The organism is uncultured Marivirga sp., assembly GCF_963974845.1.
Lineage (GTDB): Bacteria > Bacteroidota > Bacteroidia > Cytophagales > Cyclobacteriaceae > Marivirga > Marivirga harenae.
In genome coordinates this window covers 519043-634385 of record NZ_CAXBEQ010000001.1, presented here as the reverse complement: position 1 = coordinate 634385, position 115343 = coordinate 519043, and the positions used below count along the sequence as shown (strand labels likewise).

Annotated in this window: 93 protein-coding genes and 1 pseudogene (2 of these 94 only partly in view); 49 read left to right on the top strand and 45 right to left on the bottom strand. The window is 36.1% G+C overall.

Annotation, left to right across the window (positions count from 1 at the left end; translation table 11 throughout):
• The 8 genes from AAC601_RS02780 to AAC601_RS02745 form a co-directional block, all read right to left on the bottom strand.
• Positions 1-12: the beginning of a DUF5675 family protein gene (locus AAC601_RS02780; protein WP_340152415.1), read on the bottom strand. 651 nt of this gene lie to the left of the window's left edge; 12 of the gene's 663 nt are visible here — the first part of the coding sequence; the start codon lies at positions 10-12; its stop codon lies off the left edge, out of view.
• Positions 13-21: 9 nt separating this feature from the next.
• Positions 22-792 (bottom strand): hypothetical protein, encoded by a 771-nt coding sequence (locus AAC601_RS02775; RefSeq protein WP_340152414.1) that lies wholly within the window; start codon positions 790-792, stop codon positions 22-24.
• A gap of 1012 nt (positions 793-1804) precedes the next feature.
• Complete coding sequence (locus tag AAC601_RS02770) at positions 1805-2686, bottom strand: DUF4249 family protein (protein WP_303268114.1); 882 nt, start codon at positions 2684-2686, stop codon at positions 1805-1807.
• On the bottom strand, positions 2683-5019 hold the full coding sequence (locus AAC601_RS02765) for a TonB-dependent receptor plug domain-containing protein (protein ID WP_303268113.1): 2337 nt from the start codon (positions 5017-5019) through the stop codon (positions 2683-2685). The genes AAC601_RS02770 and AAC601_RS02765 overlap by 4 nt, the downstream gene beginning before the upstream one ends.
• Entirely contained in the window at positions 5019-5987 is a 969-nt protein-coding gene (locus AAC601_RS02760; RefSeq protein ID WP_340152413.1) for a hypothetical protein, read from the bottom strand. Before AAC601_RS02760 ends, AAC601_RS02765 begins: the two co-directional genes overlap by 1 nt.
• A gap of 570 nt (positions 5988-6557) precedes the next feature.
• Positions 6558-7250, bottom strand: coding sequence for a hypothetical protein (locus AAC601_RS02755; protein ID WP_340152412.1), 693 nt, complete (start codon positions 7248-7250; stop codon positions 6558-6560).
• A gap of 240 nt (positions 7251-7490) precedes the next feature.
• Positions 7491-8276, bottom strand: coding sequence for a hypothetical protein (locus AAC601_RS02750; protein WP_340152411.1), 786 nt, complete (start codon positions 8274-8276; stop codon positions 7491-7493).
• Between the two features lie 401 nt (positions 8277-8677).
• On the bottom strand, positions 8678-9718 hold the full coding sequence (locus AAC601_RS02745; RefSeq protein WP_340152410.1) for a hypothetical protein: 1041 nt from the start codon (positions 9716-9718) through the stop codon (positions 8678-8680).
• 207 nt (positions 9719-9925) lie between these two features.
• Between AAC601_RS02745 and AAC601_RS02740 the strand changes: the two genes are divergently transcribed.
• The 4 genes from AAC601_RS02740 to AAC601_RS02725 all read left to right on the top strand — a co-directional run bounded on the left by AAC601_RS02740 (position 9926) and on the right by AAC601_RS02725 (position 16417).
• Positions 9926-10453 (top strand): sigma-70 family RNA polymerase sigma factor, encoded by a 528-nt coding sequence (locus tag AAC601_RS02740; RefSeq protein WP_340152409.1) that lies wholly within the window; start codon positions 9926-9928, stop codon positions 10451-10453.
• Between the two features lie 56 nt (positions 10454-10509).
• Positions 10510-11415: a FecR domain-containing protein gene (locus AAC601_RS02735; protein ID WP_340152408.1), complete on the top strand. Its 906-nt coding sequence runs from the start codon at positions 10510-10512 to the stop codon at positions 11413-11415.
• Complete coding sequence (locus tag AAC601_RS02730; RefSeq protein ID WP_340152407.1) at positions 11405-13948, top strand: TonB-dependent receptor; 2544 nt, start codon at positions 11405-11407, stop codon at positions 13946-13948. The genes AAC601_RS02735 and AAC601_RS02730 overlap by 11 nt, the downstream gene beginning before the upstream one ends.
• An 885-nt stretch (positions 13949-14833) precedes the next feature.
• Entirely contained in the window at positions 14834-16417 is a 1584-nt protein-coding gene (locus AAC601_RS02725; RefSeq protein WP_340152406.1) for a hypothetical protein, read from the top strand.
• 171 nt (positions 16418-16588) lie between these two features.
• Here AAC601_RS02725 and AAC601_RS02720 read toward each other — a convergent pair whose 3' ends face one another.
• Genes AAC601_RS02720 through AAC601_RS02710 form a run of 3 tightly spaced genes read right to left on the bottom strand, consistent with a single transcriptional unit; the run spans position 16589 to position 18197 of the window.
• On the bottom strand, positions 16589-16771 hold the full coding sequence (locus AAC601_RS02720; protein WP_303268103.1) for a hypothetical protein: 183 nt from the start codon (positions 16769-16771) through the stop codon (positions 16589-16591).
• Positions 16755-17417: a DUF5675 family protein gene (locus AAC601_RS02715; protein ID WP_340152405.1), complete on the bottom strand. Its 663-nt coding sequence runs from the start codon at positions 17415-17417 to the stop codon at positions 16755-16757. The genes AAC601_RS02720 and AAC601_RS02715 overlap by 17 nt, the downstream gene beginning before the upstream one ends.
• A gap of 9 nt (positions 17418-17426) precedes the next feature.
• Positions 17427-18197, bottom strand: a complete 771-nt coding sequence (locus AAC601_RS02710) for a hypothetical protein (protein WP_303268102.1) — start codon at positions 18195-18197, stop codon at positions 17427-17429.
• Between the two features lie 181 nt (positions 18198-18378).
• Here AAC601_RS02710 and AAC601_RS02705 point away from each other — a divergent pair, with 181 nt between their 5' ends.
• Entirely contained in the window at positions 18379-18576 is a 198-nt protein-coding gene (locus AAC601_RS02705) for a hypothetical protein (protein WP_013452568.1), read from the top strand.
• A 397-nt stretch (positions 18577-18973) separates the two neighbouring features.
• Here AAC601_RS02705 and AAC601_RS02700 read toward each other — a convergent pair whose 3' ends face one another.
• Positions 18974-19672 (bottom strand): hypothetical protein, encoded by a 699-nt coding sequence (locus tag AAC601_RS02700; protein WP_303268101.1) that lies wholly within the window; start codon positions 19670-19672, stop codon positions 18974-18976.
• Between the two features lie 147 nt (positions 19673-19819).
• On the opposite strand from AAC601_RS02700, the gene AAC601_RS02695 reads away from it, so the two are divergent.
• Entirely contained in the window at positions 19820-20314 is a 495-nt protein-coding gene (locus tag AAC601_RS02695) for a hypothetical protein (RefSeq protein WP_340152404.1), read from the top strand.
• Positions 20315-20432: 118 nt separating this feature from the next.
• Positions 20433-20954, top strand: coding sequence for a PEGA domain-containing protein (locus AAC601_RS02690; RefSeq protein WP_303268099.1), 522 nt, complete (start codon positions 20433-20435; stop codon positions 20952-20954).
• 14 nt (positions 20955-20968) lie between these two features.
• Here AAC601_RS02690 and AAC601_RS02685 read toward each other — a convergent pair whose 3' ends face one another.
• Entirely contained in the window at positions 20969-24157 is a 3189-nt protein-coding gene (locus AAC601_RS02685; protein WP_340152403.1) for an FG-GAP-like repeat-containing protein, read from the bottom strand.
• Between the two features lie 28 nt (positions 24158-24185).
• A complete protein-coding gene (locus tag AAC601_RS02680; RefSeq protein ID WP_303268097.1) occupies positions 24186-25487 on the bottom strand; it encodes a type IX secretion system membrane protein PorP/SprF in 1302 nt (433 codons plus the stop codon).
• A gap of 194 nt (positions 25488-25681) precedes the next feature.
• Here AAC601_RS02680 and AAC601_RS02675 point away from each other — a divergent pair, with 194 nt between their 5' ends.
• The 4 genes from AAC601_RS02675 (at position 25682) to AAC601_RS02660 (ending at position 35171) form a co-directional block, all read left to right on the top strand.
• A complete protein-coding gene (locus AAC601_RS02675; protein WP_303268096.1) occupies positions 25682-26509 on the top strand; it encodes an outer membrane beta-barrel protein in 828 nt (275 codons plus the stop codon).
• A 275-nt stretch (positions 26510-26784) separates the two neighbouring features.
• Positions 26785-32928 (top strand): gliding motility-associated C-terminal domain-containing protein, encoded by a 6144-nt coding sequence (locus tag AAC601_RS02670; RefSeq protein ID WP_340152402.1) that lies wholly within the window; start codon positions 26785-26787, stop codon positions 32926-32928.
• A 5-nt stretch (positions 32929-32933) separates the two neighbouring features.
• A complete protein-coding gene (locus tag AAC601_RS02665; protein ID WP_303268094.1) occupies positions 32934-33893 on the top strand; it encodes a type IX secretion system membrane protein PorP/SprF in 960 nt (319 codons plus the stop codon).
• Positions 33894-34169: 276 nt separating this feature from the next.
• Positions 34170-35171, top strand: coding sequence for a hypothetical protein (locus AAC601_RS02660; RefSeq protein ID WP_303268093.1), 1002 nt, complete (start codon positions 34170-34172; stop codon positions 35169-35171).
• On the opposite strand, the gene AAC601_RS02655 is transcribed toward AAC601_RS02660, so the two are convergent.
• A complete protein-coding gene (locus tag AAC601_RS02655; RefSeq protein ID WP_303268092.1) occupies positions 35168-35602 on the bottom strand; it encodes a MarR family transcriptional regulator in 435 nt (144 codons plus the stop codon). The two genes, AAC601_RS02660 and AAC601_RS02655, sit on opposite strands and share 4 nt — an antisense overlap.
• 501 nt (positions 35603-36103) lie before the next feature.
• Between AAC601_RS02655 and AAC601_RS02650 the strand changes: the two genes are divergently transcribed.
• From AAC601_RS02650 to AAC601_RS02625, 6 genes are read left to right on the top strand one after another with little or no spacing between them, the layout of a single operon-like run.
• The gene (locus AAC601_RS02650) at positions 36104-37192 is read left to right on the top strand and encodes a histidine kinase (protein WP_303268091.1); all 1089 of its coding nucleotides are present in this window, start codon (positions 36104-36106) and stop codon (positions 37190-37192) included.
• Positions 37192-37914 (top strand): LytTR family DNA-binding domain-containing protein, encoded by a 723-nt coding sequence (locus AAC601_RS02645; protein WP_340152401.1) that lies wholly within the window; start codon positions 37192-37194, stop codon positions 37912-37914. Before AAC601_RS02650 ends, AAC601_RS02645 begins: the two co-directional genes overlap by 1 nt.
• A gap of 26 nt (positions 37915-37940) precedes the next feature.
• Positions 37941-38543 carry a hypothetical protein gene (locus AAC601_RS02640; protein ID WP_303268089.1) on the top strand — a complete coding sequence of 201 codons (603 nt, stop codon included), beginning with the start codon at positions 37941-37943 and terminating at the stop codon, positions 38541-38543.
• 5 nt (positions 38544-38548) lie between these two features.
• Complete coding sequence (locus AAC601_RS02635) at positions 38549-40804, top strand: CocE/NonD family hydrolase (protein WP_340152400.1); 2256 nt, start codon at positions 38549-38551, stop codon at positions 40802-40804.
• Positions 40805-40862: 58 nt separating this feature from the next.
• The gene (locus tag AAC601_RS02630) at positions 40863-41600 is read left to right on the top strand and encodes a CPBP family intramembrane glutamic endopeptidase (protein WP_303268087.1); all 738 of its coding nucleotides are present in this window, start codon (positions 40863-40865) and stop codon (positions 41598-41600) included.
• Positions 41601-41620: 20 nt separating this feature from the next.
• A complete protein-coding gene (locus tag AAC601_RS02625; RefSeq protein ID WP_303268086.1) occupies positions 41621-42082 on the top strand; it encodes a GNAT family N-acetyltransferase in 462 nt (153 codons plus the stop codon).
• Positions 42083-42279: 197 nt separating this feature from the next.
• Here AAC601_RS02625 and AAC601_RS02620 read toward each other — a convergent pair whose 3' ends face one another.
• The 3 genes from AAC601_RS02620 to AAC601_RS02610 all read right to left on the bottom strand — a co-directional run bounded on the left by AAC601_RS02620 (position 42280) and on the right by AAC601_RS02610 (position 47740).
• The gene (locus tag AAC601_RS02620; RefSeq protein WP_340152399.1) at positions 42280-44904 is read right to left on the bottom strand and encodes an ABC transporter permease; all 2625 of its coding nucleotides are present in this window, start codon (positions 44902-44904) and stop codon (positions 42280-42282) included.
• Positions 44904-45260: a helix-turn-helix transcriptional regulator gene (locus AAC601_RS02615; RefSeq protein ID WP_303268084.1), complete on the bottom strand. Its 357-nt coding sequence runs from the start codon at positions 45258-45260 to the stop codon at positions 44904-44906. Before AAC601_RS02615 ends, AAC601_RS02620 begins: the two co-directional genes overlap by 1 nt.
• Positions 45261-45661: 401 nt before the next feature.
• Positions 45662-47740, bottom strand: a complete 2079-nt coding sequence (locus AAC601_RS02610) for a helix-turn-helix domain-containing protein (protein ID WP_303268083.1) — start codon at positions 47738-47740, stop codon at positions 45662-45664.
• A 214-nt stretch (positions 47741-47954) separates the two neighbouring features.
• Here AAC601_RS02610 and AAC601_RS02605 point away from each other — a divergent pair, with 214 nt between their 5' ends.
• The 25 genes from AAC601_RS02605 to AAC601_RS02485 all read left to right on the top strand — a co-directional run bounded on the left by AAC601_RS02605 (position 47955) and on the right by AAC601_RS02485 (position 72849).
• A complete protein-coding gene (locus AAC601_RS02605; RefSeq protein WP_303268082.1) occupies positions 47955-48539 on the top strand; it encodes an ankyrin repeat domain-containing protein in 585 nt (194 codons plus the stop codon).
• A gap of 9 nt (positions 48540-48548) precedes the next feature.
• Positions 48549-49658: an acyltransferase family protein gene (locus AAC601_RS02600; protein ID WP_340152398.1), complete on the top strand. Its 1110-nt coding sequence runs from the start codon at positions 48549-48551 to the stop codon at positions 49656-49658.
• Complete coding sequence (locus tag AAC601_RS02595) at positions 49651-50679, top strand: serine hydrolase domain-containing protein (RefSeq protein WP_340152397.1); 1029 nt, start codon at positions 49651-49653, stop codon at positions 50677-50679. The genes AAC601_RS02600 and AAC601_RS02595 overlap by 8 nt, the downstream gene beginning before the upstream one ends.
• Positions 50680-50691: 12 nt before the next feature.
• The gene (locus tag AAC601_RS02590; RefSeq protein ID WP_303268079.1) at positions 50692-51237 is read left to right on the top strand and encodes a hypothetical protein; all 546 of its coding nucleotides are present in this window, start codon (positions 50692-50694) and stop codon (positions 51235-51237) included.
• Positions 51238-51728: 491 nt separating this feature from the next.
• Entirely contained in the window at positions 51729-53534 is a 1806-nt protein-coding gene (locus AAC601_RS02585; protein WP_303268078.1) for a helix-turn-helix domain-containing protein, read from the top strand.
• A 163-nt stretch (positions 53535-53697) separates the two neighbouring features.
• Positions 53698-53886, top strand: coding sequence for a hypothetical protein (locus AAC601_RS02580; RefSeq protein WP_340152396.1), 189 nt, complete (start codon positions 53698-53700; stop codon positions 53884-53886).
• 45 nt (positions 53887-53931) lie between these two features.
• Positions 53932-54438 (top strand): ATP-binding protein, encoded by a 507-nt coding sequence (locus tag AAC601_RS02575; RefSeq protein ID WP_303268076.1) that lies wholly within the window; start codon positions 53932-53934, stop codon positions 54436-54438.
• A 30-nt stretch (positions 54439-54468) separates the two neighbouring features.
• Positions 54469-55044 (top strand): YdeI/OmpD-associated family protein, encoded by a 576-nt coding sequence (locus tag AAC601_RS02570; RefSeq protein ID WP_303268075.1) that lies wholly within the window; start codon positions 54469-54471, stop codon positions 55042-55044.
• 100 nt (positions 55045-55144) lie between these two features.
• A complete protein-coding gene (locus tag AAC601_RS02565; RefSeq protein WP_303268074.1) occupies positions 55145-55630 on the top strand; it encodes an SRPBCC domain-containing protein in 486 nt (161 codons plus the stop codon).
• A gap of 146 nt (positions 55631-55776) precedes the next feature.
• On the top strand, positions 55777-57081 hold the full coding sequence (locus tag AAC601_RS02560; protein ID WP_340152395.1) for a serine hydrolase: 1305 nt from the start codon (positions 55777-55779) through the stop codon (positions 57079-57081).
• 203 nt (positions 57082-57284) lie between these two features.
• Entirely contained in the window at positions 57285-58346 is a 1062-nt protein-coding gene (gene trpS, locus AAC601_RS02555; protein WP_340152394.1) for a tryptophan--tRNA ligase, read from the top strand.
• Between the two features lie 154 nt (positions 58347-58500).
• Positions 58501-58899, top strand: coding sequence for a hypothetical protein (locus AAC601_RS02550; protein ID WP_340152393.1), 399 nt, complete (start codon positions 58501-58503; stop codon positions 58897-58899).
• 5 nt (positions 58900-58904) lie between these two features.
• Positions 58905-59357 carry a hypothetical protein gene (locus AAC601_RS02545; protein ID WP_303268071.1) on the top strand — a complete coding sequence of 151 codons (453 nt, stop codon included), beginning with the start codon at positions 58905-58907 and terminating at the stop codon, positions 59355-59357.
• Positions 59358-59520: 163 nt separating this feature from the next.
• A complete protein-coding gene (locus AAC601_RS02540; protein WP_340152392.1) occupies positions 59521-60792 on the top strand; it encodes an alpha/beta hydrolase-fold protein in 1272 nt (423 codons plus the stop codon).
• Positions 60793-60946: 154 nt separating this feature from the next.
• Positions 60947-61552, top strand: a complete 606-nt coding sequence (locus AAC601_RS02535; RefSeq protein ID WP_340152391.1) for a hypothetical protein — start codon at positions 60947-60949, stop codon at positions 61550-61552.
• A gap of 709 nt (positions 61553-62261) precedes the next feature.
• Complete coding sequence (locus AAC601_RS02530) at positions 62262-62828, top strand: hypothetical protein (protein ID WP_340152390.1); 567 nt, start codon at positions 62262-62264, stop codon at positions 62826-62828.
• A 69-nt stretch (positions 62829-62897) separates the two neighbouring features.
• Positions 62898-65276, top strand: a complete 2379-nt coding sequence (locus AAC601_RS02525; RefSeq protein ID WP_340152389.1) for a TonB-dependent receptor — start codon at positions 62898-62900, stop codon at positions 65274-65276.
• Positions 65276-66139 carry a DUF4249 family protein gene (locus AAC601_RS02520; RefSeq protein WP_303268066.1) on the top strand — a complete coding sequence of 288 codons (864 nt, stop codon included), beginning with the start codon at positions 65276-65278 and terminating at the stop codon, positions 66137-66139. The genes AAC601_RS02525 and AAC601_RS02520 overlap by 1 nt, the downstream gene beginning before the upstream one ends.
• A 186-nt stretch (positions 66140-66325) precedes the next feature.
• A complete protein-coding gene (locus AAC601_RS02515; protein ID WP_303268065.1) occupies positions 66326-66694 on the top strand; it encodes a DUF6567 family protein in 369 nt (122 codons plus the stop codon).
• A 357-nt stretch (positions 66695-67051) separates the two neighbouring features.
• The gene (locus AAC601_RS02510; protein WP_303268064.1) at positions 67052-68302 is read left to right on the top strand and encodes an alpha/beta hydrolase-fold protein; all 1251 of its coding nucleotides are present in this window, start codon (positions 67052-67054) and stop codon (positions 68300-68302) included.
• Positions 68303-68571: 269 nt separating this feature from the next.
• Positions 68572-69237: a hypothetical protein gene (locus AAC601_RS02505; RefSeq protein WP_303268063.1), complete on the top strand. Its 666-nt coding sequence runs from the start codon at positions 68572-68574 to the stop codon at positions 69235-69237.
• Positions 69238-69326: 89 nt separating this feature from the next.
• Positions 69327-70391: a serine hydrolase gene (locus AAC601_RS02500; RefSeq protein WP_303268062.1), complete on the top strand. Its 1065-nt coding sequence runs from the start codon at positions 69327-69329 to the stop codon at positions 70389-70391.
• A 20-nt stretch (positions 70392-70411) separates the two neighbouring features.
• Positions 70412-70624: a hypothetical protein gene (locus tag AAC601_RS02495; protein WP_303268061.1), complete on the top strand. Its 213-nt coding sequence runs from the start codon at positions 70412-70414 to the stop codon at positions 70622-70624.
• A gap of 114 nt (positions 70625-70738) precedes the next feature.
• On the top strand, positions 70739-71911 hold the full coding sequence (locus tag AAC601_RS02490) for an alpha/beta hydrolase-fold protein (RefSeq protein ID WP_340152388.1): 1173 nt from the start codon (positions 70739-70741) through the stop codon (positions 71909-71911).
• Positions 71912-71994: 83 nt separating this feature from the next.
• Entirely contained in the window at positions 71995-72849 is an 855-nt protein-coding gene (locus AAC601_RS02485; protein WP_340152387.1) for a type II CAAX endopeptidase family protein, read from the top strand.
• A gap of 494 nt (positions 72850-73343) precedes the next feature.
• On the opposite strand, the gene AAC601_RS02480 is transcribed toward AAC601_RS02485, so the two are convergent.
• A complete protein-coding gene (locus tag AAC601_RS02480; protein WP_340152386.1) occupies positions 73344-74276 on the bottom strand; it encodes an NAD(P)-dependent alcohol dehydrogenase in 933 nt (310 codons plus the stop codon).
• Positions 74277-74976: 700 nt separating this feature from the next.
• Here AAC601_RS02480 and AAC601_RS02475 point away from each other — a divergent pair.
• On the top strand, positions 74977-75555 hold the full coding sequence (locus AAC601_RS02475; RefSeq protein ID WP_340152385.1) for a Crp/Fnr family transcriptional regulator: 579 nt from the start codon (positions 74977-74979) through the stop codon (positions 75553-75555).
• On the opposite strand, the gene AAC601_RS02470 is transcribed toward AAC601_RS02475, so the two are convergent.
• Both AAC601_RS02470 and AAC601_RS02465 read right to left on the bottom strand, forming a co-directional pair.
• Positions 75552-75956: a DUF6326 family protein gene (locus tag AAC601_RS02470; protein ID WP_340152384.1), complete on the bottom strand. Its 405-nt coding sequence runs from the start codon at positions 75954-75956 to the stop codon at positions 75552-75554. The genes AAC601_RS02475 and AAC601_RS02470 overlap by 4 nt on opposite strands.
• Positions 75946-76680 carry a DUF6326 family protein gene (locus AAC601_RS02465; protein ID WP_340152383.1) on the bottom strand — a complete coding sequence of 245 codons (735 nt, stop codon included), beginning with the start codon at positions 76678-76680 and terminating at the stop codon, positions 75946-75948. Before AAC601_RS02465 ends, AAC601_RS02470 begins: the two co-directional genes overlap by 11 nt.
• A gap of 568 nt (positions 76681-77248) precedes the next feature.
• Between AAC601_RS02465 and AAC601_RS02460 the strand changes: the two genes are divergently transcribed.
• Positions 77249-78472 (top strand): alpha/beta hydrolase-fold protein, encoded by a 1224-nt coding sequence (locus tag AAC601_RS02460; RefSeq protein WP_340152382.1) that lies wholly within the window; start codon positions 77249-77251, stop codon positions 78470-78472.
• Positions 78473-78496: 24 nt separating this feature from the next.
• On the opposite strand, the gene AAC601_RS02455 is transcribed toward AAC601_RS02460, so the two are convergent.
• The 13 genes from AAC601_RS02455 to AAC601_RS02395 form a co-directional block, all read right to left on the bottom strand.
• Complete coding sequence (locus AAC601_RS02455; RefSeq protein ID WP_303268053.1) at positions 78497-78814, bottom strand: hypothetical protein; 318 nt, start codon at positions 78812-78814, stop codon at positions 78497-78499.
• 284 nt (positions 78815-79098) lie between these two features.
• Positions 79099-80445 (bottom strand): TolC family protein, encoded by a 1347-nt coding sequence (locus AAC601_RS02450; RefSeq protein ID WP_340152381.1) that lies wholly within the window; start codon positions 80443-80445, stop codon positions 79099-79101.
• On the bottom strand, positions 80432-81127 hold the full coding sequence (locus AAC601_RS02445) for an ABC transporter ATP-binding protein (protein ID WP_303268051.1): 696 nt from the start codon (positions 81125-81127) through the stop codon (positions 80432-80434). Before AAC601_RS02445 ends, AAC601_RS02450 begins: the two co-directional genes overlap by 14 nt.
• A 550-nt stretch (positions 81128-81677) precedes the next feature.
• The gene (locus AAC601_RS02440; RefSeq protein ID WP_340152380.1) at positions 81678-84053 is read right to left on the bottom strand and encodes an ABC transporter permease; all 2376 of its coding nucleotides are present in this window, start codon (positions 84051-84053) and stop codon (positions 81678-81680) included.
• A 14-nt stretch (positions 84054-84067) separates the two neighbouring features.
• A complete protein-coding gene (locus AAC601_RS02435) occupies positions 84068-84307 on the bottom strand; it encodes a hypothetical protein (RefSeq protein ID WP_340152379.1) in 240 nt (79 codons plus the stop codon).
• A gap of 7 nt (positions 84308-84314) precedes the next feature.
• Positions 84315-84524 carry a hypothetical protein gene (locus AAC601_RS02430; protein ID WP_303268049.1) on the bottom strand — a complete coding sequence of 70 codons (210 nt, stop codon included), beginning with the start codon at positions 84522-84524 and terminating at the stop codon, positions 84315-84317.
• 222 nt (positions 84525-84746) lie between these two features.
• Positions 84747-87143 carry an ABC transporter permease gene (locus AAC601_RS02425; protein WP_340152378.1) on the bottom strand — a complete coding sequence of 799 codons (2397 nt, stop codon included), beginning with the start codon at positions 87141-87143 and terminating at the stop codon, positions 84747-84749.
• A 33-nt stretch (positions 87144-87176) separates the two neighbouring features.
• The gene (locus AAC601_RS02420) at positions 87177-87437 is read right to left on the bottom strand and encodes a hypothetical protein (protein ID WP_303268047.1); all 261 of its coding nucleotides are present in this window, start codon (positions 87435-87437) and stop codon (positions 87177-87179) included.
• Positions 87430-89832, bottom strand: a complete 2403-nt coding sequence (locus AAC601_RS02415) for an ABC transporter permease (RefSeq protein ID WP_340152377.1) — start codon at positions 89830-89832, stop codon at positions 87430-87432. The genes AAC601_RS02420 and AAC601_RS02415 overlap by 8 nt, the downstream gene beginning before the upstream one ends.
• Positions 89833-89863: 31 nt before the next feature.
• Positions 89864-92311, bottom strand: a complete 2448-nt coding sequence (locus AAC601_RS02410) for an ABC transporter permease (protein WP_340152376.1) — start codon at positions 92309-92311, stop codon at positions 89864-89866.
• A 34-nt stretch (positions 92312-92345) separates the two neighbouring features.
• Positions 92346-94745: an ABC transporter permease gene (locus tag AAC601_RS02405; protein ID WP_340152375.1), complete on the bottom strand. Its 2400-nt coding sequence runs from the start codon at positions 94743-94745 to the stop codon at positions 92346-92348.
• Between the two features lie 36 nt (positions 94746-94781).
• Positions 94782-95480, bottom strand: coding sequence for an ABC transporter ATP-binding protein (locus tag AAC601_RS02400; RefSeq protein ID WP_303268043.1), 699 nt, complete (start codon positions 95478-95480; stop codon positions 94782-94784).
• A 560-nt stretch (positions 95481-96040) separates the two neighbouring features.
• Positions 96041-97294, bottom strand: a complete 1254-nt coding sequence (locus AAC601_RS02395) for an HlyD family efflux transporter periplasmic adaptor subunit (protein ID WP_340152374.1) — start codon at positions 97292-97294, stop codon at positions 96041-96043.
• 416 nt (positions 97295-97710) lie between these two features.
• On the opposite strand from AAC601_RS02395, the gene asd reads away from it, so the two are divergent.
• A complete protein-coding gene (asd, locus tag AAC601_RS02390; protein ID WP_340152373.1) occupies positions 97711-98595 on the top strand; it encodes an archaetidylserine decarboxylase in 885 nt (294 codons plus the stop codon).
• A gap of 66 nt (positions 98596-98661) precedes the next feature.
• Here asd and AAC601_RS02385 read toward each other — a convergent pair whose 3' ends face one another.
• The 4 genes from AAC601_RS02385 to AAC601_RS02370 form a co-directional block, all read right to left on the bottom strand.
• Entirely contained in the window at positions 98662-99024 is a 363-nt protein-coding gene (locus AAC601_RS02385; RefSeq protein WP_340152372.1) for a hypothetical protein, read from the bottom strand.
• A 152-nt stretch (positions 99025-99176) separates the two neighbouring features.
• Complete coding sequence (locus tag AAC601_RS02380) at positions 99177-99728, bottom strand: transposase (protein ID WP_340152371.1); 552 nt, start codon at positions 99726-99728, stop codon at positions 99177-99179.
• Between the two features lie 523 nt (positions 99729-100251).
• Positions 100252-100941 carry a DUF4386 domain-containing protein gene (locus AAC601_RS02375; RefSeq protein WP_340152370.1) on the bottom strand — a complete coding sequence of 230 codons (690 nt, stop codon included), beginning with the start codon at positions 100939-100941 and terminating at the stop codon, positions 100252-100254.
• Positions 100942-101399: 458 nt separating this feature from the next.
• A complete protein-coding gene (locus AAC601_RS02370; protein WP_340152369.1) occupies positions 101400-101627 on the bottom strand; it encodes a hypothetical protein in 228 nt (75 codons plus the stop codon).
• A gap of 59 nt (positions 101628-101686) precedes the next feature.
• Here AAC601_RS02370 and AAC601_RS02365 point away from each other — a divergent pair, with 59 nt between their 5' ends.
• Together AAC601_RS02365 and AAC601_RS02360 are read left to right on the top strand one after the other, a co-directional pair.
• Positions 101687-103075 (top strand): sigma-54 dependent transcriptional regulator, encoded by a 1389-nt coding sequence (locus tag AAC601_RS02365; protein ID WP_340152368.1) that lies wholly within the window; start codon positions 101687-101689, stop codon positions 103073-103075.
• Positions 103076-103169: 94 nt separating this feature from the next.
• The gene (locus AAC601_RS02360; protein ID WP_340152367.1) at positions 103170-104471 is read left to right on the top strand and encodes an ATP-binding protein; all 1302 of its coding nucleotides are present in this window, start codon (positions 103170-103172) and stop codon (positions 104469-104471) included.
• A gap of 104 nt (positions 104472-104575) precedes the next feature.
• On the opposite strand, the gene AAC601_RS02355 is transcribed toward AAC601_RS02360, so the two are convergent.
• A complete protein-coding gene (locus tag AAC601_RS02355) occupies positions 104576-107038 on the bottom strand; it encodes a DUF5916 domain-containing protein (protein WP_340152366.1) in 2463 nt (820 codons plus the stop codon).
• 360 nt (positions 107039-107398) lie between these two features.
• Between AAC601_RS02355 and AAC601_RS02350 the strand changes: the two genes are divergently transcribed.
• Positions 107399-109297: an alpha/beta fold hydrolase gene (locus AAC601_RS02350; protein WP_340152365.1), complete on the top strand. Its 1899-nt coding sequence runs from the start codon at positions 107399-107401 to the stop codon at positions 109295-109297.
• 68 nt (positions 109298-109365) lie between these two features.
• Here AAC601_RS02350 and AAC601_RS02345 read toward each other — a convergent pair whose 3' ends face one another.
• Both AAC601_RS02345 and AAC601_RS02340 read right to left on the bottom strand, forming a co-directional pair.
• On the bottom strand, positions 109366-109998 hold the full coding sequence (locus AAC601_RS02345) for a FecR domain-containing protein (RefSeq protein WP_340152364.1): 633 nt from the start codon (positions 109996-109998) through the stop codon (positions 109366-109368).
• A gap of 315 nt (positions 109999-110313) precedes the next feature.
• A complete protein-coding gene (locus AAC601_RS02340; protein WP_340152363.1) occupies positions 110314-112302 on the bottom strand; it encodes an alpha-amylase family glycosyl hydrolase in 1989 nt (662 codons plus the stop codon).
• Between the two features lie 145 nt (positions 112303-112447).
• Here AAC601_RS02340 and AAC601_RS02335 point away from each other — a divergent pair, with 145 nt between their 5' ends.
• Complete coding sequence (locus AAC601_RS02335) at positions 112448-112852, top strand: OsmC family protein (protein WP_303268030.1); 405 nt, start codon at positions 112448-112450, stop codon at positions 112850-112852.
• A 48-nt stretch (positions 112853-112900) separates the two neighbouring features.
• Here the strand turns inward: AAC601_RS02335 and AAC601_RS02330 are convergent.
• From AAC601_RS02330 to AAC601_RS02315, 4 genes and pseudogenes are all read right to left on the bottom strand, one after another.
• Positions 112901-113197: pseudogene (locus tag AAC601_RS02330) on the bottom strand (GxxExxY protein); the annotation flags it as partial.
• Between the two features lie 259 nt (positions 113198-113456).
• Positions 113457-113966 (bottom strand): hypothetical protein, encoded by a 510-nt coding sequence (locus AAC601_RS02325; RefSeq protein WP_340152362.1) that lies wholly within the window; start codon positions 113964-113966, stop codon positions 113457-113459.
• A 14-nt stretch (positions 113967-113980) separates the two neighbouring features.
• Positions 113981-114844: a transporter substrate-binding domain-containing protein gene (locus AAC601_RS02320; RefSeq protein ID WP_303268027.1), complete on the bottom strand. Its 864-nt coding sequence runs from the start codon at positions 114842-114844 to the stop codon at positions 113981-113983.
• A 52-nt stretch (positions 114845-114896) separates the two neighbouring features.
• On the bottom strand, positions 114897-115343 hold the 3' portion of the coding sequence (locus AAC601_RS02315) for a hypothetical protein (RefSeq protein WP_340152361.1). 243 nt of this gene lie beyond the right edge of the window; 447 of the gene's 690 nt are visible here — the last part of the coding sequence; the start codon falls outside the window, past its right edge; it ends in the stop codon at positions 114897-114899.

Below are 115343 nucleotides of genomic sequence, written 5' to 3'. Positions count from 1 at the left end.
TTCAAAACTCATTTCCAAATTCTATAAAGGTCCGGGAATAGTATTGTCAATCTCTACCAAGGCAAGAGCATTGTACGCACCGTTTTTAAGCGGGTACATTGTCCCGTTTACTTCCTGCAGGAATTCCACCCCGAAAAGTAAAAAGATTGGAAAATCTCCTGTTGTAGGAACCGTAGCGGTCAAGTTGATAGCTGACTCCGATTGAGGACCAATAGCAATGTCACTGCTTTCATCAGTGTCCATGTCGAAAGCTTCCCCTTCAAAGTCCACTTTACTTGCAGCTACAATCAAACGCATATGCGTAGCCCCTCCAGGAGCAGCAAAAGTATTCTGAGGAATAAAGCTAGGAATCTCCACCGTGGCTTCGCCAGTTGCTCGATCAATAGCAGCCGAAAAAGGCGCATACATGGTCGCATTCAGTTTCCCGCTTTGATTGAACTCGAAGCCCTTCAGCAATTCAATATCACCTTCACTAGCCTTTCGTTCGCCTCTATCGTTGGATGTATCGCTTTTCACGACCTTCACCATTTCTCGGGTCATTCGGCTAGCCACACGACCATCAGCAGCTTTCAAAAGCGACGGGCGAACCGAAGTTCTTAAAAGCCTGCCAGCTTTTCCAGCCCTTCCAAATTCAGCGCCATTTTCTCGAGTCCTTTGGAAGGCAGGATCATTCTTCATCCGCTCTTTATCAATGCCTCCTTTTTCCCTAGCCAGATAGCCATCTTTCGTTTTGTAAAAAGACAAATCTCCGATTTTGCCTTTCAGTTTGATAATTCCTTTTTGTCTTGCCATAATTGAAAAATATATTTGATGAGCCACCAAAGTATCCTCTCAAATAGCGTTTGTCAAAAACTTGCTTCTGATAAAGGTCGTGTTGTCTTAATTGGCAATTATTGTCGTTAAAGCTTTCAAGAAATTGGCTATATTAGTGTATAGCATCCTTATGGATAAAGTATAGATAAAGTATGAAGTAATGATATTAAAAAGAACCGTCATATACCCAAAGGATATTCAGCGCATAACTGGCAAGAGTGAGCGCACCGGCAGAAGGATATTGGAACGGATCCGAGAGCGAAAAGGAAAAGAAAAACACCAGCTCATAACCGTTTCCGAATTCGCAGATTACACTGGGATAGATGCTGAAACAGTCCAGGAATACCTCACAGATTAAGCCAAATTTATAGGTTCTGATCCAGAAATTTCCCCGCCTTTTATACATAAAATTTGCCCTTTTTTGCGTATATTTAGTATAACAAAGAAAAGTTCTTTGGCAGTATGTAGTGGAAATTAAGTCATTAAACGGCAACAATTGAAAATAATCCTTTGGTGTCCATTTAGTGTCCATAAATTTCAATAAATCATTAACTTATTGAAATACAATATTTTAAAGGCTTTATGTGTGGTCCAGGTGGGCCCACTTTCAGAATTTATCTGAACACAAAAAGCCTTAAATCTTATGATTTAGGGCTTTTTTGTTTTTTATCATTCAATAAAAAATAATCAGTGATGCTCTGGTAACGTTACATCAAGTGAAAGCAAGATCAGGTCTAGACTTTTTCTGGATGTTTAAATCCAATAGAGATTGGGCACTCTCTATATTTGAGTAGTTTCCAAGAAATAATTTTAGCTTTTAAGAAACTACTTGTCTTTATTAACAATTTCTTTCAAGTCAATGACTTTATAAGGTCTTGGTTGAAATATAAGCGCTAGATGGGGATGCAGCGCTTTTTTAATTTGAAAACTAAATATCCTCTACCTTTTCATCTCTATTTAACACTCCATATAAGCCATAAGCAGAGAAGGACTATAAATTCAAAGATATAGTCACTTCATTGAAAGCAGCAAAATATCCATATCCATTATCAAAATTTGTATAGGGAGGGACAGGCTCTTCAAAAAACAAATCTATTGCTCTATAGTCAATTAATTGCGCTTCAAATTCATGATATTGGGGGGAAGTTGTTGCAAATTTCACTAATAAATCCCTATTTCCTTCGGGTACAGAATCTCTATTAAAGGCTACCGACATTTCTAAGGAATCAGATTCAATGCATTCATACCTTTGGCCATTCATACTTACATCTCCAATAAAATATAACTTTCCTCCGTCCGAGGCATCAAAGCCCCCACATGCAGAAATAAGCGCATCCTCTACAGAAGTAATCCGGATAGATTGAAACTGCTTTGAATCCGCATAACCTACTTGCAGCTTCAAAAATTGTGGCTTCTGCCTCCCTACTTCCCATTTCGTCCTTAATAAATCAGTATAATTATAAAATCCTTTTTGATAGGGCTCTAAACTTGAAGAGAGCTCGCTTGGCTTCACTGGTATTTGAACAGTACTTGACAACATACTACCATAATCAGTTTTTACCCATAGCTTATAGTGTGATTCCAAATCAGGAATATAGCTTGCCTGATATTTCCCTTCCGAAATTAATTTTAAGCGAATACTGTCTTTTCCATTTTCTATCAAAACCACTTTCGCATCATTGATTTCTCGGTTAGATGCGAACTCCCCTCTCACTGGCGCAGAATAGCTAATTCGAGCTTCTACAGTCGAATCTGCATTCAAATGAGCATAAACTACTGGCTCTGTTGGATATTCCTTTCCTTCAAAATCGACATTAGTATCACATGATAAGATGAAGAAAAATAATAAAACATTAAAAATACCTATTCTCATTTTCTGTTTTTAAACAAATTAAACTGATAAGAAACATAGGGTAAAAATGGAAGAAAGCCCTGACCCGTGTATTGATTTTCAAAGTAATCAACTGTCCCACTTGAATTAGTCCCGACCATTTTTGGAAAAAGCCGATAATAAAAAGGATTCACTCGATTGTAGGCATTAATTATCCCAAATGACCATTTCCTGTCGCGGTCTTTTTTTGTAAAACTATATTCTGCTCCTAAATCAAGACGATGATAAACCGGTAAACGGCTATTGTTTCTTGGTCCATAAACTACTTGCTCAAGCCCTCCAGGATTTCGAATAATGGCACTAGGGGCTGTAAAGGGTCTGCCTGATTGCAAATTCCACACCGCATTAAAGTTCCATTTTTGACTCGCTTTGTAATTTACTGATAAACTCAAATCATGTCTCCTGTCAAAATTAGCAAAATATGGGGTGCCTTCATTTATTCCTTCGAATTGGCGGGTATTGAACGAATAAGTATAAGACAACCATCCAGAAAAATTATCCTTTTGCATTTCAAAATAGGTCTCGATACCATAAGCCTCACCTATCCCTTCTTTTTCTACAATTTCATCTAAAGGGCCTGCAGCTATTCCATAAAAGCTATATCCATAAGGATAATCAATTAAATCATTCATTCTTTTAGCATATCCCTCCATGGAAAACTCCCCATTTAAAGAAGGAATAGCTCTTGAAAACCCGCCATTGATTTGATAAGCAATAGCAGGACGAATATTTTCACCTGCCGGAACCCAATTGTCATTGGGTAAACCAGAACTGCTGTTTAATAAATGAATAGGCTGGGCCATTTTGGTGAACCCTAAGTTCAAATTTAAATTACTGCTCCATTGGTAATCAATGGAAATTCGAGGCTCAGGAATGGTATAAAAATCTGATCCTGAGAGATAAAAAGAGTGCCGGTAACCTCCATTAATCATTAAATAATCAGAAACATCATATTTTAAATCCAGAAACAAGCCCGTCTTCCACAGACACTGAGCACCAAAATCAGTATTATCTATTGTCTTATTATAAAAGCGAGGATTAAAGAAATAATATTGTTGCTGAAGCCCGATATCTAAGGCTAGTTTCTGATTAATTTCCTTATTTAATTGAGACTTTAATGAAACATTATGAGTGGCGGAACTATTAGCAAAAGCAGTATCAACTGCTATATTCTGCTCGTTGGATTGCAGCGCTTCTAACTGATATTTGTATCGGGAATAAGTAAAAGAATTTTCAATAATGAAATTATTTTTAAGTAAGCCAGTATGCTTTAAGCTAACCAATTGGTTTCCCCAATCGATATGAAGTTCATTGGTTAAGGGAATATCCCGTTCTGTTGTAGTGAAATAATCACCTGTCTGGTAGACTGAAAAAGTCATCTTGTGATCTTCAATAGGTTCAAAGTTAATTTTAGCATTTACATCTTCCATCCAGTAATTAAACTTACTGTCGGTCTGTCTATAGGTATATCTTATCTTATTAGGAATAGAAGCGAGAGTAAGGTAAGTGCTCCGGCCACTTAGCATATAACTGAATTTCTCTCTGTTCCCTGAAAGAAATATATTGGAACTCAACAAGCCAATACTTAAGCTCCCTTTTCTTTCCTCACTTTCGCTTCCATCCTTCATTTCAACATCTACTATGGAAGATAAACGTCCACCATATTTTGAAGGGAAGTTTCCTTTGTAAACCGTAGCACTTTCAATAGCATTTTGATTGAAAACCGATATAAAACCCAGCAAGTGAGAGGGATTAAAAATTACAGCTTCATCCAACAATAGTAAATTTTGATCCGGTGTACCACCCCTTACAAACAAGCCTGTGGTGCCTTCGTTACCGGCTGCAATACCAGGAAAAAGGGTAAACGTTTTTAAAATATCAGCTTCCCCCATTACTGGTGGTATTGATCGAAGCTTTTCAATATCCATACTGACTGAACTTCTTGCTACTTCAGTTTTGTTGGCTTTAGCCACTACCTCTTCCAATGTTATGGCTTTCATATTAATATAGATAAGAGTATCCGATTTCGGCTTGAAACTAATAACCTTCCTCTCATGACTTGAAGAAGATATTTCTAAAATTAAGGTTTGATGGGCCTGCCAAGGAAAGGTGAAGAAACCCGAACTATTACTTGTTAGTCCTTCATCTTGGTGATTTAAATAGAGTGCTGCCTGAACTGGCTGATTTGACTCTTCTTCTGTTAAATAACCCGAAATTTGAATATTCTGGGCTTTAAGAAAACTAAAACACATTATAAAAAGAAGGAGCAAGATGATATGCTTGCCCCCTCCTAATTTATATAACTCTTTAGCCATTATATATTTAAATTACAACTCCAAAAGTTATTTCCTGCATCCCCTCTACCTGAATGATATGAAGTAGCATCATCAAAGCTAAATTCACAACTAGCATTAAGACAAAATTCGAATGTTTCGTCAATTCTCCGTACATCATTTTCTTCACCTGAGTCAAACGAGTCAGTTAAAGGAATATTTCCATATGGGGTAGACTGAGTATAATTAACATCATATTTTAATCTTAGCATTGGCGCTTTGTCTCTGTACCAAATACCTGCTGTTTTTACATAGTGCGTTGTATTTGCGCCTATCCCACTATACAGAGAACCAATATTTGTAGTCCAAAGTCTACCTCTGAATCTACAATCCAATGTTCTAAGCCATGTTTTCTTTTGGTAATCCTGTCTACAGTCTTCGTTTGGTCTACGCATTGTATCACCATTACCTCTAACTACATCGATGGTCTCAACATTAGCTGTTCGCATTGAGTTTTCTGCATCCAAATCGGAAAAATCTTTGGATATATAGACAGTTTCATAAGTGAACTTATAATACCTATTGGCAATTTTCAAAATCCCTTTTTCATTCAAAACAGTCCTGATGTTAGCATCATCTATAATTGGCTCTAAATACTTTTCACCATTATTCTCAACAATTTTCGCATACGATTCATATGCTGCCGGATTTGAAATTATATCTTCAACTTGCGAAGCCGTGATTGCCTCATAAGCCTCATAATTTGATTTAAATCCAGTAAACTGCTCTTTGAATTCAGCTAAGAATTTTTCTTCTTCATTTGCCTTTTGTAAAAATTCACTAAAGTCATCCATCGTTTCAAAAGAAACTATATTGTCCTCAAGTTTCAACATTTTAAATTTTGTATTCTCTACTACAGTTTTCGGTAAAACTTTTTCTTCATTGTTACATGAAGCGATTAGAAAAACTGATAACAGAATCAGAGTATAGTTGAATATTAAATTCTTCATTTTTATCTTTTATTAGTTTTAGAAAATTTATTAATACCAATTTTCCGATACCATGAAAAATCACAAATGAATACTTTATAGAAGTGAAATCATCCCGGGTGAGTTCAAGTCAATAATATTCACTTTGTGGGTTTTGGTTATAAGCTGCTTTCGCTAGCACTAACAACTTAAGTTTTATACCATTTTCAGTAGTACGCTCAAATTGATGGCACAAAACAAAAAAATATGTACTAAAGGTCAAAATGAATAGCACACTTTTTTATGACGACTAACACTTACCCGCACAATCCTTCCCTCATAGCTTTTGCTTTTTTTCTGTTAAGCAGATAAAGAGGTAAAAAAGCAAAAGGAAGCGGCCTTTTAGGCTCCCAAGGCTCCGCTGGCGCAAGCGTCTCGCTTGTGCCCTCATAGACACAAAACCATAATATCTAAAAAAGCCGCTGATTATTTAAACAGCGGCCTTTCCAATTTTTTTGTCTCGTCCTAAAATAAGTTGACAATTTTTAGGATGAATTATTTAAACTAGCCGAGTGTTCCTCACCAGTTCTTATTTGGAGAATTTGAAATTTATCAAAATTTAATTTCTACTTCGGTAGCTAGGTCTAGGCCATCTGCAGCAATATCAAAAATCTCCTCATTACTAGTTTCACTGATAACGATCACGCCTTCTATTTTTGTAGCTCTTTCTAGCATGCCGCTTGTAACTCCGGCAAACCAAACAGTAGGGTCAAAAGTCACCTCAGCAACCACATTTGCTCCCGCAGAAAAAGTAATACTACCTTCCTTCTCAACTTCAAATGTTTCACCTGAGTTAAATTCAAATCTAACGGGATGTGACTCATTATTGCTATCTATAAATGTCCCTTCTAATAAAACTGAAGGTATTTCATTCTCATCTAACAATTCTAATTCTACTCGTGCCTCAGCATAGGTTCCGGCCGGGAAAACGAGACTACTAAGATCCGGGCTTGTTGCTCCCGTAGCAAAATCTATCACTACGTTTTGTTGAATATTTACTTCAACAGAATCACCTTCGTCCGTTTCTGCTTCAAATTCAATTTCTGTTAAGGTAATAGAACCAGAAGTAAATTCAAGCGAGTTTGCTGCTACACGTGAATTAGAAGGGACAGATGTGGCAGTATTAACTGTATTAAATTGCATTTGCACCGTTGGCTGAGTTGTTTCTGCATCTTCACTACATGCACTAAAAATGAGCATTGAAGCTACGAAATATGCTGGGATTGACTTAAAATAATTTTTCATAAGGATTAAATTTTGTTTGTTTAAAATTGGTTTAGAATTTCTGAAAGGCTTCGGTAATTAGTTTTTAGAACACCTACTCCCTTCACTATCTATAAAACAGCTGAGCTCTAAAAACTCCTACCTCAATTTTGAAATTATTTTGCTTTTTTTACAAAATTAGAGAGCGGCCTTGTGCCTGAATAAAAAATAGGAAGACAAAAACTGATCTCCCTATTTGTTGATCTACTTTAATTGCTTTTCTTAGTCCTCTGTATCTTCATCCTCCTCATCCTCTTCCTCATCCTCGTCAATATCTCCATCCTCGTCATCATCCTCACCAGCATCTAAGATATGGTCTAAGTTTGAGGCAATTGTTTCTAATATATCCACATTTGAAGATTCATTGATTCTAATAACGCCATCGTTATCAGCTGTCGCTGTATTTAAATCAACTCCTGTAAATAGAACATCTAAATTTAGTAAAATTAGCATTTGGTTTGCAGCACCTCCATCCAAGACAAATCCGGTCTCGTTTTCCACTTCAAACTCAAGCTCATCGCTATTACCGTATTCCACAGAAACAACTTCATTATTCGAGTTAGTAAATTCAAACCCAACAAAAATTGAATACCCTCCCTCAAGGATTGGTTCCATTTCGATTTCAATTTCTTCATAGATGCCCGGTGCAATCTCAGCCATACCAAATTCAGGGGTACTTGTTCCTCTAATGAGGTCTACAATAAACTCTCCCTCAAATTCTACTTCTTCCTGCTCATCTTCACCTTCTTCATCTTCCGTTTCAGCTTCTTCCAGGGTTTCAAACTCTAACTCTGTAACACCAAGCAGTATTTCAGTGAATACATATCCTGTATTAATGCTTCTAGCATTAACGACCGATTGATTAGTTTGTGCTTTCATTTGTAGCTCCACCTGTGCATCCGCAACGTCCACATTTTCCTGACTGCAGCTTTGGAGAAATAAGCCAATAGCCAATGCTAATGCAAACATAGAACTCCTCATTATTAAATTCATAAAACTAGTCTTCATCTTATTATTTGTTTAGTTAAAAATTGTTTTTTATTAAATGGTGAATTGCTAAAATGCTCTTGTAATGATTTGAAACTATTTGTTCTGCATTCACTAATTATAAAACAGATAAGCTTATCAAACTCCTACCTAAAATTTAAAATTATTTTATTTTTTTTGTGTCAATTAGTCTTACACCTAAAAAAAATAGAGAGATCAGTTCTGATCTCCCTATCCGTTGATTTACTTTATTTGGTGTTAGTAAGGCTTTTCGGTCTAGCCCCGTTTATTAAAGTGGGTTCTGGTCTCCATTTACTTCAGTTTAAAAATATTGCTTTTTAGTACCGCAATTCAATATCTGCAGATCATTTTCAGGAATATTCAACCTTACCCATAGCTTCATTCTTAGCTTCAATGATCTTTCATTTAACAGTCATTATAACATTAATTACTTCATCAGTATCCAATGCCGTAATCTTTATAGAGTCATTATTAAAATTTTCAATTCTCCAGTCTCTGTTAAGTGAATTTAAGTTACCGTCCGAATCAAATTCAGTGGAAAGTTGCAAAAATCCGTCATCACCGCTAGTTTCCCATTCGCCAGCAATTTCTTCTGAGTCTGTTTTTGCAAGTAATATATTGTCTTCTAGAAAACTGATATCGATACCCATAAAAAAATCGGATTTATCGACAGCAGCAGAATCATACTTCGCCACCATCCAAATGCTTTCTTTTAAAATATTGTTCAGTTCAGTAACATCTATATCATTATCATCATCCTCCTCGTCACAACTATCTTCATATAATTCAACGGCTGCTTCTAGTTCTTGATTGCTGTTAATGCTGATCATGTCATTATTAAATAAGACCAAATCAATTGGGTAAATAAGGCTTACAATTTCACTATCTTCTATCTGATCAAGAAATTGATAAAGTTCTCTATCGTTTTCTATGGTGGTTGTACTAGCTTGTTCTCTTATTTGATTATAAATGGAAAATGTAATTGGATAAACAATATCCAAACACTCAATATCATCGTCATCATCGCATTCATCAAGTAGGTCTTCAAGCTCATCCATAGTTGCAATAGTCACCACGGTATTATCAGGTAGAGAAACCTCGATGGGGAATTGAATTTCAATATTATCCGAATCATCTTCTAACTCATCAATGATATCTTCAATAAGGTCAAAATCTTCTTCTGAGGTAATTTCAATTGAAGCTCCATTGATAATAACTGTAAATGGAAATACAATTGAAGTGCAACTGCTACCATCAATTATATTATCACCAGATCCCTGCTGCTGACTAATGCGGAAAAGAAACTCTCCGCTTTTTGATTCAAGTGAAATTATTTCTGTAGGCGCAGGAGTAACTATTTCCTGCGCTTCTTCTTGACAACCGTAAAGGCCGGAAATGAGACTCAAAATTAAAATAGAAAATAATTGACCTAAATATTTCATGATGGCATAGTTTTTTGGCCTACATTAATAGAACAGATGAACATGATAAATTCCTACCAAAAAATAAAATTATCCCTATTCTTTTTTAGTCTTTAAAGCTACATCATTATTACACCACAAAAGCTTCTAAATTAGGATTTTCCTCCAAAAAAATGAATCTTCACTTATATTTACACTTTTAAAATAATTTAACTTCTTCGGATAAGAATGATAAAAAACCAACTGCCAGAAGAAAATCTTGATGTATGCAAGGAATCTGTATTCAGTGAATTATTTGATCAATACTCAAAAGATTTGCATAATTTTCTCTATTACAAATTTGGCGAAGCACTAAATCCAAAAGATGTAGTTCAAGAAGCTTTTGTTAAATTATGGAATAATTGCGCAAAGGTAAGTTACCCGAAAGCAAAGTCTTTTCTTTTTACAGTGGCAAATAATCATATGCTCAATGATATTGCAAAGAACAAAACAGCTACGAAATTCAGAGATATTAAGCCTAAAAGCTACACAGTAGAATCTCCAGAATTTTTATTGGAGGAAGATGAGTACATGCAAACTTTACAAAATGCTATCAATTCCCTAAGTGAAGACTTAAGGGCAACTTTTTTACTCAATCGTATCGATGGGAAAAAACATCAGGAAATTGCTGATATGTTGGGGATTTCACGTAAAGCAGTAGAAAAAAGGATCTATAAAGCACTCAGTTTGATAAGAGAAAAAGTGGACGGGATATAAATTGAAGAATTTGGGTAGGATATTCTAAAACTCATCTGTTATATATATGAGAAACTATGACACAGCAAGACTACATACAAAAATGGTTAGAAGGAACACTCTCTGAAGAAGAGCGCCAAGCGTTTGAAAAAACGCAAGATTATACTGACCTTCAGAAAATTGATAACCACCTTAAATATTTTAAGGCACCAGACTATAACTCAGAAGAGGAATATGCGGAAGTAAAGTCTAAATTGTCGAAAGGGGCTAAAATTGTCTCCTTTGACTGGGTTAAACCCTTGCTTAAAGTTGCTGCAGTACTATTAATAGCAGTGATTGGGTATGGAATTTTCTACTCTGTGTCAACAGTCCATTTACAAACGGAGCTGGCAAATCAGTCGGAATTTTACCTTCCTGACTCATCAAGAGTTTTAATGAATGCGCAAAGCGATCTAAACTACAATTCTTTCAGTTGGCAAAATAATCGAAGTCTTGAATTGCAGGGGGAAGCCTTTTTTGAGGTGACGAAAGGTTCAAAATTTGATGTCGAAACATCACTGGGTACAGTAAGCGTTTTAGGAACAAAATTTAATGTAAAAATAAGGGATGAATATTTTGAAATAGTTTGCTTTGAAGGAAAAGTTCAAGTGGAATATGAAAATATGAAAGAAATTCTCACTGCTGGTAAGATGTTTAGTGCTCTCAATAGGGCAGCTGTAGTGTCAAATGTTAAGCTAGAGGATCGCCCCTCATGGCTCTTAAATGAAAGCAGTTTTAACAGCTTGCCTTACTCTTACATTATAGCTGAATTAGAAAGGCAGTATGATGTAGAAGTGACCACTAAAGGAATTGATACCACGGTCTTATTTACGGGCAGTTTTCAGCATAATGACCTTGAACTGGCATTAAAAGCACTTACAGCTCCTTTGAATCTCACATACAAGATTAACGGTAAAGAGATAATCTTAACTAGTGAAAATTAGTTTAAAAATATATGTAGTACTATCTAGTTTAAGCATCATCTTCAGTTTTAATGAATGCTTAGGACAGGTTGCCGATCAAACTCATAAACCCATACCCTTGAATAGAGTGCTGGATTCTCTTGAACAGGCATTTGATGTAAAATTTAGCTATGTTGATGACCATATAGGAGACTTATACCTCGACAAATATTCTTCTTGTGAAAAATTAGAAATTTGTATAGCAGAGATCGAACAAAATTTTGATCTCAAATTTGAAATTCTGAATGAAAGATTCATAACCATCCTTAAAATTGATTCAAATCTGCAAACGTTCTGTGGTATCCTATTTGATGCTGAGACTAAACAGGTGTTGGAAGGAGCTACAGTGATGATTAAAGGTGGAATTGCCATATCTGACGAGTACGGAAAGTTTTTAATTAAAGATGTTGCATTTGGCGACAGTTTAATAGTTCAATACCTGGGATACCAATCGAAAAAGATAGCAGTGCAGCAACTTCAGGCGGGAGACTGTGCCAAAATAGGTCTTACACCTCTCGTTACTATGCTTAAAGAAGTTACTGTTCAGAACTTCTTAATAAAAGGAATTGACAAAAATGCAGACGGTTCGCTAATTATTGATCTCCAAGAAACAGAGATCCTCCCTGGCCTAACTGAGCCCGACATTCTACATACTGTGCAAAAGTTGCCAGGTATCCATAGTATAAATGAAAAAGTGTCGGATATTAATGTAAGAGGTGGTACAAACGATCAGAATTTGATATTATGGGAGGGTATTAAAATGTATAAGACAGGTCACTTTTTCGGTTTGATTTCGGCTTTTAATCCCTATTTAATCCAAAAAGTTCGCCTAATAAAAAACGGAAGTTCTGCAAAATATAGTGAAGGCATCTCCAGCATAATAGATCTGAAAACCTTTGATAAGGTAGATAAAGAGTTTAAGGCCGGGGCAGGAATCAATATGTTAAATGCAGATGCATATCTAAAAATACCTGTAAGTGACAAGATAGGACTACATCTTTCTGCTAGGAGATCATTTGCCGAAGTGGTTAACTCTACGACTTTTAGTAATTATTTTGAGCGTGCCTTTAGAGATAGTGAGGTATCGAAATTCGTGAGTGGAACGGATACACTTGCCACAAACAAAAATTTCTATTTCTACGACTACAGTGGCAAATTACTGTACGATATCTCTAGGCGAGATAAGCTAAGAATAAGTTACATCAATATTTTCAATCAGATAGGATACGAGGAAAGTGAATCATCATCTGTCAGGCAAGAATCAAAAAACAGTGAACTCCAACAGTCAAATCGAGGCGCAACTGTCAAATATGAACGTGTATGGAGTGACTTTGTGACAAGCTCCTCTTCTTTGGCTGTTTCTTCCTATAATTTAGTCTCCACAAACTTCGATATCCCAAATAACCAGCGTTTTCTTCAAGAAAATCAAGTATTGGATGTCAGTGTAAAATCCTCATTAGATATGAGATTATCTGATCATTTCAAATTGCAAACTGGTTATCAATTTAATGAAATAGGGGTCAGTAATCTAGATGATTTGAATAATCCAAATTTCCGAAAGTTCACAAAGGAAGTGCTTAACATTCATGGACAATTTACAGAAATCGCCTATAACTCAAGTAGTGGTCAGACATTGAGTCGATTTGGATTGAGAGTTAACTATTTTGAAGAATTTAATAAGTTTCGCTTTGAGCCTCGTTTCGCTCTTAATCAACTCATAACGGATCATATTACAGTCGAATTATTAGGAGAGGCTAAGAGTCAGGTAACCACCCAAATTATAGATTTTCAAACAGATTTCTTAGGTGTGGAGAAAAGACGTTGGGTTTTGGTCAATGAGGATGACATACCTATAGTAACCAGTGGACAAGTTTCACTGGGGGCTCATTACAAGAAAAATGACATATTGCTTAGTGTTGAAGGCTATTTAAAGCAAGTGGACGGAATAATTACCTCTAGCCAGGGTTTTCAGAATCAGTTGGAATTTGTAAGAAGTTCAGGGAGTTACATTTCTAGAGGTATTGATATATTACTTAATCATAGGATAGAAGATCTTAATTATTGGACCACCTATTCCTATTCAAAAAATATATATGATTTTAAATCATTACGACCTAGCCAATTTCCGAACAATCTTGATATTAGACATGCTTCAACTTTAGGTGTCAGTTATAGCATGAACAAATTAGACTTTTCAGTTGGACTAAATTATCAAAGTGGCAGACCTATAACTGAACCAGAAAATTTATCTCCTATCAGCGATGGAAGTATTAACTATCAAACACCAAATAGCAGTAGATTAGGACATTATCTTCGTCCTGACTTATCAGCTAAATATCATTTCATGATGGGTGATAAGATTCGGACGCAAGTCGGTTTTGCCCTATGGAATTTCACTGATCAAACAAATGTTGTTAACCAGTACTACATTATCAATAAATCGGAGGAAATTCAAAAAGTAAAAGAAAAAGGATTGGGACTTACTCCCAATTTAATGTTTAGAATAACACTCTAACTTGCAGGAATATTTTAACAATATCTCTGAATAAAATTCTGGTCAGAAGATTTTTTGAAAACTGACAAAACTAATATAAGTCTAAGTGTGGGCAAAGCACGGCCCAAATCCTGCTTAATGTGTATTTTAATTAAAGAAAAAGGAACTTTTAAATCTAACATTGATTCTGATCTGACAATAACTTTTTCTTAGAGTTAAGTACTCACCTGTGATTTCACGCTAAAACTTTCCATATTTTAGTCAAACAGGAGATTTATATTGAGTTCGACTGAAAAACTTAGTACTAAGCTTAAAGGATAAGTTGGTGTCAATCGGAAGATTTTCATAGCTGATTTCCTACAAGATTGCTTGCTTTTCTATTAAGCTTCGAGCCAATTTCGCTGCGCCAGGACAGTGAAAAAATCAATCCAAACATAGTGAAAGTTACAGGCATGCGGATGAGAAAGATGCAAGAGTTCGCTTTGCCGGCTACAAAAAAAATCTCCTCCGCCAGATGGCGGAAGTATTTTTTATGTGCTGCTCTTGCATCTATCTCACCGGTCCTGTGTGGATGCGCACTATGTTTAAATTAATTTTTAGAGTGCGCATCGCCAGCCGGTGGTTGGTGACGTACGTTCGTCTTCGTCCAGCGTTTAGTTTTACGCGGTTCAGTGTTCAGTCTGAAGGTTATTATTTCCTTCGGTTTTTGTGGTTTGAGATTAATTTCTCGCCATTGCCGTTTTAGTTTTATTGCCTGGTGGGTTTTGCCTGCCAGGTTTTTATTTTTTTGCTTGCATCAGGGAGTCATAACATAAACCAATCATTTAAATGAAATTATATATTTCTATTTGGTTATTGCCATCAATTACTTTTATTTACTGTTTATATAAATCAAAAAATATGAAAGTGAAGTATATTTTAATGGCAGTAATCTTCCTGCTTGGAAGCAAATCAGCTTTTTCTCAGGATGCTACGGCAGGCCCAATGATCAAACAAAAAAGTCAAACTTTATGGGCTGATGCTAAACCTGTTTTTTCAAACGAGGCAGGTACTTATTATTTACTAATTCCATATTCAAGTATCCTCTCAGTTCCCATGATGGGTGGAGCAAGCTTTCATAGTATTGGATTTGTCAATCACAATTCTGAAATGGAAAAATTAATACCTCTTGAATTTAGAAATGGTAAAAAGGAAGGGGTGTTTTCGGAAGCAGTTTCTTTTAATGACAATTTATGGATTTTCAGTTCTTTTCAGAATAAAGATGAAATTGTCTTAGGCTCCTATTCATTGGATACTGATAAACAGGAGTTAATCAAAGAAAATGAAAAAGTCCTGTCAATTGATACACGTGATTTAAAGTATGACGATGCAAATTTTACATTTGAAGTATCTCCAGACCAATCAAAAATCCTCATCAATTACACTTTGGTAGATTCAGAAGGTTATATACAGAGTTTTGGATATTCTGTTTTTGATGAAAACATGATGGAAATTAGAACTTGGAATGGTACTTTAGATATGTCCGATGGCATTTATCAACTTGATCAGTTTAGAGTGAGCAACACAGGGGACGTATATCTGCTAACTCGTTATTTTTCTGATAATCAGAATCTTAAAAACAGTACTGACTTAAAGAGAAATGGTTTGCTGTCATCAAGTAAGAGCTTATCTTATTCCGCTAACTATGAAATTCGATTAGTGCTATTCAAAAACGGAAAAACAGACAACATTAGTCTGACAGTTCCTGGTAAGTTCTTCATTAGTGCAGATTTCATCACGGGTCAAACTGGACTAATCGTTGCGGGCTTTTATGGTCCAAAAGGAACCACTACACCAGAAGGAGCTGCAGTTATGAGGCTGAATGATTCAGGTAATGTCATAAAACTAGATAAAAAAATCCTAACTGATGGCTTTGAGAAACCAAGTAATATTGAGGATAAATCAAATGGTTTAATGTCCAATGATAATCAATATGATGCCTACCGATTTACATTAAAAGACCTAATAGTTAAAGAGGATGGGGGTTATATCTTAAGCGGAGAGAGGACCGTAAATCAGCAGAAAAAAGAATCTGTTCCAGGTCATGCAAGTTATTCAATCGTAAATCACACTGACGATATTGCTGTAGTTGACATACAAAAGGATGGTACAATAAAATCAATTTATAGAATTGAAAAAGCTCAGGAAACAACAGCGCTCGAAACTTTATCAAATTCGTACTATATCACAGAGTTAAATGGCTCTATCTATTGCTTATTTACCAATATAGGAAAAAGCAATAAAAATTTTACGGGAAAAATGGTTGACACAAAAGCTGTTTTGGTAAAAATTGATGAATCAGGTGAATTGTCTAGAGATATTTTATTGACTAGCGACCAAACAGATGTTACAATAAGACCACAAGCAACTTATTTAAATGATAATAATCAGCTCATTTTATACGGTCATAAAAACAATAGATTTTGCAGGTTTTTAAAAGTAAGCTTATAAAGCAATTTCATTAATTAAGACTACTATTTCCCCAGGGTAAAAAAAATTACTCAATGATTTAGAATGAAAAGATTCGTTAAGCCTTTTTGATTCTTGATTACATTATTAAATGCAATCAACGCCATAGTAATTCAATAGGAATGCTAAATTGAAAAAAAAAAGCCGTAGTGCTCACCTACGGCCTTTCTTCTTGATTTTCTTGACCACCCATTTCATGGCCAAGGACATACAAAAACTAACTAATGCTCCAACAGCTGCCAGAATGCAAGTCTTGATAATATCAGCACTTTGCAAATTGACCAGCACCGTAAGGATTGTTCCCCCAGCTGTACCTGCCTTACCGTGGACTTGCATCTCCCTTGTTTTTCACCTCAGGCATTGGAGGTATTTTCTCCTCATCATCCACCGTCACCTGACTGACTGCAGTCAGGACACTGGCACCAACGGTCAAATATCCTGCAACGGTAATCAATCCAGCTGGCAAAGTGATTGGAGCACCTAGAATGGCACCGCCTGCAGCTGCCAATACCAAACCGACAGTCCGCAATTTTCTAAATAAATTTGGAGTGGGCTTTTTTACCCTTTCTAAAATATTCATAGCTGATTTCTCTTTAATCGTGATGTAAATATGATTCTGCTTCTCTTGAGCCTCTTCAAAGATTTCCAAAAGCCTGTCCGTGGCTTCACCCGATCGACTTCCTTTTCCTATTCCTGTTAGCTCCGAGACTGGTGCAATGCAGCCTTCCAGTTCTGTTCGGGCATCATTAGCAGGATGGATTAAAATCCAACTCCTTCCTGGAACACTTTTCAATATCAGATGAAATCCCCTTTCATGCGTAATCCTTTTCTCCAAAAGGTATCTACCTTCAGGAATGCAACTGACATTTACTTCATTGTCCTTCCAAGGAAGTTCAATGGTATGGCAGATTTTTTCACTGCCATACCTTAAAGTTCCATTGGTTCCGCTTGACCTATAATTTCGAATAAGTTCAAAACTCATTTCCTAATTCTATAAAGGTCCAGGAATAGTATTGTCAATCTCCACCAATGCAAGGGCATTGTATGCACCATTTTTAAGCGGGTACATTGTCCCATTCACCTCCTGAAGGAATTCTACACCAAAGAGCAAAAAGATCGGTTCTTTTCCACCAGAAGGAACTGTGGCGGTTAAAGTGATAGCCGCTTCAGTTTGTGGTCCAATGGCTAGCTCACTGCTTTCATCAGTACCCAGACTGAATGTTTCCTCTGCGAAATCTACTTTACTTGCAGCTGACACCAAACGCATATGACTTGCCCCTCCAGGAGCAGCAAAAGTATTCTGCGGAATAAAAGCCGGAATGTTTATCGTTGCTTCCCCAGTTGCTCGATCAATAGCAGCCGTAAAAGGCGCATATATGGTGGCATTCAGCTTTCCACTTTGATTGAACTCAAAGCCCTTCAGCAATTCAATATCACCGTCAGTAGCCGTTCTTTCGCCTCTATCGTTGGATGTATCGCTTTTCACGACCTTCACCATTTCTCGAGTCATTCGGCTGGCCACTCGACCATCAGCCGCCTTCAAAAGCAAAGGACGAACAGAAGTTCTCAAAAGCCTGCCAGCTTTTCCAGCTCTTCCAAATTCAGCGCCATTTTCTCGAGTCCGTTGGAAAGCTGGATCGTTCTTCATACGCTCCTTGTCAATGCCCCCTTTTTCTCTAGCCAAGTAGCCATCTTTCGTTTTGTAGAAAGACAAATCTCCGATCTTTCCTTTAAGTTTGATAATTCCTTTTTGTCTTGCCATAATTGAAAAAAATATTTGATGAGCCACCAAAGTATTCTCTCAAATAGCGTTTGTCAAAAACGGACTTCCGTTAAAGGTCGTGTTGTCTTAATTGGCAATTATTGTCGTTAAAGCTTTCAAGAAATTGGCTATATTAGTGTATAGCATCCTTATGGATAAAGTATAGATAAAGTATGAAGTAATGATCTTAAAAAGAACCGTCATATACCCAAAGGACATTCAGCGCATAACAGGTAAGAGTGAACGCACCGGAAGAAGGCTACTAGAGAAGATTCGGGAAAGAAGAGGAAAAGAAAAGCACCAGCTCATAACCGTTTCCGAGTTCGCAGATTACACTGGAATAGATGCTGAAACAGTCCAGGAATACCTTACAGATTAAGCCAAATTTTTAGGTTCTAATCCAGAAATTTTCCCGCCTTTTATTCATAAAATTTGCCCTTTTTTGCGTATATTTAGTATAACAAAGAAACGTTCTTTGACAGTTTTAGCTTCAAACAGAGCCGATATTTGGCAACAAAAACGATTAAATTTTTAGTACCCTATTCGTGCCCTTTTAAACCATTCAAATCATAAGCAACTGATTATCAGTTTTAAATAAGGTTTTAGTGTGGTCCAGGTGGGCCCACAAAATTAAGCTTCAGTATCTCTACTGAAGCTTTTTTTGTTTTAAAAGCATGTTGCTTTCGTCTAATACTCAGAGAATTTAGCTGTGTATTTGCTCTCTTTCAACTTCACCTTAAGATCAGTAATTGAGCTTTTCGCAGCTTTTCAGCTTTCTAATATTCAAATGTGAAGGAATTAACTTGATTAGACTGCAGAGAAATATTTTCGCTGACACCAGATGTTTCTACTCCATTTTTTCGTTTTGTCCATACTATTGTAACTTCCGTAGAATTTTCAGGGACATTATAAGATACAACCGAATTTACATTTTTCCCTACCCATGACGTTTCATCCCAGGCTACAAGACCACTTCCATCGGCTGGATGATGAATGTTATTTACTCCGAAATTTTCAACTTCAGTCATGAAATTTTGGCTTGTATTAGAGAATAACGAGATATGCAAATAATCATTAGAATCAAAGGGAGAAGTATTTTTAACAGAAACTTCCAATTTTACGAATCTATTTATTTTTATAATAACACTATCATATGCTTCAAACACGCCATCATAACCGCTTGAAGTATCTGTTTGCTTGGTAGGGGCAAAGATGGAGATATTAGAAGCGTCTTTCATCAAAGCGCTAAAATTACCATTGGCATCGGTAGTTACATCTATGTGATCAATTTCTCTTTTACCGCCTAGGAGTCCTGATTCGTAGTATTGCAATACTTGTAATTTAACAGTTTGACCAGCCACTCCATCTCTATTAATGATCCTTTCAACTCTACCATTTGCTACAAAATAATCTTCATCCTCGATGCATGACTGAAAAAGAAAAAATAGTCCCAATAAAACAAAAAGACTCTTCATATTCTATTAAGGTAATAATTATAGAAGAGAATATCAATTAATGACCAGAGCAAAGCGAGCGTAGAATTAGAAAACTCTTAAAAATAAATCCTCTTTAATAGTAGCATTTTAATCCGCTAATGATTTTGTTGCTTGCCGTTATAAATCATGAGTAAAATGAAAGCAGCTACATTATCAGAAATCAAAAAGGAATTACAACACAAATCAGAAGAAGACCTGCAATCTTTATGCTTAAGCTTATCCCGATTTAAAAAGGAGAATAAAGAACTCCTCACCTATCTCCTCTTTGAAGCTTCTGATGAAGAAGGCTATATCCAATCGGTAAAAACTGAAATCGACCTACAATTCTCTGAAATCAATAACCAAAATTATTACTGGATGAAGAAAACAGTAAGAAAAGTGCTTAGGATCACCAGGAAATACATACGTTACTCCAAAAAGAAAACTACTGAAGTTGAATTACTTATGTACTTTTGCCAAAAGTTGCTGACTCTATCTCCTTCCATTAAGGGAAATACGGTTTTACATAATCTGTACGAAAGATTGGTCCTTTCTATTAGAAAAACGATTTCTAAAATGGAGGAAGACTTGCAATATGATTACAATACTCAACTCGAGCATTTGCTTTACGGAGAAAATTAGCGAGAAGGCCATCCTCTACATCTGTTAATATCATTATAAAATTCTCAACTCAAGCTGAAAGGCATAAAATTTGCTCATTTAGAAATAAACTATTTAGACACCTCTTAAATTACAAACCATGAGAAAAATGTACGCTATTTCGCTTTTTGTTGCTTTGATTGCCTGCTCAAGTTGCGCAACCATTTTCACAGGTACAAAGCAAAAAGTATCTATTGATTCGAATCCGCAAGGAGCAAAAATTGTAATTGACGGGCAAAATTTAGGAGTAACTCCTGCTAAAGTGAAAGTTGATCGAGAATTAGATGCCTTGCTTTATGGTGGAAAGGAAATACAATTTGAGCTAGACGGATACAAAAAGTTTGGATATGAATTGGACGCTAGATTCAATACCGTTTCCATAATTAATTTCTTTAATCCACTTTTTTGGGGAATTGATATTGCAAGCGGAGCCGTTACCCAGTATGACAATTACTATAATTTTCAGCTCATTCCGTTAGAATTCAATAATACCCGCTCGATTACAGAAAGCAATATGGAAAAATATGAGAAGCTTATTCAACTTAAGAAGTTACTTGAAGATGGAGTGATCACTCAAAAAGAATTTGAAAAGGAAAAAGCAAAAGTTTTAGCTGAAGAATAGCAAGATGTCTTTTATTATCTCAGTAATGTAATACTACCTGATCTTGCTATTCCACTTCCGTCACACCTGATTACAAAATAGTAGACCCCATCTGGGACAGGGCTACCATTAGCTGTGCCCTCCCAGTCATTGTTGTAAGGTTTAGCTTCAAAAATTTTGTTTCCCTTTTGATCATAAATTTCAACTCCACACTGAGTCAGACTTTCAATGTTTTCCACTTCCCAAAACTGCGCAATATCATCGTTATTGGGTGAAAAGAACTTCATCGGAACTAACCTATCTCCTACATCAGTTTCATCAACAGTAATCAATATTTCAGCGCTTCCAAAGCAACCATTTTCATCAAAGCCTTCCACTCTTATCAAGGTGCTTACTTCTGGAGTATATTCTATCTCATCATCAGTAATATTCAAAGATACCGAATCGGCAAACCACTCATAGTCACTGAGTCCGGAAGCAGATATTGAAACCGTCTCACCGGTACCAACGGAAGTAGCGGAAGCAAATAATTCCACATCAGGAATTGCGAAAGTCCCTATTGAAATATTAGCAGAGCCTTCACATCCATTTTGATCTGTGACATTTACTGAATAAGTACCTCCTGCATTTACAGAAATTGTTGGTGTAGTGGCTCCGGTATCCCACTGGTAAGATTGAAAATTACCATCCACTGAAAGCACTGCTTCATCTCCTTCACAAATAGAAGTGGCAGAAGTATTAATAACTGCATTAAGTGCAGCATTTACAGTAATCTGCTGTGAAAATTGTGAAGAACAAGAAGTAAATCCGTCATACGAGACTTCTAAAGAAACCTCAAAAGTACCAGCTTCATTATAAGCATGAGTAGGATTTTGATTATTTGAAACATTTCCATCCCCAAAATCCCATACATACTGAGCAATCGATTGATCTGCTACAATTGATTCATCCGAAAAAGAAACAGGCACATTAAGGCAAACATTGGAAACAAACTCAAAATCAACTTGGGGCGGTTCTAAAAAGGAAACTTCCAGCGTATCAGAATAAACCTTCGGGCAAAAAGTATTAATTTGATCGGTGATCTCCACATAGTAACTACCAGAAGAAGTCGGGTTAAAGCTTTCGGAAGTCTCACCTGAAACTGGATTAGCACCCTCATACCATTGGTATGCAAAATCATTGTCAAATGGCGAAATGCTTAGGACAACTGTCTCTCCTTGGCAATAGGTTCCTGCTCCAGTACGCGCTATGGAAAATTTAGGAGCAGAAATGACATCCACTACTATACTCTTGGTTTCGATGACACATGAACCCGCATAAACATCAAGAAAATAACGTCCCGCTTTATTGACATTAAAATTATCAACATTAACGCTTATTCCAGTTGCAGAAAATTCTTGCGGTCCACGCCATTCATATTTGGTTGCGCCTACATCAGTTGAATTTAAGGTAAGAGTACCTCCGGTACATACTGGATCATTTGAACTTATATCTGCACTTGCTAAGGATCCAGAGGATAAGATATTAACCTCTATGGCATCAGACATTTCGTTGCAACTCCCTCCGTCAGAAATAATAGACACTGTATAGCTCCCAGATTCTGAAATATCATCTAATTCTATGAAGTTTTCGGTTCCTGATTTCACTATAGTTCCATCCTGACGCCATTCATAAGTTAAACCATCTATATCTTGAGTTTCTAACACAACAGGGTTTCCTTGGCAAGAATTGATTGGGCCTTCGGGAGTGATGACAGGGGTAATACATCTGTTATTTCGCAGTATTGAAATATTTGAAGCCAATATATTATTGCTCTCATCATCCACACTTGAGAAAACTATATCGGGTTTACTATCTCCGTCAATATCCGCTACCTTAATATTTCTATTGATAAAGGTTACGGGAACAGAAACCTTGGGGAAATTCAGTCCTCCTGAGCCCGCATTATTCAAAACATTAACACTCTTGTTGGCACCAATGGTAGAAACAATTATATCCATATTTCCATCCCCATCCATGTCTCCAAAATCTAAGCCCCATGGCCTTAGGTCAGAAGATAAATTCTGAGCGGAGCTAAATTGAGGGGGATTTCCAGTTCCATTTGTTTGATTAATAAAAACTGCAACAGAAGAACTCAGAAAGAGTGTGGCTACGATATCTGGTTTATTATCTTGATTTACATCACCAACTTTTAGGTTTACAAATGTTCCTGCAGTATTAAACTGAACAAAGCTTTCAAAGTTAAAATTCCCAGGCGTACTGGTATTAGTGGCTACATAAAAGCCTCCCCCATCGGTGAGAAATTGATTTGATATTATTTCAGGCTTCCCATCTCCATTTAAATCTTCCACATCCAAACCCGCGGTACTACCGGCATTCCCTACGGTGAGCTCAATAATATTATTATCGAAGGAAAGATTTCCTCCGCTTGATGTATTTTTAACAATAAAAATTTTATTACCTGTTTGATTTGAAACAACCAGGTCTGGTTTTCCATCGAGGTCCATATCCTTAATTACGACCCGTTTAGTTGAAGCACCTGCCACAGTCAGCGTTTGAAGCGTAAAAGAAAAATTGCCGGGAGTGCTGAAATTAACTAAGATTAGTAATCTATTCCCATCATTTCCTTCAGTGAAAACTACTTCTGGTTTACCATCACCATTTAGATCACCAGCTGTATTATTTAATCCAGGTGTTCCAATATTAAGATTGGTTTTCACCATGCTTATATTTGAAGGAGTACTTAGATTCCTTAATACAGTAGCAAAATTAGAATTTGAATTTGCTCCTACTATATCATTTTTACCGTCACCATCGAGATCGCTGATCGTTACATCATACAAACCACTTTCTGCAAAGATATCAATCTGTGGATCAAAATCCGTACTTTCCAAGCCTTGTTCCCCTCCATAGCTTTGGATGAAATGCTCACCGCTATAGTATAAACGAGTAGTAGAATTTAAAACAGTAACATTATCAAAAGTAGCACCACTAGGCACCTTTGCTTCTATTAGCTGTTCGCTTACACTCACTATTTCTCCTTCAACACTACCAAAAAAAACTCTATTAGCATCCTCTAAACCCACACCGGTGATATTTACAATCTGGCCTGCATATCCATTTTTTGGATCAACAGATTCTATAAATGAGCTTTGGCCAAATACATCATTAGCAACAATTACAAAAAATAATAGAAGATAATATTTTGGATTGAATTTCATCATATAGGCCCATACATGGATTTAAGCGTCATTAATTAACATCCACAATAATGACTTTAATGTTTTTAAAATTGGTTATTTCTTCTGCTGTACTCTTCTCTTTATTTGCCTCTCTTCTGGAGAAAGTTTCATAAATATATACATAATAAACTCCATTTTGCTTGTTGAAAAATATATCTGCTGTGATATCTTCATCTTTTTTCAACTTTTTCACTAGTAGATCAGCGGAATTGAAATCATTAAATTCTTTTACAACAACATAGTATTTTTTATCTTTAATTTCACCTTCATCACCCCCTAGCTGTACATCCTGACTGGAAAATCTTGGAGCTCTTTCTTCTGTTCTTTCTAGAGATTTCAATTTAGGTCTTTCGACTAGCCTTTTGATTTTATCACCTATTTTGATGTTAAGTTGAATTTCATGCGAACCGTTAGCAATTCCATCAACTAATTTACTTGAAGGTTCATATGCATAGCTTAGAGACAGTTTCTGCATATTGAAACCTACGATTCCTGACATCCCGTAGTTAAGCCTATAGGATCCTCCAATCCAGAAAATTTCATTGAAATTTAAAGTACTCAGCAATTCTATTCTCTGCCCATCAAATTGAGAATACTGATAAAGCGCATAAATCTGCAAGGGAGCATACACATCCTCCAACTTGACAGTTCTTTTAAACCGACCAGTTCTTCTAGTAACGAGTTTATAATCTACAGGCTTTTTATAATAAGCCATGATGGTGAATTCCTCAAAGGGCGATATTTCGAAAGCTTCAAAATTTTGTGTATTGGCATACTGCAGTTTAAAGAGTCTTGGCAAAGCGGCTCCAATATTAATACCACTAGCGGTTTCCAATTTAAATCCAACATTGGAAATCGGTTGCACATTATTGTCCAGAAAATTATTTATTGCGGGATCGCTTAAGTCCTGAATTTGAGAAAAATCAATACTATTGGAAGTTACACCAGCTGAAATTCCGAATCGGATTGAGGAGGATTTAGTTAAATTGACTGCATAGGAATAGGTGGCTAAAAAATCGGTTGTAGTTATAAGCCCTCGACTAAAATTCCTTAGTGTGGCGCTTAACCCGTATTTTTTATAATCAAATGGCGATTCAAATGTTAAGGTGGAAACCATAGGTGCTCCCTCCACACCCATCCATTGCAGTCTTTGATTCAAGGATATATTTCTATATGGACTTGCCGCAGCTTCGGCAGGATTATATAAATAAGGAGTCAAGTAAAAATGATTATAAACAGGTAGCTCTTGAGCTACTGAGGAAAGTCCGGTAACAAGTTGAAAAAATAAACATGCAAAGATAAACTTGGACATAAAAAAGAGGTGACTTTTATACTTTCCTTCTATAAAATTTTATAAATCTACTACTAGAATAATAAAAAATGACAATATATTAAATACATACTCAATTAACATTACTTAAATAACAAATTTAAAAATTTTTTCAGCATTTTTTAAAGGATAGTGTGCACAATTACTTAGTTTTAGGGTTGGAATCGTTCCTGCTTATGCATAGACTCGAAATCACTAAAAGTATCTTTACAATCAGCTATAAAGCCGTATTCATCACTATCTCATTAGTGGTTTTACATTTATTTAATATTTCAAAAATAGATGCTCAAGTATATATCGGTGCCAAGGCAGGCGCAAGGACTTCATGGTTACAATATGATGATTTTGCTTCTGAGGATTATGATAAATCTCTTTTCTATGGGTATAGTGCAGGCTTTACTGGTGCTGTAAAAGTACAAAAAAGATTTACTCTTCAGCTTGATATCATGTATGCTCAAAATGGAAAAAAAATAGATGGGATAACCGATGCATCTCTTCAGAATTATGCTAAGTACCATTTCATAAATACTCCTGTTGTTTATAAATTAGATTTTAACGGTTCACTAGGGGCTAGATCCTTTAAATGGTACGTAGGGGCTGGGCCAAATGTGAATTTTTGGCTTGGTGGAAAAGGCATTTTGAAGTCTGTAGAACTGCAGGAAGAAAGTTTGCAAGAACTGCAATACCAAATAATTTTTGATAGTAAGCCCGCAAGCCCCAAATTTGGCGGATTGTATTATGAGGAATTTAACAGAGTCCAAGTTGGTCTAATAGTTTCAACTGGGTTAGTGGTAGAACCAGTTCCAGGTCAATCACTAATAATAGATTTTCGGTATGAATGGGGTCATAGCTATATGGCTAATGAAAAAGGAAGATTTACTAACGTAATAGCATATCAGGATGATTTGCGAGCGAGAAATCAAGCGATACAGATTTCAGTTGCTTATATGTTTGACATTATAAATAAGGGTAAAAAAGAGAAGAAATTATATTATAAGAATTAATTAAAGGTAATGATAGCTTGGTGTCAATTTATTGATGCTTGTACCAACTGTAATGGTCTCTTGAAACATGAAATTAGCTTATAAAATCTTAAATTAAACTAAAAATCAATGCTGCTAATAGAAAATATAGACAATAGTATTTTTATTTAATTATTACCATTTCATTACATAAAACATATATATCAAATAATTTATAAAGTCTGTAAAAAATCTTTTGATTAATATGCATCTCAATTAAATCCTTAAATTGTATTGATTCGTAAATTCACATTGTCATGAAAAAGATTTTACTTCTACTATTCTTCCCCCTATTTTCAATAAATTTACTCGCACAAGAAATTTGTAACGATGGAATCGATAACGATGGTGATGGGTTCATTGACTGTTTCGATGGCGATTGTACTGACAATACTGCCTGTGACGGCTTTTATCTTGGAAACGATGCATCTTGTGAAGCAGAACCGAATGCATTTCCTCAATTTTCACTCAAACTTGGCTATCAATCAAGAAATGACGCTTCATTAAACTTGAGCAGAATTGCCATCGGAGACTTAGATAGAGATGGGATTCCTGAAATATTGTCAACTACCTATGACGATGACAGAATATACCTCCTCAATGGTGATGACGCAACAATTAAACATCAGGCTACAACCAATAATCCCTCCTTTAGATCGGCCTCCATGATTAACATTTCAGATGACAATTGTGGAGAAGTCTTTATTATAAACGAAAACGGATGGAATAATTTTACTATTAAAGCATTCGATTGTGAACTGAATTTACTTTGGACATCAGAAAGGCTATACAACGATCCAGTTTTTCTAAGTTTCGCAGATTTTGATCGTGACGGTCAAGCCGAAATGTACTATAAGGATGAAATCAGAGATCCGCTGACTGGAGTTAGATTAGTACAAAATTCAGGTACAAATTGGAATAGTATTCCGAGCGGAGCAGTTGCCGTAGACATCATGGGTGATGAGGACTTGGAATTAGTGCTTGGAAATAAAATTTACGCTGTCGAATTAAATGCCAGAACAGCCGATGCAGGTACTTTAACACTTATTAAGACCATGCCTGCTACATACCAAACTAAAAATGGAGGATATCAATCTGCACAAAGTGCAACTACATCTGTTGCAGACTATAACCTTGATGGAAATCTTGATGTTATCGTAACAGGCGCAAATGGCGGAAATGTGTCCAGCGTGTTCTTTTGGGACGTAACAAACGATTTGGTAAAAGTTTTTAATGATCCCATAGGTACTGGTGATTACCAATTTGGTTGGAGACGAGGAATGGGAAGGGTTAATATTGCAGATTTAGATGGTGACGGGCAATTAAACGCAGCCTTTGTTTCAGGTAAATATCTATATGCGTTAGATGAAAATTGGAACTCTCTATGGGTAGATGAATTTGGTGATCCAGCGCCATCTGAAGTCAATGAAGAAACTTCGGGCATTACGGGATGTACTTTGTTTGACTTTAATGGTGACGGCCAATCTGAAGTGGTGTACAGAGACGAAGACTATTTATATATCATTAATGGAAATGATGGGAGTGTCAATACTCAAATTCATTGCCGCTCCAGGACATCGGTAGAATACCCAATAGTGGCAGATGTAGATGCTGATGGTTCTACTGAGATTTGCGTCACTTGCGCTAGTGAAAATTTCAGTTCTACTACTCCAGGAAGAAACTTATCATTATATACAGATGCCGAAGTCAGAATTTACAAATCTGCTGGTGAACCGTGGGTACCGGCAAGACGATTATGGAATCAACATGGCTATTTCAATGTAAATATCAATGACGATTTGACTGTCCCAAGAAACCAGCAAAAGCATCAAGCGGTTTTTTCAACAGGAGTTTGTACGAGTGGTCCTAGTCGACCTTTGAACAGTTTTTTAAATCAATCTCCATTTCTTAGTTCTGATGGTTGTCCAACTTATGCATCACCAGATTTAACGATAATTGAATCCTCTTTTGATGTATCTCCTCCTAATTGCCCGGAAGAAGATTTTACAGTAAGCTTTGACTTCGAAAATATTGGGGATGTTCCGCTATCTGGTGACGTTCCAGTAACATTTTACGATGGCGATCCTATGGTGGCCGGAACCAATAAATTGAATACTGTTTTTATAACATTAAATAATTTCACTGTGGGAACAACTGGTTCTGCAATTGACTTAGTAGTAAACGGAACAGGTGCGCAATTTACACTCTATGCTGCATTGAACGACAATGGTTCAACTACACCTACACCAATTAGCTTTCCTAATTCCAATTTCTTGGAGTGCGATTATGACAACAACATAGTTTCAGCGGAGGTTAATCCGATACCTTTTGCCCTGTCAACTGAAACTACTAACAATATCACTTGTTCAGCAGGAAGTGTTGCTCCTAATGGATCCGCTAGGGTATTTAGATTAGTTGGCGGTTCAGAAGTGACTTCTGATTATGACTTCTTCTGGTTTAATGGAACAACTGCCACTGGAACACCTGATTACACGGGTTCAATCTATACAGGACTAAGTGCTGGAACCTATACAGTTTTCGCCAATGACAAAATAGCCGGATGTAGTTCGGATACCGTTCAAGTGGTAATTACTGACAGCACAAGAACAATTGAGGCAGAAATTACGGTGGATAGAGGCAATGACAATTGTAAAAATCCTAATGGAAAGTTGACAGTAGCGGTAAATGGAAATGACCCCGTGGGTGATTTTGAATACGAATGGTATGAAGGAAACACAGTGGGTGGTGGTTTACAGATTAGCAATAGTCATGTAGCGAATAGCTTAGAGTCCGCTACTTACACCGTGCTAGTGACCGATAAAGCCACGGGATGTCAAACCATTGCTTCCATGGAGGTGCCAGACGAAACGGTAATACCAGTAGTCTCCCCTACAGCAACAGATATTGTTTGTTCTGATATCAATTCTGGAAGTCTAAGTGCCAATGTGGATGGGTCAACTGCAGGATATACTTTTGAATGGTTCATTGGCAGCAGCGAAAAACCAACGCCTGACTTTACTGGTAGCTCGGTAAATAACTTACCTCAAGGAAGCTATACAGTTAAAGCAATCGATAACAATACAAATTGCGAATCTGACTTGGTCACAGTTGTGGTTGACCAAACTGTTAATCCTGAGATTGATGATATTACTAGTACTGAAAACAATTCATGTGACAGTAGCCTTCCTAACGGTACGGTAGCTGTGTCAATTATCGGAAATACTGCGGACCACACTATTGAGTGGTTTGCTGGAGCTAATACAAGCTCAGCGGTTATAGGAACAGGACTTTCATTAAATGGTCTTGGTGCAGGAGATTATACTGCACAAGTTACTAATACTAATACTGGCTGTTTTGTAACCGATAGAGTGACGGTGGTAAATAATATAATACAACCAGTACTCAGCGTGAACGCAGATCCGGTAACTACCTGCTCTCCATTTGACGGCCGAGTGGAAGCTAGCGTTGATTTAGATGATGTGAGTGACTATACATTTTCGTGGTATGAGGGTAATCAAGTAAAAGCCTCGACTGACTTTAGTGAAACTGGAAATGTTTTAGATAATCTTGAACCTGGATTTTATACAGTTCAAGCATTTCATAATACCCGGAACTGTTTAGCTGATGCAGTTACTATTGAAGTTATCGATCAAGCGATTATTGCTATTACTCAGAACGATGCAGTGATTGCGCTTCCAACCTCTTGTTCGTCTCAAGATGGTATTTTGCAAGTAGTAGCAAATTCACCTAATAATACCTCCGGATTTCTATTGGAATGGTATAGTGGCACTTCAACAGCTGGCTCCCCTTTTTTATCGGAAAGTGGCGTTAATTCTTCCCAAGCTAATAATTTAGTATCCGGCCTATATACAGTGGTTGCAACTGATTTAGATAATGGCTGTTCCAATTCTCAAATTTTTAATTTACCTTTTGCCGATGCTCATAATTTGGAAACGGTCTCGATCACAAATGCAACGACCTGTGTACCCAATACAGATGGAGCAATTACAGTAGATTTAACTCCAACAGCATTAACTGGTTTTGATGAAGCTAATTATACTGTATACCTATATCTTGGTGATGATGTGAACGTTCCACCAATAGCAAGTCAAGCAGGCATTGCTGGAGATTCCATTTATACCTTCACTGGACTTGGAGATGGGGATTACATTATTGAAGCACGTGCCGATGCTTCACTAAATAATTGCTCGGTTTATTCTTTCGCAGAAATAGAACTTGATGCTACAGACCCTGTCGTGAATGTAATTAGCAATATACCCAACACGAATTGTAGCAATCCATTAGCAAATGGATCCTTAGAGCTAAATATAGATAATGGGGCATCACCATCCTTTTACACTATTAATTGGTACGAGGGAAATGATACTACTACTCCGTTGGGAACTAACATCGGAAATACTGCCGGAACTAATGGTGAAATCGCTACAGATTTAATTGGAGGTAGTTATACTGTTGAAGTATTCAATGACTCTACACAATGTTCAACCATTCGTACTTTCAGTATTAATGATAATCCTGTTGCGATTTCTGTTCCATCAAGTGATCTGGAAATCTCCAATATCACTCGTTGTGATATTAATGACAGTGAAGCTACAATAACCAACGTTTATGAAAATGGAGTTGTAGGAGACATAAATAACTATACATTTGAATGGTATGATGCCAATATGAATATATTGCCTGATGCATCAACGCCAAACAATTCAAATACTATAAGTGCTCTTGCTGAAGGCTCTTACTTTGTTCGAGCAACAAATTCTAATTCCGACTGTGCAACGTCATTAATTGAATTCTCTATAGAAAATGATATCGTTGAGCCGTCCATTTCTTTAGATTTTAGAAATCCGGAAAGATGTGTACTACCTTCCCCAGATGCTGCATTTGGGTTTTTAAGAGTAACAGCTACTGCTGCAGGCACTTCCTTTTCTTATGATTGGTATAACGGACAAGATACTACTAGTGCCATCGCAAATAGTGGGAGCGAATATTTAAACTTGGCTGCGGGATTTTATACAGTTAAGATTACAGATAGTATTTCAAACTGTATTTATACTGAAACCTATGAATTGGTCACAGAAGAGAATTCAGTAAATATCTCAGCTTCAGCAACTCCAGTTACAAATTGCGATAGTCCAAATGGGTCAGTATTCGCAACAGTAAGTTCTCCTGGAGATTATTCATACAATTGGATAGACGCAAATGGAAACACGGTTGGAACTACTAAACAGGTAAATTCACTTCCTGAAGGAGAATACACCGTTACAGCCACAGATAATACTGATACTTTTTGCGAAAATACGGCAACAGTTATTATTACAAATGATCAGGTAACTCCTCCACTCACAATTGATCAAATTGCTCCAATTACGGTTTGCGACTTAACTTTGGCAAATGGTGCAGCTAAAGTAAGCGTTGATGGTGCTTTTATTGGATATACATTTGAATGGTTTGAAGGAACGACTTCTAATGGAAGTTTGGTCCACATCGGTCCTGAATTTTCACAAATGGAAGACATTACTTATACTGTGAGGGTTACGGACAATCTAACGCAATGTACAAATGAAGAAAGTATCACGATAACTTCCGAGATCCCTACAGTGGCTCAACCCACCGTTGAGGTAGTAAGTAATGACACCCATTGTATAGTTGATAATGGCGCATTAAGGGTTGATGTAGGAGGTAATACTGGCAATTACAGATTTAGCTGGTTTAGAGGTGATAATGCAAATGGTACTCCTTTTACAACCGGGGATAGAGTTACTGACTTATCAGCTGGCGAGTATACAGTTGTAGCAACAGATACAAGAAATGGTTGTAGCTCTGAAGCTGTAACAGCCGAAATTATTGAAGACTTGGTGTTTCCGGAAATAATGACCGAATTTGAACCGTCCACATGCAATAATGATAATGGGTCTGCCACTGTTTTTGTAACTACCGCTGTAGATATTAGCAGAATCGAATGGTACAATAGTTTTGGTACCTTTATTAATACCGGACCTAATCTAACAGGTGTTCCAGCAGGAGATTATATTGTTAGTGTACAAACCGCAAATGGCTGTACAGTGGAAGGAGAAGTCAGTATTAAGGCAGAAATTACTGCTTTTAATGGTATTTCAAGAAACGGAGACCGTTCGAATAGCTTTTTCAAAATTGATTGCATATCTCAATATCCTGACAATAACGTGAAAATATACAATAGAGCAGGGACTTTAGTATATGAAGCAAGAGGTTATGATAACAATAATACCAAATTCGATGGTGTTTCTAACAAGGGTATTAATATATTAGGGGATAATTTACCAGATGGCACTTATTTTTATGTGATTGAAAAGAATGACGGTTCTAAGCCTCAAAATGGTTATTTGGAAATAGTAAATTAAAATTAATGTATAGCAAATTTCTTAATATTAAGACTTTATATTTAATAATTGCATTATTGTCAATGTCTGGTGTTTTAAAAGCACAACAGTATCCTATTTATTCTCAGTACATTTTCAATGGGTTAATTTTAAACCCCGCTTATGCTGGAAGCCACGTTCAATTGAGTGCGTCTGCAATGTACAGGAATCAATGGGTAAACTTTGATGGTGCTCCAAAGACATTGTTTTTTAGCGCTCATACTTCCCTGATGAACGAGAAAATGGGTTTAGGGCTGTTAATCAACGATGATCGAATCGGTAGCTATTCAAATCAGAATATATACGGCAGTTATGCATTCATTATTAAAACACCTAAAGGCAAATTGGCAATGGGTGTGTCAGCTGGCCTCAATATTCTATCTGCAGATTTTGGTAATCTCAACTTAGATGATATCGCTGATAATTCTTTTGCGAGCGTAACAGGTAACTTAAAGCCAAACTTTGGGACAGGAGTCTACTTTTATAATAAAACGCTTTTTGCGGGATTTTCAGTTCCTTTTCTATTGAATAATGGATTTGGGGATACTTCCTTCGAAAGTGCCTTGAATGAAATACGATCCGCTCGGTACTATTATCTAAATGGTGGTTTGATGCTACCTTTAAATCTTGAAAAAACAGTGCATATTCAGCCTTCAGTATTGATCAGAGGTCAAGAAGGAGCTCCACTGAATTTTGACATCAACACCAGTGTAATTTTTTATGATTTACTCAATGTTGGAGTGTCATACAGAAATATAGATGCAGTGGTTTCCTATATAGATTTCAAGTTGAGCGAATCTTTTCATTTTAGTTATTCTTATGATTGGACTACCTCAGCTATCAGATCCGCATCCAATGGAACCCACGAATTTATGCTTAATTATAGAGTGCGGCTACGAGATATTCACGATGATGTAAAATGCCCTAAGTTTAATTACTTTATGTAATTCGCTGCATTTTTTTGCGTTTTGAATAATATTGGTTTCATTTCTATCTTATAAAAGGTGTGAAAGCGCCTACTCATAACCAATAATAGTGACAGAATTACAAAATAGACAATACTAAACTATGTTATGAAGCTGTCTTAAATTTATCTAACCTAGCTCGTACATAATCTTCCAACCTATCATAACTTCGGTGAGTCTATAGCACGTAAAGTAAATCTAAGATGTATTAAATAACCAGATCCTTTCACGTTTTAAAACACATACTTTTTAATTGAGATGACCAATACTAAAAGACTTTTTGTTACAATCTTCCTATTATCTGTAATATACTCTTGCGATAATAGTACCATGTACAATTATCATGAAGCAACAATTAGCGTCCTTCCCAAAAACTTTGAAGCAGTAAATTCCGAATTTGATGATTATAATTCTGCTGCTCCTGGATTTGGAGAATCCTTCCCATTGTGCTTTTCATCTAATAGGCGATCAAGTGGTGGGGAGTTTGACATCATTTACAAACCCATCTACATATACTTTTCAAAAGAAACTGGAGAATTGACTGTAGAGGAAATAAAAAACTCTAACTCAGACTACTTAATAAATTCAGCAGAGATAGACAAGGTTCTTAGAAAAACAAACTCTAGTAGTAACGAGTTAGGCCCTTACATGACAGAGAATTTTCACTCAAGCGGAAAGCTGTTATTGCTATTTGCTAATGACGAATCAGGTGATTTCGACATAAAATTCATCCACGACCTTAATAATCAAGACTATGACTCCATCTATAATGTCCCAATTTTAAATTCTCCATTTGATGATTATTACCCTACATTCAATAAGGATAGTAGTCAAATATATTGGTGCAGCAATAGGAACGGCCAATTTGATATCTTCAATGTCGAGCTTGATAATTCCCATGACCTGGTTGACAAACTTAATGATCAGTCAGACAAAAGCATTCGTAAAATAGATGCACTTAATTCTTCTGCAAATGATAAATGCCCTTTTATTATCAAAGATTTTATGGTCTTTGCTTCAGATAGAGCCGGTGGATTTGGAGGTTTTGATTTATACTATTCAGAAAATATTAATGGAGAATGGACTGAACCACAAAACCTTGGGTCGCGAATCAATTCAGAACATGATGAATACCGCCCGATTATTCACCCGATGGGACCTGACTTTACAAATGACTTCATGATATTTTCTTCCAATAGACCTGTTGGACTTGGCGGCTTTGATCTCTATTATGTGGGCATTGATAAAGTTGACCCTTAAGCTAAATTATGATAGATGCTCTCCAGAATTCTTTTGAACTCTTGAAAATCATCTGGCGACAGATTTTCCCATGCTTTCATTCTAATTTTCTGCACCTCAGGCAAGCATTCTTCTACCATTGATTTACCGTTTATGGTTAAGGCAATCATAAAGCTCCTTCTATCATTGGGATGAGGCTTGCGGACGATCAACTGTTTGGCTTTTAATAAATCAATAATACGGGTCATGGTTGGGTGATCTTTGAAAGTATTGCTTGCCAATTCCCGCTGGTTGAGTTCTCCTTTATCATAAAGCTGCTTTAGCACGGCCCATTGGTCAATGGTGATAGTCCAGCCTAATTCCCTAAATCTTTGTTTTGCATACTGCTTTACCCTTCTGGCTGTTTTATCTAACAAAAATGAATACCGACTGTACTTCTCTGCTTCTTGCATTTTTAATAATTAGTATAACAACAAAGATACGGAAATTATACAGAAATAAGATTAGAATAGAATTGGATTAAAAGGCTATAGTTTTGAACCAACAGTTTGAAGCAGAAATAAAAACTTTTGTAATAGCAAACAATATATGCGTTAGCTGTAAAGAGAATTATCTAACAAAGATTATCTCAACCACTTAAAAAATGATATACCCGTAATCTACATTGGTGCATGGGTTCCTCGCCCACCCCCACCACCACAATAGTTTCTTTACCTTAACATTCACAACACGCGGGATTTGTATTCAAGTCATTGAATTTTTAAAAAAGGACTAGAAATTAGATGTATTTAATCTTTCCTTGAGTCAAGAAGAGTCATTTTAAATGATAAAAAGCAAGTTAGCAAAGCTTTACAGTTAAAATTAGGTCAATTTATAACGTTAATTTCCGTTTATTTACGCTCCTGTACTTTTGCTTTCTAACTTACTTATTATTGTCTTAATTTGATTCATCAATGACAAAAACTTTAAACATAGCGCAGAATAAAAGCAACTCTCTTTATTGGAAGTGTCAGTTTTTTGGATGGGGATTAGTGTCCCTTTTCTGGTTCTATATTGCTCTATTTAGAGATGATTTTGAATTATCTGATGCGATTATCAACTATATTTTTGATGTGGCTATTTGTATTGCCATCACGCATGCATACAGAACCATGGCAGTAAAAAGAAAGTGGAACCAATTGAATATAAAGGATTTAATCTGGAAACTCATCCCAGCCCTTATCATACTCTCCATTATGTTCATGATCATTATGAACATAAAAACATCAATCTATATATATTTAGCAGATAGACAAAACGATTCAATTAAAGAACTCTTCGTTTGGAACCCGTTTTTTGTATGGAATCCTGTACTAATAACTGGTTTGAGACATATGAGCATCTGGCTACTTGCCTATCATTTGTACCACTTTTACCAAAGAGAAGTACAATCAACAAAGATGAATGCACAACTATCTCTAATAGCTAAGCAGGCACAGTTCGATAATTTATCGGCTCAATTAAATCCTCACTTCCTATTTAACTCTCTCAATTCAATCAAATCGCTTATTATTGAGAATCCTAAAATTGCCAGACGTGCAGTAGACTTATTGTCGGATATTCTACGCTCATCTCTTTATGAAACGCAAGATTCAACAGTTTCATTGGAAGAAGAAATGGGACTAGTAAAAGACTATGTAGAGCTTGAAAAATTGCGATTTGAAGAACGTCTAAAATTTAATCTGGAGGTAGATGAGCGCCTGAATCATATACGAATACTGCCGCTGAGTATACAATTATTAGTTGAAAATGCACTTAAGCACGGTATCGATAAGCAATTAGATGGTGGGACTCTTGAGCTATCTATTAAAAAGGAAGGTAATAAAGCAGTTATAAAAGTAGTAAACCCTGGTACATTAAATATTGAGGGTGATAATAGAATAGGGTTAAAAAACCTAAAAAATCGCCTTCAACTGAAATATAAAGGAGCAGCACAATTTGAAATAAATCAGATAGAGAATGAATCTGTTCTAGCAAAATTAACAATCCCAATTATTGAATAATGGATACTTACAAAACTATAATAATTGATGATGAACGCCTGGCTCGAGAAGAGGTAAAAAGGGCACTTGAGAACTATCCTGAATTTGAAATAATTGGAGAAGAAAGTAATGTAGAAAAAGCTAAAGCATTGATTGAAAGTACGCATCCAGACATTATTTTTCTTGACATACATATGCCCAAAAAGTCTGGATTTGATCTTTTGGAAGAATTGAGTACCGTGCCTGAGGTAGTTTTTACTACAGCTTATGACCAGTATGCAGTAAAAGCATTTGAGGTAAACGCTTTGGATTATATCGTAAAACCCATTAGAGAGGAAAGGTTTGCCAAAGCGATTGAGAAGATTAAAAAAGGATTTACCAAAAGAGAAGAAGAATCCCCAGCACCATTTTTATTACACAAAAAGATTTTCATTAAAGATGGTGAAAGCTGCTACTTTATCCCTATCTCAAGCATTAGCCTTATTGAGTCGGTGGAAAATTATGCAAAGCTACACTTTGATGGAAAAACGGTTTTAATCAAAAGGTCTTTAAATCTTCTAGAAGAGAAAATGGATCCAAGTTTGTTTTTCCGGATCAATAGAAGTCAAATTATTAATACTGAATACATAACAGAAATAAATCCCTATTTTAATAATAAGCTGCAAATCACCTTGTCAACTGGCGAAAAGTTAGACGTATCTAATCGACAGTCTGCAAAATTCAAAAAGTGGAACAGCCTGTAATAGTATAAACCTTAACAAATCTGAACATGAAAAAGTATAGCGTAATATTTATTACCATGGCATTACTATATGCCTGTAATACAGCCCCTAAAGAAGAAAAAGAAAGTATAACTGCACAAAAACCTAGTTTAGAAGACTATCACATTGGAGAACAATGGACCTGGATGGAAAAAAGTGTTGCTGGCGAAAAAATCCGATGGGAAGGCCAAGACAAACGGGAAGTTGTTGCCTTTGAAGGAAGCCTAGGCTTTTGGAATGGTACTGACACAGTACTGATTTCCAATACCATCAAGGAAGAGACAAGCAACACTCCTTTTCGCGATTGGCCTTTGGAGGTAGGTAAAAAGTGGACTTTTGAAAGTAAGTGGGAAAATGCTGAAGGTACAGCTATGATCACCAATCAAGAGGTAGAAGTAGTTTCTTATGAAGAAGTAGTGGTTCTTGCTGGAAGATTTATGGCCTACAAGATTGAGCATAAAGGGACTTTCACCAATACAAAAGCAGGAAGTGGTAAAATGAATGATACCTACTGGTATGCACCGGCTTTGAAAACAAGCATCAAGCATGCTCAAGATGATGGCTATGGTTCCTATATGTTTGAACTATACGATTACAAAAGCGGAAAATAATTAGGATGAAAAATTTACTAATTATACTGTTTTTAATAAGTATCAGCATGAGTGCTTTTAGTCAAAATCTGGATTTTGAGAAAAGAGCAATAAATGATACAGCTGCGCTTGATCTGGCAATGAATAATTTGGCCAATCGTTACTTGGACTACACTAAAGCTGAAGGCATAAGCATTGGCGATCGGGAGCGATTGAGATATGAAATGATTGCTGGCCGCAATGAAGATGCTATCCAAACCATTAGAAATATTAGAGCTGGAAATACTTCGGAAGGTCATCTTACTTACTCGCAATACGAATTGTATCTTAAAGCGAAGATTCAGCAAAATAAGTCAGGCGAGAATTTCCAAGACTCTTATCGTTCTGTCTTCTCACAATATATAAAAAAATGTACTGATATTATGGCCTCCACCATTACGGTTAATTTCACTACCTATGATGGAGTGGCTCAATTTACAGATGACTTTCACGCTAAATACGCAGGTGTTCCGGAGGAAACTTTAACGGCTGATGAAGCAAAGAGCATCCTAAATGCATATTTTCTCTATCATGTGTATTCCCTTACCGAACCTATTATTTTCGAGGAAACAGAAAGAGATGAGAATGATAGGTACTTAATTGAAGAATCCCTTATTATCTCGGCAAGGGATAGTGCTGAAATTTCGGTCATCACCGTTCGAAAAAGAAATATAGCAGCTTTACCTGCTATTTTAATCTTCACTATTTACGCAGATAATTCCAATAAAAACCAAGCAATGATTGCAGCGTCAAAGGGATATGTTGGCGTAATTGCCAACTCTCGTGGCAAGCGAAAAAGCACCAATGCCATCGAGCCTTATAAACACGAATACAAAGATGTATATGAAACCATAGATTGGATAAGTAAACAATCTTGGTGTAACGGTAAGGTAGCCATGTACGGGGGAAGCTACAATGGATTTAGTCAGTGGGCTTCCATGAAAGAAAAAGTACATCCTGCTTTAAAAACCATCATCCCTTCGGTTTCTGCAGCACCGGGGCTTGATGTACCCATGGAGAACAATATCTTTCATAATTTCCCCTATAAATGGATTCCTTTTGTAACCAATAATAAGCTATTAGATAATGGTGCAAATTTTGATGCTGCTAGATGGAATAGAATGCAAAATACTTGGTATACAAATGGCCTAGCTTACAATAAGATGGATTCCATTGATGGCGTACCTAATCCATTATTTCAAGAGTGGATCAGCCACCCTACATACGATAGTTATTGGCAAGCCTTTATACCTTATAAGGAGGAATTTGCTCATATTGATATCCCAATTCTAACAACCACAGGTTATTATGATGATGGTCAGCGTGGCGCAATGTATTATTATCTAGAGCATTTAAAATATAATCCAACTACTGAACATTATTTATTACTTGGCCCTTATGATCATTTTGGTGCCCAGACTGAATCGAGCGCCAATTTACGGGGCTATGAAATTGATAGTGTAGCCAACCTTAAAATTCAAACTGGGCTAGCTTTTGAGTGGTTCGATTATATCTTAAAAGGAAAGAAAAAACCTATTTTACTGAAAGACAAGGTAAACTTTCAAGTCATGGGTGAGAATAAGTGGTTGCATAGGCCAACGCTTGCTGAAATGAGTAATGATTCTTTAGTATTCTATTTAAGTTCTAATGAAAAGGATTCGTCCTTTCAGCTTACAAAAAAAATGAACAAAGAAGTTGAACCTATTCAGCTTAGCATTGACTTAGCAGATCGGTCAACACCCAACAATGCAGATTATTACCCTTGGCCAATTATAAAAGATAATATAAACTTGAAGGACGGTTTAGTTTTCAAAACCAATGCTTTTCAAGAGGAAGTGGTAATCAATGGCTCATTTACAGGAGAGTTTAAGGTATCAACCAATAAACAAGATTTTGATTATTCCATCAACCTCTATGAATTACTGGCCGATGGAAGTTATTTTCATTTAAGCTATATTATAGGCAGAGCTAGTCATGCTAAAAGCATAGAGGAGAGAGAATTATTAACTCCAAATAAGGTAACAACCCTTACTTTCAACAATACCCGTATTATTAGTAAAAAAATAGCTGTTGGCAGTAGACTGATAGCGGTCATAAACGGAAATAAAAATCCCAATTCACAGATTAATTACGGTTCTGGAAAAGAGGTAAGTTTAGAAAACTTAGAGGATGCTGATGAACCTATAATTATCAATTTTCACCCTGAAAGCAAATTAAGAATTCCTTTATGGCGAGAGCCATAAGGGAATTCTTCCTTAAGACATTATTACTGATTTATTAAAAATATTTACATCATATAAAATGAAAGACTTAAGTTCAACACAGCATCAATTAACTATAAAGCGAGGAATTTTGGCTATAGTTGCCATGTACGCATGTCAGCTTTTAGCAGGAATTATCATTTCCTACGCTTTTAAGTTAGCACCAAATACGGACACTCCTATAGAAATTATAGGATTATCTTCTACCCTGCTGAGTGGCATCATGATTTTACTGCTATTCTGGTGGGATTTGAGAAAATCGGGAGACTCTTTTTACACTCAGATAGGTTTGCAAGCCAGTAAAATCAAAAATAGTAAAGCGGTTTTATTGGTATTAGCTGTATTAGCATCAACTCATTTTTTAGCATGGATATACAGATCAGTAATTCTTCCAGCCTATGACTATGGCGGGATTATCGGAGGCGGTTCCAAAATGTTTAGCTTTATTCAGGAAAATGGAGGTGCACTTGAAATGAGCGGCTTTTTACTTTTGGCTCTCATTGTTGGTCCAATCATGGAAGAAGTTGTTTTTAGAGGATACCTGCAATCTTCCATTGCCAAGAAATTACCTGCCTGGGCAGCCATTTTGATTACCTCAGTTATTTTCACAGTTGGCCACAGCCCTATGATTTTGTGGCCTATGTACTTCCTTTTTAGTATTAGTTGGGGATGGATCTATTTGCGAACCGGCTCTTTAAAAATGGCTATACTTATTCATATTTTAAGTAATTTATTTTATATTATTGTAGGTTTTGCCGGTTGGAAGCTTTTAGCATAACTTTAATCACTCTCAAAAACATGGACGCTCTAATAGAAAAAGTAAATAAAAGTAATTACCTAGAAATAGTAGAAGTCTGGGAGGCTTCTGTAAGGGCAACACATCACTTCTTGAAAGAAGCTGATATTGCCTACTTTAAACCACTCATCTTAAATAACTATTTAGATGCCGTTGAATTAAGGTGTATTAAAAATGAAAATAATAGAATTATCGGTTTTCTTGGTGTTGCTGAAGATAATCTCGAAATGCTTTTCATCCATCCTGAGGACAGAGGTAAGCAAATCGGCAAAAGCTTATTAACTTATGCTATTAATGATTTAAAAGTTAGCAAGGTTGATGTAAATGAACAAAATGAGCAGGCTGTTGGCTTTTACCAGCATTGTGGATTTGAGGTGATAGGCCGTTCAGCATTAGATGCCTCAGGTAAACCTTATCCTATGCTGCATATGCAGTTGAAAACACGAATGGAAAAGGGTGAGTAAAACAACAAGGACTCTTTTGATCTTATCAAAAGCTCAATAATACATTTATTAAAGGATCTGGCGAGATGTGATAATAGTTATATTAAAGCAGTTTATTAACACTTGACTTATAGGTTTGACCTATGGGAACTTCATGATCATTTATAAAAATCCGGTTGCCTTCAATAAACTTGCCGCAGAGTCTCTTCTTGAGTCCCTTATTCAGCCTTCAAACTTTTAATAGGATTTCCCAAGGCAGATGATATAGCATGATAACTAACAGTTACAAGCGTAATCACAATTGCTCCAACGCCCGCTATGGCAAAGACTGACCAGTGTAAATTAGTTTTATATTGAAAGCCTTCTAACCATCCGGAAACTAAATAATACGCTATTGGTATAGCGACTAAACATGAAAGACCTACCAAGACGAGAAAGCTCTGTGTAATCATCTTCCATATACTCAAGACAGAAGCACCTAATACCTTTCTGACTCCAATTTCCTTTGTACGCTGCTCTGCAACAAAAGAGGCCATACCGAATATACCCAGACAACTAATAAAAATGGCTAGCAAAGCAAATAAGCCGGCTACTGAACCAAAACGTTCCTCACTCGCAAATTTCAATCCATGCTGCTCATCAGTAAAAGTAAAATCCAATGGTGTAGACGGTAACTGCTCCTTAAAAACATCCTCAATTATAGCGATCGAAGCTGATGTACTTTGCTCTGGATTAAGTCTCATGGTCATACAATTCATAGGACTATTACTCATAGAGAATATAATAGGAGTTACTTCATCAAAAGGAGATTGAATAATTAAATTTTCGATGACACCAATTACGCGCAGTTCCTTAGTTTTTTCACCACTTCCGGATCTAATAATCTTTCCTATTGGGTCTGCAATGCCCATTTCTCGTACGGCCTTTTCATTTAGAATTACTGCTTGTAAATCAGAGGTGATATCTCTGGAAAAGTCTCTCCCCTTTATTATGTTCCAATTAATCGTTTTTCCATATTCCGGGGTCACTGCAATCTTCCCAAAATCAACATCGTAATTATTATCCTTTCCTTCCCAGGATAAGTTGCTGGTTCTACTGAATATCTGTGTTAATGGGCTAGATGATTCTGACAATTCTACAATTGCTCCTTTGCTTTTCAATTCATTCCGAAGCACGTCAAACTTCCCAGTAAAATCTGCGGAATTGCTCCACAACATAATGGTACCTTCAGCATCATATCCCATGGGTCGGTCCTTAGCAAATTCAACTTGCTTTTGAATAAATAATGTACCGATAATTAATACAATAGATGCAGAAAACTGTAAAACCACTAAAACTTTTCTAAGCATTAATGAGGACGGACCGGCTTTGAAGGATCCCTTTAGGACAGAAATTGGACGAAATGAAGACAGATAGAATGCCGGGTAACTACCAGACAGCAGTGCAGTGCCAAAAATGAAACTCCCGCAGAAAATCCAAAAATAAAGACTACTTAGCGGGAGTTGGATGTCTTTGTCAACTAATTCATTAAAGAAAGGCAGCGCTATGAGAACGATACAAAAGCTTAAAACAAAGGATATGATGACCACTAAAAAGGACTCAATAAGAAATTGATTCACCAATTGTCCTCTTCTAGATCCAATTGCCTTGCGAACACCCACTTCTTTAGCTCTCCTTTCAGACTGTGCTGTACTTAAGTTCATGAAATTAATACAAGCCAGCAATAATACTAGACCAGCAATTATGGCAAATAATTTTACGAACTTAATTAAACCTCCAGATTGTACTCCATTTTCCCAGGATGACTTTAAATGCCAATCATTCATGGGATGAAGGAAAACCTCTGGTTTCTGGGCTTTTTCTTCCTCACTAATATGGCTATACCCTGCCCTCTTTATTTGCTGATTGAGGCTTTCTAAATCAGTATCCTGAGCTAATTCAGCAAATATCTGAAATGAATTATTGCCCCAATCGTTAGTTACGGCTGCCTCTCTTATCCAATCTTGTGAGTTTTGGTAAAGTTTCCAGGGAGCAAAAAAGTTAATTCCATAAAAACTGGAATTTTTAGGAAAGTCAGCGTATACACCTGTTACCATCACTTCTAATTCATTATCAATTTTCATCATTTTACCTACTGGTCTTTCATCTTTGAAAAGCGCATAAGATAATTTCGATGAAATAATTATTGATCCTGGCTCTGTCAATGCTTTTTCATCTCCTTTAAGCATATGAATAGAAAACATTTCTATAACGTCCTTCTCAATAAAATTTCCAATTGAAGTCATCTTTGTATCTTCATGAGAGATAATTAGATTCTGTGGCCAGTATGCTAAAACCATTTTATCGAAGCCTTCTCCGTAGTTAGATTGAAGTTCTTCTTTAAGCGGGATTGGAAGCGCGGTTTGCATACTGATTTCATCATTGAGTTGCTGATGCTTCATCACTTGAGCTATTCGGTCATGATTTTCATGATAACTATCGAATGTCAATTCATCATAAACCCACAAACTAATTAGCATCGCGACTGCCATGCCCACTGCTAAGCCCCCAATATTTATAGAAGAATAGCCTTTATTTCGTAGTAGGTTTCTGTAACCAATTTTGAAATTAATTTTGAACATGTCAGTATAATTTGAATTGTATGACTTTGATTTTTGAATAGCAAATGGGCGTAGATAATTGATCACTTGAAACCAATAATTGATCTTGGCCTTCATCAAAGAGCGGTTTTCAACCCTCGAATGAAAATTCTCTTCTAGATCACCAAGGACTTCCTCAGCAAGCTCTTCCCTTAGGAAGCTTTTCAAGAGCTTTTGGGCCAACTTTGGAGGTGCTGGTTTCATTAGGAAAGATTTAAATGATTAATAGAGAGTTTATTTAAAGATAATCCAGGGATTTGATTCCATAAGGACACTTTGAAATCCTGCGAATTTTTCAATACCTCTTGACCGATAGCTGTAATCTTATAAATTCTTTTCCGTCTTCCTCCCCTGTTAGCTGAAGGTTCACCCATTTCCGAGCTTAAAAAATCTTTCTTAGATAAACGATCCATAGTAGAATGCACTGAACCAATGGAAACACTTCTTCCGGTTTGGTTTTCAAACTCTTCTGCAACTTTTAGTGAATATGCCTCTTCTCCTAAAATGGCTACGACCAGTAAAATCACCTCTTCAAATTCTCCGAGCTTTGTCTCTTTCATGATTACCTTTTTAATTGTAGAACAAATATACGGAAAGAAATTATATTTGTTCTACAATTTAGTATGTATTGCAAATAGTTTTTAAAAATGTATAAAGAGTAAAGGAAAAGATGTAAGAAGACCAAATGTGAAATTAGATAAGAAAGATTTGTCTCTTCCCCTAAAGTCGTGCCGTCTTACAACGTAAAAGTGCTTGGTATTAATGAAGCCAAAATGAAATTTAAGTACTACAAACGAGCTGCTTTTCAATGTTCGCCCTATTTATTTGTTAAATATTATCAATTGGCTTTTTAGAAATTTCTAACCGAAGAAATGGGATTCGATAATAAGAAAACTTTGGCTTACATTACTTATCGCTTATGCCCTTATCAAGTATTGTGGTTTTGTTGAAATCGCCAAAACTACATTCGAACAATATCTTTATCGACAAGCATTTTTTTAATCTCTTTATGATTCTCCCAGAATTTGGTTCGGATTTTCTGTACTGTATTCTGAAAATCGGGGTGATTTTTCATTTTTAATAGAATCGGGTCCTTATCAAGAAATAGAACGAACCAATATTGATAATTATCCTGTTTAGAAAATGCCTTTAAGCCGTTCATGCCTTTTTCGATATCCCCTTTGGCTGCAAAATAGGCAGCCATAGTTAATTCTTGATAAATAGATTGATCCTTTTCCGCAAAAGCCAAGTAGCTCTCATAAAAGCTCTTAGCCTCTTGTTCCCTTCCTAGTTGTTCTAACACAAATGCCATATTGAGATCATAATTATGATAAATATCTAATTTCAAAGCATACCTGATTGAAATAAGTTTTTCATAATAAAACCAAGCCTCTTCGTACTCTTCTAAGGTATAACAGACTTTTGCGACTTCACTGATCACATCAATTTTAGTCGTGTCCTGATTAAAGATTTCGATCAGCGCAAATTTAGTTTGTCTCAAATCATTATGCTGGCCAAGCTTAATATATTCATGGAGGTATTTTGAATAATGATTTTGAGGATTATAGGCCTTCGATTTCTTAATATATTTTTCTGCCTCATCGAGAAAACCTGTTTGCGCCAAAGCATTACTTAAATGCAAATAAGTGATACTTGCTGATACAGAATCTTTGTCTGAAATAGCTACTTCAATCCCTTGCAATGCGTGAATCAAATATTTTTTAGTATTGGGAAGCATATAGGCGTAGATATCGGACAAGAAATTGTGAATCCAGGCTACATTAGGATAATATTCCAAAACTTCTAATAAGGCTTCCTCTGCCTTACGAAAATCCTTGATTTGCATAAAATATAAAGAATTGGCAATCAAACTCTCACCTAAGTCAGCATCTAAAAGCATTGCCTTGTCAGCATAGTTCTTAATTTCTTCAGTGTGTTGTTTTTCCTCTCGAAAAAGGTCTAAATAATAATATGAGATTGCGATATAGGCGTAGGCATTGGCAAATTCTCCATCTTCTTGAATCGCTTTCTTAAATTGAACTATTCCTTCTTTCAGGCCATTCCCAGTATCATCATTTAATAAGGTTAGTCCTTTTAAATAGTAGTCATAGGCCACTAAATTATTGGTTGGGACTTTTTCTATTCGCTCTTGTTCTTTTGGTGTGATTACGGCATTGATTTCTGCGGCAATGCTTTTAGCTACATCAGCTTGGAGCGCGAAAACATCATTTAGCTCTCGTTTATATCGCTTCGACCAAAGGTGTTTATCGCTTGGTCCCTCAATCAATTGGATAGTTAATACAATTTCATCCCCGATTTTTTGCCCGCTGCCTTCAACGAAATAATTGACATTTAACTCCCTTGAAAGCTCTGGTATTGACTTTAAATCATTTCTATACTTTTCAGAGGTAGTTCTACTGGTTACTTTTAGGTCTTCAATTTTCTGAAAGTTGTCTAATATTGCCTCCATTAATCCATTCATGAAATAGACATTCGTACTGTCGGCACTATCATTTTTAAATGGCAGAACAGCCACCGACTTGGCTAATAGTTTTGAAGGGGTATTATTCTTTTGATAGTAAATTACTAAAAGTGCTATTGCTACTATTGAGAGAATCACTATTCCGACCAGAATAGGTCGTTTTAATCTTAAACTTTTCTGTGAATCAGGATTGCTAGTTTCGCTTAGGTCTCTTTCAATATTTATTTTTGATGTATCTCCAGGAGTATGTCCATATAATTCCCTAAAGCATTTCGTAAAATAAGAGGTACTACTGAAACCTACTCGAAATGATATCTCAGAAACTGTGAGTTCACTTTCTTTTAATAATTGAAGAGCATTTTGTAATCTAACATTTCTAATAAATACACTTACTGACTCTCCTATTTCCTGTTTGACTTTGCGAAGTAAGTTAGACCTGCTCATGTTCAAAGCTTCGGCCAGCTCGGTTACGCCAAAGTGTTCATCGCCTAAATTATCTTGAATTATAGCTACTACCTTTTGTAAAAAGGGGCTTTTATGGTTTAGATAGTCTAACATGAGAGTGCTGTGCTGATATGCAATATTCGGCAATTAAAACACCATTTACAACTGCTTATTTGACGGGTTTGCGTCATAGTTTATAGTCCTTCTCCATAGTTTGTATACAAAATGCATGGCTTATATCTATTGAAGCATGCTTGCTACCTGTCATCCATGTTTCCTACAGACCTTTGTGTAAATCAAAAATTTATTAACACTTAAAATTAAAATCATGAAAAGAATTCAATTAAAAACATCAAAAGTAGTTTATGTATTAGCTATCACAATTGCATTAAGCTCAACGGTAGCTTGCCAACAAAGCGAGGAAAAAAGTACTAAATCTGAGCAAGAAGAAAAACCAAGTACACCTATTCAAGAAGCAGCATTCTTCGGGAATGTAAAAGTTATTAAACAACATGTTGCAGCAAAATCAAACCTGAATGAAAAAGATGATTATGGTTCAACTCCCTTACATATTGCAGCCACTTTTGGAAAAACAGAAGCAGCCAAACTACTAATAGAAAGTGGGGCTGATTTAAACGCAAAAAGTGCGGATGGCTCAACTCCTTTACATGTAGCATCATTCTACGGTAGAGTTGAAATTGTCAAGGCTTTGCTTGAAAAAGGTGCAGAGACTTCAACAAAAAACTCTTATGATGCAACTGCTTTTGAATCCGTTTCGGCTCCATTTGAGGCATTAAAACCTATGTATGATCAAATCAGCAAAGATCTTGGGCCTTTGGGTTTAAAATTAGATTATGAGCAACTAAAATTAAACAGGAAGCTTATAGCCGAAATGATTAAGAATCATCAATAATCTGAAAAAATGCTAAGCGAAAGAAGATTTGATATCGATTGGTTAAGGGTCATTGCTATTGGTTTATTGTTGATTTACCATATAGCAATTGGCTTTCAGCCATGGGGCGTATTTATTGGTTTTATTCAGAATGATGAGTCATTAGAATGGATTTGGACTCCTATGTCCATGCTTAATGTCTGGAGAATTCCTTTGTTATTCTTTGTCTCTGGAATGGGCGTGTATTTTGCTATTCAAAGACGTAGTTGGAAAGGATTACTGTTAGAAAGATCAAAGCGGATTTTGCTACCATTCATTTTTGGGATGTTTGTAATTGTTCCTTTACATGTTTGGCTATGGCAATACTACTATCATCAGGACTTATCTTTTATGCTAAATCCTGCTCATCTATGGTTTTTGGGTAACATATTTATATATGTCCTGATTTTCACACCATTGTTCTTTTACTTGAAGAGTAAACAGCAGAGCAAGTTATTTTCAGCATTGAATAAAATCATGGCAAAACCCATAGCGCTCTTAGTTTTAATGATTCCCTTTATTGCAGAAGGGCTATTGGTACAACCTGAAAACTTCGAGCTTTATGCGATGACACCTCATGGTTTTTGGTTAGGAATGCTTGCTTTTTTGACTGGGTTTTTATGTGTTTATTCAGGGCAAAATTTCTGGCAGAATGTTACCAAATTAAGATGGGCAACACTGGCAATTGCTTTTACTTTATATCTTTTGCGGATACAAGGAGTCACTAGCGATCTGTTTAATTACCTCATCCCTGTGGAATCTATTTTATGGATATTTACGGTCTTGGGATTTGGTCACAAATATTTAAATCACCCAAGCAAAGCACTAACCTATTTAAGTACTGCAGCCTATCCGATCTACATAATTCATATGTTTTTCCTTTATCTGGCCTCTTTGGTAATCTTCCCATTAGGTATTCATCCTATTGCGAAATTAGTAGCAGTCATCATAGCTACTTTTGCAGGATGCTTTATAAGCTATGAGTTTCTCATAAGAAGGATTAGTTGGATTAGACCACTTTTTGGCTTGAAAGAAAAGTTAAGCTTTAGTAAAAATTCAGTTACCCAAAAGAATGAATTGAAATTAGGAAGTTATGAATAATCCACCCCTAAAAGTATTGATTGGTCTCATATTAGGACTCACCACTGTCGCTGTTTTTCTATGCGGATGTTCAAAGGATCTTTTTTACATACCAGGATCAATTGAGGAAGAAATGCAAAAAGCCGTTGATGGCAAGTTTGATGGCATGATTGTTTATGTAGATCAATCAGGAAAGTCGTCATTTTACAGTGCGGGATTCAATAATAGAGAAGAACAAATACCAGCTGATCCGCATGATTTATTCAAAATAGGGAGTATCAGTAAGCTTTACATTGCTGCAGCATGTACAAAGTTAATAGCTTCCGGAGCATTAGATCTAGAGCAAAAATTGGTTGATCTTATCCCAGAAGTGGTCACACATATTGAATATGCTGAGCAAATAACCCTAAGAATGATGATTTCGCACCGTAGTGGAATTCCAGAATTCATTTATGAACCAGGATTCAATGGAGGTACGACTGAAAGCTATTTGACCACAGCCGAATTGATCTACGATAAAGCTGCGGATTTTAAACCCAATAAAAAATATGCGTACTCCAATACCAATTATCTGTTGTTGGGAGAAATTCTTGACAGAACCCTTGGGTATTCTCATCATGAATTTATTCGGAATGAGATTCTTATTCCACTCGATTTAGATGAAACATATAGCCTCTATAGTGAGGTTGATTCCAATCAGGTCATGAGTGGATACTTAAAAGGCTGGGAACCCGACATAAAGTCTTGGGATCATACGAGACCTGGTGGCTCCATGATTGCAACAGCCGAAGACGTGGGTACATTCCTTAGAGCCTTAATTGATGGAAGTTTATTTAGCGATGAGGAACAAGCTATTTATTCGTCTGTATATGAATATGAACATACAGGATGGCTTCCAGGATACACCAGTATTGCTCGTTACCACAGCGATATTGATACGATAGTTATTCAATTCGTGAATACAAGTGATAAGGAGTGGTTCTGGCTTGAACTTGAACGTGTATACAGCAGAATTTTGAAATCCCTCGAAAAAGGACTTTAAGAAAAATAAATAATGAAATACCTTATCCTTTTTACACTGATGAACTTACTGCCATTTGTAACGACTGCACAGTCAAGTGACTCCAAAGGAAGTTTTGGATTCGCTTTAAACTCTAGTGTGAATGGTGAACTCTATCCAATTCGGATTGTACCTAGCCTGACCTATATCAAAGAAAAAAATCAACTCGAATTGGGTTTAGGTTTCAACCCTTTTAGCCGAAAATCTCAAAAACTGATGAGTGGTGAGTTTAACTATAAATACTTTCCAAATGGAACTGAGCATAAATTCAATATGTACCTGATAGCTCGCTTTTCATACATCAAAAGTGCTCGCGACACCTACTACCCTACCGATTACAATTACCTATTTTTAAACGGGGGCTATGGTATTGAAATCACGGCATTTAAAAAAGTGTATCTTGGAACGAATATCAGCACTGGATTATACACCTATAGTAACAAGTCCGATATTCCATATGCCGCATTTGCTAGTCAAAAGCTGTTTGATACCTTTAGATTTAACCTTTCTTTTCAATTCAATGTGGGATACAGGTTCTAGCCATATGTCAATATTGGATAGGAAAATAAAAAAATAAGACAGCTAAAAACGGATTATCTTTTGATTGAAAATTTTATCCTAAGGACATCCATGGTACAATTCCTTTTCCTTCCATTATGGGCAGCATAATTTCAATTTTTGAATGGTATCAAATGGCAAATACAGATAAAATAAAATCATTTGACACTCCTACAGAAGACCTTTTTATCATCATTACATAGAGAGAAAAAGAACTTAAAGAAGCTATAAACGCGATACAAAAGAAAAAGAATAAAACCATTACAAAGCCAGTAGCCAAGAATCGCTGAATATACAATAGCGATTTGAGTGTTAACTCAAAACATTTTTCAGTAAATTAATGTACATTGTAAGCTGAAAAGTAGCCGATTAAAATCTGCTATTGCTCATATACAAGAACCTTATAGCTAATTAAAATAAAATCATAAAAAACCAATGGCAATTAGCAGAAGCCAGATAAAGAATCGAAGGAGATGAACGACCAGCTGTCCATATCATCATCCAATAAATCCATTGTGGTTCTGCCTTTTGTTAACATGAGTGCTGACCCTGAAAACGAATACTTTAGCGATGGCATTACAGAAGAAATAATCAATGCCCTAACCACCGTTAAAGGCCTGAAGGTCATTGCCCGCACATCTTCCTTTGCATTTAAGAATAAAAATATAGATGTACGAACCATTGGTGATCAGTTAGGAGTAAGTACCGTTTTGGAGGGTAGCGTACGGAAAGCCAAAAACAGGGTTCGCATTACAGCGCAGTTGATCAGTACTGATGACGGTACTCACTTTTGGTCAAAAAATTTCGATCGCGATTTAGAGGACATATTCGCAGTACAAGATGAAATCAGCTTAAGCATTGCTGACCAGATCCGAGAAAACTTTGGTCACCTCAACATTCAAGAACATTTAATTGAAGCACCAACTAAAAATATGGAAGCCTATGACCTATATCTTAAAGGTCGCTACTACCATTTAATGTGGGATGGACAAGGAATGGTAAATTCAATAGCGCTCTATGAACAATGCGTAGCAACAGACCCCTCATTTGCTTTACCTTTCTTTGGTTTGGTGTATAGCTATGCCATGTATGGATCATGGACAACTAATAAAAGATTATTACAGTTGTCAGAAGAGAACCTTAACAAAGGTTTTAAGCTGGATAAACAATCCTATACAGGGCATTTTGGTCAAGCGACACTACATTTTTGGGGTCATTGGGATTTCATTAATGGCCAGAAGATTTTTCAAAAAGCAATAGAACTTAATCCATCCTATACGGAAGCAGAAGAAGGCTTATGCGAATTGTACACGGCAATAGGTTATTTCGAAAAAGCTCTATGGCATGCCGATAATATTTTAAGAATCAACCCTTTGTCTCCAAATCATTATTTTACCAAAGCGAATATTTACTATCTAAAAGAGGACTATTCGGAAGCGCTTAAATGTTTAGAGACCTCATTGAGCATCAATCCTGATTTCACACATTCTATCGCATTAAAACAAATCTGCTTAATTCTTACGAAAGATTACGAAAAACTAAATAATTTCTTAGATAAAACTCCTTTGGCAGAGAGACCAGAAGAATGCCGAGTATTGTACCAACTGGTCAATTCGGAAGATAAGATCAATGTTGATATCAGCCGGGCTAGTTCAATGATAAAAAAAGAGATTGGGGAAGCACTTTTCCCCTGGCCACTGTTTTTGATGGTCCATTTAGGGAAACACGAAATGGCATTGGACTTTTTGGAAGAAAACATCAAAATGCGTACCGGTCAAATCATAAACTTTATGAATATTCCGCTGCTTAAACCTTTACATCAATATCAGCGATTTCAAGATTTGGTACAAACTGCTTTCCGTGTAGAACTATTGCCGCCTAATTCTGAAATACAAATACAAATCACCTCTACTAAAGCCTTAATGGCAGATGCTGAAATCAAGACAGCATTAGGCATTATAGAAAAAGGAATGAAGGAAGAAAACTGGTTTCTAAACCCCTCTTTATCTTTACGGTCTCTAGCTGAAAAATTGAATATTAACAGCAACAAGATTTCTTGGTTACTGAATGAACGAATCGGCCAAAACTTCAACGAATACATCAATAGTTTACGTTTGGAGCACTTCAAAACGCTTGCTCTAAATCCTGAAAATAGCCACTTTACCCTTTTAGCTCTAGCCTATGACAGCGGCTTCAATTCTAAATCGGTATTCAATACCTTCTTTAAAAATAAGGAAGGAATGTCACCAAAAGCCTGGCTGAAGGCTAATCAAAATTAAGCCTATTTAAAGCAGGTTTTAATATCACTTTTAAGTTCTGAATTACATTTCAGGACGATTCGTCTTCCTTTTCACTCCATCTTTGTATTATCAATTCGATAAAGCAGAGGTAGGAATCATAACGGGAAGTGCTTTGCAGAAATCGAATTTCTAAAAAATGCATATGAAAACAGCATTATTAACCTTGACTTTGCGCGGACCATTTTTGCTCGCCAAATCTCAAGACACAAGTGTTGAATTATCAACGTTCGGAGTACAAACCGGAGTTTTAGGAATCTGGTTTTACAATGAAGTAAAACTGCCAAAAAACATTAGTGATATAAGTGATATAGCAGAAATTCTGTTATCCTGATGTTAAGTGCAAGCAGGAAGAAAAAACCATAATAAGAAAAACTGAATGAGTAAAATACATATTGTTTTTGGACCTCAAGGGGCAGGAAAATCAACATATTCAAAGAAATTAGCAGACGAAGTTAAAGGAATTCATTTGGGAATAGATAATTGGATGTGGAAATTGTATGGAGATGATCTTCCTAAGTCAATGAATCTAAAATGGATTATGGAAAGAGTTGAAAGATGCGAAAAACTAATATGGGAATTATCAGAAGATATATCTAATCGAGGATGTGATGTGATACTTGATCTTGGATTTACTAAGCGAGAGAAAAGGAAATTATTCCTGCAATTAGCCGAGGAAAACGGTAAAGAGATTCAATTACACTATGTGTCTGCAAAACATCCACTTAGACGAAAACGAGTATTAGATAGAAACGTGAATAGAGGTGCAACTTTCTCATTCGAAGTAACAGCAGGAATGTTTGATTTTATGGAAGGGGAATTTCATAAGCCAACAGACAGCGAATTAACGAATGCCGTAATAATAGATACCAACCCTAAAGAATAAGAGCCAGTACTTAACATTAGAGAACTCAGAATGAAAGAAGCGGAAGAAATTTGTCCAAGTAGTAGAGAAGAGTGGAGAGACTGGCTCGAATTGAATCATAAAGAAAAGGATGCCGTTTGGTTGGTTTTTTATAAAAGAAGCACTCCAAATTTCAATCTCAGTTGGAGTGAATCTGTTGACGAATCTCTTTGCTTTGGTTGGATTGACAGCACTAAAAAGACAATAGATGATGAGCGATTCATACAATATTTTAGTAAAAGAAGGCCGAAAAGTAATTGGTCAAAAGTGAATAAGGATAAAGTAAAAAACTTAATTGACCAGGGACTTATGAAAGATGCTGGCTTTAAAAGCATTGAAGTCGCAAAAGAAAATGGCTCGTGGACAATTCTAGATACTGTTGAAAGGCTAGAGATACCTGAAGACCTAGAACGAGAACTAAGAAGAAAGAAAGGAGCAATGCAATACTTTGAAAGTCTAAATAAGTCTTCTAAAAAGGGATTTCTCTACTGGGTTGCTTCGGCTAAGAGAGATAACACAAGAAATAAACGAATTTCGGAAATCGTTGAAAACGCGAGTGTACAGATGAAACCAAAACAGTTTAGATAAAACGGCTTACAATAATAAGCATACGAAATACTCTTTTGGCCACTGCGCTTGAGACTAAACTAAGATGAAATTTTAACACAACATAAAAATGAGGATAAATATGAAACCAGCGGTTGTAATAAGCCTTTCTGAAACAAAGGTTGAGGTAATAAGGAAATTTGATTCATCAGTAGAATCTGTCTGGAAACCTTTCACCAATACAAGCTTGGTTAGTCAATGGATGCTTGGCCCTCCTGGATGGTCAATGCCGATTTGCGAAATAGATTTTCGAATCGGTGGTATCTATAGGAACGTTTTTCGAAATGAAGTAGAAGGATTAGAAATTGACATTACAGGCGCCTTTCGTAAAATCGCAACACATCAAAAGATAGTGCAAGACGAGCAGCATAAGATTGGAAGTTCGAAAGGAGGAATCACTAAAAGTACTGTAGTCACATTAACTTTTGAACCAGTAGGTGAAAGTACCAACGTTAGAACATTGATTGAATATGGTTCTAAAAAGGAACGTGACGAAGCCTTGGCAACTGGGATGGGTGATGCAATGGAAATGGGTTACTGTCGCATCGATGAGCTCTTATCTAATTGATACTGTCAACAATAAATATCAAAATGAATAAAATAAAAACTCTCTTTTTTCTAACATCAATAATCTTTTTCACAAACTGTCAAAACAAAAACAATCCGACAGCAAAGTATTTGTCTGAAACACGAATAAACCAAATAGACACATTGATGAAAGTGTCATTTGATCGTGGATTATTCAACGGGAACATCCTTATTGCAAGGGGCAATAATATTATATATCAAAATGAATTTGGATATTCAGATGCCTCTAGATCAAAAAAGCTTAGTAGAAACTCAATATTTAACATTGGATCTATAGCAAAAGAATTCAACGCTGTTGCGATAATGATTTTAATTGAAAGAGGGCTACTAAATCTGGATGATAAAATCTCAAATTTTGAATTGCAATTACCAGAATGGTCAAATACCATTAGTATTAGGCATCTACTTCAATATACTAGTGGACTGCCAAGAATCAACTGGAACAATATTAAAAATGATGAAGATATCTATAACGAATTAAAAAATATTAAACATCTAAGTTTTATACCTGGCACAGATTACTTGTACAGTAACAATAATGTTTTTCTACAAAGAAGAATTGTTGAACAAGTATCTGGAATGAGTTTTAATCATTTCATTCAAAAAAACCTACTTATTCCTGGCGGAATGACAAATGCTATTATTGACGCGGATACTCAAAACCCTGAATTAGTAACCGCATTTAATAATGCTTTTGTAAATGATAGAGCAATGGATATCGAATTCTCTGGTTGGGTGAACCCTACTGTAAATGATATGTATAAATGGATAATCAACTTACATTCAGGACAGCTTATATCTGATAAATCGTTAATTACTTTATTTGATTCGCATTCTAAGGAGAGTTCTTCTGCACTAGGAATTGGGGTAATTGAGAATGACACTTTGCTAATTCATCAACATCATGGATCATCTTTCAATTATGAATCTTTTATCCATTATAATGTGAAAGAAGATTTATCAATCGTTTTATTGACAAATAATAAAAACCGCAAGCTTAGAGAAATAACTGATGCAGTCGAAAATATTTTAAAAGGCAATGCCTTTTCAATACCACAGAAGTCTATTTATCTCGCAATTAGAGAAAAATGTTATGATAATGCTAATGAGGGAATTCAGCTTTATAAAAACTTAAAAAAGCAAAATTTTCCGGAATATAATTTTTCGGATGAAAATGAATTAAACCAACTTGGCTATGATTTGATAAAGAAAGGTCAAATAGAAGAGGCTATTAGCATTTTTACATTGCTTATCTCAGAATTCCCAAATTCATCAAATGCATTTGATAGTATGGGCGAAAGTTATTTCCTAAATGACCAATTTGAATTATCAAAAATAAGCTATCAAAAATCTTTAGAACTCAATCCTGAAAATACAAATGCAGAAGAAATGATAAACAGAATTGAAAAAATAAATGTAAAAATAAACTAATGGCAACAAAGTGTATAATTGCTTCGCCAGTTCGCTGCGCTCGGGTCATTGCTAGTTCTAGCCTACTTTCGAAAATCCTCTCTGATTTTCTATTCGGATTGTATTTGCAAAATTAGTTGCTTAAACACACAAAAAAAACATACGCAAAAACGGTTGTGTGTAGTGAGAAAAATTGAACTTACTTCAATAAAATTAATCAAAAAATGATAAATAAAAGTTTTGAAAAAGCAAAAGAGCAAAGTAAATTATTAGAAAATGATTTGAATAAGAATCCTCAAAAGTACCGCGTATTAACGGGAGATAGACCTACAGGTAATTTGCATCTTGGACACTATTTTGGCTCCATTATAAACCGATTAAAATTACAAAGCTTGGGAATTGAGACTTATATTTTAATTGCCGATTATCAAGTGTTGACAGATAGAAATGTTTTTAATGAAATTTCAAAATTCACCTATGAACTAACTTTGGACTATTTAGCCTGCGGATTAGACCCTGAAAATTATAAAACTCATATTTTTCCACATAGTCATATTCCTGAATTAAATCAACTAACTATTCCGTTCCTGACATTAGTTTCCAGTTCAGAATTAAACAAAAATCCAACTGTTAAAGAAGAAATTACTGCTTCAAAACTGAGTAATATTAACGCAGGAATGTATATCTATCCAGTTCATCAAGCTGCTGACATCCTGTTTTGTAAAAGTAATGTGGTTCCTGTTGGAAAAGATCAATTACCTCACATAGAATTAACTCGGAAAATTGCAAAGCGATTTAATACCAAATTCAATAAGAATATTTTTACTGAACCAGTTGCACTTTTTACTGATACTCCTACTATTCTTGGGTTAGACGGCATTCAAAAAATGAGTAAAAGTCGCAACAATTCAATTATGATAAAGTCAACAGCTGACGAAACAGCAAAACTAATAAAATCTGCCAAAACTGATTCAATTCGTTACATATCTTACGACCCCGAAAACAGACCAGAGGTTTCCAATTTACTTAAGTTAGCATCTTTATGTTCAGATAAAAGCCCAACAGATATTGCTGATAAAATTGGTGACCAAGGTTCAGGAAAACTTAAACAGCTAACAGAAGAAGCCATAAACACATATTTTGAGCCTATTAGAAAAAAAAGAATAGCGCTTGAAAAAAATAAAGATTATGTCAGTGATATTTTGCTTAAAGGTATAAGTAAAGCGAGAGAAACAGCTATTGAAACGTTGAGTGAAGTCACTGAGGCAATGAATATGAAAATATAATCACTTCCCACAACATTGTATAAACATAATGCGGGCTAAAGCACTAAAATTGAAATAATTGAATTACAACAAACATATCAGTAGATTGAAAGTAAAGAGCTTCTAATCCGGAATTACGCTTATAATCACCATTAACACTATAAAAAAAAAAAGAATGAACACAAAAATAGTAATGATTTCAAGTTGTATTTTTTTAGGTGCTCTAGGAATCACTTTCACGTTTATACCTGATGAAATTATCTCAGGTCTGAGCGCAACACCAAACCCAATATCAATTTTGTCACTACAATTATTAGGTGCACTTTATCTCGGATTCACAATGTTGAATTGGATGGCAAAAGGATCTCTAATTGGCGGCATTTACAATAGGCCTATCGCTATTGGGAATTTCATGCATTTTGCAGTTGGAGCATTAGCTCTAATTAAAATAATTACTAAAATTCATACCCATTCAGAAATAGTTATTTCGTTAACTGTAGCCTATTCCGTTTTCGCAATACTATTTGGTTATGTCTTAATAACTAATCCATCCAGAATAGAAAAAAAAGCTTAAAAATTATGACACTTAAAAATGCAATTAACTTTTTTGAAAGTTTAGAAGCTGAGACAAATAGTAAATCTGAGAAAAAGGTTTACCAAGAATTTATTCAAATTATAAGTAGTGTACAAAAGAAAGATTTACCTGAAAATGATATTCAATCTATAGAAACAGAATTAGATAATCTTAATTTTAAATCGAACTCTGTGAACAGAAAAAAATATTACAAGAAAGCGATTAATGATTTTAAAAAATATTTAAAAGACACATTTTCCTTAACTACAAAAGGGTATTACACAACTTTATATGGTGGACTAGGATTAGTATTTGGTTTACTATTTGGAGTTGCAATTTTATCTAACATAGAACGCTCGTTAGGGATTTCTATAGGTTTAATTGGTGGAATGGTCATTGGTTCAATTATGGGTCGTAGCAAAGATGCTCAAGCTGAAATCTCTGGAAAGATGCTCTAATTTAATGATTTCTATACTTAAGACGCATATAGTTTATGACGGGTGAAAGGCTGCCAGCAAGTTTTTCTCTCCGTGGCGAACTTTAGCTCCGATGGACAGAAAAGTGCTTCAAAACGTATAAAACACATATTTATACTGTTATACAAAATTAAAGACAACAAGAATGAATAAAAGCAATAAAATGACAACAGGATTAAAAATAGCATTGACAATGGGGTTCATTGTTTTCTTTCAAGAATTCATACAAGCTCAGATAAATCAAAATCAACAATTTTTACAAAAAGTGGGTGTTGCGGATAGCCTCTATTCTGAAATACTTGATGAGTCAAGAAAGTTTTATGTGCAAATACCCGCTAACTATAATGCAGATAAAAATCAAAAATACCCCGTAGCATTTATTTTAGATGGAGAAATATTTCTACCTACTGTAAACGATGTTCAAAATTATTATAGCGGTGGTTTTACACCCGATATGGTACTTGTGGGTATTGCTAATGATAAAAACAGGATTCGAGACCTCACTACTTCCACCATAACCACCAAATATGGTATGCCCTTCAATGAAAAAAACGGAGAGGCAGACAATTTCAGGAAGTTCATTGAGAAAGAGCTAATTCCTTTTATTGAAAGAAAATATCCAGTCACTAATTACAGAACCCTGATTGGTCATTCCTATGGAGGTTTATTTACGATTTCCACACTACTTAATCAACCCGATTTATTTTCGAATTATTTAGCCATAGATCCAAGTCTAGATTGGGACAATCAAAAGCTATTGAAAGAGGCTCAAGACGTATTTGCAAACCAGAATTATACAAACAAAGCCTTATTTATATCATTGAGTGGACAACTACATATGCAGAACTCGCAAATAACGATAGACAATGTAATGCAAGACACCACAGACTATACCTTATTCCCAAGGTCTAATATTACCTTCTCAAATATAGCTAAACAAAATGCTAAGAACGGTTTATCGCTAGACTGGAAATTTTATCCGAACGACATCCATGGCACAGTCCCTTTCCCTTCAATTATGGACGGGTTAATTTCGCTATTTGAATGGTATCAAATGGAAAATACTGATAAAATAAATTCATTTGACACCCCAAAGGAAGAACTTTATAGCATCATAAAATATAGAGAGAAAAAGCTCAATGAACATTTTGGATATGACAAACCGCCTTACCCTGAGGAACTCCTAGCTATGTCAGGTTATATGAATATGGATATGCAACAAGCTGAAAAAGCGAAAATGTATTTCGAATTGGCTATTGAGTACTATCCGAAAAGTGCAAATGCTTATGATTCAATGGCTGATTATTATGAAGCTCAAAATGATATTTCGAATGCTTTAAAATATGTGCAAAAAGCTGATGAAATAAGTGATAACGATCACTACAAGAAAAGAATTGAAGAACTTAAAAGAAAATAACTAAGGCTAATCTTTTTATTAGCAATGGAAGTTGATGCAGTAAATATTAAGGTTTGTAACCCGCTCAAACTGTATAGTAGTTTGAAACGGAAAAGCCAGCATTCAGCCTCTACTCATACAGTATGCCGTTGTAACACATAAAAACAGATATATTATGAAAAAAAAGATTTTAATCATTTCACTAATGATGTCCTCTACTTTTTGTTTTTCGCAAGAAATCAAGACCTTATTTTCATCAAATGATAGCAAAAAAAACCTATCCTTTGGTAGGTATGGTGGGCCACTAATTGAAACTACTCAGATCAACAGCGATTGGGGACTAACGATAGGAGGAAAAGGGGGAGTTATTATTAATAATAAATTTGCTTTTGGGGGAATTGGAAAGCGTTTAGTTAGTAAAAACAACTTCTTAGGAAATAACTTAAATGGGAATGAAAGTACTTCTTTGACTTTAAATTATGGCACTGGAGGAGTTTTTGGAGAATATATATTTAATATGGTGAGTCCTGTTCACTTTTCTATTCCTATCAATCTTATGGCTGGAAATGTATCTATTGAAGAAAATAATGTTGATATTGAATCCTCTACCCTATTCATTTTTGAACCAGGAGTTAATTTAGAATTTAACTTTTCGAAATATTTTATTTCAGCAATAAGTGTATCTTATCGACAAGTATTCGGAGGCTCCTTAGTAAACCTTAATAATCGAGATTTATCTGGATTAAACATTGGTCTAGTGTTCAAATTCGGAAATTTTTGAAATATATGACAACTATGGTAAAAAAAAACTTAGCTGTCCTGTGTGACAGCAAAGCTTTTTAGCCAGAACCTTGGCCTCCTTAGTTGACACGAGCTTTCAGCTCGTGTCATCATAACCATCATGACCATTCAATAAGTGAACATAATTTAAAACTTTCTTTAAAAGAGAATGTCATTTTTGGCCTTAAGTCGTATTTCCACGATTAACAGCATCTAAAATAGCTAGCAAGGATATGACACTTGGCCAAGGTTGGTAAAGAAACAAACCATGTCGTGGGCTTTCTTTCGTTACTCAATGAACGAATAAGTCTAAGAATTCAATGATAGCATCAAAAGTTTTTGATTGAGGATCTACAAAGAAGATGCTTTAAATCCTACCAAAAGCATCCTTACCTTTTTGGCAATAGCTATGCACGAGGTGTTAATTCAAAATCGATATTCAATGACTTCTTTAAAAAGCCCTAAGCAATGACACCCAAAGCCTGCGTGAAGAATAATCAAATTTAACCTATCTCATAAGGTACTAAATATCATTATTAAGTACTGAATTTCATTTTAGGACGATTCACCTTCCTTTTCACTCCATCTTTACATTATCAAATCGATAAAGCAAAGTGAAGAATCATTAGATGATTCATTTCCCCTTTAAAAAAATGGACTAATAATAACGGGAGATACTTTGTGAAAATAGGAATTTAAAAAATGAAATTATGAAAAGGACATTATTAATCTTGACATTGTGCGGACTAACTTTTATCGCCAAGTCTCAAAATACTAGCGTTGAACAATCAACATTCGGACTACAAACTGGAGTTTTAGGAATCTGGGCATATAATGAAGTGAAACTTTCAAATAGCATTGCACTGAGAACAGAACTTGGGTTTGATTTTGGTATCTGGGAAACTACTTACTATGATGATTATAACTCTCCGTTTATCCTCACCCCTGTAATAGTTATTGAGCCGAGGTTTTATTACAATCTCAAAAAACGCTCAAAGAATTCGAAAAGAATTGATGGAAATAGCGGCAATTTTATTGCCTTAAAAACTAGTTATCATCCCGATTTAGCCCTGTTCAATACTGACGATGCTCCTGTGGTAAGTGATTTCGCCATTATACCTACATGGGGAATTAGAAGAAATTTAGGAGAGCATTTCAATTATGAAGCAGGTATCGGAATAGGATACAGTTTCACATTTGCTAAGCGCGCAGGTTATTCTGAAGACAAAGGTGGACTAGAACCAAATATGCATTTGCGCATAGGGTATAAATTCTAACATAAGCAATAATTATTCTTAAGACTTTCTGCCTAAGGTAGGGAGAGATTTATAACAAATAATAAACACATGAAATTTAGAATTTTGATTTTGATACTTTTCTGCACATCACAATTGCATGCCCAGATATATACTATCAGTGGATATGTGAAAGATGCTAGATCGGGAGAAGTATTGATCGGAGCAACAGTGGTTGATAAGAACCAGCCTAGTATAGGAATGGCTGCCAATATATACGGTTATTATTCCTTTGAATTACCTAAAGGAGAGTATACGCTGAAAGCGAGCTATGTGGGGTATGCAATCAACGAAGTAACAGTAAACGTCACAGAAGATATTTCAATAAATTTTAGTTTGGAAGAGGAAGCTTCAAGACTGGAAGAAGTAGTAGTGTCTGCAACGCGAAGTGATGAAAATGTTAGTTCAGTAAAAATGAGTACTGAAAAACTTCAAATTCAAAGGATTAAATCAATACCTGCTCTTCTTGGTGAAGTCGATATAATTAAAAGTCTACAATTATTACCGGGCATTTCTACGTCTGGGGAAGGCACTTCCGGCATGTTTGTAAGAGGAGGAAGTGCTGACCAAAATTTAATATTATTAGATGAAGCTACTATCTATAATGCCAGCCACCTTCTTGGCTTCTTTTCTGTTTTCAATCCCGATGCAATAAAGAATGTAGAGATTTATAAAGGTGGAATCCCTGCAAAATATGGCGGTAGAATTTCTTCCATATTAGACATTCAAATGAGGGAAGGAAATAATCAAAAATTGCAAGCATCTGGAGGTATTGGTAGTATCAGCAGCAGATTGACAGCTGAAATTCCTGTTGTAAAAGATAAGTCTTCTTTGCTTTTATCGGGAAGGAGAACTTATGCTGATATATTCCTAAATTTTCACCCAGATAAAGACGTAAGTACTAGCACGCTCTATTTCTATGATTTCAATACGAAATTTAACTACAGGTTTAGCGATAAGGATAAAATTTTCGTTTCTGGTTATTTTGGTCGCGATAAATTGGGTCTTGGAGATTTATTCGGTTTTGACTGGGGCAATGCCACTTTTTCTACCCGTTGGAATCATCTTTTCAATGAAAAATTATTTCTAAATACTACTTTACTCTACAGTGATTTCGACTATGGGTTCGATATAAGTTCTGCGGGATCAGGCTTCAATTGGAATTCAGGCTTAAAAGAGTACAACCTAAAACTTGACTTCGATTATTTTCTAAATAATAATAACACCTTGTTTTTTGGTGCTAATGTTATAAACCATGTATTTGCTCCTGCTGAAATCAAATCGGAAGATTTCAATGTTCAGGACTTCAGTCTCCAAAATGATTATGCATTAGAAACAGCACTTTATGTGAGTAATCAGCACACCATCAATGATAAATTGAGTTTGGAATATGGTGTTCGGTATTCCTCATTTGCAAAGATTGGGCCTGATTCGGTATCTATTTATGAAGAAGGTCTAAGAAAGAGTGCAGAGAATCAAATAGGAACTGAGGTTTTTGACGAAGGTCAGCTCGTTCAACATTATGGTGGATTTGAACCGAGATTAGGAATTAGGTATATGGTTAATTCCAAGTCTAGTTTGAAAGCTTCTTACAATAGAATGCGTCAATATTTGCAAGTGGCAACAAACGCAACTGCCGGTTTTCCCACCGATCGATGGATCCCTGCTGATTATCATATCAAACCTGTAATTGGCGATCAAGTCGCGGTGGGTTATTTCAGAAATCTAAAAGATAATGCATGGGAAATCTCAGTGGAAGGGTACTATAAATGGCTTCAAAATGTGGTAGATTTTCTTCCTGGAGAAGACGTTTTACTTAATGACAGAATAGAGACCGCAGTAGCAGATGGAATTGCATGGTCCTATGGAGCGGAGTTCATGCTGAAGAAAAATATTGGAAAAACAACAGGTTGGTTAAGTTATACTCTTTCAAGAACTCAAAGACAAATTGAAGGTGTTGCAAGCGGAGATCCTTATTTAGCTCGCTACGATAAGCCGCACGATATTTCATTAGTTCTATCGCATAAGTTTTCTGAGCGCTTGTCCTTCTCTGGAAATTGGATATATGCAACAGGTGCAGCTGTGTCATTTCCAGAGGGAAGATACAACATGAATGGACAGAGTATTCCTTTTTATGATGATAGTAAAAGAAATACTAGCCGGATGCCTGACTTTCACCGCATGGATTTAGGGCTAACATATGAATTGAATAGCAGGTGGAAGCATTACAATCATGAGCTTACATTTTCATTTTATAATGTTTATAACCGCCAAAACCCCTTTTCAATAGAATTTAGAGAAGTCACTAATGAAAATCCAAGGTTTGATCCAGTGCAAGATGGACCAGTAACCAGTACTAGACCAGCCGCAGTGAGAACTTCATTATTTGGAATTATTCCTTCCGTAACCTATAATTTTTCTTTTAACTAATGAGAGCAAATAGAAATAAAATATTGAGTGTACTTTTTGCAGTTCTACTTAATTGGAGCTGCCAAAACATTATTGATTTGGACTTAGAGCAATCTGACACCAGGTTAGTAATTGAAGGCGAAATCCTTGATAAAAACACGATTAAGCGAATCAGAGTATCGCAAAGTTTAAATTATTATGATACTGGTAGAATGAACCCAGTTACAGATGCTGACATCAGTTTGCTAGATGAAAATGATAATCTGATTAGTAGCTTTTTTTATAATACCCAGGATAGCATCTATCAAACACCCGATTCCTTGACTTTGGATGTTGGATCAGCGTATAAAATTCAAATAGAAGCGAATGAAGAATTATTGGAAGCAACAGGAAAAATCTTAGAAAACCCCACTGTAGACTCAATTTATTATTTGTCTGATCAAGAGCTGATGGAATTGGGACAGCCAGTATTCGAAGAGGGTTATTTTCTGTTTGTAAATGGTAAACTGAATAATGAGGGTGTGGAGTATTTTAAATTAGATATTTCGGTAAATGATACACTTCAAAACTCAAGAGACGATATTTCGAATTCAATTTTGACTTCTGAGTTATTTGGAAAGGAATTTCAAGGACTGCCCATTCCTGGTTCTTTTGAAGAAGAAGATGAAATCTTTTTAGAATTTTACGCCATAGAAGAAGATGTTTACCAATATTATTTAGAATTCACCAATCTACTTTTTAATGACGGGGGCGTATTCAGTGCACCACCGGTGAATCCTTCTACGAATATTAATAATCTCACAAATCCTGAAAATAAACCGTTGGGCTTTATTCAGTTTAGTTCAGTACAAACGAGAAGTATTATGATTAAGAAAGGGGATTAAATGCATTTTAGTCTAACATCTGCCAATCGAGTAGAAAAATGCTATTCAAAAATGAATAGAAAAGTAGGTTGCAATATATAAATCAGAATAATTACAGTTTTTTTAGCTCAATTGATTTGAATTATCAGCATACTAAACTTAAAAACAATTAGTCAATAGTAAACAATAAATAAACAAAAATTAAACATGAAAAATCGATCAATTCTATTTACCTCAGTAGCTTTGTTGTTCATCCTTAGCTCGTGCGGTGTCAGTCATTCCTTTATGCTGAACCAGAACCAAAACACTACCCAGGTACATCTTGGCAGTAATAATTTCAGTGTGGTAGAAAAAGTAAGCGGTACCTCTGAGGTATCATATGTTCTGGCCATTGGTGGGCTTAACAAAAGGCGACTGTACCAAGATGCTTACAGTGCCATGGTAAAAGATGCAAATTTGACTGGTTCTAAGGCCTTAATAAATATTGTGACCGAAGAACATATTGGTGGGTTTCCTCCATTTTTCACGAAACGAACACTCACTGTAAGTGCCAACGTAGTTGAATTTACAGATTGACCAGTAAACAGATAATGTCTTAGTTTGAAAGTATAACTATTATAGCTAGCAGTAATTGCTTGTTCTCGCCTTGTTTGGAATTCCTTGCAGAATTTTCAGCTTGGTGAGTACTTGCAAAGTTAAGTAGAAATCCACGCTACTGCTCATAGCAGAGAACGTTAGTAGGAAAATAGGTTAATGACTTATATTAATTCAAAAACAACCTTCTAAAAAAGTCCTTAAATAGCGGTAGACCTAGTCGATGAAGTACTTGTGGTTAATGTTTATATTACATTTACTGAGTTGTTAGGCTTCATTAAAAACAACTAATAACCAATATAATTTTTATTTTAACGTATTTAAATTCAAAAGAAATCAATGAAACATTACATCTACTTATTAGTACTTATCGCATCGATTTTAATGGTCAATCAACCTGCAATTGCACAAACAACTGAGTCCCAAACAGAGCAATTTCAAAATCGAATAGTCGATTCCATATTTTCTAAAACTTTGAGTGAAAGTCGTGACTTTTGGGTAAGATTACCAGATAATTTTCAGCCAGATAATGATGAAAAATATGCCGTGATTTATCTAATGGATGGATTTTCACTAGAAAGCACTTTGGAAGCTGTTTACGGTAATTACTGGGGGCATTACCTGCCCCATATGATACTTGTTGGGGTTTCTAATCGCAAGAACCGAACAAGAGATTTAACTACTTCGCAGCTAAAAATGAGACGCGGGAGTGCATTTGATTATGAAACTGGAGGTGCAGAAACCTTTACTAAATTTATGGAAGAGGAACTCATCCCATATATTGATAGTAAGTATCCAACCATGAACTACCGCACATTAATTGGTCATTCCCATGCAGGGCAGTTTACCATAAATATGTTGGTTAACCATGCACATCTCTTTCAAAATTATATAGCCATAGATCCAACTTTGGATTGGGACAACCAAAAATTATTAAAGCAAGCTAAAGACAAATTTAAAACGGAAGATTACAATGGGAAATCGCTTTTTGTTTCACTTGCTGCAGAGATGTTACATATACAAAATGAAAGTATAACTATTGATAATGTAATGAGTGACACTTCAGAATTCTCATTGCCTGCACGTTCTATAATAGAATTCTCCCAACTTGCGAAGAGCCAAAATCAATTAAACTTTTCATGGAAGGTTTATCATGAGGATTTACATGGTACTGTACCGCTACCAACAATAAGAGATGGGCTGATTTTTCTTTTTCAATGGTATCAGTTCAAATCTCCTCAAAAATTTAATAATCCAGAAACACCTATAGAAGAATTGGTTTCGCTATTGAAGGAGCAGGAACAAATCTATACCGAACATTTTGGTGTTCCCACTGCACCAATGGTAGACGAAATGTTAAATGGCTATGGCTATATGAATATGCAAATGGGACAGCCTGAAAAAGCTTTCATGTTTTTTGAAATGAACATTAAACAAAATCCAAATAGTGCAAATGCCTATGATTCGATGGCTGAGTATTATGAATCTCAAAACGACAAAGAGAATGCCTTAAAATACTTAAACAAGGCCTTTGAATTAAGTGGTAAAGATTACTATAAAGAAAGAATTGAAGCGGTAAATAAAAAATAACGAAAGGCTAACAACGTATATAAAAATAGTAGTTTATTCGCTTAAATAAATGAATATCAATAAATTATAGGTCATTTGAAACTGAAAAAATAGTGCGTAAAATCCGCTAGTTTTCATATACAAGAACGTTAGGCCAAAAGAGCACTGCGCTTATATCTAATAACTAGAGGCTAAAGGCAATAATTGCGTTTATTCAATTGTTAGCAAACATTAAGCAAAATGCAGTAGCAAAATAGTTTCTGAATTTTTTTACTCAAAAAACAAAAAATATGAATGAAAAAGAATTACAAAAAATAGGTGGGGCTTGCGCAATTTTTGAGGGACTTATATATATCGTTGCCTTCATTATTTACGGAGCTATACTAGTATATCCAGATGCTACTGCCAGTGCAAATGAAAGACTTAACTTCCTAACAGAGAATCACCTGACTTTTTCATTATTGACTTTTACCAGCTATATTTTATTTGGGATAGTATTGGTAGTATTGGTTATTGCAATCTACCATCGATTAAAAACTTATTCACTAATTAGTTCACAAATAACATCTGTTTTTGGTGTAATTTGGGCTGGGTTGGTTATTGCAGGTGGGATGATAGATAATATAAGTCTCAACGCTATCATTGAAATGGGAAGTAAAGAGCCTGAAAATGCAATGTTAGTTTTTTCCGCTACTAATATCATTACAGAAGGGCTTGGTGGTGGAAATGAAATAGTTGGAGGAATTTGGGTATTATTATTAAGTCTAGCTGCCTTGAAAGGGCATTTGTTTTCTAAACCACTAATTTTTTTGGGTATTCTAGTTGGAGTAGCAGGAATATTAACAATTTATCCATTAGATATTTTTACAGAGGTTTTTGGAATTGGTCAAATATTTTGGTTTTTATGGATTGGAATATTTATGATACGAAATCCATTGATAGAAAAGACTAATTAAAACGTTTGCTAACACTATATATGAAATCATAGCTCCCTTTCGGTCGCTACGCTTCATATACTCACCGTTGGCATTTATTAAAACGAACTATGAGAATCACTTTAATATTATTTGTATCATCCATTTTATTAAGCTGTTCTAGTGAAGCTCAAATTTATCCAGACATAAATTGGGCAACTCATCAAAATCCGGTGGAAGCAGGTTGGGGTGATGCAGATAGTAGAACTTTCACTCGCTATATAATTGATAGCACCTATATTACTGGACTGGTCATTATTCATAAAGGACAGGTTGTACTTGAATTCGGGGATTTAGAAGAAAACAGCTATATCGCATCATGTAGAAAAAGTGTATTGGCTATTCTTTATGGGAAATATGTGGAAAATGGAGTCATTGACCTTGATAAGTCACTTAAAGAATTGAAAATTGAAGACCATACTCCATTTCTTGAACTTGAACAATCAGCAACTATCAAAGACTTAATATCAGCACGTTCAGGAGTTTTCTTACCTGGCTCAAATGGTGGTGATTTCAGAAGACTTGCACCTGAAAGAGGATCTGTTAAACCCGGTAGTTATTGGCTATACAGTAATTGGGATTTTAATTTGGCCGGATATATTTTCGAACAAGAAACGAATCGAAATATCTATGATGAAATAGAGGCACAGTTAGTAGAACCTCTTGAAATGCAAGACTGGGAGAGATCTTTGCAAATAAAAAATGGGAATCTGGAAGTGTCGAAGTTTCCAGCCTATCATATATGGTTATCAACAAGGGATATGGCTCGTTTAGGTTTGTTGATGTTGAGAAAGGGTAAATGGAAAGAAAAGCAAGTTGTACCACAGAATTGGGTAGAGGAAATGATTACTCAAAGAACCTCTTATCTTGAAGCCCAGAAAAATGCACCTGTTCTAAAAGAAGACGGCCTTGATCTTGGATATGGATATATGTGGTGGTTAATAGAAAACACAGAAGACGCTAGATTAAAAAATGCTTATTCAGCTCAAGGTGCATTAGGACAAAACATTACTGTATATCCAGAAATAGATGTTGTCCTAGCTTTTAAAACAAAAAGCGATTATAGACGGAGAAATAGCATTCAAACACAAATGAATGTGATTAGGAAGGCTGTTGAAATCTACAATCCAAATTAAAAAATAACCCTAAGACTATTATGAGAATAGTAAATTACATAATGATTTTAAGCATATTTATACTAGCCTCTTGTAATCAAGCAAAAAAGCAAAATAGTGATTTTACGAAAGCTGCTAAAACGGCCGAGATTGATACAGAGGAACTGGTGGCCATGCTGGATACCATTTGGAGGACTGAACAGGAACCTATTCGAATAAGGGATTCTCTGGGCAAAGTATATGGTTATGAATGAGAAGAATTTCAGAAGCAAAATGAAATATACCATAGAAACCATGATATAAACGAAAAGAAAATACTTTAACTTCTGTAAAGTATGTGCCTTCACAAACATATAAAAATTAACAAAATGAATAAAAATATCATTGCAGTACTACTTTTACTGATAGGTCTTAATCAGGTAAAATCACAAGATGCTGGACAAATTGTAATCGGTACAAAACATTCACTTAGGTCTAATATCTTGAATGAAGATAGAGAGTATTGGGTTAGTATCCCTGATTCATACCATGATAAAGCATCATCCCACAAGAGATACCCAGTGCTTATTGTACTTGATGGAAACTCGCACTTTAAGCCCATAGCAGGAATCGTAAACTACATGAGTTCTGATGCGTACAGAAGCTTGACAATTCCAGAAATGATTGTGGTGGCTATTCAAAATGTTGATAGAAGAAGAGACTACACGCCAGACAAAGTCATTACAGTTAGAGAGAATAATACAGGTGGCGGAGATAGCTTTCTGAGTTTTTTGGAAGAGGAACTGATACCTGAACTAGATCAAAAGTTTAGGACTAGTCCATATAGAATGCTTTTTGGACATTCCTTAGGAGGTTTGTTGGCCACTCATACCTATATGAAAGAAAAGACAGTTTTCAATTCATTTATTGCAGTTGACCCAAGTTTTGGGACATGGGATTCAGAAACCATGGACAAAAAATTAGATTCACTGACAGAACGACCATTTGAAAGATTTATTTACATAGCCACTGCCAATTGGGGCAAAAGGAACATCAGAAATCGTGATCGGCATGTACGGTTATATGAAGCATTGAATAGCAAATGCAAAGGCGAATTGCCTGCAAAATTAGAATACTTCGATAATGAAGACCATAGCTCAGTTCCAATCATTGCTTTTCATAATGGAATCTCCGCAATTTTTAAAGGCTATGGGATTTCCTATCGTGATGTGAAAGATAAAGATCAACTAATTAGGCATTTTCAAACACTTTCTAAGCGACTTTCATGGCACTTCCAACCTCCTGAGTATCTTGTAAACCAATTAGGTTACAGAATGATACGAAGTGGAAATGATAAAGACAAAGCCAAGGCATTAGAATTCTTCACATTGAATGTAGAAAACTACCCTAAATCATCTAATTCCTATGATAGTCTTGGAGAAGCTTATGAAATATTAGGTGATACTCAAAAAGCCATCGCAAATTACGAAAAATCTCTTGAGCTAAACCCTAGTAATGAACACGCCAGAGTGAAAATAAAAGAATTAAGCAATAGAAAATAAATACGATTGGTAACATCCGCTTTAGCAAATGCGGGATAACTTGTGAAAGTAATTGCAAAAAAATAAACTAACCAGAAAACTAAATGCCAGAAAATTTATCGGAACGTAAAGAAGTCTGGAAAACGATCTTTCTATTTCTCGCTCTCGTATTTGCGCTTACTTCACCTTTCCATTATGCCATTGTAAAATTATATCCATCGCGGATATATGTTGGAGCAATCATGTGGTGTCCTGCTATTGCTGCATTTATCACCTTAAAAATAAAAGGGCGTAAAATTTCATCTCTGAATTGGAATTGGGGAAATTGGAAATATATCCGATGGTCTTATTTCATTCCTGCCTTATATGGGTTAATCACTTATATACTAATCTGGAGTTTCGGATTTGGAAGTTTAGCCAATGAAGAAGTAATTTTAGACTGGGGAAAAGAACTTGGTTTGTTTGGAATAGGAACGTTAAATCCAACGGCAATAACAATAATAGCCATTATTTTAATAGGTACTGTAGAAGTAATAAGAGCCTCAGCAACAACTTTAGGAGAAGAAATTGGATGGAGAGGCTTTTTTATCTATGAATTGAGAAAGGTACTTTCATTTACTGGTGTATCTATTTTTAGTGGATTTATTTGGGCTGCTTGGCACTGGCCGCTGCTTGTGTACTATAATAATAATGTGCTATTGGAATTTATAACATTCTTCATAGTAATTATTTCTATGTCATTTATTATGACATACTACACTTTTAAATCTAAAAGTCTATGGCCAGCAGTAATTTTTCACGCAGTGAGCAATGTGTATATTCAAAAATTATTACCCCCTCTAACAATGAAAACTGTTGGAACTGAACATTGGCTTGGTGAAAACGGAATTATGTTTGCAATTGTGACTTTCGTTTTTGCAATTTACTTTTGGAGAAAAGCAATTAAAGATAAATTGTAACTGAAAAAAACAGGGCCTAATCGAGTCGGCCGTGAGCCATAAGCCCACAGTGCGCCTAGCACCCTTTGGAATGATATGGTATCTTCGATACCATTGGCCCATACTCGGCACACACACTAAATATAGGTCATTGAGCAGATGGTGCTAAAATCGAAAATGATTACATTTAAGAAAATATTTAGCAAATTGGTAATTTGAAGCTTTGTGTTTGTAAAGGCACATACTTTACAAACAACCTGAGGATGACATAAAACCTAAGAAATATTGTTTTAATGGTTATTAAATAAGGATTCGGAATGAACTCATGGAAAACAAATTTGTAGACTATTTTTCAAGAATACCTGCGCTTTCAAAAGAAAAGGCAGAGGCCATTGCCGAGAGTATGCAAACAAAGCAATTCTATAAATGTGAGTTCTTGGTACAGTAAGGACAATTTAAGGATGAATTGTAGGCTTTCTATTATCTGTTCTTAAATGAAATACGATTTAGCTCGCTTATACAGTTATAATCACATTCCCTCGTTTATGTCCCATTTCCACATATTCATGTGCTTCCGCTATTTTCTCCAAGGGATAAACTCGGTCAATGACAGCTGTGATCATGTCTTGCTCCGCCAAGGATTTTAAATTCATGAATGCTTCTTTAGGAGTTAATGGCGTTCCATGATCGATGGAGATGTATTTTCCTTCAGATGTCACTGCTTTTTTACTTGCTTCTTTGAGTGCCGAAGACTTATTATTACCTACGGCATCAATAACATATTTGTATGTTGAAAGTTGCGATTCGGCATTATCTACCCTATAGTCAATCACTTCATCGCTACCCAAAGACTTCACTAAATCAAAGTTTTTGCCGCTGCAAACACTTGTAACGTGCGCCCCATCATGCTTTGCCAATTGAATCGCCATGGTTCCAATACTACCCGAAGCGCCATATATCAGTACTTTGTCTCCATTATTAATCGAAGTCTTCTTCAATAAATGAGAAGCAAGTAATCCACCATAAGGAATGGCTGCTGATTCTTGAAAACTTCTGTTGTTTGGTTTGTGTGCAATGTTCCAGTCCTGAGGCAAGCAGATGTACTCTGCATAAGAACCAAAATGACGTTTTGTTGGTGAAACTGAACCATATGCAAATACCTCATCGCCTACATTAAACTTGCTTACTTCCTTCCCCTTGGCTTCAATAATACCCGAAGACACCATTCCCAAAATTGGGTTTCTTGGTTTACCGAAACCAAAAATCATCTGTAGAATAAATCTCGAAACCGCTGGTTCGTTCAGTCTTCGAATAAGAACATCGCTGGTTGTTACCGAGGTAGCTTTAATTTTTATAAGCACTTCATTATCCTTTGGTGTTGGCTTCTCAAATTCCGTTAATACTAAGTTTTCAGAACCCCCATACTTTAAACATTCAATTGCTCTCATAATTTTATTTTTTAGTGTATCATTATGTTAACAAAGTTATTAATGGTGCATTTCAATTTCATTGACTTGGGTTAAGAAGTGCAAGACTCTAATCTATCTCTCCCCGACCTAGAGGACATGTACTTGCATTTTCTTAGAAAAACTTTTTCTTTTAGGACGCACTCATTGATTAACGGGGTGGCCTGAAAGAAAAAATTACCTTCTTTGAACGCTTATCTTCGATGCTTGAATGCCTTTTTTCCTCATTATAGTATTGGAAACTGACCAGGTCAAAGCGAACCTGCTTCTAGCGACACCTTGGTTTAAACTTGCTTGTAAACCTATGTGTCGGCAGACAGATTTTCTACATGTCAAATCAGTAAATTTAATAGTCTTTAAAACTAAACTTACTGTCGAGTTTTTTGGGGAGACATCAGTTTGTCTTTATAGAAGGACGGAAAATTGATAATGTAACACTAGACAGATTTAATGAGAAAGTAAGTGGTAGGACTAATGTGAAAGCCTCAGCTTTGAGATCTGCTAAAAATCTTTGAATAGAAAAATAGCTAATCCTACCTCGCTTGACTAAACTGATGGGTTTTAAGAATTAGCATAAATAGATTTCCCCAATCCAAATTAATGACTAGGTTGCTTTCAATTTATTAATTAAAGAAAAGTTTAAGTATTTTGCTTAGAACTTGACTTATAGCAGCACAAACTAATGACCGAAAGCGTAATAAATTATTTTAAAAAGATTACAAATCTTTCATCTGAGGAGAGCAAAATACTCTCCGAAACTATGGAGCTAAAGACTTTCGAGAAAGGAAGCTTCTTAATCAAAGAGGGGCAGTATGAAAACGAGAGTTTTCTTGTAATGAAAGGGCTGGTTAGGCAATATAAAAATGTTGATGGCAATGAGGTTACCACTAATTTCTTTACAGAAGAACAATGGATAATCAATTTTGAAACGGTGGAAGGTAAATCAATTTCCAAGTATAACTTGTTATGTGTGGAAGATACCACAGTAGTCATTGGTGATGAGGAAAAAGCCGTTAAATTATTTCAACAGTTTCCGAAATTCGAAAGGGTTTCTCGCCAAATAATGGAAACCGTCTTTAAGGAGCAACAAGAACAGATGGTCTCTCATCTTACTGATAAGCCAGAAAACCGATACTTAAAGCTTTTGGCTGCAAGACCAGATATTTTCCAAAGAGTAGCACAATACGATATTGCCTCATATATTGGGGTTAAACCTGAATCACTCAGTAGAATAAGAAAAAAATTAGCGCAAAAGGATTAATCTATAGCGCTACTCTTTTGTCTGAACCATTGAATAGAATATCCCACAATAAAAATAGTAGTGGCTATTTCTATCACTGCGAAGAATAAATAATAGCTTGTAAATGTCCCAACAAATAAGGAGGCTACCGTGGCTAAAGTCTTTACACTACCTGCAAAAATATTGGCTATTGCATTTGCTTTTCTTTTCAATATTCTAGAGAGCAAAACCATCACAATAGGAATCTCCATTAAGATTCCCGCATAAAGTAGGAAGGTTTCATCAATCACCATTCCTTCTACTTTTCCCGTTAAATACTGCTTTAGCAGACTTGAATCCATTAAACCAATTAAATCACAATACAAATAATTTAAGGTCACAAATATCCAAAGGACGCTTAAGAGTTCTTTTTTATTTTTCATTTCTTTCCTTTTTAGATTTCACTTTCCATTTAATAGCGTCTATTGTTATGAAGGTAGTAGCAGCAATTTCAAATGCCGAAAATACAGCATAATGTGGGGTGGGTTTCCCAATAAATAAAGTACTAGCCTGCACCAAGGTCATCACTGTGCCTGAGGCTATTTGCACCCAACGCAAGGTCTTTTCATCTTTTATGAGGTGAGGTAAAAACACATTAGATATTGGGATTTGCATAAAAACGGCTGCAACTGATAAAAATTCAGGTGTAATCTTGGTTCCTTCTACTAAGCCGGCTTCATATTGTGCATGAATATTGGCATCCATCAAACCTACTAAATCTGCATACAAGTAATTCAAAGAAGCGAATGCCCACATACTTGAATATAGATTGCGCCTGTTTTTAAGAAAAGGTTCTGATTGCAACTGATTTGTAAGCTTCAGATTATTATTAGCTTGAACTATCATCGCACTTGAAACTCCCACTTCCAAGTTTAAATTATCCCATGTATTCGACTGGTATTGACTTTGAAAATCCTTTTTCTTGTTCCATTCTAGCTTATCAGCTAAAAAAAGCTTCTTCTCGAATTTTAAATTGTTCTTAAATTCAAAATTACTAGGAATACTATGTCGATTGAACTGTACAGCCAATCTACCCTCCTGAGCAAAACATGATAGGTTCAAAAGTATTCCGCTCAACATTAAAATGATCTGTTTTCTGATATCCATTTTCTTTTTACTTTTATGATAGTACAAAGTAAATCTGCTGGGATATCATTATCATTGACTTTGGTTAAGAAAGGAATTACTAAACCTAAACTTTTTGGTACTAGATAAAGCCAGTAATTAACAATAGCTATTCGGAAAACCATTCGCCTATTAAGAAAGTATGGTCCCCAAAAAAATCATTGTATTGGACGCACATCTAATGTGCTTGAATGCCCTCATTGCTCAATATATCATTATAAGTTTTACTTCAGTAGTAAGTTAAAGGTCAATTAAAGTCCTTTTGTGGTAGATAAACTTTATTCAGAGGACACATCAATAATTAAAAACAAATGGTTCAAATCTTTAATCTAAAACGCAAATCTGGTTCAAATCTTTAATCAGATTGTGATGCACAATTATAATATGTAAGACCAATAATCAATCAGTTTAGACCTGATAGGTAGTTTCAACTCCTGCTTCACTACCTTTCAAGTTACTGCATCTATTCAGATATCCTCATCGCTTTTTATAAATGCCAAAAATATTTCCTATCATTGCTAACTAAAATAAATACCCCTTTTCTATTAAGATGAGAACACTCCTCCCTATTTTACTAATATTTAGTTCATTTGTGACTTCCTGCAAAGACCAAGAACTTCCAACTCTTCTGGAAGTAGATTTAACTATACTTGAAAAACTCGATTCGATCTCAGCAATAGAATTTGAACAAGAGCGAAAAGACGCTACTCAAGAATTCTGGAATGAAATGAAAAACAACAACAGCATTCCCTATACAAAAGATAGTCTTGCCGTTTTCTTTTATTTCGGAGATGCTCAAGAAGTGAGCTGGAATGGAGATTTCAATTCATGGTCTCAAGACCAAAGTTTTAAGAATGACGGAACAAATATAGAAGGTACCAAATTATGGTATTGGTCATCGGTATTTCCTAAAGATGCCCGTTTGGACTATAAAATTACTGTAAATGGTAGTAATTGGATTTTGGATCCTCAAAACGAGCACCAGCAGTGGAGTGGTTTTGGACCTAATTCTGAATTAAGAATGCCCGAATATGAAGCTGAGAGTGCTTTAGAAACTGCTGCAGGAATTCAAAGAGGAACGGTCGAGTCTTTTCAAATTTTCAGTAACCAATTACAGTATGAAATTGCATACCAAGTTTACTTCCCTGCAGATTATGAAAATTTGAAAGACCTTCCTATTATCTATGTCACTGATGGCCATGAGTATAGCGATGAGAAATTAGGCAATATGATTACAGTACTGGATAACTTGATTGCAGATGAATCTCTACAGCCAATTTTGACTGTATTTATTGATCCACGAGATCCGAATAACCTGAATACAAACCGCAGACAATCCGAGTACCCTATAAATGTAAATTATCTGGATTTTGTCACTGAGGAACTGATTCCTCAAATTGATACACAATACAAAACCGATTCTCAAGCTGACAAAAGAGCTATTCTAGGCACCTCACTTGGTGGAATCAATTCATCCTATTTTGGAGCCAAAGCCTCTCAGCATTTCAAAAATATTGCTATTCAATCCCCTGCTTATTGGTACCGAGCCAATCAGATTTATGATATCGTAAAAGCAGCTGAACATTCTGATACTAAAATTTTTATGACTGCTGGCACCTTCAATGACGGGCTTGAAAATGCAATAAAAATGAAAGAAATCTATGAATCTAAAGCTTTAAATATTGAATTGATGACTGTTAATGAAGGTCACAGCTGGGGAGCTTGGGCTGCCCAATTAGATGATATTCTAGTCTATTTTTACGGCAAAGAGTAAGCTCAAAGCGAGACGAAAAATATTTTAAATCTTTAGCGTCTCTGCCATCAGTTCATCAGCTTGGTCCCAATCCATATTTACAATGGCAATAGAGTATAAGGTTGGCATCATCTTCCCATATTTTTCGCGTAGCAGCAAATCGATATCATTAAAAAGCAAGCCCTTTGTTTTTCCTATAACTAAGGTCTGCGGGTGAGTTTCAAAAGTACCGTCTTTCAAGCGTTTACGCATTTTAGCCTTTTCAATCATTAAAGCATTCAGGATAAGCTTCTTTTCGATTAACAAATCAGTAATTTCAATTGCTTGTTCCTCATTATCGGTTACAATGTGTATAAGTACCATTTTCCACTAATTTTAGGCTAACTATTTATTTAAATAAATTCTAAATAAAACGGATATTTATACATTTTGTTAAATACAACTTGAGAAATCTGTCCACCGCATATTTCAAATTATCCTCCCCAATGGGATTTAAAGATTGTTAAATCTATCCCAAAAGCTAGTTTCATGTCATTTCGAGTCATACAATTGCTATTGAGCTCCTTCTTTACATTACTATGGTATTTATAAATTAGCCTGAATGATTTCAAAAATAAACCGAAACGAAATGTCGTACCTTAAATCCCTTATTGGTTCAGTGTTTCAACTTGCAAGACTCCAGTATGAAAATCAAGGATAGTTTGCTGAAATAATAAAGTGAATTTTGCCTGCTCTAGATTAGCCTGTGCCGTGATTAAAGCTTGCTGTGCAATTGATAAGTCTGAAAGATTTGCTATTCCTTCCGCATACCGCTCATTTTGCATCTTATAGGCCTCTTGAGCAGAATTCAATACTGATTCACTCACCTCAACTCTTTTAACAGCTGCATTGAAATTTAAATACGCATTTTGTACATCTTGAAATATGGTTCTTTTAAGGTCCTCCACATCAAGTCGGCTATTGGCCAATTCTACTTGTGCTGTTGCAACTCTTGATTTGTTCACGTAATTACTGAATAAAGGAATACTTAAGTTCAGTCCAACAGTATTATTGGGGTATAGATCAAATAACTGTTCACTAATACCAAGCGAATTCAAGGAGCTATATTGTGTCCCATATTGATAAAAAGCTGATAAGGTGGGCAGATAATTTGACTTCAAAAAATCAATATTTGTATCGGTCGCCTGGCGCTGCAAATCTAGTTGCTTTAGATCTGATCTATTTTGAATGGCTAATTCAAACAATTCTGATAATTGGTAAGCCTCGAGTGATGTACTTGCTGATCCAAAAGCTTCGGACACTTCATAATCTTCTAATAAATCAAGCTGTAAAGTCTGTGCCAGACGTGCCTTGTCCAATAAGTAAGTATTCTCTGTTTCTATAAAAGATAATTCCAATTGGTCTAAAGTAGCTTTTTGTGCGAGAGCATCTGCTTGGGGTCGTAAACCCGTCAAAACAAAGCCTTTTATTCTTTCTAGCTGATTTTTCTGATCTTGAATTGCATTGGAGGAAATCTCCATCAACTTTTTATCAAGTAATAGTTGCAAATATTGTTGTGCGATGTCAAATACTACTTGCTGCTTACTTCTTTCAATTGCACTCCTTTGAGCTTGATAGTTTAGATCGGCCATTTTGATTTGATTAAGTCTACCAAGTCCTCGGAAAATATCAACAGAAGCAGAAAGGTTTCCTGACAATCGGTTCGCCTGAACATTATTAATCTCAAAACCATCTTCCACCAGCTGAAACTGTTGCCCACCTTGACGCGCTGCTTGAACATTAGCTGAAACCGAAGGTAAAAAATCAATTTTCGATTGCGTTTCCTGCATAGAAAGAGCATTCAATTGATTCACATTCTTTCTCAATGCTATATTTTGTTCTAAACCAACTTTTATGGCCTCCTCAAAAGTTAATATTTTCGTGCTTTCTTGCGCTTGAAGTGAAGAACAAATTAGTAAGAAAGGGATGATTATAATTCGTTTATAGTACTGCATTTTTCGATTCATTCAAATAGTCTTTAGTAATTGCGCCATCTTCCAATTCGATTATCCTAAAACCGTATGATGCATTCTCTTCTGAGTGTGTTACTTGAATAATAGTAGTTCCTTGAGTGTTAAGCTCTTGGAATAATTCCATTATAATTTTCGATTGAGAGGAATGTAGATTCCCGGTGGGTTCATCTGCTAGTAGAATTGCCGGTTTTCCAATTATAGCGCGTGCAACTCCCACCAATTGTTGCTGCCCTCCCGATAACTGCTCTGGGAAAAGATCTTTCTTAGCTACTATCCCAAATCGATCCAGGACATCAGCAACCAGGCTTTTTCGTTCAGCAGATTTCACTCCACGGTACAATAAGGGCGTTTCAATATTTTCATATACTGTCAACTCATCGATAAGGTGGTAGGCTTGAAAAACAAAGCCAAAATACTCCTTATGGAGCGTTGATTTCTTTTTGTCATTGAGCGAATGAATCACGCTACCATCCAAAAGATATTCCCCTTGAGAAGCATTATCTAATAAACCGATAATATTCAATAGCGTAGATTTTCCAGCACCACTTGGTCCCATTATGGTCAGGAATTCACCTTTTTCAACTGTAAGGTCTATGCCTTTCAATATAAATTGTTTGCTAAATCGATTTGAGATTGATTTGTCAATATCTGAAAGTTGTATCATCTCTATATTTTTTAATGTGTTTTTTCAATTTGTGTGCCAGTACCGACTACTAGCTCTAACAGCCAATCAAAGCCTTTTTCCTTTCTATTACTGTCCAAAAGCGAGAGAATACGTCCGAAAACGGACACGGAATTTAGGCTTCCAATGAGTGTTGCCACTTGTTAAATCTCTTCTTAAATTCACGCTAAATCTATTGTTGAATTCACTGAATTTCATTTGCAAATAGTCCTTTCCTATTCTTTTTTCTTCTATACAACAAGGGTTTCCTGTTCTCAACTGAAAGGATTACATCTCAAAAATAACACCCCTATAATCCCCTCAAGGGGATAGTTCTCACAGATTTATTTTTGTTGCAAATAATTTGTTAAATAGCTATTTGTAAATTACTAGCAAAAAATCAACCTTCAGTCAAGATCAATTCCGTGCGACTCCCCCCTTGAGGGGGGTTGGGGGGTGTTAGTTATTAACTTGAATCTGACTCGCCTTAAAAACAATTTACAGATTTAACCTTTTTGGTAATTTCAAACTTTGAAAACGCTATTACGGCAGACTATTCATCTTTTAAAGTGTCTGCTGGGTTAATTTGTAAAGATTTAATGGTTTGGAAGCTGATGGTGATCCAAGCAATACCTAAGGCTGCTGCTCCTGCTCCAGCAAAATAGTACCAGGCAGGTTCAATGCTATAAGCAAAACCCTGTAGCCAGCTATGCGCTGCCCAATAGCTGATAGGTAAAGCAATCACAATAGCTATCAATACGATTTTAGTAAAATCGGCCGATAAAAGCTTTACAATTTGTAATCCTCCAGCCCCTAAAATCTTCCTGATGCCAATCTCTTTTTGTCTGCGTTCTGCAGTGAAAGCTGCCAGTCCGAACAAACCTAAACAGGAGATAATAATAGCTATTCCAGCAAAATATCGAGACAGTAGAGATACTCTTTGTTCTGCCTCATATTGCGCCTGATAGTTACTATCGAGAAATTCATAATTCAATGTGAAACCAGGATTGAAGTCTTTATACAATGATTGTATCCCCTGAATCACTTCATCCGGTCTACCTGCTTGCATCTTTACGAAAATGCTTAGCATGAAGCTTTTATCAAAATGGAAGAGCATAGGAGAAACCTCCTCATGTAAAGAGGAGAAATGAAAATCCTTTACCACACCGATGATTTGTTTTTCTTTTCCCCACATGGTCACCGTCTTGCCAATCGGATCTTCCAGGCCCATTACCTTAATAGCGGCTTCATTAAATATGATCTTTTCTTCTTCCGCTCCGAATTTTTCTGAGAAACTCCTTCCCTCTTTCATTTCTATGCCTAATGTTTCAATCAATCCGTAGTATGCTCTAGCCTGCTCAAATAATATATTGCTGTCGGGATCCTTTCCCTGCCAAGTAACACCTGTGGTAGAAGCACCACTTTTCACTATTGAGTGTGTTGTTGCTGAAGCATTCTCCACACCGGGAACCTCCTTTAATTGATTAATGAAGGGTTCCAGTCGATTAGCTACTGCTCCTTCAATTGGAAATTTTATCACATGATGGCGATCATAGCCAAGATTTTTATCCTGTACATATTCAATTTGCTTGTATACAACCCAAACTGACACCAAGAGAATGATGGAAATCACAAACTGAAAAACTACTAATCCCTTTCTCGTCCATAATTCGCCAGTAGATGTGGTCAATTTGCCTTTCAAAATGCTTACAGGCTTAAAACCAGAAAGGTATAGAGCGGGATAGCTGCCCGCCACCAAACCAGTAAAGAGCGTGATGAGTATCGTAGCTAACAGTAAATTGCTACTCAGCTCCAGACTTAGTTGCTTTCCGGTGATTGCGTTAAATTGTGGTAGTAATAGAAATACCAGCAAATAGGCCACACCTAATGAAATGACGGTCATGCTGACTGATTCTCCAAGATGCTGAAAAACCAAGTGCCTTCTACTGGCTCCCATGGTTTTCTTCACTCCTATTTCTTTCAGTCGCCTGGAGGCTCTAGCTGTACTTAAATTCATAAAATTGATACAAGCAATAGCCAATACAAATATGGCAATGATAGCGAACATTCTCACGTAGGTTATCCTACCTCCTACTTCCTGCCCATTCTCAAAATTTCCATGCAAATACCTGCTTGAATATTGCTTAAAAAAGGGCTCTACATTTGTATTGGGTACTTTTTCTTTAATTATAGAACTTACTTTATTGTTAACCGCTGCCACATCTGTCCCTTCTACCAATTGCACATGCGTCAGCGCAATATAATTACCCCAATGATTTCGTTCTGGGCCCATCAAATCATCAATAAAAACCGAGAAAGGGAGCACAAATTCGAAAGATTCTGTACTACTCTTCGGAAAGTCTTGAATTACTCCTGAAACTTTGACTTGACCCTTAAATTTCAAAATCTGCCACCCCAGGCTTTCGCCCATCACATCAGTGGTGCCGAATAGCCTTTTCGCTAAGGATTCGGTCAACACAATGCCGCTCTTGTCTGATAAAGCCGTCTCAGGATTTCCTCTTAAAAATGGAAATGAGAAAAGTTGAAAATATTCATCTCCAGAGAATTTCCCTCTTGCCTTCATTTTGTCTTCCCCTACTGATAATGAAAAACCTTCACCAAATTCATCTGTGTCAGTATCTTCCACCGCTGTGAGAACCTCAGGTATTTCCTCCTCCAAAGCATCTGCAAGTAGTGCCGGTACATTGGGAGCAGAACGAATTTCTCCATTTTCTTCATGGTGCATATATATCTGATAAAGCTGGTCATCCTTCTCATGAAATTTATCCATCGAGAGTTCATCATTCACCCATAAATAAATGAGAAGGGCACAAGCCATACCTGTGGAGAGTCCTAAAAGATTAATGAAAAAAGTACTTTTGAATCGCTTGAAGTTGCGATAGATGATCAATAGGTTATGTTTGAACATTGTCAGTGTTTTTATTAAAAAATTTCCTTAATTGTTTTTCCAATTAAGGTGCCATAGTATAAAAAGTACCCATAAGAGTTGAAAATGAAGACTTTGGGATAATGAATGTTCAAATTTGCAATGGTAACGCCCGATTTCGGGCATTCTACACTTTTAAAATAATACCACTCAGGTTCAATACTATAAGCAAAGCCTTGCAACCAGCTTTGCGCTGCCCAATAGCTGATAGGTAAAGCAATCACAATAGCGATCACTACTATTTTAGTAAAATCGGCCGATAAAAGCTTTACAATCTGAAATCCCCCAGCCCCTAATATTTTCCTGATGCCAATTTCCTTTTATCTGCGCTCCATTAGCATCTATACCCGAAATAGTAATCCAAGTACTTTCAAATCCATTTGGAGCAAAAGAAACTAAATTTTTCAGGTAATATTCTACAGTGTCGAAACTGAAAAAATGAGATGGGTACAAAGAAATCTTTTTTGATTGTATACTCAGTAAATCGCCGATTTCGAAAATACATTGACCAATATTTGAAGCACCTGCTTTAGCGCTGCAAGCATCTAAAAGTACATCACCTTTATTATCGTATAAATATATACTGTCATCCTATTCAATTTTAATGTATTCTCAAACAATTTCCGGACACACTCGCATAGAATGGATTAATGCCACTATCATATTAAAAAGTATTTAATTCTTAATATTATTAAGTGGATTTACTGTTGAAACCTTAATTGAGTGACCAATTACAACAAATGCAGCGATTGTAATGGAAAATAAGCCGGCAACAATAAAGGTAAATATTCCCATGTTAAATTGATATGAAAAGCTTTGCAACCATCTACTAAATACAATATAAGCAAAGGGGATGGAAATTACATACCCTAATAGTACTGGTCTTACAAATTTATTCATAAAAACACGAACAATGTCAGTTGTTCCAGCTCCTAATACCTTTCTAATGGAAACTTCATTTTTTATATTTTCTGCTAGGAACATGGACAAACCAAATAAGCCAATACTGGCTAGTATTATTGCTACAAGGGTCAGTATATTTATTAAAAACCCGAGCTTTATCTCCGTTTTATATAACTTATTGTAGGCATCATCAAGAAAGAAAAATGAAAAAGGTTCTTTATTACCGACAACTCTTTCCCAGATATTCTCTAAGTCACTAAGTGTTTGGCTCATATTATCACTTTTTACTTTGATAGACAGAAATCTTTCGTAATTAGTAATTGTTAAACACACGGGTTCTATCTTATTCTTCAAAGAACCATAATGAAAATTCTTCACTACCCCGATTACAAATCCTGACTTTTTCATACGAGGATATTCGATTCTCTTACCTATCGGATTTTCCCAACCAAATTTGTCAGCTAATTCCTGATTTACTATAAATGCCTCTGTGGAATCAGTGGAAAACTCTTTACTAAAGTCTCTGCCTAGAATGATTTCTAACCCGAGAGTATTGATGAAATTATAATCGACCCACACAATTCTCACCCCCTCTCGAATCATTTCATCATTTTCTCCTTGTCTCGATATTCCGTTGATCATGAACTCTCCTCCCGGTACTTCAGTTGCACCGCTAACATTCACTACAGCTGGTAGTTTACTCGATAAAATCTTTAAATTATTTTTAGCATTTGATTCTTCTAACTGAGTTATGGGAAGGATTAGTACATTTTCTTTATCCAATCCTAGATCCTTGCTATTAACATAATTCAACTGCTGCATAATGATATAAGATCCTATTATTAAAAAACTGGATATACAAAATTGAAATAAAACCAATAGCCTTCTCACTCTAGGAATTGAACTTCCTGTATTTGTAAGAGACGACCTTATACCTACTATCGGACTTAAATTAGACAACACCTTTGCTGGATAGACTCCGGCAATACAACCTATAATTAGTGGCAGTAGAATCACACCAGTTACTAGATATGGATTATTAAAAATATCCATAAACTCCAGAGATTTACCTATTGTAGCATTGAATTTAGGTAAAACTAATTGCACCAGAAAAACACCAATAATTAGTGCAATAGAACTTATCAATGTAGCTTCTCCAACTAACTGGCCATATATATCTCCTTTTTCTGCTCCATATATCTTTTTAAGAGATATCTCCTTATGTCGTTTTGTTGAATGAGCTATTACTAAATTAGCATAATTTGAAGCAGCAATTAAAATTATAAAAAACAGTAAAGGAACCAACATATAAATATATACTATATCTCCATTGACCTCTAATTCACGTATTGATTGAGAGTATAAATGAATATCTGTAACAAGATTAGCTTGATACGAAATCTTGGAATCATTATTAGTTTGAGCATCTAATAATGGTTTCATAGAAGTTTGTATTGCAGTGGCAATATCATCTGCGTTAATATTGCCTTGAGCTAGTACATACGTATAAACACTATTTCTACTCCAGTTTAGAAATCTATCACCTTCCGTGGCTATCATCGTTTCCATAGATATAAGAATATCAAAATGAAAGTGTGAATTTTCTGGCATCTCTTTAATGACAGCTGTTACTTTATTTTCTCCATATCTTCCGCAATACATTACCTGACCAATAGGATCTTCATCTCCAAAAACTTTCTTCGCTATATTTTCTGTAATTACAACTGTATTTGGTGCAATTAATGCCTGATTTAAATCTCCAGAAACCGCTTTATATGAAAAAACATCAAAAAAAGTCTTATCCACTATAGCAATCTCTTCTTCTCTAAAACTCTTGTTTCCAAATCTTATAGTTTGTTCAGTGGGACTTTGAAGTACTCGAGTTCCCGTTTTCAACCGCGGAATATTTCCAATCAAGTATGGAAATAAATTTGTTGTGGTAGTTACCCAATACTGACTTTCACCCGTTTCTGCCAAAACATCTTTTTCTATTCTATATATGTTTTCTGCATTGTTATGGAATCTATCATAGCTTAGCTCAGATTGAATAAAAAGTAAAATCAGGATGGAAGCACCAATCCCTATCGACAGTCCGAACAAGTTTAGTATGTTTACAAACTTATCATTTTGTAGTCGTCTTATTAAAAACTTCAGATTGTGTAATTTCATTTTTTCTAGTGTTGATTGAAAGCTCGTATTCTATTAAACACATGTAAATCGTTGATAGTGATTTATATTTTTTGTCAAAAAATTGGCAACTAGTTTCTTATTATCGAAGATAAAAAAATAATTCCCAGGAAATATTTTTACTTCTAAATTGAAAATCGATTCTTTCCCACTCGATTTGGCCTGCTCAAGAGTAACATTTTCATCTTCTCCAATACCGACAAATAAAGGAACTTTCAAAGGTTCACTTTTTGTAAAGCAATACTCTTCAATAGCTTGAAAATTAGCTCTACTCATCCTTTAAAACTTTAGCGGGGTTTCTGTTGGCGGCTTTCCATGTATGTAGGGCAACAATACTGATGCTTAAAAGCAAAGCGATTACACCCGATATCAAGTAAATCCAGATAGGCATTTCAATTTTAAATTGGAAATCATTTAACCAGTTGCTGATAAAATACCAAGCCGGATAAACAGCCAAAAGAAATGCCAAGCCGATAAGGACCACATACTCCTTTGAAATTAAAACAAGGATATTGGACAGTGAAGCACCCATAACTTTTCGAATGCTAATTTCTTTGGTTCGCTGTGCAATCGTAAAAGAAGCCAAACCAAATAAGCCGAGGCAACTGATCAAAATGGCGATCACTGTTGAAAAAAGCAGCACCTTTCTCAATCGGACTTCACTTAGGTAAAAATTCTCGACCGTCTCATCCAAAAATTGAAACTCTCTAGTTTCATTTGGATAGATTTTGTCATAAGCATCCTGCATAGCATCTACATTAGCTTTTAGATTTACTTTTGGAGCTAACTTGGCATTTACTGTAAATAAATTTCTATCATCATAGCCCATTATCATAGGTCTGATGGCTTGATGAAGCGACTGAGTGTGTATATTCGGAATTACTCCTACAACAGAAAGAAATGTACTGTCATAGTCTAACTGCTTACCCAATGCCTCACTAGCATTTTCTACACCTAGCTTATCAAGGGCAGCCTCGTTAATGACAATTTCAGATTGATCTAATGTATAATTTCTTCCTGCTAAAATCGGAACTTCATACAAGGGCAGATAACTGGTATCAGCAGTTTTAAATTGCATGCTTACTTCTTCAGGAGCACCATTTAAATCATGTTCGACCGTGCTAGTCCACAATGATCCAGAAATCATCATATCGCTGCTTAAGCTGACTTTTTCCACTCCAGCAATTGCTTCCAATTCGTTTTTAAGTAATTTGGTTTTGTCTAGGGTTCCCTGGAAGGGTGTAGAAATATGCAAGACCGCTTCTTTATTGAAGCCAATACTCTTGTTCAAAAGAAAATCAATCTGAGAATTGATAGCTAATACTACGATGATAAAAGCAATGGAAGATCCAAACTGGAAAACAATCAGATTTTTCCTCAAGAAGTATTGAAAATTAGACTTCCTCTGCCCTATTCCTTTTTCCTTTATTGCTTTTATTGGGCTATAGCCAGAAAGAATCATGGAGGGATAAAAACCAGACAAGAGCAACACCACGATAGAAAGTACGATCAAAAATAGGGCATTGTTGATATTCCAATAATCGAATTTAAAATCTGCAGGAAGAACCTCTTGAAAGTACGATGTGGCCAACTGACTTAGTAATGCAGCGCCAATAACTGCTAACAGAATAATAACATAGGTTTCTACCAAAAATTGACTAATCAACTGTTTTCTAGAGCTACCCAATGTTTTTCTAACTCCAACTTCTTTCGATCTCAATTTAGCCTGAGCAGTTTCCAGGTTTATAAAATTGATACAGGCAATAAATAGAATAAAGAAACCAATAATAATCAAGCCATTCAAAGTGCTTCTATCAGCTGAATTCCCACTGAATGTATCCGAAAAATGTAAATCCTCAAATGACTCAAATTCAAAATTAGTAGTCCAGTTCCCATCAGCCTCTACGAATTTTTCTTTAATCGCAAGCAGCTCATCCTCTGCTTTCTCCCTCTGATTTGCCGCAAGCTTGACAAAAAGCTGAGCATTTGAACTTACGGAACCCCAATCATCTACATTCCTCTTTGCCCTAATTTCTTTATTGCTCAATAGTGTCTCATAGGATATGAAATCCGTAAAAATCAAATCCGTTTTATGCTTTACGTCCTCCACTATTCCACTCACCATTACTCGTAAGGTATCGGAATAGACTAACTCCTTACCCAAAATCTCATCTATAGGCTGCTCACCAAAATATTTTTTAGCAACTGAATTTGTTAGGACAACCGCATTAGGTTGATCTAAAGCACTAGAAGGAGAACCTGCTAACCAATCATATTGGAAAAGCGAAAAGTATTTTTCATCAGCAAAAACCACCTTCGTACTGATTCCAAAGTTTTCAGTTTCATCCGCTGACTCCACCAAAAATCTGTAAGCACTAAAAATAGGAACTACTTCTTCAGCTGCAGACATTTCATTTCGAACAGCTTCTACTAGCGGAATTGGAGTTCCCGGATTAGGCCACTCCTCCTCTCCATTACCCGTTACAGAGGTGATTCTATAAATTCGATCGCGGTCTTTCTGATGAGTATCGAAGCTGTATTCATAGCTCACCAAGTTATATACAACAAAGCAAGCTGCTATCCCAATGGAAAGTCCAATGACGTGAATGAATGACCTAAGTCCAAACTTTCTAATATTTCTGAATGCTATTTTTAAATGATTTTTCAACATAAGATCATTTTTTGGAGACACATACTATTTTCTACTCACTTTTCAACACCTTAGCAGGATTACTCAATGCCACTTTAATGGAATGATAAGCAACCGTGATCCAGGCAATAACAAAAGCCGCTATTCCGGATAGCGCAAACAATTCCCATCCAATTGAGATTCTGTAGGTATAACTTTCCAGCCAGCTTGAAATGCCCCACCATGCCAATGGCACAGCAATAAGGAAAGCGATCACTACCAGTTTTGAAAATTGCTTAGAAAGCATAAATACAATTCCATTAATGCTTGCCCCCAGTACTTTTCTGATTCCAATTTCTTTGGTGCGCTGCTCTGCCATAAAGGAAGCTAAAGCAAATAGTCCCAAGCAGCCAATGAAAATGGCCAGCCCAGCAAAAACAGTGAAAATCTTACTTAAACGGATTTCAGAATTGTACATATCATTAAACTCCGCATCTAGGAAATCATAATTAAAGGGCAGGTTGGAGCCAAACTGATTCCACAGTGCTTCAATTCCTTTTATTGAGGATTGAAGATCATCCGTATCTAATCGTACTGCCAGAATACTGCTGTTATCGCTTAGCATAAACGCTAATGGTCCTATATCATTTTTTAGTGACTCGTAATGGAAGTCCTTTACTACTCCTAAAACCTTATATTTATCGAAATTTTCAGTTGAAAACTGGCCGGTTTCCTGGTCAAAGGAGTTAGTCTGAATATAATTATCTGCGTTCCTATCCGTAAAGCCAAAAGCTCTAAAAGCTGCTTCATTAATAATTACTCCAGATGAGTCAGTTGATAGCTCTGCACTAAAGTTCCGACCATGTATAATTTCCATTTGATACGTCTGCAAATACTGATGATCAACGGACCAGATTTGTGTACTGACCAGGTTATCTTCAGTTGGCTGTTCTCCTTCACGCCAAAAGGTATTATCACTTCGATTGTAGCCACTCACAGGTAAAAATCCACTGTAAGAAGCATCCTCAACATTAGGAAGTTTCTGTACTTCCTTTTTAAAGGATTGCCGCTGCTCATCAAGCATATAAGCATCATTGACAAGTAAAACTCGCTCCTTTTTAAAGCCTAATTCCTTATTTTGAATAAAGTTGATTTGTTGATAAATCGCGATGGTTCCAATGATCAACAGAATACTTATAAAAAACTGAAACACTACTAAGCCGCTTCTAATAAAAGCATTACCAGAACCTAATGACACCTTTCCTTTTAACGTTTCTACTGGTTTAAAAGAACTCAAATAAAATGCTGGGTAAAGCCCGGCTAAGAGCCCAACAAACAAGGCCAGCACAAACAAGCCCCCTATAAATAGCAAATTGACATCAGGCATTACTAAAGTCTTACCAGTAATATTATTGAAAACTGGCAAAACCAAGATAACTAACAATATACCCACTAAGAAGGATATAAAACTCACCATCGTAGACTCCACTAGAAACTGTCTAATCAAATTTAATTTTCTAGAGCCTAAGGCCTTCCTTACCCCTATTTCCTTGGAACGATTGGATGAACGAGCAGTAGATAAGTTCATAAAATTAATACAGGCCAAAATGATGATGAAAATGGCAATAGCTCCAAAAAGATAAATGTAGTCCTTATTCCCCATCAACCCGATATCTATTGTAAAATCGGAATTCAAATAGACGTCTTTGAGTGCTGTAACTTCAACTACATAATAATTTCCAAGGGCCTCAAGCTCCTGTAAGCTTTTCCCCATAAACCTCATGATTTCCGGTTCTAAATACACATTTACTGCCTTATTAATTTTGGACCGCAACACCTTAGGATCGACATCAGGACCGACTGTAAAATAGGTGTAAAAATTATTACTGGTAAAGGAGGTATTTTGGGCTCGGCTTAGGTTAGCCATTGACATCAAAAAATCTGCTTGAAAATGGGAATTTGACGGAAAATCCTTAAAAACCCCTGTAATCATGTACGTTTCTTCTCCATCTAAAATCAAAGATTTATTTATGGCGCTTTGATTAGGGAAGTACTTATTTGCCATCCGCTTACTTATCGCTATAGTATTTGGACCGCTAAACTGGCTTTCTGGTTTTCCTTCTAAAAGTGGAAAGCTAAACACCTTGAAAAATCCCGAATCAACGAACATCAGTCCTTCTTCTTTGAAGGACTCGTCCGAATCAGCACGTTTGACCAGATAGGACCCTACCGTTCTGATTCTTACTGCTTGATTCACCTCAGGTATTTCAGTATTTAACAGGGAAGCTAAAGGAGCCGGTGTAAAGGGAAAACTGGCTTCATTGTCCCCAATCTTTAAGTCTCTAGTCGCCCTAAAAATGCGATTTTCATGAAATTCATCGTATGAGAGTTCATTTGAAACATACAAGAAAATCAGCATGCTACAGGCTACACCTACTGATAACCCCGTAATATTGATAATGGAATAGAGCTTATTCTTGATAAGGTTCCTCCAGGCAATTTTTAGATAGTTTTTGAACATGTTTTCACAATTTTAGATGGGTCGTAAATTTCCGTTATTCACTTCTCAGTGACTCTACCGGGTTAATCCTCAAAGCCTTATACACCTGACTTCCAATTGTTAAGGCCACAATCACAAGTACCAATACAAATCCTAATGCAAGCGTTGCAAATCCAAAATCTACTCGGTAGGCATTATTTTGCAACCACATATTATTGACGAAGTAGGCGAGCGGTCCGGCTATCAGGTAAGAGATCCCGATCAATACTAAAAAGCTCTTGGTCACGGTTTTGGTGATATCAAAAGCTGCAGCTCCTAAAGTTTTTCTGATGCCTATTTCTTTGGTTTTATTCTGAATATGGAAGATTACCATCCCTAATAAGCCCAAGCAAGCTAGTGAGACGACAATGAGGGTGACATATCCTAAAATCGCTAAGATGGCAGTATAATGGCCATAACTCAAACTCATATCATCCTCGAAATAGGTATAATTGAAGGGTCTGTTAGTATGTTTTTTCCACCCTGCCTCAAGTTGAGCCAGTGTTTGCTGCTCATTTTGATCTTGAATGGTCACGATCATACTGTTTACAGATGAGGGTTGATAGCGCAAACACATAGGCCCTATTTGTTCATCCATCCTTTCATAATGGAAGTCCTTTAAAACCCCAATCACTTCTAATTCTGTTTCATCTATTTGAATTAGCTGTCCCAAGGCTTCATCAAGGTTAGCATATCCCAATCTTTCTACTGCAGATTCATTGATGATGGTAAATCGTTCTTTCTTAGGCATGTTTTCCGGAAAGTCTCTGCCCGCCAAAAGCTCTAGATCCAGAGAATTCAAATAATTATCTCCTACACCAAAATAACTTATGAAAAAGCTATCTTCTGTTTCAGGAATTTGTACTTCGCCACCATTATTTCTTCCCAGAGCGGGTAAATGCGTGGTGGCTGAAATCGCTTGAACAGACGGAATTGACCTAAACTCATTTTTGATCTTTTCATAGTCCATCCCATCCAATTTCACATTGAGTATATTCTCAGTTTTAAAGCCATGATCAGTTGTTAAAACCATATTAAACTGCTGGTAAATGGTAATTATCGTCACCACAAAAAAGATGGTAAAAGCAAATTGAGTCACTACCAGCACCTTTTTAATGCTGAATCGGGCAATTCCAATTCTCTTTCCTAAATTCTCAAGATTAATAGATTTTTTCAGTGCCACCAATGCATTGGTAGTGGAAAAGAAGATAGCGGGTACGATTCCGGCAATCAATCCCGTGAAGCCGGCAAAGCCTACATACCATAAGTAGAGATAATTGACTTTATCAAACCTAATGGGTGCTCCCAGACTCACAAACATATTATTTAGGGCAGGATGAAGGTATTCGACCATCAATACAGCAAAACCAAAAGCGATGAGTGCGATTAGCAAAGCCTCCACCATAAATTGGAAAATAATATGTTTCTTCTCCGCGCCAATAACTTTTCTGACACCAATCTCTTTTGCACGATTCATCGCTCTGGCTGTGGTCAGATTAGCATAATTAAAACAAGCGGACATCAACACAATAATGGCTAATCCTAGTAATATGTAGATGATAAAAGAAGGTAAACCCACTCCCATCGTATTGCTTTTTAAGGGGCCCATTGCTATATTATCAAGACTCTGCAGTTTGAAGAAGTATTCAAATTCTCCCTCTTTTTCATAATTGGATTGAGCAGCGCTTAGAAAGAATTCGTTTAGACCATCTTCATCAAAGTCTTCAGAGGTTTTAATGTAAATATAGTTGTCGTAAATATTCGTCCAGCTGGTTAGAGGAGCCAATAAGAGGCTGTCCTTCTCCAAGCTTGGTAAAATTTGAGTAGATGCTAAAGCTTCGAAATTAAAATGAGACTTTCCGGGGAACTCCTCCAATACTCCAGTTACGATAAAATCACCAACTCCTTCCATCTGAATGCTTTCCCCTATTGGATCTGCATCAGTAAAGATCTTTTTCGCCAATTTATCGGTTAGGACAATGCTGTTGGGTAAAGTGAGTGCTTCTTCTGCGTTGCCTTTAGCCAAGGGAAAATTGAACATTTGCAGAAAATTATTATTTGCAAATAGACCTTCAAAGGGAATTTCCGCCTGGCTCCAAGTAGCTGTGCCCTCGAAATTCTTTTTTAATAGCGCCAATTGCTCTACTCCTGCTTGCTCTTTTAGCATTTCCGCTAAAGGATAGGCAGTAGTGGCGGTTTCCCATTCGTATTCCTTCAATTGAATACGATCAGTAACTACTCTGTAGATTCGATCTTCATCCGTATGAAAATTATCGTAGGTATATTGATCAGCAACAATGATAATAAGGAGTAAGCAGACCGTCATACTCACAGCAAGACCAAAAATATTAATGAATGAGATCGTTTTGTTTCTCAAAATATTACGGAAGGCGACTAAAAAGTAGTTTTTCAACATGGCTTTGTATTTTAAAGGCTAATAATGCAAATTCTCTTATACATGGAATTGCTCTCGGATATTCTCTGTGACCACTTTTCCATCAAATAAATTGATTACTCTGTGGGCGTAGTTTGAATCATGCGGGGAGTGCGTTACCATCACAATAGTGGTTCCTTCATTATTCAGTTGCTCCAATAGCTTCATTACTTCTTCACCATTGGCTGAATCCAAATTACCGGTTGGCTCATCGGCCAAGATCACATCGGGCTTGGCTACTATGGCTCTGCAAATGGCCACTCTTTGCTGCTGACCTCCAGAAAGTTGCTGTGGGAAATGATTTCTTCTGTGCATGATGTTCATGCGGGTCAGCACCTCTTCGACTTTGGTTTTTCGCTCAGAAGCAGGAACTTTCATGTACAACAATGGCAGTTCCACATTCTCAAAAACAGTCAACTCATCAATCAGATTGAAGCTCTGAAATACGAATCCTATAGATCCCTTTCTCAACTGCGCTCTTTGTCTTTCTGAATACTTAGAAACTTCGTGATCTACAAAGTGATAAGCTCCTTCGCTTGGATTATCCAGTAGCCCTAAAATATTAAGCAAGGTAGACTTCCCGCATCCTGAAGGACCCATAATGGCTACAAATTCCCCTTTTTTAATTTCAATATTAATCCCATCCAAAGCCGTAGTTTCCACTTCTTCTGTGGTGTATAATTTTTTCAGCTCTACCGTTTTAATTACATGATCCATATTCTTTCAAGTTTACAAGTTATCAAGTTGACATGTTTTCAAGTTAGCAGGTTGGCAAGTTGGCCTGTTCACAAGTTCGCATGTCTGTTGTTTCTAATTTATTTATATAATCTATTTCCTAATTACATTTCCCATTTCTCCCATCATCCCACTTCCATCTATACCTATACTTCATGCCCAAAAAATAACCTTTGGTTATTTTCTTTTGTGTTCTCTTGTCTCTTTTGTGGTAGAAGTTTCCTACGACTGTGCATATTCACAAACATTACTTTTTAACCACGACTTGTCCCGCATTTATCGGGAAAAGAATCAAAACCTGCCTGCCGGCAGGCAGGGAAAACAAAAGATTTTTTTCGCTAAAGCGAAAAACACATCCCTCATCCATCATCCTGCTTCTAACTTCGTGCTTCCAACTTCCATCTTCTAGCCAAATCCGGTCCGACCTTCGGTACTGACCTATGTGGTATCACCCAACTTCCTTTTCCATTCGCAGCCACCAGTCCCCCCTTTGGGGTCTAGGGGCTATTTCATCCATCACCCTACACCCATCATCCATCATCCTACTCCAAGCTCAGCTTCTCATTATCCCCATAATTATCATATCCTGACACAATCACTCGATCTCCTGCCTCCAGGCCTTCCATCACTTCATAGTAATCCGTATTTTTGCGGCCCAATCTGATCGCTTTCTTATAAGCCACCGAAGCATCTCCCTCACTAATCACATAAGCCCAATTACCGCCTGTATCTTTGTAAAAGCCGCCTACCGGAAGGAGCAAGGTCTCTTCAGTAGCGCCTAATTCCAGCTTAATTCTGATGGTCTGGCCTCTTTTGATTCCAGAAGGATGCTCCCCTTCGAAAACCATATCCACTTCAAATCTTCCATTGCTAATAGTAGGATAAATTTTATCAATAATAAGTTGATACTCAGCCCCTGAAAAAGTGAAACTTCCTTTCTGTCCGACATCTACTCTAGGTAAATACAATTCGTCTATGCCTACTCGTACCTTATAATTATTCATCACATCAATTTGGCCGAGTCGCTGACCTGAAACTACTGACTGTCCTACTTCCAATTGCGGAGTGGAGAGCTGACCGTTTCTGGTGGCTTTGAGGGTTAAATTATTAAGGATATTCCCAACCGCATCTAGGCTGCGTTGCATTCTTGATTCTGAATTAGCCAATTGGCGTAATTGATACACTCTGGCTATGGAATCATTCTTATAGCTTTTATAAGTTAATTCTCTTCTTCTTCGATTGTATTCGTATTCTTCCTTCACTTGCTCAAATTCTCTTTCAGAGATCAACTTACTTTCATAAAGGGTATTGAATCGTGAATACTGAGGCTTTAATAATTTCAACTGATAGTCAATTTCAGCTAATTGTGCTTGCTGGCTTAAATCGTTTTGATCTAAAAGCAATCGGGTTTGTCTTAAATTATTGATTTGCTCATAGAGCTGAGTTTCACGCTGCATGACTTCCAACTGAAGATTAGAATTGGTTAAGGTCAAAATGGTATCGCCCTTTTCCACTTCTGCTCCTGACTCGCGAGTAATTTCCGCAATAATCCCTCCTTCTATGGCATCGAGATAAAAAGTTTGGCCCGGCTCAATATTGCCCGTCACCGGAATGAAATCCTTGAACTCACCCATTTGCACAGTGGCAATGCTCAATCGGTCTTTATCTACATTAAGCGTGGAGCGGTTATCAGCAAAAAGCAATTGGTACACAATGAGGCTCAACACGAGCACTCCTCCCCCAATCATTAGTAACCTTTTTGTCGTCCACTTTTTTCGTACAATTTTCTTATCCATCTAATTTTTGTAATAATGCAAACTCACATTTACCAACTCTGTGCCAAGTATCATAAAAGAAGCTTGAATAGCATTTAAAGGCAAAAATCAGGATATACCTGCGTTCATAATAGCACGCGAACGTCCGAAATCGGACGTGGTGGTTTTGCGGAAATACCTTAGATAATATTCAAGACTGAAATCATTAGATTGAGAGCAAAATAACTAAGCCTCACGCGGATCATGCCGGAAAGGGGTCACTTTAAGGACATTATAGAAGGGAAATACGCACTCTTGTGGCTACCATTATTTTTAAAACGATAAATAATCCTTTAGATTACTAGAAATACATAGCGCATACTATTAACTTTGATAACGATATCAGCCTGTTTTACGCAAGCTAAAAAAATTACATCCGAATAGCATAATTTGATTCAATGGACATAAAATTCATCAATAGGTCTGATAACAGTATAGAAATAGAAAGACCTCCAGGAGAAAAATTATTGAACTTCCTATATCATAATCTCATTGGAGAAAAATTATTTTTGCCGATAGCCAAGCAAAAATTTATTTCAGAATTGTACGGGAAAAGAATGGACAACCCCAGTTCTAAAAAAAGAATTGAACCCTTTGTGAAGTCTTTGAAGATCGATATGTCAGAGGCACAGAAACAAATGGGCGAATTTGAAACATTCAATGATTTCTTTTACAGAAAGTTAAAGCCAGGAGCTAGACCGATAGAAGAAGGATTGGTCTCGCCAGGAGATGGTAGACTTTTAGCATTTGAAAATATTTCTGTGCTATCCACTTTTTTCGTGAAGGGCAAAAAATTCACTTTAAAAGAATTTTTACGAAATGACACCTTAGCTGAAGAACACGCGAATTCATCAATGGTCATCTTGAGGCTAGCTCCCAACGACTACCATCGCTATCATTTCCCATATGATGGAGTTCCAACACAAGCTGAAGAAATAAAGGGCGTTTATTATTCGGTATCGCCTATTAGCGTAAAAGAAAAATTCACAGAAGTTTTTAATGAAAATAAAAAAGAGATCTGCAAATTAAAAACAACTGACCGAGGCGAAATTTTGATCATTCCAGTTGGAGCAACTATGGTCGGTAGTTTGAATTCAACATTTGAAGCTGATACATCGGTCAAAAAAGGAGAAGAAATGGGCTACTTTGCCTTTGGAGGTTCCACTGTCGTTTTGTTATTCAATTCCAATTCATTTGAATTGGACAAAGACTTAATTGAGAATACTAAAAACAAATTAGAGACCTACGTGAAAATGGGAGAAAAAATAGGGACCGCAATTTGAAAGTAACTGTTCTGCTTCTGTTAAAGTAATGTATGCATTTATGCTAACTCAATGCAAAGCAAGCGTTCAGCTATATCTCACTTTCAAAAAATTAGCGATTCTCATTTCAAACTTAGCATAAGGAGTAAAAATAGTATTTATAAAGCCTATTATTGCCGATACAAATAAGTTAGGGCAACATGCATCCACATTGATTTCCTGATCTCGAACGGTTATTTGAGCACCGATAAAAGAAGACTTTTGAACGATTATACTTTTTTGTGATTTAGACCCTAAAGTATAAACTGAGTAGCCTGAAAATTGAGTCTTTAAAATCTGGATCAATTCACTGAATTGAGGTAGTTGTGATCCTTGAACAATCATAATCTTTTCATTTCCTGATTGATTAAGATACAAATTAATATTGAATTGTTTCGATTTTCCAGTCATGCTGTGCCTTGTAGTCTTATTAGTGATCAGATGCACCTCTAACAATTCATTTCGAAAACTGAAGGTACACTTACAAAATACCAATCTGCAGGATTGTGAAATTTACAGACCGTGTTCCCGCCATGCTCTGCATGGTGGTCCTGATTGCCTACCTACAACATCAAATGAACATCTAACATGCCCTTTCCACCAGCATAATTATTTGCAGAAGAATAAAGATAATGATGTGGTTCTGCAACCTCACCACTGACTACTGGATTATGATGTATGTAATCTAAATTCCTTTGAATAGCATCATTTCTCCATAATTCTATTGGCTGGTTATGTTGCTGCCAAAACTGAATATCATTTTTGGTCGTTTTATTTCTTTTTGCAGCCAACTGCATAAACCAAAGATATCTTTCTCGCTTACTCTCTTGTGGATTGGTTTTAATTAACTCAATCAATTCCTTAGCTGTGGAACTTTTAAAACTTTGAAGCAATCTTTGTGGATTCTTTTCTTTTGCCCGAAATATGAGATGAACATGATTACTCATGATTATCCAAGCACCTAAAACCATCCCTTTTTCCTCAATACAAAACTTTAAATGCTTGACTATACAGTCTTTATATAACCTCCTTGTAAATACGCTTAACCAGAACACAGTTGCAAAGCTTACAAAATACCAGCCTATTGGATTGTGGAATTTATAATTTCTACTCATAGAAAATAAAACTATAAAAAAATTCTAGCTTATGCTGCCACCATGCAGAGCATGGCGGGAACGAAAGGGAAGGTGGTTAGGATTTGGCATTCTTGTGACAAAAGAGGCCGCGGCTGATTTTATAATTCTTTTTGAAATTCAGATTCTCCCTGAGTGACTATTGGGGTTTCCTGAGTGGTTTTGAGGGTTTTTTGGGTGTTGTTGGAGCCTTTTTGAATTTTTATTACTATTTTTCTGAATTTTCCAGTTTCTTCTTTAATCTTTTTTCTTGATAAAAAAGATAGAAAAAATCAAGAAAGTTTAAAGCTTCCTCGCGCAATGCCAACGCTGGCCCGCTAAACTTTCCTCCCTCCCGCTTTTCCGAGTGCCTCGGAAGTGGGGGTGTTAGTCCTTGTCTAGCATTAATATGGAAAACTGATTATCAATTTACTACTTTTCTAAAATATTCATCAAGTTCTGATTGCGGTGTAATTTAATAAAATGACTATCCTGATTTTAGTCTTTCCCACACTTCCCTATAAACCTATTCCGCAGTGGCAGAATCAGATTCTGGCCGAATGCCGAAAATCAATAGATATCCAATCATCCAGAATTCAGCTACGGAAGCAGGAATAGTGAGGTACTCTACCCATGAAGCGGATACACCACCATATCTAAAGAAGGCATTAAGCAAATAGCCGATTCCTCCGAGTATTAAAACTCTGCCTAACCATAGAGGCATTCCTTTTGAGCTAGTAATAATGAATCCCAAAGGGATCAGCCATAGCCCAAAAAACAGTGAACCAATACTCCACGACTTAGCACTCATTTTTGTTAATAAATCTACCAATAAAATTTTATCTTCCACTATGAGTTCAGAAGCCGCTACTGACATAGCGACCGCCATTGCAATTGCACTTAACATAATCACCATTGAATTTACGGTACCCCAAACCATAGTAGCTAAAGCAGCGGTTTGATTAATTTTTCTAAAAAGTTTATAAAACCATATTGCAGTAAGTGCTTGAAAAATTATGATAGCAAATTCTAGCAATAAGCGAATCCTGGCTGTTGATTCACTTTCCATCAAGTTCGTTAAGGTCTGCTGTGGGTCTGCTGTATAGACTTCTGAATGGAAGATAAGAAATCCGAAAATACCAGAAATAGCCATTAGCAAATACCAAATACCTGCCAGTCGTGCTGTATTTTTTAACTCATTATGGTTTGTAATCATCTCAGTTTAGTTATTGGTGGGAATTGAAATTGAATACTATTAAGATGCGCTAAATGACAATAAGTTGCATCAAATAAAGGAATTATATTGATTTAGTACTTCTTTAATCTGATTTCAAATGATCCAGCTATAAAGCTACTTTGAATAATTCTTGTTTTTCCTATTACTTAGTAATTGAGTAGATTTTTATATTCTCCTGAGAGACCTTGCAGCTTCCCTAGATGATTATTGACCCTTCCTAAGCCATTTCATCCCTTCCTAGATCATTTTACCCTCTTCCTAACTTATTTTAGGGGCTTCCTAAGTAATTTCACCCCTCTCCTAGATGACTTTACCCCCTTCCTAAACCATTTCACCTCCTCCCTAGACCGTTTCACCTCCTTCCTAAGCCACTATTTTGCTTTCCTAAGTGACTATGGGGGCTTCCTGTCAGGACTTTAGCCCTTTCTGCATCACTGCTATTGCGAGCTGCCCAGCTCACTGCTGGTGCGAGCTTCACAGCTCGTACCAGCAGTTTTGTACAAGTCTGCGCAAAACAAGAAGCCGTCCACTACTGACCGTAAACGTCCGATATCGGACGCGGTAGTGAAATATAGGAATGCGTTAGCTTCCCGTAAAATTGCCTCAATATGACTTAAATAGACTTTCTCAACATTTATAATCTTTATTTTAATTATATTTATCAAAACGGTATAGCTTTTGACTATTTGGCTTTATTATCGCAACCGAATAATACTTTTACATAATGAATGAGCAAAAAGTGGGTAAGCTACTTATTATTGACGACAATCAAGATCTTCTCAATGCCGCTAAGATTTTTCTCAAGCGCCATTTCTCTAGAGTAGATACTGAATCTAATCCTGAAAAAATTCCACTATTGATGCAGTCGGACAGCTATGATATCATCTTGCTCGATATGAATTTCACAATAGATGTCAGCACAGGCCAGGAAGGTTACTTTTGGCTAGATAAAATACTGGAAATCGATCCTAGTGCTATTGTCGTTTTGATAACGGCTTATGGAGATGTAAATACTGCCGTGAAAGCCATCAAGCAAGGCGCTACTGATTTTGTATTGAAGCCTTGGGATAATGACAAACTATTGGCTACACTTCATTCGGCTATGAAGCTCAAGAAAGTCAGTAATGAAAACAGTTCCCTTAAATCTCAACACAAACAGCTTTATGCTGATCTGGATAAGCAGTTTAAAGATATCATCGGTAATAGCGAGCCTATGCAACAGGTTTTTGATACCATTAAAAGGGTCGCTAGAACGGATGCTAATATCCTAATAACAGGTGAAAACGGAACGGGTAAAGAATTAATTGCCAGATCGATCCATAGAAACTCCTATCGGGATGAAGAGGCATTTGTTACCGTTGATTTAGGAGCCGTAACAGAATCCTTATTTGAAAGCGAATTATTTGGTCATAAAAAAGGCGCTTTTACGGATGCCAAAGAAGACCGCCCGGGAAGATTTGAAATGGCACAGGCCGGAACCCTGTTTTTGGATGAAATTGGAAATATTAGTGCGCCACAACAAGCTAAACTCCTCACGGCCCTGCAGAACCGTAGAATTACCCGTGTTGGAAGTAATACGCCTATTGATATTGATATCCGATTAATCAGTGCGACTAATATGCCCATTCAGGAAATGATCAATACGGGTCAATTCAGACAAGATTTATTATATCGAATCAATACCATAGAAATTCAATTACCTGCCCTGAGAGATAGAATAGCGGACTTACCATTATTGGTAGAGCATTATATTAAAACCTATGCTAAAAAATACAATAAGGAAGTACACAAAGCCAGCGAGGCAGCGCTCAGCCGATTGATGAAATATGATTGGCCGGGTAATATCCGAGAGCTGCAGCACAGCATCGAACGCGCTGTGATCATGAGTGCCAGCAGCATTTTACAACCGGAAGATTTCTTTTTTAATGCTAGCCATAAGGACGATAAGAAAAACTCAAAATTTGATTTGAATCACTTAAACATAGAAGAAGTAGAAAAGCTACTCATCAGAAAAGCGCTTGATAAGAATTTTGGAAATATCACCGAGGCAGCAAAGGAGCTGGGACTCACACGCTCTTCTCTTTATAGAAGACTAGAAAAATATGACCTATGATGCACTCCTCTAAACATCTTAAAAAGTGATACTTAAGCATTTTAGTCTTCGAATAATTCTCCGATTGATATTTATTTTTGTCAATATGGGCTTAATGGCTTATCTGTTATTTGAATCCCAGAATTATTTGGCGCCAACCATTTTACTCGGATTGCTTGTTATTCAATTCTTTGGTTTGCTGCGTTTTCTCAATGCGACAAATTACAAATTGGTCCGATTCCTTGAATCTGTCCGCTATTCAGATTTCACCTCTAGTTTTGGAGCGGATAATTCACTAGGGAAATCCTACAAAGAAATTAACTTGGCCTTTAACGAAGTGGCCGATGCTTTTAAGCAAACACGTGCTGAAAAAGAACAAAATCTCCTCATCATTTCAGCGGTACTACAGAATATTCAAACGGGGATCATTCAGTTCGACAGCAAGGGTGAGATCGGTATTATCAATACCATGACCAAAAAATTGCTTTTGACCCCTCAAATCAAACATTTAGACGACATCAAGAAATCTCGACCTGAAATACATCAACGATTGATGGAGTTAAAACCCGGCAAAAATGAATTAATCGATGTCAACAATGAAATCAAATTATCCATTAATTGCAGCCTTCTCAGGATGGGGGAAAAGGATTGGAAAATTGTATCGATCCAAAACATTTACACCGAATTACAGCAAAATGAATTAGATGCCTGGCAAAATCTTACGAAAGTACTTCGGCATGAAATCATGAACTCCATCACGCCTATTGCTACTTTGGTGGGATCATTGACCGACATACTTCGTGAAGATGGCGTTAAAATGAAAGAGGGTTATCTGATTCCTGAAGAGTCACAAGAAGATTTGAAATTGGGCTTGAAAACCATTGAAAACCGTAGCAGAGGTTTAATCAATTTCATCAATGCATATCGCGACTACACGAGTATTCCAAGTCCAAAATTTGAAAAAGTAAATAGCAAACAACTGATTCTATATGTATCACGATTGCTATCTGAAGAACTCAATAGGGCTAACATTAAAATTGATCTGCAATTACCGGAGAATGAAGTTGAAATTTGGGCGGATGAAGAGCAGATTCAGCTCATCCTGATTAACCTTATTAAGAATGCGCGCGAGTCACTTGATACTCACCAGAATCCACAGATTACTATAAAGCTGATTGTGGCGCAGAAGAACACTTATATCAATGTGGAAGACAACGGACAAGGCATAGTCCCGGAAGCGATTGAACGCATATTTATTCCATTTTTTACCACGAAGAAAGATGGCTCCGGGATCGGTTTGAGTCTTTCCCGACAAATCATGCAATTGCATAATGGGAAACTGAATGTAGTGTCAAAACCAGGAGAGTTGACTAGTTTTAGTATGCAGTTTCCGAAGGCATCTGGACACCTAAAGTGATTGAATTGTAAAAAAGCAGCATATAAATAAAACAGAATAAAGTTAATGGTAATCTAAAGTGAATATATTCTAATACTTCATACAAATAGTAGCACTATTCCATATCAAGAACCAACACTCATCTTCTCAGGCTTCTTTCGATTTGAAGTGTTCATATTTGCAAACGCATTTCTAATTCGGTTATAGTCCAAGAAATAGCTAAGTCTTACCGATAGACTATTCAGTTGCGGCTGACTAAAAAGGTAATCAAGATTTTCATTTATACTTTGCCCGCTTTCTTGCAAATAACTGTCCAAAGCATTTCGATAGAGAATGGTAATCTGACTACCCGGGGCAAACCACCATGCAAACTTCACATCCAGATTCCAGGTATTGAAAGACACATCATAGATATTTTCTCTATCAGGCTCTTCCGTCAACTCTCCGTTTTGCTCCAAACTGTAAAGCTTGCTGTATAAAGCACCAGAATAATAGTGTCGGAAAATAAGGTTTAAGGAAATCTTATTATTAAAAATGTAATTTCCTCCAATGGAATTTTCTACAGTGATCCTGTCTCGTTGCCCGAATATGATATCATCACCGTCCATATCAACAAATCCCTGTTCTTTGTAAGAAGGATTATAAAACAGGCCATAGTTTAAATTGAACTTATTAGAAAACCTATAGCGCGGATTTAAGCTAAGAAAAACACTACTTCTACCCTCCTCAAAATACTTATACCAGTCAATGAATCCTTCAAATGCCAATTTCTTTCTAAAATCGGTATTCATCCAAATCCATTGATCTTGGTAACCAGGAAATTTTACATGCCTTCCATTTATTCTTGGTTCATAAATATCATTCGTTCCGAAAGGCGTTGTTTCAATACCTCCTCCAAAACCAAAAAACTCTTTAGTGGTAAAACTTGAATTAAAATTAAAGGTGAAATTGCTAAATAAATCAGGATCTAGCCTTCTGAAATGGTTGAGGTTAAAATTCAGAAACATATTATTTAAGTTTCCCCTGGGCTGGAGATATCTGTAGCCATAATAGCCGATATAGCGTACATAATTGGTATTAGTAGAAAATCCTAAGTCATTGATATTGTAATCTAAAGTTCGTAGATCCAATCTTCCCTCTAATCTGTGTTCGCCACTTATTTTGGAAACCCCAGCCTGAATCTCTGTCCCGAAAACGGTTTCCTCTTCCAAAAACCTCCAACTTCCCTCAGTACTGGCGCTGTAATTCCATGTATTAGCTTTATTAGTATGGCTTACATATAAACCAGTAGCATTAGCATCACGATAGTTTCCCAGTCTACTTACATTGGTATTAACCAAGGAAAAAGAGCTGTTATCTCCAAATCTTTGATCTAAAACAGTTACATTATAGTTAGTATAAGGCTCCACCTTTTCAGTTCTTATTTCACCTGTCTCTTCATTTCTTATTTGGGCAAAAGCTTCATTAGTAACCGCATTAAAAAAGCCTATACCTAAACCATTTTCGGTTCTTCCGGATACCTTTGTGGCGTTTATTAATTCTACTGCATTAGGTTGAAATATTATTTCTTCCCCATCACTTACTGTTGGACTTGCTGAAGGTCTGCCTCCAATTCTTCTCGAGTAAAACATATCCCCTTTGGAAAATAACTCTGTTCCCTCGTTAAAAAAAGGTCGCTGTTCATCAAATTGCACCTCAAAAGCAGATAAATTCAAGACGTTATTATCAAATCGAGCCTGACCAAAATCAGGAATTAGAATCATATCTAATGTAAAGGCATCTGAAATACCGTATTTTAAATCTAAGCCCCCATTGAAATTGAAGTCCGTATTGCCATCATAATTATTAGCATAAGCCGAAATATAAGGTTGAAAAGATAATCGTGTCGGAGTTTTGATATCTTTAATTCCATGTATTTCTCCATCGTAGAGTGAAAAAGCCCCTTTTTGATTATCCACATGATTCCAACTATAGCGAGTCCTCGTTCTAAAAACCTCTCGTTCCATATTAAGGCCCCATTCCTGCACCTGCTTTTTAGGAAATCTCAAAATAAAATAGGGAATGAATAGTTCTGCTACCCATCCATCATCGGTAATATTTACTTCACTATACCAAACGGCATCCCAAGAATTATCCTCGTCTCCGTTGGTCATTTTAGCATCATACTGCACACCTGCAGCTGTAATGATAAACTGCATGCTTTGCTGCCGGTCATTATATCCATTAAGTAGAATAAAAAAGAAATCATCCGCCCCTATATCATCTCTCTCGGTTAATTCTGTAGCTATTTTATGCGGCTCAGAATCCTTCATTTTAGCCCCAAAATAAATCCCCAAATCATCGTAGATAATTTTAACCTCAGTCGCCAAGCTATCAGGTATTGGTTGTCCATTTGTAGGATTTCTTTCAACAAAATCTTTTGCAATGGGAGCATTTTCCCAAGCTAAATCATCCAAAATCCCATCAATTTTGGGGGCTTCAGCAATTCTGGGGATATTGATATTTTTGCGGAAAATACTGTCTGCCTCCTGTGACAAGCTGAAAAAACCGAAGAGAAAGAATAAAGTAAAAAAGTAACACCTTAACATGCTGATTATTCAATTAATTAGTTAATCCGAAACAATTGCAATCCTACATTTTCCAGCATAAAAAGAAGTTCATAGATGTTCATTTCTCTCTATAGTGAGCAAGTAGATATGGTTAATGATGTTTAATAACTTCAAATAGTTGCAATTATTTCATTGTATTTACTCTCACCAATAATTAAACCATTCTAAAAAACCGATTTAAACGGCCTTATACGTACTTATAGGAAGGTTTTAATGTTCGATTATGAACAAAGATGACCGAAGGTGGACAACCAAAACACGCTAAATTAATCTTTTGCAAGAAAGCATATTCACATTAGGATAAATTTTATAAATTGAGACACACTAAACCTACTGACTATGAAAACATTATCGATTTCCAGTACCTTCTTGCTCTGCATTTTTTTACTCGCTTGCAGTTCTCAGAAAGTAACAGAAAAGGAGGAAGACAAGCTTACGCACTATACAATTGAAGAGTTTTACAATAATATTAATTATTCAGGCGGGTATTTTTCCCATGATGAGTCAAAACTATTAGTATCAAGCAATGCAACGGGCATTTATAATCTTTACGCCCTACATACTGATGGTTCTCGGATTGACACCCTTTCGAATAATGAAGATGAATCTTGGTTTGCGGAATCCTATTTTCCAAATGATGATCGCATCCTATTTTCAGCAGATAAAGGAGGAAATGAAATTAGTCACATCTATTTATTGGATACCGATGAGAATGTGACCGACCTCACGCCTTCTGAAAATGAGAAAGCATCTTTTATAGGATGGAATAAGGATTTAAAAAGTTTTAAATACACTTCTAATAAAAGAGATCCGCAGTTTTTTGATATCTACGAAATGGATATTGAAAACTTTGACAGTAAGATGATATTTGAAAATAATACAGGTGGTAATCCTTCTGGCATTTCTGATGATCATAAATATGTGGCCATCAACAAACCTATTACCACATCCATCAATGAATTGATCATAGTGGAAGTGGAAACAGGCGAACAGACCAAAATATCGCCTGAAAACCCAACGGCAAGCTATGGAGCACAGGAGTTCAGTGCAGACAATAAATCCCTCTTGTACACTACCAATGAAGGAAGCGAATTCACTTATCTGAGTAAATTTGATTTGGCTAGCGGTGAATCTGAAAAGGTAGTTGAAACAGAATGGGATGTTTGGTATGCCAACTTCTCTTGGGAGGGTACCTACCGTGTAATGGGAATTAATGAAGATGCCAAAACCACTGTGAAAATTACCAATACCGAGGAAAGTGCAGAAGTGGAATTGCCAGAAATAAAGGGTGGCAATATCAATGGAGTAGGCATCTCAAAGAGCGAAAACAAAATGCGATTATCAGTAGGAAGCTCTAAATCTCCTACTAATATTTATGTCTATGATTTTGAGAGTAAAGAACTCAATAAACTCACAGAATCTTTAAATCCTGAGATGGATCGAGAGGATTTAGTCGAGGGAGAGGTCGTTCGCTATCCTTCCTTTGATGATTTAGAAATCCCTTCCATTCTATACAAACCGCATCAGGCTTCGGCAGATAATAAAGTACCGGTATTGGTTTGGGTCCATGGGGGCCCTGGTGGTCAAACTCGCCTCAATTATTTTCCTTTAATTCAGTATTTGGTTAATCATGGATATGCCATAATAGGTGTTAATAATAGAGGCAGCAGCGGCTATGGCAAAACCTTTAACCGATTAGATGATCAAAAGCATGGAGAAGATGACTTAATGGATTGCGTTTATGCTAAAGACTATTTGGCCACATTAGACTGGGCCGATACTTCTCGAGTAGGTATAATTGGAGGCTCTTATGGTGGATATATGGTGATGGCAGCTTTAGCTTTCCAGCCTGATGCTTTTGATGTAGGAGTCAATATTTTTGGTGTAACCAATTGGATTAGGACATTACGTTCCATCCCAAGCTGGTGGGAAGCTCAAAAAACTGCTTTATATGAAGAATTAGGAAATCCTAATACAGAAGATTCAGTGAGACTTTATAGAATATCTCCATTATTTCATGGAGATAAAATCACTAAGCCAGTGATGGTACTACAAGGAAGTAATGACCCAAGAGTATTACAAGTTGAATCCGATGAAATGGTGCAAAATGTGAAAGATAAAGGCGTGCCGGTAGAATATGTGCTCTTCCCAGACGAAGGACATGGCTTCCGTAAGAAGGAAAATGAGATTGAAGGCTATGGAAAGATTAAGGTATTTTTGGATGAGTATTTAAAGTAGAATAGCTTCTAAAAAATAGAGGCATCAGTTGCTAAGCTGATGCCTCTATTTTATTAATATTTCCGACTTTAGTCATTTGCTATATCCTTTATGCTTTTCTCAATTTGCTTTCCTGCTTCATTCAATTTCCGTTCGACTTTCCCGGCTTCTTTTTCAATTTCCTTGGCTTTTTCCAACAGTTTATCTTCTAAGCGCATCACCTCATTATCTAAATCCTTATCCAATCGCTTCAATTCAATTCTTAATTTTGCCATCCATCTGTTGAAATTAATAGACGCTTTGCCAGTTTCAATTGAATCATCTCCATTTTCAAAAGATGCCATTCTTCCCGAGGAAATATTTTCTGATTGACCTTCCACTTTAAATGCTACGGTACCTTCCGCAACTTGAACCTCTAGTTGCTCCGTGTTGGATTTCATGCTAAACTCAGTTCCTAATACCTCCACTTCGCCCAAATGACCTTCAACTATAAATGACTTATTAGAAGACTCTATTGAGAAGTAGCATTCACCTGAAATGGCCACTCTACGTTGATTAAATGCTTCTAAGTATTCAAGCTCCGAATATTGACTAAGAAAAACGATACTACCGTCAGGCAATTCTACCGCTTCAGAATTTTCATTAGTGGTGATTTTCTTTTTAGAACATGCAGAAAAAAGGACTGAGAATAAAAATATGTAAAAAGTGTATTTGAAATTCATTGTCATTGTTTTTTAAATCATAATGACAAATTTATAACATAAGCCTTATACTTTTACAAATACCGAAAATTATCTCGTAATTACTTATTAATCAGGATGATAGAAAAAAGCATGCAAAAAGGGAGAAATGTTTCGCCCCGTCAGGGCTTCGTTGAATTGTAGACTTCTAGCGTAGGGCTTCATCCCCCGTTCAAATATTTCGTCCCTTCCGGACTAAAATTGATAATTTGCTCTAAAGGAATTGACTCCCGCCAGCGTCCCGCTGGTGGAAACTACTGGCTCCTCCGGAGCATTTGGACAAGAGGGGAACAGCCTCTACTTCCTTTTTATAACCAAAGCCGTTCTGTTCACACAATAGATCTTAATAAAATCTCCACCCTTTTTCTTAAAGCTTTCATGAATAGTAGACTCAGCTATTCTCTTATGACCTCCAAATTTTGCATCATCACTGTTTAGCAGATATTGATACTTCCCTGCTTTAGGTACCCAGAATTCATAATCTGGAACCGAATTATTAGGATGAAAATTAAAGACGAATATCAAATTTGACCGTTCAAAAATCAAAACCTTATTGGTTTCATCAATATTCAGAAGATTTGCAGGAGATGCTTCTAACACATTTTCATTCTTTAAAAGCGCTAGCATTGCTTTCTCAAAATCGTTGAGGAAATGATATTTCAGCTCTTGATTATCAACCAAAGACCATTGTCTTCTTGCGTATTTGTAGCTCCAGTTGTTACCTTCTCTTGGGAAATCCATCCATTCAGGATGTCCGAATTCATTGCCTATAAAATTCAGATAAGCTTCCCCGCCAGCTGCCGCTGTCACCAAACGAATCATTTTATGTAAAGAAATCCCACGGTCAATAATCAAATTATCATCCCCTTTGGCCATGTGCCAATACATTTCTTTATCCATCAGCCAAAAAGCTAAGGTTTTATCTCCTACCATGGCTTGATCATGCGACTCGGCATATGCCACGGTCTTTTCTCCGTATCTTCGATTGCTCAACACATTCCAAATCTCCTGCATGCTCCATTCTTCATCTTGCTTGTGCTTGAGCCATTTGATCCAATTATCTGGAATTCCCATACCTAAACGATAATCAAAGCCTAGTCCCCCAGCTTCTATGGGCTGGCACATTCCCGGCATTCCACTCATATCCTCTGCGATGGAAAAAGCATGAGGTTTAATTTCATGGATTAAAGTATTCGCTAATTGTAAATAGCGGACTGCATCCCAATCCACTCCGTCTTTAAAATATTTATCATAATGATCGAAACTCACCCCTTCTCCATGGTGATGATATAGCATAGAAGTTACGCCATCAAAACGGAAACCATCAAAATGAAAATCTTCCAACCAGTATTTTAAATTTGAAAGTAGAAAACGGGAAACTTCTTCTTTTCCATAATTAAATAATTTGGAATCCCATCCTGTGTGGTAACCCCTACCACCATGATGGAAGTACTGGCTTCCACTTCCATCGAAGTCATTTAAGCCTTCTGAGAAATTCTTTACTGAATGAGAGTGCACCACATCCATTATTACCGCGATCCCCATTTTATGAGCTGTATTCACCAAGGATTTTAGATCATCGGGTGTACCAAAACGAGAAGATGGGGCATAAAAATTGGCAACATGATATCCAAATGAACCGTAATAAGGATGCTCAGCTACAGCCATCAATTGGATGCAATTATATCCTAATGATTTTATTCTAGGTAAAATATTCTCTTCGAATTCTTTGAATGTACCTACTCCTTCTTTTTCTTGCGCCATACCCGGATGTGCTTCATATATCACAGGATTTTTAATTGCACTTAAATCAAATTGAGAATCGGTCCATTTAAACTCCTTCTTAGGCGACCAAATCCTGCCTGTGAAGTCATAATTTTCTGTATTCTGGATTGCATACTTAATGTAGGCCGGAATTCTGTCATTCTTACCATTGGCGGCTGTCACCCTTACTTTTACTTGGGCTAGATTCTCTAATCCTTCATCATCAGATATTTCCACATGCCAAATACCATTCTCATCCTTTTTCATAGGATGAGCATTTTCATCCCAATTATTAAAGTCTCCCACCAAAGCCAAGGCTTGAGCTTGCGGAGCCCACTCTTTATAGCAGAACCCTATTTTAGTTATTTGAAAGCCTAGCTCTTCATGTCGATTAGCAAATTTCAATAAGCTTTCATACTCATCTTTAATCCTATCCAATTCAGATTTATAATAATCATAGCGAGTGTGAATATCATGCTCATAAGGAGCCAACCACGGGTCATCTTGAATAATTTGTAACATCTTAAATGATTTAGACTTTTCTAAAAATAGGAAAAGATTAGCGAATCTTACAGTGTTTGAAATATTAAGTTATTTCCCTACTAATTTACCCATAAGATTGTAGATTTGCGCACTCAATTAAAATAACATTAATAAGAACGAAGACATGCGAGTAATCACCAATATGTTAGCGCCCAAAGAATATGAAAGTAAAAATGAATCGGGCAATATCTTGAATATTGATATGTATGATGCTAAAAGCAAAGATTATTTTTCTCCAATGGAAAGTCTTTTAGCCGCTTTGGCTTCATGTGCATCAGTTGATCTGGTGGAAATGATTAAGAAAAGAAGGAAAAACCTGATGGACCTTCAAGTGGAGACTACTGGGGAAAGAAGAGATGAACATCCACGAGCTTATGAAAGTATCCATATGATATTTACAGCAACCTCAGATAATCTGAACGAAGATGAATTTATGAAATTAGTAGAATTGGCAGCCGGTAAATATTGCTCGGTTTCGGGGACGCTGAATGTAAAAGCTACTTACGAAGTGGTAATTAAGGAAGTATAATTAAAGCTCCTAATGTAAACCGCCAAGGCGCAGAGACGCAACGGTTATCTAGCTCAAGAGAAAGAAATTAATATTGCTTAGCGTCTTTGCGGTTGATTTTAAATGATTATTTACTACTCGTTTAATTCCGTTCTTAATTAAAGTTGAGTTAAAATTTATTAACAAACCTAATTTATTATCTGTCAATTTTAGATAAGTTAATAATTGTGTAGTATGGATTGGTTCAAATTTTTGAACTGTTTTCAATTCTAATATCACATCTCTTTCAACCCATAAATCAATTCTGTAGCCACACTCCATTTCTATATTTTTATATTTCAATGGAAGCTCAACTTGCTTTTCGACATATAATCCTGCTTTTTAGAGCTCATATATTAATGCATTTTCATAAGCAGACTACAACAATCTCGGACCTAGATTAACATGAACTTCATAAGCGGCATTTACTACTGCCTTTGAAATTTGATTCTCTAGCATTTCTTAAAACTTGTCTTTACAATCTTGTCTGATATAGTCAAAATATTGAATATCAAAGAAGCAAAGCATTAATTTTGTAAAGGTGACTTTTGTTTTTCTATACAGTTCATTGCAAAACCTCAGCATTTTATGTCACCAAGCCTGTTTTGTAATCTATTTGCTGGTATTCTTCTTTGGTCAATTTCAAATCTCTTCGAGCATTTTGGATCTCAGGTCTGAAAAATGAGCTGTAGAGTAGCAAACCGGTGAAAAGTCCCATTAAGCCACTATGATAGGTCATAGCAAATACTGCTACAGTGATTACTTGATATATGGCTAAACCAATATATTTTACTAAAGTAGCACTTCTGTACTTCTTCATTTTGGAGTGCAAGTCAGAATCCTGAGCAGCAGATTTATATTGTCTGGCTGCCAAAAAATGAAGAAATACAATTTCTATAATCGCCAGAATCACAGTGATTCCTACCACAGTATTTTCTAAATCAGCTGGAATTCCAAATAATTTTGCACTTCTATTTTCAGCTCTTAAAAAAACTAATGCAAATAAAAATAATGGAGCCGCAAGCAATGCGTAATAGGTCATTTGCAGTGATTGAAAAAACGACTCCCAATATTTATAATTCGATTTTTGATCCATAAATTTTCACTGCTTTATTCAGATGCAGAATCTAACAATTTAACTGCTGACAAGCCCAAATGCTCAACTAAAATTTTCTTATACTCGGTAGTATTCTTATAGCCGCCATTTGCATTAAAGAACTCCTCAATTATAGGTTGCCAATCGCTTGATTTTGGCATCACAAATGCAAATTCTTCTGAACCTTCATCCCCCACCTTATGTCTTTTCAGTGGCTTTCTTTCCTTCACAGCTGATAAATAAAAGGCCAAGTCCAAATATGATAACGATTTTTTATCTGTTAAAACTTTTTCCAGTACATCAGGACTAGAATTCACATAACTAACTGCCAATTCAGGATAATAAGTAGATTTTAGATTATTGATCCTTTTCTCATTCAATGTTCCTTTGGCAGTATAAGCCGTAAAACCTTTGAATTTTTGCGGGACTTCACTCATAGATCCCAAAGAAGGGACGCTACTATGGGTAACCAGAATAGCAAAATTGGTTATAAAAGACGGACTAAAATATATTTCACTTTTTCTGGCTTCTGTGACAGTGATATTTCCTAAACCAAAAACACCATTTTTTCCATTCTTTACACCATTATACATAGCGCTAAAACTACTCCCGTTTCCTAAAAAGCGAGCATTCAAATTAATGTCGTGATTCTGTCTAACATACTGCAAGAAATCATTCATAATGTCAACACAAACTCCAGTCAATTTCCCACTTTGATCTTTATAAACGAAACCAGGAGTTTCTACATAAGTGAAAGTCACTGTACCATTACCTGCTGCCTTTGCAGTGGCATAATTATCGCCAGATAAATTCTGCGATAAAACAGTGGAGCTCATTAAAAATAATAATGCAACTAATCCAGTTTTAAAATGTCTCATAATATTAATTTTAGGGGTAATGCTAATGCTATATAATTAGATAAATAAGTTATTACTCTTTAGGATTCAAATTTTCTTGAGGTAAAGCGTATTTCGGAGCAATACTTAACGAATTTTTGAAATATTTTTTTGCAGACTCCTCATCTCCTTTTCCTCTTGCTATTAATCCTTGCATATTTAATATCACTGCTTTAAAAGGAACCTCGATCTCGTTCCCGGCAGCATCCTTTGCATAAACATTGCTGCCATTCACAATATTCTTACCTAAAAGCAATTCCGTATTGATCATGGCATCATCAAATTTCTTCAAGGCATATTGCTTTTGAATCACTTCATATAAAACAAAAGCATCATCCGATATTGTGTACAGCTTTTGGTACATTTTTAATGATTGATCCAAAGCACCTAATTGATCCAAACTCTTTGCACCAATTTGCAAGACCAACTGATTATTCGGATTTCTTTTTAAGGATTCTCTACTAACCAAGGCAGCAGAGGC

Excerpts from the sequence above, each read along its gene's own strand:
- AAC601_RS02775 (WP_340152414.1), bottom strand. The coding sequence starts at position 792 with ATGGCAAGACAAAAAGGAATTATCAAACTGAAAGGCAAAATCGGAGAT.
- AAC601_RS02770 (WP_303268114.1), bottom strand. The coding sequence starts at position 2,686 with ATGAGAATAGGTATTTTTAATGTTTTATTATTTTTCTTCATCTTATCA.
- AAC601_RS02765 (WP_303268113.1), bottom strand. The coding sequence starts at position 5,019 with ATGGCTAAAGAGTTATATAAATTAGGAGGGGGCAAGCATATCATCTTG.
- AAC601_RS02760 (WP_340152413.1), bottom strand. The coding sequence starts at position 5,987 with ATGAAGAATTTAATATTCAACTATACTCTGATTCTGTTATCAGTTTTT.
- AAC601_RS02755 (WP_340152412.1), bottom strand. The coding sequence starts at position 7,250 with ATGAAAAATTATTTTAAGTCAATCCCAGCATATTTCGTAGCTTCAATG.
- AAC601_RS02750 (WP_340152411.1), bottom strand. The coding sequence starts at position 8,276 with ATGAAGACTAGTTTTATGAATTTAATAATGAGGAGTTCTATGTTTGCA.
- AAC601_RS02745 (WP_340152410.1), bottom strand. The coding sequence starts at position 9,718 with ATGAAATATTTAGGTCAATTATTTTCTATTTTAATTTTGAGTCTCATT.
- AAC601_RS02740 (WP_340152409.1), top strand. The coding sequence starts at position 9,926 with ATGATAAAAAACCAACTGCCAGAAGAAAATCTTGATGTATGCAAGGAA.
- AAC601_RS02735 (WP_340152408.1), top strand. The coding sequence starts at position 10,510 with ATGACACAGCAAGACTACATACAAAAATGGTTAGAAGGAACACTCTCT.
- AAC601_RS02720 (WP_303268103.1), bottom strand. The coding sequence starts at position 16,771 with ATGCAAGTCCACGGTAAGGCAGGTACAGCTGGGGGAACAATCCTTACG.
- AAC601_RS02715 (WP_340152405.1), bottom strand. The coding sequence starts at position 17,417 with ATGAGTTTTGAACTTATTCGAAATTATAGGTCAAGCGGAACCAATGGA.
- AAC601_RS02710 (WP_303268102.1), bottom strand. The coding sequence starts at position 18,197 with ATGGCAAGACAAAAAGGAATTATCAAACTTAAAGGAAAGATCGGAGAT.
- AAC601_RS02705 (WP_013452568.1), top strand. The coding sequence starts at position 18,379 with ATGATCTTAAAAAGAACCGTCATATACCCAAAGGACATTCAGCGCATA.
- AAC601_RS02700 (WP_303268101.1), bottom strand. The coding sequence starts at position 19,672 with ATGAAGAGTCTTTTTGTTTTATTGGGACTATTTTTTCTTTTTCAGTCA.
- AAC601_RS02695 (WP_340152404.1), top strand. The coding sequence starts at position 19,820 with ATGAGTAAAATGAAAGCAGCTACATTATCAGAAATCAAAAAGGAATTA.
- AAC601_RS02690 (WP_303268099.1), top strand. The coding sequence starts at position 20,433 with ATGAGAAAAATGTACGCTATTTCGCTTTTTGTTGCTTTGATTGCCTGC.
- AAC601_RS02685 (WP_340152403.1), bottom strand. The coding sequence starts at position 24,157 with ATGATGAAATTCAATCCAAAATATTATCTTCTATTATTTTTTGTAATT.
- AAC601_RS02680 (WP_303268097.1), bottom strand. The coding sequence starts at position 25,487 with ATGTCCAAGTTTATCTTTGCATGTTTATTTTTTCAACTTGTTACCGGA.
- AAC601_RS02675 (WP_303268096.1), top strand. The coding sequence starts at position 25,682 with ATGCATAGACTCGAAATCACTAAAAGTATCTTTACAATCAGCTATAAA.
- AAC601_RS02670 (WP_340152402.1), top strand. The coding sequence starts at position 26,785 with ATGAAAAAGATTTTACTTCTACTATTCTTCCCCCTATTTTCAATAAAT.
- AAC601_RS02665 (WP_303268094.1), top strand. The coding sequence starts at position 32,934 with ATGTATAGCAAATTTCTTAATATTAAGACTTTATATTTAATAATTGCA.
- AAC601_RS02660 (WP_303268093.1), top strand. The coding sequence starts at position 34,170 with ATGACCAATACTAAAAGACTTTTTGTTACAATCTTCCTATTATCTGTA.
- AAC601_RS02655 (WP_303268092.1), bottom strand. The coding sequence starts at position 35,602 with ATGCAAGAAGCAGAGAAGTACAGTCGGTATTCATTTTTGTTAGATAAA.
- AAC601_RS02650 (WP_303268091.1), top strand. The coding sequence starts at position 36,104 with ATGACAAAAACTTTAAACATAGCGCAGAATAAAAGCAACTCTCTTTAT.
- AAC601_RS02645 (WP_340152401.1), top strand. The coding sequence starts at position 37,192 with ATGGATACTTACAAAACTATAATAATTGATGATGAACGCCTGGCTCGA.
- AAC601_RS02640 (WP_303268089.1), top strand. The coding sequence starts at position 37,941 with ATGAAAAAGTATAGCGTAATATTTATTACCATGGCATTACTATATGCC.
- AAC601_RS02635 (WP_340152400.1), top strand. The coding sequence starts at position 38,549 with ATGAAAAATTTACTAATTATACTGTTTTTAATAAGTATCAGCATGAGT.
- AAC601_RS02630 (WP_303268087.1), top strand. The coding sequence starts at position 40,863 with ATGAAAGACTTAAGTTCAACACAGCATCAATTAACTATAAAGCGAGGA.
- AAC601_RS02625 (WP_303268086.1), top strand. The coding sequence starts at position 41,621 with ATGGACGCTCTAATAGAAAAAGTAAATAAAAGTAATTACCTAGAAATA.
- AAC601_RS02620 (WP_340152399.1), bottom strand. The coding sequence starts at position 44,904 with ATGAAACCAGCACCTCCAAAGTTGGCCCAAAAGCTCTTGAAAAGCTTC.
- AAC601_RS02615 (WP_303268084.1), bottom strand. The coding sequence starts at position 45,260 with ATGAAAGAGACAAAGCTCGGAGAATTTGAAGAGGTGATTTTACTGGTC.
- AAC601_RS02610 (WP_303268083.1), bottom strand. The coding sequence starts at position 47,740 with ATGTTAGACTATCTAAACCATAAAAGCCCCTTTTTACAAAAGGTAGTA.
- AAC601_RS02605 (WP_303268082.1), top strand. The coding sequence starts at position 47,955 with ATGAAAAGAATTCAATTAAAAACATCAAAAGTAGTTTATGTATTAGCT.
- AAC601_RS02600 (WP_340152398.1), top strand. The coding sequence starts at position 48,549 with ATGCTAAGCGAAAGAAGATTTGATATCGATTGGTTAAGGGTCATTGCT.
- AAC601_RS02595 (WP_340152397.1), top strand. The coding sequence starts at position 49,651 with ATGAATAATCCACCCCTAAAAGTATTGATTGGTCTCATATTAGGACTC.
- AAC601_RS02590 (WP_303268079.1), top strand. The coding sequence starts at position 50,692 with ATGAAATACCTTATCCTTTTTACACTGATGAACTTACTGCCATTTGTA.
- AAC601_RS02585 (WP_303268078.1), top strand. The coding sequence starts at position 51,729 with ATGAACGACCAGCTGTCCATATCATCATCCAATAAATCCATTGTGGTT.
- AAC601_RS02580 (WP_340152396.1), top strand. The coding sequence starts at position 53,698 with ATGAAAACAGCATTATTAACCTTGACTTTGCGCGGACCATTTTTGCTC.
- AAC601_RS02575 (WP_303268076.1), top strand. The coding sequence starts at position 53,932 with ATGAGTAAAATACATATTGTTTTTGGACCTCAAGGGGCAGGAAAATCA.
- AAC601_RS02570 (WP_303268075.1), top strand. The coding sequence starts at position 54,469 with ATGAAAGAAGCGGAAGAAATTTGTCCAAGTAGTAGAGAAGAGTGGAGA.
- AAC601_RS02565 (WP_303268074.1), top strand. The coding sequence starts at position 55,145 with ATGAAACCAGCGGTTGTAATAAGCCTTTCTGAAACAAAGGTTGAGGTA.
- AAC601_RS02560 (WP_340152395.1), top strand. The coding sequence starts at position 55,777 with ATGAAAGTGTCATTTGATCGTGGATTATTCAACGGGAACATCCTTATT.
- trpS (WP_340152394.1), top strand. The coding sequence starts at position 57,285 with ATGATAAATAAAAGTTTTGAAAAAGCAAAAGAGCAAAGTAAATTATTA.
- AAC601_RS02550 (WP_340152393.1), top strand. The coding sequence starts at position 58,501 with ATGAACACAAAAATAGTAATGATTTCAAGTTGTATTTTTTTAGGTGCT.
- AAC601_RS02545 (WP_303268071.1), top strand. The coding sequence starts at position 58,905 with ATGACACTTAAAAATGCAATTAACTTTTTTGAAAGTTTAGAAGCTGAG.
- AAC601_RS02540 (WP_340152392.1), top strand. The coding sequence starts at position 59,521 with ATGAATAAAAGCAATAAAATGACAACAGGATTAAAAATAGCATTGACA.
- AAC601_RS02535 (WP_340152391.1), top strand. The coding sequence starts at position 60,947 with ATGAAAAAAAAGATTTTAATCATTTCACTAATGATGTCCTCTACTTTT.
- AAC601_RS02530 (WP_340152390.1), top strand. The coding sequence starts at position 62,262 with ATGAAAAGGACATTATTAATCTTGACATTGTGCGGACTAACTTTTATC.
- AAC601_RS02525 (WP_340152389.1), top strand. The coding sequence starts at position 62,898 with ATGAAATTTAGAATTTTGATTTTGATACTTTTCTGCACATCACAATTG.
- AAC601_RS02520 (WP_303268066.1), top strand. The coding sequence starts at position 65,276 with ATGAGAGCAAATAGAAATAAAATATTGAGTGTACTTTTTGCAGTTCTA.
- AAC601_RS02515 (WP_303268065.1), top strand. The coding sequence starts at position 66,326 with ATGAAAAATCGATCAATTCTATTTACCTCAGTAGCTTTGTTGTTCATC.
- AAC601_RS02510 (WP_303268064.1), top strand. The coding sequence starts at position 67,052 with ATGAAACATTACATCTACTTATTAGTACTTATCGCATCGATTTTAATG.
- AAC601_RS02505 (WP_303268063.1), top strand. The coding sequence starts at position 68,572 with ATGAATGAAAAAGAATTACAAAAAATAGGTGGGGCTTGCGCAATTTTT.
- AAC601_RS02500 (WP_303268062.1), top strand. The coding sequence starts at position 69,327 with ATGAGAATCACTTTAATATTATTTGTATCATCCATTTTATTAAGCTGT.
- AAC601_RS02495 (WP_303268061.1), top strand. The coding sequence starts at position 70,412 with ATGAGAATAGTAAATTACATAATGATTTTAAGCATATTTATACTAGCC.
- AAC601_RS02490 (WP_340152388.1), top strand. The coding sequence starts at position 70,739 with ATGAATAAAAATATCATTGCAGTACTACTTTTACTGATAGGTCTTAAT.
- AAC601_RS02485 (WP_340152387.1), top strand. The coding sequence starts at position 71,995 with ATGCCAGAAAATTTATCGGAACGTAAAGAAGTCTGGAAAACGATCTTT.
- AAC601_RS02480 (WP_340152386.1), bottom strand. The coding sequence starts at position 74,276 with ATGAGAGCAATTGAATGTTTAAAGTATGGGGGTTCTGAAAACTTAGTA.
- AAC601_RS02475 (WP_340152385.1), top strand. The coding sequence starts at position 74,977 with ATGACCGAAAGCGTAATAAATTATTTTAAAAAGATTACAAATCTTTCA.
- AAC601_RS02470 (WP_340152384.1), bottom strand. The coding sequence starts at position 75,956 with ATGAAAAATAAAAAAGAACTCTTAAGCGTCCTTTGGATATTTGTGACC.
- AAC601_RS02465 (WP_340152383.1), bottom strand. The coding sequence starts at position 76,680 with ATGGATATCAGAAAACAGATCATTTTAATGTTGAGCGGAATACTTTTG.
- AAC601_RS02460 (WP_340152382.1), top strand. The coding sequence starts at position 77,249 with ATGAGAACACTCCTCCCTATTTTACTAATATTTAGTTCATTTGTGACT.
- AAC601_RS02455 (WP_303268053.1), bottom strand. The coding sequence starts at position 78,814 with ATGGTACTTATACACATTGTAACCGATAATGAGGAACAAGCAATTGAA.
- AAC601_RS02450 (WP_340152381.1), bottom strand. The coding sequence starts at position 80,445 with ATGCAGTACTATAAACGAATTATAATCATCCCTTTCTTACTAATTTGT.
- AAC601_RS02445 (WP_303268051.1), bottom strand. The coding sequence starts at position 81,127 with ATGATACAACTTTCAGATATTGACAAATCAATCTCAAATCGATTTAGC.
- AAC601_RS02440 (WP_340152380.1), bottom strand. The coding sequence starts at position 84,053 with ATGTTCAAACATAACCTATTGATCATCTATCGCAACTTCAAGCGATTC.
- AAC601_RS02425 (WP_340152378.1), bottom strand. The coding sequence starts at position 87,143 with ATGAAATTACACAATCTGAAGTTTTTAATAAGACGACTACAAAATGAT.
- AAC601_RS02420 (WP_303268047.1), bottom strand. The coding sequence starts at position 87,437 with ATGAGTAGAGCTAATTTTCAAGCTATTGAAGAGTATTGCTTTACAAAA.
- AAC601_RS02415 (WP_340152377.1), bottom strand. The coding sequence starts at position 89,832 with ATGTTGAAAAATCATTTAAAAATAGCATTCAGAAATATTAGAAAGTTT.
- AAC601_RS02410 (WP_340152376.1), bottom strand. The coding sequence starts at position 92,311 with ATGTTCAAAAACTATCTAAAAATTGCCTGGAGGAACCTTATCAAGAAT.
- AAC601_RS02405 (WP_340152375.1), bottom strand. The coding sequence starts at position 94,745 with ATGTTGAAAAACTACTTTTTAGTCGCCTTCCGTAATATTTTGAGAAAC.
- AAC601_RS02400 (WP_303268043.1), bottom strand. The coding sequence starts at position 95,480 with ATGGATCATGTAATTAAAACGGTAGAGCTGAAAAAATTATACACCACA.
- AAC601_RS02395 (WP_340152374.1), bottom strand. The coding sequence starts at position 97,294 with ATGGATAAGAAAATTGTACGAAAAAAGTGGACGACAAAAAGGTTACTA.
- asd (WP_340152373.1), top strand. The coding sequence starts at position 97,711 with ATGGACATAAAATTCATCAATAGGTCTGATAACAGTATAGAAATAGAA.
- AAC601_RS02385 (WP_340152372.1), bottom strand. The coding sequence starts at position 99,024 with ATGACTGGAAAATCGAAACAATTCAATATTAATTTGTATCTTAATCAA.
- AAC601_RS02380 (WP_340152371.1), bottom strand. The coding sequence starts at position 99,728 with ATGAGTAGAAATTATAAATTCCACAATCCAATAGGCTGGTATTTTGTA.
- AAC601_RS02375 (WP_340152370.1), bottom strand. The coding sequence starts at position 100,941 with ATGATTACAAACCATAATGAGTTAAAAAATACAGCACGACTGGCAGGT.
- AAC601_RS02365 (WP_340152368.1), top strand. The coding sequence starts at position 101,687 with ATGAATGAGCAAAAAGTGGGTAAGCTACTTATTATTGACGACAATCAA.
- AAC601_RS02360 (WP_340152367.1), top strand. The coding sequence starts at position 103,170 with ATGGCTTATCTGTTATTTGAATCCCAGAATTATTTGGCGCCAACCATT.
- AAC601_RS02355 (WP_340152366.1), bottom strand. The coding sequence starts at position 107,038 with ATGTTAAGGTGTTACTTTTTTACTTTATTCTTTCTCTTCGGTTTTTTC.
- AAC601_RS02350 (WP_340152365.1), top strand. The coding sequence starts at position 107,399 with ATGAAAACATTATCGATTTCCAGTACCTTCTTGCTCTGCATTTTTTTA.
- AAC601_RS02345 (WP_340152364.1), bottom strand. The coding sequence starts at position 109,998 with ATGAATTTCAAATACACTTTTTACATATTTTTATTCTCAGTCCTTTTT.
- AAC601_RS02340 (WP_340152363.1), bottom strand. The coding sequence starts at position 112,302 with ATGTTACAAATTATTCAAGATGACCCGTGGTTGGCTCCTTATGAGCAT.
- AAC601_RS02335 (WP_303268030.1), top strand. The coding sequence starts at position 112,448 with ATGCGAGTAATCACCAATATGTTAGCGCCCAAAGAATATGAAAGTAAA.
- AAC601_RS02325 (WP_340152362.1), bottom strand. The coding sequence starts at position 113,966 with ATGGATCAAAAATCGAATTATAAATATTGGGAGTCGTTTTTTCAATCA.
- AAC601_RS02320 (WP_303268027.1), bottom strand. The coding sequence starts at position 114,844 with ATGAGACATTTTAAAACTGGATTAGTTGCATTATTATTTTTAATGAGC.